The organism is Ochrobactrum sp. MYb379 (assembly GCF_037479515.1).
Taxonomy (GTDB): Bacteria; Pseudomonadota; Alphaproteobacteria; order Rhizobiales; family Rhizobiaceae; genus Brucella.
The window spans coordinates 346,029-461,371 of record NZ_JBBGYW010000004.1 but is presented as its reverse complement, the minus strand read 5'-3'; the positions used below and the strand labels follow the sequence as shown (position 1 = coordinate 461,371).

The following is a 115,343-nucleotide window of genomic DNA, read 5'->3' as shown; positions in this document are numbered from 1 at the left end:
CATTCCTCAGGCGGTCCGACGGATCGTACCACCTTTGCTAAACGATTTCATTGGCTTGCAGAAGGATACAGCACTGGTCAATATCATTGGATCGGTCGACGCCTTTAATCAGGCCAAAATCCTCTCCAGCAATCACTTCAATCTCTCACCGGTTTCTGTCGTCGCTTTCATCTTCATCCTGATCACGATTCCGCAAGCGCGTTTTGTTGATCGGATTTTAGAGCGAGATCAGCGTCGGACGCGTGCGGCATAAGGTTATTTGCAATGGCTATCATAGAAGTAAAGAATATTTCAAAAAGCTATGGCGATTTCAGAGTTTTCGATGGGCTTAATCTTGAGGTTGAAGAGCATCAGGTCGTTTGCTTGATTGGAGCTTCTGGCTGCGGAAAATCAACACTGTTACGCTGCATGAATGGTCTTGAAACCATCGACAATGGCGAAATTCGAATTCATGATGACCGCATCACAGGGCCCGGGGTCGATGTGAATGCCCTGCGTCGTGATGTTGGTATCGTTTTTCAAAGCTACAATCTGTTTCCGCATATGACTGTGTTGGAGAACATCATTCTGGCTCCTTGCAAAGTATTGGGCCAAAGCAAAGCAGATGCGACCGCAATTGCCCTGCCCTTGCTTGAACGTATTGGGCTGGCACATAAAGCAAATGCTTACCCTGACCGTTTGTCTGGCGGGCAACAGCAACGAGTTGCAATCATTCGTGCGCTTGCAATGAGCCCGATGATCTTACTGTTGGACGAAATCACATCAGCCCTCGATCCTGAACTGGTTTCTGAGGTTCTCAACATAGTCCGCGATCTTGCCGAAGATGGTATGACGATGTTACTTGCTACTCATGAGATGGGGTTTGCGCGCGAAGTATCCAGCAAAATATGCTTTCTCGCTGAAGGCAGAGTTTACGAGGAAGGTACTCCAGAGCAGATTTTTGGAAACCCAAGCGGAGAGCGTACAGCTGCATTCCTTCAGCGCATCGTCGAAGCCGGTCGAATTTAGTTCTTTGACTTAAGATCGATATATGCCGTGATCTATTCACGAGTTAAATAATATACGTCTCCTTCGCGTTGTCCGCGAAGGAGACGACCCCTGCATCCCTGACGGGGGGCGCTGCCGGATGCAGGAATGGCGGTTTACCACTTCATCTTGAAGCCAACCCGACCAGAGATGCTGTCATTTTTGATACCATTATGGCCAAGGTTGCGGCTATAATCACCACTGGCAAACAGAGAAACCTGTTCAGTCAACTGGCCGGAAAACCCAAAACCGAGTTGCCCTCTGGTTGCATCAAGGTCACTGCCTAGTGTCACGCGATTGTTGCCTTCAAGATTAGAAAAACTCGTTTTTGCTTTATCACCCATAGTATGCCAGACATTGACACGCGCCCATGCTGAATAACGTCGGCCATCTTCAGCTTTCCAATCGCGAGAAACTTTTGCGCCAATGCGACCATAAACAATGTCGTTGCTGGGAAAGGCAATCTGGCCAAACTGATCTGATGTATCATCCAGCGAAACATGTTGGTAGATAAGCTGAGCCTGAGGCTCAACAGTCCACCCATCATTGAGTGCATAACGATATCCGCCTTCGAGAGAGGAGATAAAACCCCATCCTGCTGTTTGCATACCAACGTTGTCCACCGAACTGCTATGCACCTGATCGTAACGTGTTCCCTGAACGACAGCGTCAGTGTACCAGCCAGTATGATCAAGATGGGTCCAATAACCGCCGAAGCTATAACCATTCATCGACAGGTCACCGGCTTTACCGCCATAGACGCGGTCAACGTCGGCCTCAGCACGACCAACACCTACGAACAATCCCAGAAAATCAAGCGAACCATTCGCGCGCTCACCCCGATACAAATCTCCACCCGCCTGGAAGCCTCCTAATGTGTAACTATAGGAAGCACCATCACGATAAAAGTCCGCGAGGTGTTGCTCAGCGTCACCAGACGCAGTGCCAGCATTTCCATGTTCTCCGAACGCGCGGAACCAGAAGGCTGATGCATTCAGATCAATTGTATCCCGCCTATCGTGATATGTACCGAGCATAGCTAAACCAAACCGGGAAGCAAGAACAGGAGCGACCATACTCAGCGGCACTTCCGAGCGATAGTCCGGAAGCTCTGGATCGGGCTTAGGCTCTGGTTTTGGATCTGGATCCGGGTTGGGCTTTGGGTCAGGGTCTGGCTCTGGCTCTGGGGTCGGGTTATATGTGGAGCGCAAATACCATTGTCCATCAAACGTACCAGAGTAATCCCCAGCGTAAAGCGTATAGTCATACGCGCCCGCTGAAATACGCCCCTGTTGCACAAAGGCCCCACTGCTTGCCTGACTGGCATCGACAAGCATAATCCCATTGCCTGTTGTTAGTGCACCAAGACCGCCGGCATTATTAACGCTCACCCGGCTGATGCCGTCAACAGCCCCCTCAAAAATCAGACGATCCGTCTTAGAACCGTCATCTCCGAGTTTGCTATTGAGGACAAAGAGGCTATCGTCAGACGTGAAATCGCCTTTCACCGTCAGCGTCTTAAAACCATCCTCATTGGGTGAAGCAAATGAAATTGTACCGGCGCTGTCCAGCGTGTTAATGATGGATGAACCGGTAATTTCCCAGGCACTTGTGTTGTCTATCGACAGTTTGTCGAGCATAGTGCCAGTATCGCTTTCACGCGCAGCCCCTGACAATAAACTTCCATCACGAAGATCAAAATTGACTGCCCCACTGGCAACAAGAATATCACCTTCAAGCAGGGAACCTTCCGCATTCACACTTGCTGTTCCAACTGGCATCGGAATGATGTTGGTGCCATCATTATAGATATAATCCGCGCTGGAGAACAAAAGTGCATTATGACCTTTACCGTTAACGCTGGTATTCTTGAGGTTAAATGTGCTGCTACCTCCGCCACCCACGCGTAGCGCAGGGCCTTGTGCAACATGAATAGTTGAATTTGCCAGATCAACGCTATTGATGTGCTTTGTGACAGGAGTGACATTCTCCGGCGTATTATAGCCAAGCAAATATATGCCAGCAGCATTCTCGCCAGTGGTAACGATACTCGTATCAGAAATATCCATATGTGAGCCAAATGTGACGGCAGCTCCATGCGCATAACCGCCGGATGTCGTAATAGATGTTCCACCAGACAGAAGTATCCGCCCTGTACCATGACTACGCGCACCTATGGCACTTTCACCGCTGGTTTTTATAATCAACCCACTGGCATCTATTGTCGACCGCGTTGTTGCAACCAACCCATAGGCGCTTTCACCTTCGGTCGTGATTTTAGTGCCCGAAATCGTGACATGCGAAGGCGCCCAGCTGTTCACACCACCATTGCCAGCAGCGACACCATGTCCACCCAGGCCATAAGTAAGAATGCTACCGCCATTGATAACTGAACGTACATTTATATTTTCAATCCCAGTGGCGTTCGTTCCATGAGTGACGATGTCCACCCCATCCGCACGCAACTTTACCTTGCTCGTATCGCTTGTGTTGTTGGCAGCAAAAATCCCATTATTATAATCGCCCCAAGTCTCAATACGACCGTTGGAAAGAATTGTATCGCTATTTGTATTGGCATTAATGCCATAAGCACCACGACTTGTTGTCGGCGCATTGGTAGCAGCGTTCCAGCCAGTGCGGATATCAAAATTATTTGCGGTGAGCGTACCACTCATCGCTGAAATGCCGGCACCCGTTGTGGTTGTGATCCTGGTATCATCAACAAATATCGATGCCGAAGTCGATCCATATTTACCCTGCATCGAAATACCAACTTCGTCCGCCACGACACTGCTGCCAATCAATGACAAATGGCTCTCATCCATAGTGAGAATACCGCGTCGACCGGTGCCGCTACCGATAATCTCTACATTTTCCAAATAGACAGACGACCCATCACCGTAGATATTAACGACGTTACCAGCTGCACCAGTTGCAACGAGGCGCGCTGCCTTACCTTCTTCACCGACGATTCTGACAGTACTCGGAGCAGAGGAGCGATAGCTTTCAACGCGCAATGCTTCCGCAGCGCGACCTTCACTCACAAGATCGATGTCCGAATTAGTTATGTTCAAAGTACCATTTGTAACCCAGACGGCCGGTGCATCCAGTTGACCGTTTGCGGAAGTCGTATGCGCATGCGCATCCGAATTCTCGATAATACGCTCTTGACCTGCAGTAACCCGGATCTGTTGTGCAATTACTGGAGTTGCCGTCGCCGCGAGAACGATTACAGAAACACTGAGCATACAAGTCAAATGGTGGCGGCCGATGGCAGTGAATTGATTTTGGTGTTTCTGAGGCGACATGGAAGACAATCCTTACCCAAGTCCACCCTAAATAACTCTATAGAAAAAGTTAGAAATCGAACCATTTCTATTAAAATAAATAGAACAAAAATTAGACTTAATCTCCATAATAGAGATTAAGTCTAATATTCGCTCCACATATTAAGCTACCATCAGGTGGGTATTTGCTTTAAACTCCATGCACTTTTATAATTAAATTAACAAAAATAATTGCATAAAACTTCAGACGTTTTTAAAAAAGTACAATAATATGTAATGTGTGTTATCTGCATGACTTACGAAAAACGTAACATATGCAATAACTTATGCCGCAGCACGTCTGAACGAAGCGGGCGTGTACCCAGCTAAACGTTTAAATAGCGTCGCGAAGTGTGCCTGATCAGAAAAACCACAGGCGAAGCCAATCTCGGCAAGCGGCAAGTTTGAAGTGCCAAGCATTTCCTTAGCTTTGCTAACGCGTAACCGCATAACATATTGGTAGGGCGTCATATGCATTGTCGTTTTGAAACGCTGATGGAACGTCGTGCGCCCCATAGCACACAGAGAAGCGAGCTCACTGATATGTATATCGTGACCGAGGTGTTCGATAATATATTCATCAACCCTGCGCATTTGCCTGGAGGTCAGCCCACTCAGCCGCTCAGAACTGATTGCAACCGTTGATGTGACGGAATATTTGGCCAGCAAATCTGCACAAAGCGCACGAGACATGTAGTCGATTTTAAGTTGAGAAAGATGAGAAGGCTCGTTCAGGGATTGCTTGATCGAGCGCAAAAGCCAGCTCAAGCTGGCGCTTTTTTCGCCAAATACCGGCGAAAGTGAAAGCCTATCGGGACCAGTTTCAAACAGCTCATATGCGACTTCGTGCAACAGCTCAGGCCTCAAAAAGACATGTACGGCCTCTGTTTCATTGCCGATAACGCAATCAACCGGAGTGAGTGGCTCTGCAATGCTGATAGAATAAGCAGGTAGCACCGCAAGCTCTTCTTGCCCTGAAATGTTCCTATGCACTTGCGTATCGCTTAGACCCATACTCAACCAAAAGAAAGGAACCGAATGATGAGAACTTTCATGAGGGTGCTCGAGTGTATGCGCAGCAAATAGCTCCTGCCAGCCGTGCCTTTGGCTACTGCGGATCGTTTCTACCTCTTTCGTAACAAAAAGAGACGTGTCATTACCAAGTATTGTTGCCTTAGCTCCCTCAATGGGAAGCGACGTCGTCTCGACGACATTATTGATCGGCTGTTTCATCATTGCACACTTTGCCTGCTCAGGCTCCCACAGAATCTGTAGGGACCAAACGATTGAAATATGCAGCGCCCAGTTAGTTTATAATCCTGCTGCGTATGTAAAACAACTGCGGCTCCTAGAGAGCCTAGCTTCAATCGCGCTCAACATTTTACCAACAGCAAAACTCATCCGTCAGTAGGCTACCTTATGTATATTAACAGATGACAATATTAAGCCTTTGATTGAAATCAATCACGCTCGAACCACCAGCAATAATGGCATAGATACGCTGGAGATATATTCTGATATCTTCACAAATATAACATACAAACCAATGACTTATAATTGCCGTATCAACATATAATATCAGAAAAATTTTGTTACAGTTTAATTTTGTAAAACGGACCATTGGATAAATACACAAAGAAAATAAGGACCTGCATGAAGCATACCGGTCCTTATTGTCATTCCTCCAATTTAAAACCGATTTTTAGATCTGCTGGATGGACACCCCTCCGGCGGCCTTGATTTGGCAGTATTTGCACTGGGTAACCGAACGGAAAATATAAAAACCCAATTTATATAGTTTCCGTGACTTTGCGAAGGTTCATCGGCGTATCCGGATTTAATCCCCGAGCTTGTGCAACTTCTTCGATCAGGCGATAATAGGCGCCGAGCCCAACCAATGAGTCGATCAAACCGTTGCCTGTAGACGTGATCTTGATGCTCTTTTCTGTGCCCGCATTATCGCCAATTGTGATGACGTCTGCCCCCATTCCAATAAGACGATCGATTGCTTGCTTACCTGCATCGTAGGCTTCATCTCGATTGAGGAATGCGAGCACTGGAAAATCGCTGTGTACCAGGCGGATTGGGCCGTGCATTACTTCTGCAAGCGAAAATGCTTCCGCATGAATCCCACAGGTTTCTTTGGCTTTGAGCGCGGCTTCTTGTGCAACCGCAAAGCCAGTACCACGGCCAACCATATACATGCTTTCAACGGCAGCGAGACGGGAAACGAGATCACCATCAATTGCCGCAGTCGTTGTCTTCTCCAGAGCTTCCGGGAGTTTTACCAATGCTTGTTTCAGCGCAGCATCTCCGCTGATTTCTGCGGTAATGGCAGCAAGCGCTACGGCACCGGCTATACAGGATTTGGTCGCTGCCACGCTTTGCTCTTTACCGGCGTGCAGGTTTAAAACGATGTCCGCCTGACTTGCCAATGGACTATCAATCACATTGACCACTGCAACGGTAACAGCTCCACCCATTTTAGCCGCCTTCTGCAACGCGACAATGTCAGGACTCGCACCCGATTGCGAAACAGTAAAATGCAAACCATCCTGCAATTGCAAACGACTATTGTAGACAGAAGTTACTGAGGGGCCAATCGACGCGACAGGTATGCCTACGCTGATTTCGAACAGATACTTAAAAAAAGAAGCTGCATGATCCGACGATCCCCGCGCAGCCGTTGTAATAACGCGTGGCTTGAGCTGATCATAAATGCGCTTGATCTCAGCTATTGTAGCTGCTTCTTCGTTCAACACGCGAGAAACAACAGATCCCGCTTCTATCGTTTCTTGCCGCATAAAGGATATCGTAGTCATCGAAGACCTCATCATTAGACCAATAATTTTCGCGGTTTAGCCCTGCAAAATCGAAGCACCGCCTGCTGCCTGAACAGCCAGACTACCACGTCTGACGCCAGCCTCCAGACAATCCAAAGCGCAACGTCCCTCGATCCAAAGATCAATAAAACCGGCGTTAAAAGCGTCGCCGGCGCCTGTGGTATCAACGACGTCAACTTTTTCAGCTGGCAAATGAACTGAGGTTTTGTCAAAACGCAGCCAAGCGCCCTCGGCTCCCGTCTTCAGGACAACCAGCGGAAAGTGTTCAGATAGGATATCGAGCGCTTTGCTCGGATCACTCTCGCCGGTGATTGCTTCTGCTTCTTCGCTATTTGGGAGAAAAACATCCACGCCAACACAGTTTTTCAGGAAATTATCACTGTAGATAAGTGTTTCATCCCAGCTTGGATCAAGGGATATCGTCAAACCGGCGGCTTTTGCTTTTGCTATCAGATCAGGAATTTCGTGCAGTGTTGCATATTCTGCAATGTGCAAGTGCGTTGCATTTTTCCAGGCCAAAGCGTCTTCGAGTGTGGAAGGATGTGCTGTCCCTGCTCTGCGCGAAAGAAACGCCCTATCATTGCCTATAACGCTAGCAACCGTAAGCTGCGGCCCCGCATTCTCAGACGTTTCGAGAAAACGCAGATCAAGGCCATCGATAGTCAAATCAGTCGTGAGACCCTGCGAGAGACTGTCCGTACCAAGTCGCGCGACCAGCGCAACCGAGCGGCCAATATGAGCGAAATGGGCGGCGGAAATGAAGGCACCGCCGCCAGCTACAATTTTCATATCACGCGCGAATACCTCACGCCCCAGCTGTGGCAATGCCTCAAGGCCCGTGAAAATGAGATCGCAATAAAGTCGTCCTATACTCAGGACTGCGGGGGTTTTAAACTGCTTTGACATTATAGGCGACCGAGGCTCTTTTCTGTTTTATCATCGAACAGATACAGACTGCCAGCAGGCGCAAAGACTTGCAGCGTACTGCCGGAAACAGGCACAGTTTTGCCCGGTGCCGTTGCAATAACGGCATCACCATTCACATCAAGATGTACGAGAGTTTCCGCGCCAAGTGGCTCCACCGCAGTCACTACACCCTGCAACGACACACCACCTTCAGTGCCGGTTTCACCGACAGTCAGCTCATGCGGACGAATACCGATCAATATATCGCCATCCGCTGCAAACTCGACCGCATCACCCTTGCGGCGACCTTTCAGCAGATTCATCGACGGACTACCGATAAAACGTGCTGTGAAAACATCCACAGGATTTTCGTACAGCTCGGTCGGTGTGCCAGTTTGCAGAATATTACCATCACGCATGACAACAATACGGTCAGCCATAGTCATGGCCTCTACCTGATCATGGGTCACGTAAACCGTCGTTGTCTTGAGACTCTGATGCAGACGCTTGATTTCAATACGCATCTGAGCGCGCAACTGCGCATCAAGGTTGGACAATGGCTCGTCAAACAAAAATGCAGAGGGCTTACGTACCATCGCTCGACCAATAGCTACGCGCTGACGCTGACCACCGGAAAGTGCCGCGGGGCGACGATCAAGATAAGGTGTCAGCCCCAAAGATGCTCCGACCTCTTCGATACGCCTGGCTTTTTCAGCCTTCGAAAGCTTGGACGTATAAAGACCAAAACCAATATTCTGGCGCACGCTCATATGTGGGTAAATCGCGTAGTTCTGGAAAACCATCGCAATATTACGCTGCTTTGGGTCACGCTCATTGACGACTTCGCCACCAATTTTCAGCGTGCCACCGGAAATATCTTCCAAACCGGCAATCATGCGCAAAGTTGTCGATTTACCGCAGCCAGAAGGGCCGACGAATACGACAAATTCACCATCTGCAATTTGCAGATCAATTGCGCGGACTGCTTCGACTTTGCCGTAACGTTTGACAAGTTTTTCAAGTTCAATGGTTGCCATTAACGTGTCTCCGCAAGTGCGCTGAATATTTCATTAAGTTCGCGATCAGATTTTGCCTCGACCGCTGCATGTTTTGAGGCTTGGTCAGTAAAGCCCTGCGCAACAGCACGGTAATGCGCCAGAGCTTCACCCATTGGCTTTGATGACGGACCGCCCAAACGGTCGCGCACGGCAACAAAATGCTGCGGCGAAACCAGTTCTTCAAATTTGACCTGATCGAAAGATGGATCGCGTCCTGTAGCCTCATGGAAGGCTGTCAGGAACGGCGTAAAGCCATCTTTTTCCAACCCGCCACCTTGAGCGACCACCGCGCGGGCAACTTTGGCCGCAATCTCATGCGCTTGCCGGAAAGACAGGCCTTCAATCCGCACCAGTGAATCCGCCAGTTCAGTGATGGTAATGCACGAGCGGCGGATATTTTCCGCAACGCGCAATGGATCAATGCGGATAGCGTCAATGAACGCTGCCAGCAGATCGAGCACACGACCGGCAGAAGCAAAAGCCTCATAGCCCATTTGCTGAGTTTCGCCTTCACTGTCATTCATGTCGGTGAAAGGCGTATTATGCATCACATCCAGCACCGTACGGGCACGCCCCATGGTCTGGCTCGACAAGTGGCGCATATGCTCAATCGGTACCGGATTGCGCTTTTGTGGCATGATTGAAGAAATCTGCACAAATGCATTCGGCACATAAATCTGGCCGACTTCAAAACTCGTCCAGAACTGGAAGTCCTGAATGAGGCGCCCGAGATGAATGAACATCAACTCCAGCGCCGAATAGGTCGAGGTGACATAATCCACCGCGGCAATGCAGCTGTAAGAATTGTGTAAAGGGGCAGCAAAACCCAACAGTTCCGCGACCCGTTGGCGATCAATCGGAAAACCTGAGGTGGTGATGGCTGCCGCCCCCATTGGTGACTGGTTGACAATTGCACGCGCAGCTTCAATCCGCTCAATATCGCGGATCAGCACTTCTGTTGCTGCTGCCAGATAATGGCCGAATGTCGTTGGCTGTGCTGGCTGGCCATGGGTATAGGCCACAATCAACGTCGCCTGTTCGCGATCAGCCGCTGCAATCAGCACATCAAGCAAGTGACGTGATTTTTCCAGCAGCATATCAATGTGCTTTTTCAAACCGAGTTTGAACAGCGTGTGGTCAATATCATTGCGCGAACGTGCAGTGTGCAGCCGCCCGGCAACATCAGCACCGATACGGGCTTTGAGTTCCTTCTCGATGAGGAAGAAAAAGTCTTCAACCTCACCGGTATAAGACAACTCAGCCGGATTGATCTCACGATCAATCGCTTGCAATGCAACGGCAATCTGTGCTGCCTGTTCGCGATCAAGGATGCCGGTTTCAACAAGCATCACCAAATGAGCGCGGTCAATACGGCGGAAACCATCGACGTGATGTGTCTTGGCACCATCAAACAGCGGACGCAGAACAGTTTCTTTGTAAACCGGATTTGGAAATATACTGTTGTCGGACAGTTTTGGGTCGAGTTCAGACATGGTTCAACCTTTCAGACCTGCCAGCATGACACCGCGTACGATGTAGCGCTGAAGCAGCATGAAAACGACGAGTGTAGGCAATGTGGCAATAGCTGCGCCGGTCATGATCATTTCCCACTGGATCGATTGCTCGACCGCGAAGCTCGATAGCCCCACCGGCAGCGTATAAAGCTCCGGACTGGTTGAAACGATCAGTGGCCAGAAAAACGCCGTCCAGTTACCGAGGAAGGTAAAGATCGCCAGAGCTGACAAGGCCGGTGTTACCAATGGCATGGCAATTTTCCACCAGATCTGGAACTCGTTGAGCCCGTCAACACGTGCGGCTTCAAGGAAGTCATTCGGTACGCCTTCAAAGAATTGCTTCATGAGGAAGGTACCAAAAGCGGTCATCATACCCGGGAACATGATGCCCCAATAGCTGTCGAGCCAGCCCAGTTTGCTCGACATCAGATACCACGGAATAACCAGCATTTCCGTTGGGATCATCAATGTTGATAGGATCGCGATGAAGATGAAATAACGACCACGAAACTGGAACTTGGCGAGTGTGTAGCCGACAAGACTGTCGAAAAACACGTTCGATAAGGTCACCACAACAGCAACAATCATCGAATTCATGAACCAACGCAGAAAGCGTCCGTCAGCAAGAATTGTGATATAATTCTGTAAAGTCGGTGCCGCCGGTATAAGACGCAGATCATAGACCTGACTGGCGGTTTTCAAAGAAGTTGAAAACATGAATGCCAGTGGTGTGATCATGATCAGACCGCCGATAAACAGCAATGTCCATGTGATAATGCGGCCGGGCTTCAAATGCTGAAACGGCAGTGATTTTGTTTGTGCAGTCGCGGTCATTTCTTTTCCCTCAGAATCCAGAGCTGCAACAGCGATACGCAAAGCAGAATGATGAAGAGAATAATGGTTTGCGCAGCCGCATAGCCCATTGCATAGGAGGAAAATGCTGTCTGATAAATCATCAGCACCAGCGGTTTTGTAGACCCCAGCGGCCCGCCCGGATCATTGGTGGTCATGTTATAGACCTGATCGAAAATACGCAGGAAACCAATGGAAGAGAATACTACCAGAAACACAGTGGTCGGTTTCAATAGTGGAATAGTGATCTTGCGTAAGATCGCCCATTCACCGAGGCCGTCAATGCGTGCGGCTTCATAGAATGTATTTGGTACAGCGCGTAAGCCCGCCATAAAAATGATGATCTGAAAACCAAGGCCTGCCCAGATCGAGGTTGCCATGATGGCATAGAGCCCCTGATCCACTGATCGCAGAAAGCCTTGTTGCGGCAGCCCCATTGAACTCAGAATATTATTGATGAACCCGATGGGTGCCGGTTGATAGAACCATCGCCATACCCATGCCATAGCTGCCGCAGTTGTCAGATAAGGCAGGAAATACAGCGCACGGATAAAGCCATGCATGATCCGGACACGATCCAGATAATAAGCAATGACAAATGCGATAAGCAGGCTGATCGGTGTGCCAACCAACAGATAGATGAAAGTGTTTTTGAACACTTTCCAGAATTCCGGATCAGCAAATAGTTTCTCATAATTGCCGATCCCGATAAACTGGGGCGGACTCATCAGATCCCAGTCGGTGAAAGACAACCAGAATGCTTCAATCGTCGGATAAAAGCGGATAATACTATAGAACAGGATCGGCAGAGCCAAAAAGCTCCACACCCACATCAAGCGTCTGGTTTTCATCGACAGGCGATCTGTCAGGCGTGAACCAAACGGTCTGCGCGCTGTATGATCGGGTTCAGCCGTCATTGTCATTGTCAAAATCCTTCGGCGAAGTGACGCCGCTGCAAGGCATGGTAGCCATGTGAGGAAATAGTCAGACTGTCAGGGTTCAAAACAAAACAGCCGAATAAAACTGGTCAACAATTCCTGCGTTGATTAAGTTCAGAGCGGGCGGCTTTCACAAACCGCCCTACCCGATCAGTTTTACTTCGCGGCGTCCAAAAGTGCCTGTTCTGCCTTGGCAGCTTCCGCGATGGAATCCTTAACCGGCTGGTTTTGCAGAATTACGCGATTGGACATATCAACGATGATCTGGCGCTGTTTCAGCTCATCCTTGAACATCGTTGTATGCGCGTATTCCAAACCTTTGAGGAATGGCCCATAAATCGGATCTGCCAGATTGGTCTCTGTCAACGCTGCCGAGCGGCGTGCAGGCAACTCGCCAACGCCTTTAAGCCAGATTTCCATTGCTTCCGGAGAAGAAATGTAATTCAGGAACTTGGAAGCAGCGACAAGTTTTTCGCCCTTGGTCGATGCACTGATGCCATTGGCAAAATAGCTGGCATAGTTTGAGCGAACACCATCACCATTCGCTGGCAGTTCGGTCACACCCCAGTCAAAACCTTCAATGGTTCTGAAAGCAGCAAGGCGGAAAGTGCCGTCAACAGTCATCGCGGCTTTACCGGCGCGGAATGCAGCATGACCTTCGTCCATGAACTTAACTTCACCGACCTTATATTTGGTCTGCAAGTCAGTGTAGAACTGCAAAGCCTTTTCACCGGCTTCGTCATTATAGGCGACCTTGGTGTAATCATCGCTGTAAGGTTGACCACCGAACTGACGCACCAGCACTTCACGATACCAATGCAAATCCTGGCCAGGCATATCCAGCGTGATACCTTCGCTCAGCAGATTGCCAGAAGCGTCGCGCTTGGTGGTTTTCTGCGCATACTCAAGCAATTCTTCAAGACTTTTCGGCGGACTGCTTGGATCAAGACCAGCTTCTTCGAACAGCTTCTTGTTGTAGAACAGCGCCAGTGAGCGCACAGCTGTCGGTAAACCGTAATATTCACCATCACGCTTCATCGCACCAACAATCGGGAAAAATTCGCTCTCGATCTTGTCGTGCGGGAATGCATCCTGTGGCAATGGCTGCAAAATGCCACCAGCTGCAAATTTATCCAGCCAACCGTAGAAAAGCTGCATAACGTCCGGGCTTTTACCAGCCATTTTCGCCGCGATCACGCGGGTCTGATAATCGTCATAAGGGAATGTAACCTGTTTGACTTTGATATCAGGATTGGCTTTTTCAAAATTTTCGATCAGCGTGTCCATCGTCTTAACACGTGATTCAAAGACATATTGCCAATATTCGATTTCAACTGCCTGTGCCGCATTGATCGCGATTGAACTCAGACTGGCCACAAGACCAGCAAGTAGCAATTTACCCATTTGCTTTCGACCTCCCCGTTGTTCAGACCCTCTGGTGCCCGAACAAGGTATGGGCAGGTCATCGACCTGCCGGTTCCACCATTGCTTCACTTTTCGTGACGCATCCTCACCGCCGGCATGTTCGGCAAAAGCCTTTCAAGTACCGACAAGACAATTTTTGCCCTCGCTTAGGCTTCTATTTTGCAACCCATTTGTCAATAAGATAATTTAGTTGAATTAATATATTGCTGTTAAAAGTCGTGCGGGTTATCTAGATCCAAGGCAATTCGGAGGCGGCATGAAATCGAAAGCGGCGGACTCACCAACCATAGCGCATCCCGACACGCACCCCATCACTTTGGGGAAAAATCCTGAACGAATCCGGGACCATAACCGTCGCGTTGTGTTGGATGTTGTACGCCGTCATGGTCCCGTCGGACGCATGCACATCGCTCGTTTGACGCATCTGACAGCTCAGGCTATCGCCAATATTGTTGATGAACTGGTCGCAGAAAATCTTCTGATGCAGCTTGGCAGATTAAAGACTGGTCGCGGCCAACCGCCAATCCAGTTTGCCGTCAATCCTTCCGGGGCAATCACAATCGGAATCGAAATGGGTTCATCTCATATCGTGACGACAGTCCTTGATCTCTCTGGTGTCCCGCGCAAGCAGCAGATACAATTGGTACGCGACACGCGACCAACTGCACTTTGTTCACAACTCCGAATCGAAATCGACAAGATCAAATCCGAATTTGATGCACGGCTTCTTGGTATAGGGGTCGTGATGCCTGGCCCTTTTGGCATCGAAGGTATGACGTCAGTCGGCCCTACGACGCTACCCGGCTGGGCAGGCATCGATGCTGCGGCAGTTTTAAGTTCAGCGTTTGATGAACCTGTTCTCGTTGAAAATGATGCAAATGCTGCGGCAGTGGGTGAGCGGCTTTTTGGTGCGGGTCGAGCAATTTCAAACTTCGCAATGATCTATTTTGGAGCTGGTATCGGCCTTGGCATGATACAGGACGGCGCACCTTTTCGGGGCGCTTTTGGTAATGCTGGTGAAATAGGGCATATTTCCATTGTGCCGGATGGAAGGCTGTGTTCCTGCGGCCAGCATGGATGCCTCGAAACCTACTCGTCAGCACATGCTCTAAAAGAAACTTTGGCGAAGGCCGGACTGATTGATGTCAGTTCTGAAACGCTCGAAGAACTGCTACGCAAAAAAAATCCATTGATCCTTGAATGGTTAAGCGATGCTGCCAAACATCTCGCTCAAATGATTGCAATTATTGAAAATATACTGGACCCCGAGACCGTGATTCTCGGAGGAATGCTGCCAGATCCTGTTATTGATGCGCTTATCTCGCAGATGGGTGAACTGCCTATATCCGTTGCGAACAGAAGTGCACGAACCATACCCCGTGTACTTCGCGGGCAAACAGGCCAATTTACTGCGGCACTTGGTGCGGCCTCACTGCCTATGTTCGAGGTCATGACGCCGAAACTTGATACAAGTCTGTGAAACAGAATAAATCTGCCGTTAACGTTATTGTTTGAGGCGTTAACGGGATATGATCAGAATTAAAGTCGTGTTCAGCAGTACATCTCCTTTCAAACGTCAGCGTTTGTTGTGTCGTCGCCAGTCGTCAAACTTCTTAGCAATTGTCTCGTCGGTGCAAGGGTAAAGACCAATGATGGCCGCTCCTTTTATCACTTCTTCCAGAACAAAATCTTCAAACACCTCCATTCCTGCGCATTCATCTGCAATCTCTTCCGTTAAATGCGCCGGTATAACCATCACTCCGTCCGCATCACCAACGAGAACGTCACCGGGAAACACCGCAGCATCGCCACAGGAAATCGGCACATTAATGTCGATCGCCTCGTGTAGGGTCAGATTTGTTGGCGCGGATGCTTTGGCGCAATAAGCAGGCATTTTAAGTTCGCCAATGCCAGTGACATCCCGAAAGCCGCCATCAGACACAATTCCCGCCGCACCGCGTAGGGCCAGACGCGTTACCAGAATGGAGCCGGCAGTGGCTGCACGCGCATCCTTTCGCGCATCCATAACCAATACGCATCCAGGCGGACAGGTCTCTATTGCCACGCGTTGCTTGTGATCCGGATTGCGGAAAACAGTAATCGGATTGCGGTCTTCACGAGCTGGAATATAGCGCAGCGTGAAGGCTTGTCCCACCATATTTTCCGGCTTGCGTGCGACCTGCACCGCCCCTTGAATAAACTGATTGCGCAGCCCGCGCTTATAAAGAGCGGTAGCAACAGATGCAGTCGAGACTTTTTTGAGTTTAGAACGGGTTTCTTCTGAGAGAATGTAGTCCATCACAGGGAATCCTTAATAGATCACTGGCTCGTCAACCGGACGACCAAATTCAGTTTTAAGAAAATCAAAGTCACAGCCCTTATCGGCCTGCTCGACATGTTTGGAAAATACAAAGCCATAGCCACGCTCATATTTGGGCTCCGGTGCGATCCACGCAGCGCGGCGGGCACCTAATTCATCTTCAGGCACAAGCATGTTGAGACTGCGTGCCGGAATATCGAGCTCAACCATGTCACCAGTTTTAAGCAAGGCTAACGGACCGCCAACAAAGGATTCAGGCGCAACATGCAAGACACAGGCACCAAAACTGGTTCCAGACATACGCGCATCGGAAATCCGTACCATATCCCGCAAACCAAGTTTAAGAAGTGCTTTGGGCATCGGAATCATACCCCATTCCGGCATGCCCGGACCACCCTGCGGACCAGCATTGCGCAATACGAGCACGGTTTCAGGTGTGAGCGGATAATCTGGATCATCAATGATTTTTTTGAGTTCAGGATAGCTGTCTGCGATCAGTGCCGGACCAGTATGCCTATGATATTTAGGATCACAGGCAGCAGGTTTGATCACAGCACCATCAGGGCACAGATTACCTTTAAGCACGGCAAGTGAACCTTCATGGTAAACCGGATTGGACAAAGGCCGGATGACATCATCGTTGAAAACCTGAACATTTTCCAGACCATCTGTGATCGGCTTTCCCGTCACAGTGATTGCAGACGTATCCAGCTTATCCGCAAATTGCTTAACAAGCGCACGGATACCACCCGCATAGTAAAAGTCCTCCATCAAATAACTGGAACCCGATGGCCGGATATTGGCAATGACCGGCGTGGAGCGCCCAATACGGTCAAGATCGTCGAGTTCAAGCGGAACACCGGCACGACGCGCCATAGCAATCAGATGAATAATCGCATTGGTCGAACATCCCGTCGCCATGGCAACGATCACCGAATTTTTGACGGCCGCTGGTGTGATAATCTGATCAGGCGTGAGATCTTCCCATACCATTTCAACTATACGGCGACCACATTGTGTGGACATACGTTGGTGATTGGCGTCAGGTGCGGGAATGGACGACGCACCGGGCAATGTCAGCCCCATGGTTTCAGCGATAATCGTCATGGTAGAAGCCGTGCCCATGGTCATACAATGGCCATAGCTGCGAGCAATTCCGCCCTCTATACCCTGCCACTCCTCTTTGCCTATCGTACCTGCACGCCGCTCGTCCCAGAACTTGAACATATCCGTACCGGAACCAAGAAATTTACCCGCGTAGTTGCCGCGCAGCATCGGCCCTGCGGGTAGAAAAATGAATGGAAGCCCAGCGCTTGTTGCGCCCATGATAAGAGCAGGCGTTGTCTTGTCGCAGCCCCCCATAAGCACCGCACCGTCCACCGGATGCGAACGCAAAAGCTCCTCAGTCTCCATCGCAAGCATGTTTCGGTAAAGCATAGTGGTCGGCTTTACATAGCTCTCAGACAAGGAGAGTGCCGGAAGCTCAAGCGGAAAGCCCCCCGCCTGAAGAATGCCTCGTTTGACCCATTCTACCCTGTCTTTAAAATGCGCATGACACGGCTGAGCATCCGACCATGTATTGATGATGGCAATAATCGGCTTGCCTTCCCAATCGACAGGATCGTAGCCCATCTGCATCGTTCGGGAGCGATGACCGGACGAACGTTGATCGTCGGGCAACATCCAGCGTGCTGAACGCAGATCGCTATATATCTTCCTGCTCATATTATGTCCTTCCCGAAAGAGGCTCCACCGTGCTGTTTTGAAGAGCGAAGGCAGAGAAAAAAGCGCCACCGGAAAGGCTTTCTCCGGGGCTTAGAATGGTCATGCCGGCATCTTTACCAAGTGCGGGCCGGTTTACGGCATCCGGCAAATGACTGACGGGTTCAGCGCAAAAAACTGCCCGGTCCTGAGGATTAAAGACATGAAGGTGTTTCAATGCACCTTCCGCTCTCAACATGAGCGCTGTAGATCTTTCCGGCCATTTGATCAGAGCCTCACGGCTGTTCCAGCCTGAAAAACAGCTGTTGATAAATGGCAGAACACTAAGTCGCGTCGGACAACCCGGTTCAAATCCTGCCATCAAAACAGCACTCCCCTCCGGCAGTCCACGTGTGTCAGGCCGTGGCGCGCCACCAGATGAAAACTCCAGCGTTGCACCCGGTGTCTTTTCAAACCATGGGTGAAGTCCAAGGCCGAATGGCAGTCGCAGCAGACTTTCATTGCGAATAAAAAGCGATACCCGAATACCCTGGGGTAAAATCGAGATTTGCTGTTCAAGGTGGTAACTGTAAGGATGCTGGCTTCCAGCAACCATATCCGTCATCAGGACCCGATCATCGCGTACCGATGTGCATTGCCATTGCCTGTCTCGCGAAAAGCCATGAATTGCCATAGCTTCGTCCGGTGCATTGACCGGCAACTGTATTGGCCGGTCATTGAGCACGAATTTTCCGCCATCAACACGATTGGCAAAAGGTGCCATGACAAAGCAGCCAGCTTTCAATCCTGCCTCAGGCTGATCAAGCGACAGCAAGAGCGGCATTTGATCGCCATCAGGATGCTGCCATTCCGCCGAGAGTATGGTCGCACCATGCCTTGGGTCCACTTTCAGGCGATAATCATAAGCAGCCAGTTCAATCACCATAAGCGTTAATCCGTGCGGGAATAATCATGCGCAGTGAAAGTTCCACCCTGAAAGCGACGGGATACTGGATCGCCGGTTTCAGCCAATACGCCAAATCGCGATGCATCATCCTGCGGTAAATAGCCAATCAGCGCAGCATCATCATTTTCCCACCAGCGATCACGATTGGCGGAAATGCCCCAGACCGTTGCAACGCCGGTGCGTGGTGCTTCGACCGCCGCAATCAATAACCGAACCAGATCATCATGCGACAGCCATGTCGCCCGATGCCGGGCTTCGGTCGGTTTTGGCAAACACGAGCCGATACGCAGATGCACGCTCTCAATACCGTGCTTGTCGAACATCATGCGCCCAAGCATCTCGCCATAGGCTTTGGAGAGACCATAATATCCATCCGGACGAAAAGCCGCGTCAGCATTCAACAACTCGTTGCGAGTATAAAATCCAATCGTATGATTGGAACTCGCAAATACAACGCGCTGCCGCGCAGGGCGGGCAGCCTCAAATATATGTGTGACACCCAGAAGATTAGCCTGAGCGATCAGGTCATAAGATTTCTCAACACTGATACCACCAAAGTGCAGCACAGCATCAGTGCCATCAACAAGGTCTGCCACCGCTTCTGCATTGCTCAGATCAGCCTGAATAAATTCAGTACCATGTGGCAATTCATCCGGGAAAAGCTCAATGTCCGATAGGCGCAACCGATAGCCTGCATTTACCAGTTTTGGAGCCAGCATTCGACCAAGATTTCCAGAGGCGCCCGTGAGAAGAATATGTTTCATCGCTTCACACTCCCTTCATGCGGGCAATTTTTGCGCCCGCAACATGAGATTTTGCAAGATGTACACCACCCGATTGCGGACTGTCTGAACCACCAAGGCGATGCGATGTCACAGCGATCAAGGTTAAATCCGGCCCACAAAAACATGGCATTGTCGGCGAAGGAACTGGCACTGCAACGCTCTCAAGCAAAGCGCCGTCACGGTCGAAACGGTTGAGCACCCCGGCTGAAACACCAGCGCTCCAATAATGGCCTTCAATGTCACATGCGCCACCATCCGGCCTGCCAGTCTGCTCGTCCAGAACACGGATGCGCTTGCGAGCCGAAATATCGCCCGTAGATGCATCAAAGTCGTAACGATCAATCCATGGACCGCGTGAATCTGTATGAAACATGGTTTTGCCTTCGGCAGACCATGCCAGTCCGTTGGATATTTCAAAGCCTTCCGCTTTTATCTGCGCGAGGCCATCGGCGGTGACACGATAGAGTTTGGAAATTGCCTCGCGTTCAGGACGAGCATCCATACTGCCGATCCAGAGTGCGCCATCAGGTCCGACCTTGCCGTCGTTGAGGCGCGAGGTTTCCGGCTCAGTATAGCCGCTCCATAGGGCTTGGCGCTCTCCTGTTTCAGGGTCGAAGAGGATCACTTCGCGCGCCAGTGCGACAACCAACTTACCACTTTCGGCAAGCCCCACACATGGCACTTCTGTTTCAAACGCCCATTCGCGCAACGGACCTTTTTCAAGATCAATCTCATAGATTTTGCGCCCATTAATATCGCAGGTAAACAGCGTTTTCCGACGATCATCCCAAACAGGACTTTCCATCAGCTGCCCGCGTAAATCCGCTATGCATTCAAATGGACCCATCACTGCGCCCCAGTGCTTCGACGAATGACATCAGGGTGTTTGAGCACAAAATCCGAAAGCTCCAATCCCAGCCCTGCACCCTCAAACGGGTAAATTATGCCATTTTCAATTCGCGGCATGACAGTAACAAGATCACGATACCACGAGGTGTAATAAGCCCTCACCGATTCCTGATAAATGGCATTGGGGGCATTAAGCGACAAATGAATGGAGGCTGCAAAGACCACGGGTCCAGTGCAATCATGCGGCGCAATCGGCCGCTGAAAAGCTTCGGCCATAGTGGCTATTTTTTTAGCTTCCGAAAGCCCCCCACACCATGAAATATCAAGCATCACATAATCGGATGCTTCAGCCCGCAACACATCAAGATATTGGGACCGCGTTGCCATTGTCTCGCTGGCACAGACAGGAATGCCTGAGCGCTCCGCGTAAACGGCCAGCGACTGTGGATTTGTCATTTTGATCGGATCTTCCGACCAAAAAGGACGAAATGGCTTGAGTTCTCTTGCTATGGCAAGTGCAGAGGTCAAATCCCACATAGAATGAAACTCAACCATGATTTCCATTTTATCGCCAACCGCATCGCGGATCTGGCGAAACGGCAGCAGCGCCTTATCAAGGTCAGTGGCATGAATGAAATTACCGCCATTTGCGACCGCAAAAGGATCGAACGGCCAGATTTTCATTGCAGTTATACCTTCTGACAGAAGGCTTTCAGCCAGCGCCCCTGCATCACGATGGAAGGCAAGCTGGTCCTCATAGGGACCTTCCTGCGCCTTATCCTGATCGCCAATATAGCGGCGCGCACCACTCTTGTTATAGGTGTAACCAGCGCAGGTATTGTAAGTACGGATAGACTGGCGTGAGAGCCCGCCCAGCAACTGGTGGATCGGCTGGCCAGTCAGCTTTCCGAAAATATCCCACAGCGCAATATCGATTGCGGAAGCCGCGCGAATTTCGACGCCAGACGAACGAAAACCGACATAAGGCTCCAGCAGAAGCTTCGATATACGATCAATTTCCAGCGGGTTCTGGCCAATAAGCTGCGGTGCAATATCACTATGAATATAAGCCGCCACAGCATTAGCTCCGCGAAACGTTTCTCCCAGACCAATGATCCCCTCATCCGTATGAATCTGAACCCAAAGGATATTATTGAGATGTGGAAGCTGCACCGTTTCGATCGCAGTAATTTTCATCATGCACTCCAAATAATATGATCGATCAATGCGCTGAGGATTGACGGCTGCGGGCAACGATCTGTGTCGGATTGACGAAACGCAGTGCCAAAATCAGCCAGATCAACGACGTGATCATGTAAATCACCGCCATTGCATCGATGGATTGAACAGAACGGACACCAGCCGCAAAGACCGAATAATAGAGCGCGACCACAAGGGTTTGCGATGTTGGTCCGGCAGTCAGAAAGGTCAACTCAAACATGGCAACCGTGCGCACCAGCACAAGCAGCATCGCAGCCAGGATGCCAGGTGTCAGCATTGGCAACAGCACATGCAAAAACAGTTTGAACGTACCCGCACCAAACACGCGCGCCGCTGCTTCAATTTTGGGATCAATCTGCTCAATGAATGGCACCATAACCAGAATAACAAAAGGCACGGTCGGAACCAGATTGGCGAGAACAACGCCCCAGAAAGTACCACCAACACCAAACTTGTAAAGCACGGTTGCCAGCGGAATACCGAAAGTGATTGGTGGCACCAACAATGGCAGCAGGAAGATCAGCAGTACCAGCTTTTTACCGGGAAAGTCGCGGCGTGCCATGGCATAAGCTGCAGTAACACCAAGGAAGCCTGACAAAATGACAACGGCAAACACAACCTGAAAGGTAACAAGAAGGACCTGATCAAGCTGGAACTCTGCCCAAGCAGCCGCATACCAGCGTGTCGTAAACGCATCCGGCAACCATGTGCCAAGCCATCGCGTTCCAAAACTTGAAACTACGACCGCGGTTATGACAGCCAATACATTGAGAACGAAGAAGCCGGTGACAAGCCAAACAACAGTGATCCAAAGTTTGGAAAGCGCAGATGTATCGCGGATCATGGTTTAGCCTTTCCCGCCAGCGGTCGAACCGCGGTAAAATAACGAGCGCACACCAAGCAGAGCGCCGACAACCAGAAGCTGAACCACTGCCATTATCATGGCGATAGAGGAGGCCATGGAGTCATCATACTGCTCAAAGGCAGCCTGCGCTGCGGCAATGGAAATGACACGCGTCGGCCCTGATGGCGCGCCAAGCAACACCGCTGATGGAAACACAGCAAACGCCTGCACAAATGTCAGACATGAGGCTACGACAAGTCCAGGAACCAGCAGCGGCAGCATAACGAAACGAAAGCGTTGCCAGCTTCCGGCACCATGTGTCGCAGCGGCACGTTCCAGTGCGGGATCTATCCCGGTCACGTAAGACAGCGTCAGCAGGAAAGTGAACGGAAACACCGTGATCACAAGCGACGCAAACACACCCCAGTAGTTATTGGTGAGCTTTAATGGATTATCGATAAAGCCAATCGCAATCAGACTGCGGCTGAACCAGCCCTGGGGACCGAGATAGTTCAGCAAACCTTCAGCAATCAGAACTGTGCCTAGCGTCACAGGCAGTACCAATATTGTCGTTAAAAGACGCTGCTTGTGCATCAGACGAACACGCATGGCGATGGGAACCGCCAGCAGCACACTGATCACGGTGACCGGGATCGCCAGCCACAGGGTTGCACCGATGGTTTTATAAAGAAACGGATCGGAGAAGAACTTACGATAATTCGCAAGCATTCCACCACCATCCAGCGGATTGAACGAGAGAATGAGACCATAAAGAAACGGATAGATGAAAACGCCGATTACAAATAAAAGAGCCGGAAGAATTAACAGCGTAACGCCGTCAATTCCGCGATTGGCAAGCCGCTGACGCCATCCCGGTGCCAGAGCTGCATTGGAAAACCGTTCGTCCGCCATGGCTTAAGCTCCTCCGGCAAAGACAAGAGCATTTTCCGCATCGATACTCAGCGTGATTTTGGCGCCCGGAGCGACTTCTTGCGGGCCATGAAAAACCATTTCCATGGCATTGTCGGTACGCGCTATGCCGACATATTCACGTCCGCGATATTCGATCGTCTCGACAATCGCTTCAATGGTATTGTTGCCCTTCTGACCCGAAACAACATCGTCGCCACGCGCCATCAAAACCGCATCACTGCCCGGTGCAAGCATGTCCATCGCACGCCCGTTTAACTCCCGGCCTGCGACCAAAATCGTTGCCTGATCACCATCGATACGCACCACCTGTCCATGCAGTGCATTGCGGAAGCCCATAAAAGCCGCGACATCGCGATAAAGCGGCTTCTCGTAAAGCTCGTGCGGTGTTCCGACCTGCCGGATTTCACCGTCCCGCAAAACTACAATACGGTCGGCCAATGACAAAGCCTCATCCTGATCATGAGTCACATAGATCGTCGTTGAGTTGAGCTGGTTATGAATGCGTCTGATTTCGGCGCGCATTTCGAGCCGCAGTTTTGCATCAAGATTGGAGAGCGGTTCATCCATCAGCACGACAGGTGGCTCAATCACAATCGCGCGTGCGATAGCGACACGCTGTTGCTGTCCACCGGAAAGCTGTCCCGGCAGTTTATCTTCCTGTCCCTGCAAACGCACAAGCGTTAAGGCCGCACGGGAGCGCTGTTCGATTTCACTTTTTGAAACGCGGCGCATTTTCAAGCCAAAGCCGACATTCTGAAGCACAGTCATATGCGGAAACAGCGCATAGTTCTGGAAAACCATACCAAAACCGCGATCTTCCGGCTTCAACTGATCCACACGCCTGTCATCGACATAAATGCCACCGCCGGTGGTGCCCAACAAACCGGCGATGCAATTAAGTGCGGTCGACTTTCCGCAACCCGAAGGACCAAGAAGAGCAATAAATTCTCCCTTTCTGATGGTGAGATTAATCTCACTCAGCGCAGCAAAATTTCCGAATGACCGGCTCATGCGGTCAAGCCGCAATTCTTGAAATGACATTGACGCAAGCACCATAAGTTGATTGGTGATCATGGGCTGCCTGTAACGGCGCAATCTGATGCCCGTTACAGACGCCACACTAGAGACCTACTGAGACGCGACTTCCTCGTCCCAACGGCGGAAAGCTGCGACCAGCGCTGCCGGCTCAAGCGGCATTTCGATAGGATTGTTGGCAATCCAGTCAGCATATTCAGGACGGCCAAATTCGGTGATTACGTCCCGACTTGCCTGTGGAGCCATATCGATAGTCACATCTTTTACCGCAGGTCCCGGATAGAAATAACCCGCATCATAAGAATAAGCCTGCTGATCCGGCTTGAGCGCGAACTTGATAAACTCCATCAGAACCGCGACTTTCTCTTCCGGCACGCCTTTCGGAATGGCAAAATAATGCGCATCCGCCACCCAATGGAAACCGTCGAGTTTACTTACAGCCATTTCCTTTGGAACCACACCCAGCGCACGCGGATTGATGTCCCAACCCGTGGTGGTGACAGTCATGTCGCGTGTGCCTTCGCCCAGCTCTTTCATCAAAGCGCCGGTGCCGGCAGGGTAATATTCAATATTCTTGTGCAGTTCCTTGAGATAGGCCCATGTTTTGTCCCAGCCATTCACTGGATCTTTTGGATCACTATCGCCCAGAAGGTACGGCAGCCCCATCAGGAACGTACGACCTGGACCAGAATTTGCAGGGCGGGCATAAATGAACTTATTCGGATTTTGTTTGGTCCATTCAAGCAGCTCTTCCGCAGTCTTAGGTGGCGTCTTAACCTTATCGGGGTGATATTCAAGCAGAGGCCCCGATGGATAATAGGAAACCACAACGCCTTTGCCTTGCGACATTTCCTGCATGCGCCATGCTGGCTCCATATAGACGTCCTGCAAATTTGGCAGACCGTTATCAGGAAGGGCAATAATGTCAGTCCAGATGTCATCGGCAAGGCCAGCTGAAAGTGCATCAGGACCGATGATCACAAGATCAATATCTACACGATTGGCGCGCTGCTGTGCTTTGATTTTGCCGGGCAACTCCGGCGCCGGCGCTTTGTTGAATGTAAAGCGGGAAACCAGGTTCTTATTTTCAGCAGCAAAATTATCAAATATCGGCTGTGTCAGCGCGAGATTACCTGCCGCGTCAATCACATTGATTCCGACCGGGCTGGATGGCAATTTTGCCGATTGCGCCCATGCAGCCCCTCTAGGCAATAAAATCCCCATACCTGTCGCAAGACCAGCGCCAGCCATGAATGTACGGCGTGAAATTCCTGTACCCATGTTCTCCTCCACTTTTAAACAATCCGGCACACTTCGCTTCCTCCTGCGCAGCGGGCCGGTTTTCTATTTTTCAGACAAGAGCGTCAGTCTCCCATCCGGCAATAATCTTTTCGAGTGACTTACGATCTTCCGCATCAAGCTTCGGCAAACCGGGCAACCGAACATCCCCAACCGCAAGTCCTTGAATCTGCAAAGCTTCCTTCACAACAGTGACATTGGAACCATTGCGATATTTGGTCCGCATCGTTTCAAAATCAGCGATACTTTCGACAATCGCTCTTGCACGCTGGTAATCGCCCTTCTCCAGCGCATTCCACACAGCAAGCGAACGTTTTGGTGCAACATTGACCAGCCCTGACGTAAAGCCACGCCCTCCAAGCGCGTAAAATGGCAGGGCCCAGCTTTCCGCGAGGCCGCAAATCCATGTCGCATCGGTGCCTTTGGTCGCCCGGCAACATTCGAAGAAAAGCATTGCATTGGGCGACGCAAATTTGACGCCTGCTACTCCAGGGTGCGTCGCAAGACGCACCATTTCATTAAGCGGTATAAGATCTGAACGGATATAGGCCACGATCGGGAGATCTGTGGATTCAGCAATCTCAATGAAATAATCGACCTGCGCATGAGGTGCGGCAAAAGGATCAAGCGGATGATGGATCATCACACCCACAGCACCCTCTGTACTCGCAGCTTTACAAAGTCGGATTGCATCACGCACCGAGCGTCCGGCGGCGGCAGTTACGGCTGCCTTGCCATCCACTGCTTTAATGGCAATCGCCTGCAAGCGAATGACCTCATCAATGGTCATACTATAGAATTCGCCAGTATTGCCGCCGGTAACAATATTATGCACACCGGCACTGGCGATACGCTCAACGATTTTTGTTGTCAGAACCGCATCAATATCGCCGTCGCTGTTATATGCAGTCGCGTGGACGCCTGAGATGCCTCGCAGCACCCCACGGTATTCCGTCAAATTCATAATTCCCTCCCAGGTACTGGTCAGAAGACCAGTTCGATATGCGTATCCCCCGCCTTCACGATATGCTCACGCATCAGTCGCTCAGCCAAATCTCCATCTCTTGCAGCAATCGCGTTCATGATTGACTCATGCTCCTGAAATGACTGCCGACGAACATCCTCCCGCGACAACACCGTTACTCGGGCTGCGTGATCATACATCCGCTGCGCATTCTGTAAGCGCCGCAGATATTCACATCCCGACGCATCATGGATGCCATCGTGAAACTTCTCATTGAGCTCAATAAGAGCATCCACATCGCCAGATTCTACAGCAAGACGCATTTCTTCAATCACCGCACGCAACATGATGAAAGCCTCCTCGCTTCCGTGTTTTGCTGCCTGCCGTGCGATGATGCTTTCAAGCGCCGCGCGCGCCAGTGTCATTTCTTCAGCCTGACGCGCGTTGAAGCAAACAAAAGTACCGCGACGCGATTCAGTCCGCACCAATCCCTCACCCTCTAGCTGGCGCAGAGCTTCTTTAAGCGGACTGGTACTGATCCCAAGATCCAGCGCCAGCTGGCGCTCATTCAACCTGTCCCCCGACTTCAATCGCCCTGAAATAATCGCTTCACGAAGATCATCATGAACATGATCCCGAAGGTTTTTCAGCTTTATCGGCTTAAAGGGTGAAGCATGCTGATCCAAAGTTCTTCTCTTCTCCAAATTCGTCTGTCAGGCATCATTAACAGAACATATCTGATACTTCAATATCTGAAATATCAGATTTTAATGGACCACAAATACGACGGCGTATAATGGATTGAGAGCAAAGTCTGGCTTAAACATAAGGAAAACTCTGAGATTTATGCCGGAAATCAGACACTTTGCACTGCGCGCGCCGCTAGCGAGGGCCGATTTAGACTTCGAATTAGAAGCATCAAACCGCCAGCAGATACGCCCTATTAGTTGTTTCGCTGAGTGAGCAGGAAAACACCGTGCCGGCTGTAGACGAAATACCGCTGAGCGTTCCATGGAAGAGAACATTGCTAAATCGCGAAGTCCCGACAGAAGTTGCTATTAGATGTCGGGCGCAGATTTCGTATGGCTGAACAAGACCCGCTTTGCGCTCTAAACCAGACGCTGTGCTCGAATTCTGATAGCCGTAAAACCGGCCAATCGTATTGCACTAAGTGTGAGATAGTCGCTTCGATTCAAATAGATCGCACTATCTTTTAATGATTAGCGAACCGAAACGGGCAATGGTTGGTTAGGGGATTTGCGATGGTCTGTATACTGCCAGATTGCGGAATCGTATAAATCCGGATAGTTTTGCTCATGAATTTGATAAACTGAGAGTGTTTACCAAAAAAAGTGGCAGGTAAGACGTTGAAGGGGCTGTTCCTTGCACACCAGCGGGAACTGAAAACCTATCTCACACAAAAGTTAAAAGACTCGGACACTGCTGCGGACCTGACGCAAGAAGCGTTCTTACGCTATGCAGAACAAAACTCCGTGGACGGCACAAAAGTTGTGCACGCTCGCTCCTATCTTTATCGTACGGCGCATAATCTGGCTGTTGACCATGTGCGGCAGAAAGCGCGTCGAAAGACAGATACTTCTACCCATGACGAGATGGCGGAGATTGCCGACGATCGCCCAACACAAGAAGAGGCGATCGACGCCCGGCAAAAGCTCGACCGCTTGCAGACTGCTGTCGCTGAATTGCCGGGGCGAACTCGTCAAATCTTTGTGCTCAGCCGAATTGAAGGTTTGAGCTATGCTGAGACGGCTGCTCGGCTTGGAATTTCGGAAAGCTCCGTGCAAAAACATCTTGCCAAGGCGCTGCTGCACGTTACGCAGCGACTTAGGCCACAATAACAAGAAATCGTCACGGCTTTACTGGATATGGGGTGCTCGAGCGTCATATTCACAAATGGGTCTGGGCAGTTAGCACAAATGACATGGACCGTAGTGTGGGACAAAAAGACGACAAAGAACAAATAGAGGCTGAAGCCGCTGAATGGGTTATCCGTTTGGGTGGAAAACCGATGTCGCCGCACGAGCACAAGTCATTTGAAGTCTGGTGCTCAAGAAGTGAGTCTCATGTGAAAGCTTTGGAGTTTGCCCGGCAGACCTGGAGCGATTTAGCCGGGCTTCGTCAAACTCCCGACCTCTTGGATGCTGATAGAGCGCCTTCCAGACAGCAAAAGCGACCGTATCAACCTGTACGTGCACCGATCGTAAAACAGCGCTCTGACTTCTGGCAGCGATCTGTGATGGCGGCCATCTGTCTGATCGTTGCTGCTACTGCCGTGAGCTTTTGGTATGGGAACCCCGTCACGCTCATTGCTTCGGATTACTACACGACGCCGGGCGAGCAGAGTACTGTGAAACTCTCCGATGGAAGCGTTGTAGAGCTTTCCACCAACAGCGCAATCGCATTGCATTTTAGTGATCAGGAACGGCGTGTCACGCTGATCAAGGGCGCGGCGTATTTTACCGTTGCTCCCATGGGATCAGGTGAAAAGCGTCCCTTCGTCGTTGAAGGCGTCAATGGTACGGCGACGGCGCTCGGCACCCAGTTTGCGATGGAGCGTCTATCGGATACCGTTGAGGTTACGGTTGCCGAGCATGAAGTCCGGGTTGAGCTTTCCGACGCAGCAGGCGACATGAAACAAGTCGTTTTATCTCCTGGACAATCCGTGCGCTATTCTCGGGCTACGGGCCTCGGCCAGGTGAGCCTCCAGAATGTTGAGCAAGCCACAGCTTGGCGCCGCGGCCGTCTGGTCTTTGATCAGGTGACGCTTGCTGAGGTTGTAGCGGAACTCAACCGTTATCGCCGCGGTCGCATTGTCATCTCCGACTCTACACTTGCGAACCGCAGGGTCAGCGGCGTGTTCCAGATCAATGATCTTGATAATGCGCTCTCCACCATCTCCAGCGAACTCGGCTTGCGCTCGACATTTGTTCCTCATCTGGTCACGGTGCTTTATTAAATTTCGTCCTTATGGTGATAAAATATACAATATATTCCAATAACTTACCATATTTTTTAAAAAACTGGGAAAATCGTTACCGGGAAACATGACTGAATTCGTCTTATTTGCGAACTGGCGGAAGAGATATTTTGCCAATGCAATCGAATAGGATGAAAGGTTTTCGCAATGGGGTGCAATCAGGTGGCAATCGCTCGGAAAGCAGGCGTACCACGCCAATCTGGCTCGTGGCTTCCGCAAGTGCGCTGACTATCGTCGCTGGGCTAGCAATCTCAGCATCGTCGGCTTTAGCGCAGCAGAAGACCGCTGGCGCAGTAGCAGATGCGTCGAAAATTACTCTCAGCATTCCCGCACAAAGTCTCAATACAGCCGTTCTCGCTCTTGCAGATCGTGCGGGGCTCCAAGTTTTCTATGACGCTGACCGATTGAAGGGACTTCGCAGTTCCGGCGTTAAGGGCACTTATTCGCGTGAACAGGCAATCGGTATATTGTTACAAGGGACGGGCGTTTCCTATCGCTTCACCGGAGCAACTTCAGTTTCTCTTGTCTCGGGCTTGACGACGGACCATGTGAAAAACGTCGAAAACTCCACAGTACTTGATACCATAACCATCAGTGGCCTTGGCAGTACAACAGAAGGTACTGGCTCCTACACGACAGGCGCAATGTCGACCGGTGTGAAGCTACCGCTTTCCGTCAAGGAAACGCCTCAGACCGTTACAGTGGTGACTCGCCAAAAAATTGAAGACAAGTCTTATGAAACGCTTGATCAGGCGGTTGCGGATACCCCGGGCCTTATTGCTAATCAGAACTTTGGTGATGCACGTTATCAATATTGGTCGCGCGGGTTAATCATCGACAACATGCAGTATGATGGCGTAGCTAATCCTGTGCAATATTATGCACGTGACAGTGATGGCGCCGATGATATGGACATGTATGATCGTGTTGAAGTGCTGCGCGGTGCATCGGGCCTTGTCACGGGCGCTGGTAATCCATCCGGTGCAATAAATTTGATGCGCAAGAGACCTCTTGATGAGAAGAAAACCACAATCACCACAAGGGCTTCGTCGTGGGGGAGCATCAAAGCGGTTTTGGACCATTCTACTCCGCTCAACACTGAAGGAACTGTGCGGGGCCGCATAGTGAGTTCCTATGGTTCTGGTCAAACCTATAAAGATGACTCTTTTAACAAGGATGGCATCTTTTACAGCACGCTCGAAGCGGATGTGAGAGAGAATACGACCGTCAACCTTGGATATAGTTACCAGAAGCAGAAGATTGATGGCTACGATTGGGGTGGATTACCGGTTAAAACTGATGGCTCATTCTATGATTTTTCACCGTCAGATTTTATTGGCAATGACTGGCAGTATGTTGATCGCTCACAGCACACCGCATTTGTTGAATTGGAGCATCGTTTTGACAATGACTGGAAACTGAACGTTACTGGCCGCGCATCTTGGTCTAAGTCGGAAATGGCCGCATCCTTTTCGAGCTACACTGGTTCCAATCTTTATCTGTATGACCGCCTTTTCAACTATGATAACGACGTCTACGCATTCGATGCCAACCTTAATGGTTCGCTAGAAGCATTCGGCCGTGAGCATGATCTCGTCCTTGGCGTCAATGCTAACCGCACCAATCTAACGATTCTAAACTCGCTTGGCCCAACAACCCTGATTAACGACCCATTGAACTGGAGTTCATCATCGGTATTCGACTATTCAGATTTCAAGCCCTTCAGCCAGCTTCACTATAAGACTGAGCAAATTGGTGCTTATGCAGCCGGTCGCTTTGCAATCACCGATTCCCTTAAGCTGATCGCCGGAGCCAGGTTCTCCTGGTACGACTACGATGCCACAACCACTATACTTTCGACCGCAAAAGTTACGCCAAACCAGATTCGAGAGAATGGGATATTCACGCCTTATGCCGGTGTAGTTTATGATATCAACGATACTCTCTCCGCTTATGCGAGTTATACCAGCATCTTCCAGCCACAATATAATTTCGGCCGTGGCGGCGATCTGCTTAATCCGATCACTGGCACAAATATCGAGGCTGGTTTCAAAGGCGAGTTTTTCGATCAGAGGCTCAATGGAACACTCGCGGTTTTCCAGGTAATGCGAGATAACGTCGCCTCTCGCCTCTCAGACGTTTCATACTGTAATCCGACAATTCTCGCTTGCTACGAAGGTGTGGATGGTGTTCGGACGCGCGGCATTGAACTCGAACTGAGCGGCTTCATCACAGATCGTTGGCGTATGACAGGCGGGTATACCTATGCTGTTTCCAAGTATACTGAAGGTGCTTCTGCAGGGGAAAAATTTGCTACTTATCAATATCCGGAACACGTTTTCAAGCTGTTTACAACTTACACATTCCCGGATGAGCATCTGACTATTGGCGGCGGTTTAAGGGCGCAAAGTAAGCTCTACTATGAAAGTGGTGCATTCAATGTCGAGCAGCCGGCTTATGCGGTAGCTGATGTGATGGCAAAGTATGACTTCAACGAACAGACAGCCCTCCAACTCAATGTCAATAATCTTTTCGATAAGAATTATTATTCAGCCCTGAATACGAGCGCAGGCTATGGCTTCTTCATGGGTTCGCCCCGTAATTTCAAGCTTACGCTAAAGCATTCCTTCTGATTATTTGGAGCCAGCGCTCTTAAGTGCTCTGGCTCCACTTCTACGAGAATGGTCGATTATTGCGCCGCCGTTGTCGTGCGCACCTTGTAGCGTACCACGTATTGATGATCGCATGATGCTCAATGTCACTCTGTGGCGCTTCCGTACAGGGTTCATCATGGTCCGAAATCCCTGAACGCGATGGTGTTCAAACGACCTGTTACAACTGGTTCGTTCGTGGGCGACGTCCTGATGTCTGGGATCGACTGCTGGGGGCCGTGTGTGGGTGTATGATGCCGATATCGTGATGATCGACAGAACCTGTGTTCGTGTGCACCAATACGGATCTACAAGTAAAAAGGGAATACCGGCGATGGTTGCATGGGACGTTCCCGGAGTGGACTCACAAGCAAAATCAGCGCAATCGTTGATGCAGAAGGCCGTCCAATCAATCTTTGCCTGACGGCTGGTCAGGTTGCTGATTGCTCGCTGACTGAAGATCCTGTGGCGAGTGTTTCAGAAGGTGGGAGGCTGCTTGCGGACAAAGCATACGATACTGATGCGATCAGGAAGACCGCAGCGGAACGGAAAATCTGGACCAATAATCCTCCCAAATCCAATCGTGATGATGTTTTCGCGTTCTCACCCTGGGTATAGCGCCAGAAAACCTAGTCGAGCGCTTCTTTAACCGCATCAAGTACTATCGTGGCATCACCATACGTTACAACAAGAAACCAGCCAACTTTCTGGCTGCTGTGAAACTCAACGCTATCCGCATTTGCTGTATCAGTTTATCAGGCGACGCTTTGGATCTGTGAGCTTATGCCAACAAAGTCACGCTGAATTTCTCTGGTTCGGGTAAGTCGACGGATAACGGGCTCATTAAGGCCTTCAACAGCAAGCCTCATACAGAATATGTGAACGCACACTGGTTCTTAACGCTCGAAGATGCGCGCGAAACTTTGAAGAATCGGCGTCTACACTATAAAAAGAATTTTCCCTATTCGGCATCCGATATAACGCACCGATTGCCTTGCATAGTCCTGATGGCGTTATCAGCCAGCCATTGGGACGAAAGCCGGAAAATTCTGATTCCCCGCTGTCTAAACTTGAGGTTCAGTGCAGCAAAGGACTTTGAGAAAACGGTCGTCTTTCCCTGAGGCGGGGGTTAGGCGGGGTCTATGCCGCAACTGTCGATAATAATCAGACGCTTTGCACGGGCTGTAATATGTTGATTAAGTATAAGGAAAGCCTCAAATATTTTACTGCTCAAGTCAGAATCCCCCCGACAAATTACGGTAGGCAGCCGGAAACAAATCAGAATGAAACAAATCACGTTAATTTCTCGAATTCTCTCTATACACTAAGATTAAAAATTACTAAATAATGAATAACGAATTGCTGATTATGTCATCATATTTTATGAGGGTGGGACTCGTTGTTTTGAATAATTGGCATGTTTGCATTCTTGCTTTAATGGCCCCGTTGCTCGCTTCATGCACTTCAACGGGAACGGCTAGCATTAGCAACGGCAAACGGGTCGTTACACCGGAGGATGCGTTCGTTCTCCCTGCAAATTATTCCGTTGTTGGTGTTGTCGAAGATCGGGCACGTAATGGCGTTACGCAAAAAATTACCCTGAGTACGAACTCCAGGCTGGCGGGCGAAAACTACTTCTACGTTCAGTTTTTGGGCCCGACAGACGCGCGCACGGAAAACACCATTTCATATGCTGCGATTACTGATGGCAGGATTGCACGAGAATTGCGCACTGAGATGGCGGGAATCGCAATGTCGCGCTCTCCATTCTATGTTCAAAATAATTATGGCTCTTTCAGCTATGCAACCGGTAAGGCTCCCGGGGGCGACAATTGCATATATGCGTGGCAACAAATTCAATCGCCTGATCATAATCAAAATTTTTTCCAAAACAGAGGGCGTATCAATTTGCGCTTACGCCTTTGCGAAACTGGTGCAGATGTAGATAAGCTATTGTCGGCGATGTACGGCTTCACAATCAATACGACAAACCAGGCCAACTCGTGGAATCCATATGGCGAACCCGCTTCTCCGTCGCCCAATCTTGGCCGACCCGGTAATCCGGTGTTCCCGCCGGCTGTAAAAACTGAACTTGCCGGGCCGTTTCCAGCATCAGATTTAAACAGCAGTCGATTAAATAAAAACGAGACAACTTTCGAAAATGCTGTGCATAATAAACAGCAGGAAAACCGCCCGCGAGACCCATCTTCGTCGCGCAGTACAAGCCCGCAGAGTGTGGCGCCACACAGCGCGGTGCCAGCTCCCGTTAAAGTTACCAATTCAAATACGGTTATTGTCCCGCCTCCGCCATTGGCAGGTCAGAACTCTGGCGTTTCAGGAGGGCTGTTAACGAATGGTGGAGCAGTGAAGAACGAATCCGTTCAAGTTCCGTCTCCTTGTTCGATAATTAAGCCTCAGAAATCAAACGGGGGAGAAAGCGACGCTAATAACTTCTGCAATTAACGTATCTGAATTATTCGCATAATGGGTCGAGGAAAGAATACGCTATGCCGAATTTGGGAATTGTAATTTGTTGGATTCTTTCAGCTGTCGGCGTACTGTTTTTTTGCTTTATTCCTATAAATCTGGCAACGCAGCTTTCTCTTGGAATTAGTGTTCTCGTTCTTGTCGCAGTCCTGAAGCATTTCAGGATTGGCGGACCATGGCGACTTGTTGTCGTTGGCCTTTGCAGTGCGGTGGTGCTGCGATACGTTTATTGGAGAACGACACAAACTATTCCTCCCGTAAGCCAGTTACAGAATTTTATACCAGGAATTTTACTCTATATGGCGGAACTGTACAGTGTGATGATGCTGGCACTCTCCGTATTTGTGGTTTCACTTCCCCGTAAATCGCCGGACAGTGTTGATCTGGTTGAAGATGACATGCCATCAGTTGATGTGTTCATTCCTTCTTACAACGAAGATGCAAACCTCCTGGCCAACACGATTGCTGCGGCCGTGAATATGGATTACCCAGCGGATAAGCTCACAATCTGGCTGCTGGATGATGGTGGCACTGATCAAAAATGCGGGTCATCTGATCTGTTGGCGAGCCGCCGCGCCACAGAACGTCGCGCAACACTGAAAGCGCTATGTGCCGACTTCGGTATTAATTATTTGACACGCGCACGAAACGAACATGCAAAAGCGGGTAACCTGAATAATGGTCTTGCGCACTCAAAAGGCGAACTCATAGCCGTTTTTGATGCGGATCATGCACCAGCTCGGAATTTCTTGACGCAAACCGTGGGTTACTTTGTACAAAACCGTAAATTGTTTCTCGTACAGACTCCGCATTTTTTCATCAATCCCGATCCGGTTGAGCGAAATCTTCGTACATTTAATCAGATGCCAAGTGAAAACGAGATGTTTTATGGCATGATTCAACGTGGCCTCGATAAGTGGAATGCGGCGTTTTTCTGTGGCTCTGCTGCGCTGTTAAGCCGTGAAGCACTGTCCACAACTGATGGATTTAGCGGTGTTAGCATCACCGAGGATTGTGAAACTGCGGTTAACTTGCATGCTCAGGGCTGGGAAAGTGTCTATATTGATCGTCCACTGATTGCTGGCCTGCAACCAGCAACTTTCGCGAGCTTTATCGGGCAGAGAAGCCGTTGGGCCCAAGGAATGATGCAAATTCTTCGATACCGCTTCCCGCCATTTCTGCCTGGATTAGCATTACCTCAGCGGCTTTGTTATATGTCATCGACGCTCTTCTGGCTCTTCCCATTTGCTCGAATGACATTTCTTGTTGCCCCACTGTTTTATCTGTTTTTTGATCTCCAGATTTTTGTTGCCTCAGGAGGCGAATTTCTTGCCTACACGTTGATCTATCTATTTATCAATTTGTTGCTTCAAAACTATCTATATGGAAATTATCGTTGGCCGTGGATCTCTGAGCTTTATGAATATGTGCAGTCCGTACATCTGTTTCCTGCTATCATATCGGTTCTGCTCAATCCCAAAAAGCCTACATTTAATGTGACGGCGAAAGATGAATCCATAACCGTCAGCCGACTGTCCGAAATATCACGACCATTTTTTATAATATTCATCGTTTTGGTGATCGCGTTGCTCTACGCGGTATATCGCGTATACACAGAACCCTACAAGGCCGATGTTTTGATTGTTGTGGGCGGATGGACGCTACTTAACTTGATCATGGCCGGATGTGCATTGGGCGTTGTTTCAGAGCGGGGTGAGTGGTCATCTACCGTGCGCGTAAAGGTGACACGGCGAAGTTCCGTCCTGATCAATGAAGAGTGGCACACAGCGACAATTGATGATGTCTCTGTGAACGGAATGCATTTGACTGTGTATGCGACCGATGCAAACGCGCTCAGCGTTGGACAACGCACGTCTGCCCGTTTCCAGACACTTGCCACTATGGACAGCGACGAACTCCCGATTGAAGTCAGAAATGTAAAACTCGAGGGAGACCTTTTGTCTGTGGGCTGCCTTTATAAGCCCACTACCGCTGATCATCACAGATTGGTTGCCGACCTGATTTTCGCAAATTCAGAACGCTGGAAAGAAATACAACAAGAACGGCGAACCAATCCGGGTGTGTTGCGCGCAACTCTATGGTTTCTTAGTCTTTCACTTTACCAAACGGGAAGAGGGCTTGCCTATTTCCTGGGGCTAAATCAGTATTCAAAAAATAGCAGGTCCAAGGCGCAGGCGAAGAAGGTAGGAAAGGCATGACGGTCTTGCTGCCTCATACAAAGATGTTCTTTGGTACACCCAAATTGGTGGCTGCAATTTTGAGTGGAGCTGTGATATCGCTTGCCACAACCTGTTCATATGCACAGACGCCTTTTAATATGACACCGGAAGGTGCTCAGGAGCGCGCGCCCGTCATCCAACAACCGGCTGTCGTGCCTCCTTTAACGCCGTCGCCTGTGATAAATTCGCGTAAGTGGCAACGATTTTTAATACCAACAAACCAACTCTCCGTGCGTGGCGAGCAATTCCGGCGTAGCTGGAATATATCGCTTTCTGATGCTGAAGCCAGCACGACAGCAACACTCAATATTGGTTATCAAAACGCAATCCTGGTCGCACCAGAGACTTCATTTTTCACGGTAACGCTCAATAATACCGAGATATTAAGACAGGCCATTCGATCATCCGATCAAATGGCTGATGTAAATATTCCCGTTCCGGCCAAATTACTCAGACCCGGCAACAATACGATTACCTTAAGCGCGCATCAAAGGCATCGCACCGATTGTTCGATTCAATCAACATACGAGCTTTGGACCAATATAGATGCCGCTCGGACATTTCTCACGTTCGACCTGAGTGCTGAAGCTGACAACGTTTCTGGCAGCTTGCGCGACATTAACGACCATATTTCGACCATTGGCGTCAATTCCAAAGGTGAGACACATTTTACCATTGTCGCTCCAGGTTCAAATAATAGCGAGAATGGCAATAGCCTCATGCGGCTCTCCCAAGCCTTAGCTATACTGGGGGGAATGCCTAATCAGAGTTTTTCGGTAGAAAAATTTCTTTTCTCAGACGTTCAGGATGCGAATCTTCATCGTTCTGGCGAATTAACAGTTTTGTTGGGTACCTACGAAGAGCTCAAAACTGCATCGCAGACTTTGAGCTTTGATTTTGACACTAAGGCGCCGGAAACTGTTGAGTTTTTTACCGATCCCTCCGGCCGCAGAGTTCTATTGATTGCTGGCAACAACTGGCAGAGGGTAAAGCAGAGCATAGACCGGATTGCGGAGTTAACAGATCGTCCGGCTGATGTGTTAAGAACTGAATTGAACACGCAGAACTGGCATTTGCCTGAAGCGCCAATGGTCAGAAATAAAACGACGCTGACATTTTCCGAGCTTGGAATACCCACGCAACAATTTGATGGGCGCAGATTCAGTAACGCGTTCATTTTTGGCATTCCTGCCGATTTCTACGCAAACGCCTATGGGAGTGCTACCATTTATATGGATGCAGCATACTCATCTGAAGTGTTGCCGGGCAGCAGAATTGATATTTACGTCAATGATAATATAGCGACGACAATACCGATTACGAACACTGGTGGTGGTGTTATGCGCCAACTGCCAATCAATATCTCAATGCGCAATTTCCGGCCCGGCGTAAATACAGTCGTCGTGGAAGCGGCTCTCTTGACAAACCAGGATAATGTATGCGCGCCTGGTGTGACGACCTCACAGAGTTCACCACGCTTTGCACTTTTTGATTCGTCGACATTTAGTGTCCCGACATTCGCCCGGATCGGTCAGACCCCAAATCTCGCTGCAATGGCTGGAATGGCTTATCCTTATAGCTACTCACGTGAGACGCTTCCATTAGTGGCAAACTTTAACGATTTTAATGTCATGGCGGCGTCCGCAACAATTCTGGGCAATCTTGCCAGCGCGGCAGGTAGGCCGTTTGATATTACCACAAGCGTAACGGATGATCGTCTTCTATCAAACAACGCACTTTTTATTGGTAATATCAATAATTTGCCTGACACGGTATTATCAAGCGTTGGACTTAATCCCGATGCAAAAAACTCTTGGAGCGATGACGATTCAGAGATTTTGTTGCCGGACAATAAGAATATGACTCTCAAAGATTGGCAGCAACTGCATCAATCTAATTGGGTGAGTAAGCTACAGAATATGTATTCCAGCTTGCGCACAACGTTTAATATTTCGAACGAGCTGCGCCTTTTCCCGGGAGAAACAACGCAATATACGCCGTCGAGAGAAATTTCGGCCGTTATGGCACAAGGTCCAAGCCCGTCTTCAAATGGAGCATGGACAGTATTTACTGCCCCCGATAGCGCAATGCTAAGAACTGTTGCACAGACGCTTACGCAACAAGAAAACTGGAACGAAAGTCAGGGCAGAATTACAGCCTATAATAGAGTAAATACTGCGGTCGAAACCATGCCGGTTCAAAATCTTTCTTTCATTCCCACGCAGCCGTTTTCAATATCGAACTGGCGCCTCATTGCCACCAACTGGCTATCAAGCAACGCATTATCCTATGTTCTTTTAATGATAGCGGTTTTTGTGGCACTCGGTCTGACAACATCTGCTTTGGTTTCACGTTCGGGGAGACGTGATGATGAATAATCGCAGTCGCTTTTCGATGATTGTTAGCCAATGGAAGCGCATTGCGCCTACGTTGGCGGTAATATTGTTATTCGGTATGCCTGTTTGGAATTCTCACGCCCAAGAGGTTACCAAAGCCCCTATGACCATCACTGCAAACGAGTGGAAACTTTACACTGAAAAGTTCCTAAGCCCTGAAGGTCGTATCATTGATGATGCGAATGGCAACATAAGCCACAGTGAAGGACAGGGTTATGGCTTGCTTTTGGCTGTTCTGGCTGGGCGACAGGATGATTTTGAACTCATCTGGACATTCACTAAAACAGAGCTGCTGATACGCAATGACGGTCTGTCCGCTTGGAAATGGGATCCTGGTGTCCGTCCGCATATCGTTGATACGAACAATGCATCGGACGGAGATATCCTGATAGCCTATGCGCTCACCTTGGCTGGCAGGAAATGGCCGAATACTGAATATCTTACTTATGCGCACACTATCGCCAATACATTGTTGGCGAAGCAGATCGTTGTTTATAACGGTGAAACGATACTTCTTCCCGCCATTCGGGGATTTTCACAGGATGACAGGAAAGATGGACCGATCATCAATCTTTCTTATTGGGTATTTGAAGCGTTTCCGGTGCTAAACGAAGTTGCGCCTTCGCCGAAATGGAATGCCCTGAAATTGAGTGGCCTTAAACTGCTGTCGCTAAGCCGTTTCGGGTCTGTTAAACTCCCTTCCGACTGGATTAGTCTTGGGGAGAAGCCGATGCCTGCAAATGGATTTCCGCCAGAATTCAGTTACAATAATGTTCGGATACCACTTTATCTCGTACGTGTCGGCAATGGAGCTGACCAGCTTACGGTCGACTTAACCGCAGCGATGACCCAAAAAAATGGTGATGTCCGTTTGGTCAATGTTCTAACCGATGCGACCGTAACCTCGTTAAGCGAACCGGGCTATAGGATTCTGAACGAACTGGTTTCATGTGCAAAATCCGGACAGAAAATATCGGCAGCACTTAAAGAGTTTCAGCCAACACATTACTATCCGTCAACTCTACACCTTCTTTCACTCGCTTATATCAAAGAAGTTTATCCGCGATGCCTATGAAAAATATTATTATCAGTGTTTTGCTAGGGTCGGTTGCCGTCGGCGGTTATTATTTATTCTCTAAAAACGATGATCCTATGTCTGATTTGCAGTTAGGCACTGCCAATCAAGCAACCTCACCTTCCCCGGTTTCAAATCGTGCAAACCAAATTACCGCGCAGGGCGAGACTAGCTCTGAAGTTGATGAAAGCGCGCTGCGTTATTTCGCCACCCGTGGCGATAAGGTTCGAATGCAAGCTGAGATCACCCGATTGAAGTCCTTGCATCCAGACTGGGTTCCGCCAGAGGATCCTACAGCACCTGCAAAAGTCTCTGACAACAAACTTGATGAACTTTGGGAGTTGTATTCCAAAGGCGAATACAGCGCGCTTCGCAAATCTATTGCCTCGAGAAAAACGAACGAACCCAATTGGGTTGTGCCGGATGATCTTTTGAAGGCTCTGGACCAAAGTGAGAATAGAGAACGTCTTATCAACGCATCGAACAATGCTCAGTATGAGATGGTCATCAATCTTGCGGCGGGTTCGCCAGAAATGCTTACTTGCAATGAGGTAGACGTTCTTTGGCGATTATCCGAAGCCTTTGCCAAAGTTGACAAAGGTAATCGTGCGCTCGATGGTTATCTCTACATTATAAATAATTGCCCTGACCCCAATGTTCGTACTGGTACGATACAAAAGGCGCTTACAAATCTCTCTTATGATGAAATGCAAAAGCTTTTGGAGGTTGAAAGGCGCTCACCAGATGGACAGCGTGAATTTGCAGGGCTCGAGAAAGATATAGCGCGTCATTTCGTTGGTTTGGCCGCTCTCGATAAAGATCTGATAATAGATCCGTCCAACATTTCAGCACTCGAAAACATCCCGGACAGTGAAACTTTGGGCTCTGATGCAGAGATGCTCGGTTGGTATTATATGCGCCGTGATGAACCGACAAAGGCTGAAAAATGGTTTGATTTGGCCAATAAAAAGCAAGCGACGGCTACATCGGCCCAAGGAATGGCGCTTGTCTTAAATGCGCGCAAAGATTATTCGGCAGCAGAGGATTTGATGTATCCGTGGCGTGATAAGTCGCCCGATGCAACGCTGGTTTATTTTGATGCTGCCGCGAACTTGCTCTCAAGTGATCCACCCAACCGGATGCCAGAGACGATTAGTCCGCAAGTCTTGACGCGTATTGCAAATGCTACGGTTACGGAAAAAAATATTACGACAGCAGAACAACTTGGTTGGTATGCGCGGGCTATGGAACAGGATTTGACCGCAGTTCAATGGTTCCAAACTGCTCTTTCGTGGGATACTTCCAATGAACCCGCAGCCTACGGTTTGGCTTTGGGGCTGTTGTCGATTGATGATGAAAATCAGTTGCGGCAAGTAAAAGAGAACTGGGACTCCAAATCCGCCCGCATTCGGGAGGTTGGCGGTAACAGTCAGCATAGCAACCGCTCTTCTCGTGGTCACAGTTCAAGACCAAGCAACGCGACTGCTCCTCGAACTGTCAGGAGTAATTCAGATAACCCGGTCGATCGTGCAGCGCAGCCGAGATCAGCGGGATCAGGGGATGCGCGATCCTGTGCTCAGGCGCTGGAGGGGCCTATGCCCACTGGCGGGAATGCAGTTTCTCATGGCTGGTGTCTGATGGAACTCAATCGTCCGCTCGACGCTGTAAGAAGTTTTGAATCTGCCCTGATGACAGGATCTGCTTCCCACCGTTCGGACGCAGCCTATGGCCAGGCTCTGGCTTATCTGCGGGCAGGTCTTGTTGATAAAGCTGCCGTATCAGCCACTAAGGCACCATTAAGCCCTCAACGTCAGAAGGAACTGCGCGTTTCAATATTATCCGATAAGGCTGTCGCTGCGTATCAAGCTGGCAACTTTCGTGATGTCCTCTTCATACTAGAGCAACGCGCTCAATTGGCAGCGCCTCGAAAGGATCTGATGGGTCTTCAAGCCGCGGCTTATTTGAAACTGCGTCGTTATGATGATGCGAGGGTAATTTATGAAGCCCTGGCCGCCACTGGTGATCGCGAAGGCATAAGAGGAATGGCTGCAATCAGAGATATTCAGGGAAGGTAGCTTCCCGAATCCTCTTCCTTCGACAAAATATAACCTGGTTAATAAACGTAAACAAATTGCTAATATTGCAGTAATTCGTTAGCTATTAACCATGTTGAACGCTATCTGAACAGAAGTCTGATTCATAGTTCGTTCAGCTTGAGATCGAAGTTGCTTTTTGGGATTGTGTCTAATGCCAGCGGGAAAACGAAAGCGTTTAAATACTGCATGTGCTAAGCGGCTACTCGTTCGCGTTTTCTGTTTTATTTCAATTGCACTCCATACTAATGCCGCTTCCGCCGCAGAACCGTTTGCGCTGTTAGAAACTGACAATATTCCTCTTTCTCCCGTCGATGAACCAGGGACTAAGGGGTTTCAAATGCTCTCGAGCGATGTTCAAAGCGGCCGTGATCTCGTATTCAAAAATGGGGAAACAGCGGGTCAGCTCGAAATTACAAATAATGTTGCTGATAAGACCACATTTCTCGACCAAAGTTCTGGCGGCGAGGCGACTATTATCAATAATTCTGGAGGCGAAACGCGCTTTTCGGACCAGTCCGCGGCCTCAAACGCATTTATTACTGTTAACACGGAAGCAAAATTATCGTTTGACCAACAGAGTTCTGCGGCAGATTCCCGAATAACCAATAATGAGGCGGGGCTGGTTACGTTTTCCGATGAGGCCTCAGCCGGTGACTCTGTTATAACGAACAATGGAACAGTTAATTTTAATGGCAGTTCGTCTGCAGAAAATTCTCTGATTACCAATAACTCTTCTGGTGATATGACTTTTCGCGATAACGCTGATGCGGGGCGTCGCAACATAACTAATAATGGCCAGATTGATTTTTATGACCAGAGCTCTGCTGGTCAGAGTCTTATTGTCAATAATGAGTCTGGCAATATAAATTTCTACGGGTCGTCTACGACGAATTCATCCGATCTCAACAATAGTGGTTCACTTGTTCTCAGCGATCATTCGTCAGCAAGCCAATCCTCTATTGTGAACAATGAGACGGGGACTATTCGTTTAGATGGCAGTGCAACAGCCGGTAGCGCAAATATAAACAATAGCGGCACAATCGCTTTTAGCGATGAGAGCAGCGCTGGTAGTGCACGTCTGTTTAACAACGGGAAATCTTCCATAAGTTTCGATAACAATTCAAACGCTGGAAGCAGTTTTATCATCAATGCCGGCGACCTTGAGTTTTTAGGCACATCATCAGCGGGGAGTTCCTCGATCCTTATAAGTGGAGGGGGAACAGCACGCTTTATAGGCCAGTCCGCAGGCGGAACCTCAGACATTCACATTGATCAAAATGGATCTTTGGATGCTTCCCGGCTTGATAATCAGCAACTATCTATCGGCTCTCTCGTCAGTGCGGGGAATGTCAATTTAGGCAGAACCACGCTAACAGCAGATCAAAAGATCGTACTCAATGATACGTCGCATATAAGCCTCGTCCTCGGTTATGGTCGATTGATCGCTGAAGACCTGGAACTTCAAGGTGGCACTCTCGACTTAAAACGTGCCGATGATTTTCTTTATGAAATTAACAAGACGTACGGCATCTTTTACGCTCCGACATATAGCGGGTCCGCGTTCAGCGAGGTGTTAAGCCACGATTTTGTATTTGTCACGCCGACGGTGGATTCAAATACGGTTATTCTGACGCGTAATGATATCCGTTTTAAGAGTGTTTCAAATACGCCTAATCAAACTGCGGTGGCAGGCGCGCTCGACTATCTTAACCCAGACAATCTGGTCTATCGCTCAATTATCAGTGGTTCCGAAAATGATGCGAGGCGCAGCTTCGATCTTCTATCAGGCGAAGTGCATTCAAGCATTACGACAGCTTTATCTGACAGTAGTTTGTCTTTTCGCGATGAGATATTTAACCGCGCTTTGAATGGCTTTAGCGGAACTGAAACGCGTTCAGAACACCCTCAGTTTTGGCTGTCTGCCAGAGGCTTGAATGCCAGAACAAACGGTTCAGAAGCAATTGCAGGCACCAAATCAAATGGTTACGGTATCAACGCTGGTATTGCCTATGATTTTACAGATCATCTATCCGCCGGTATCGTAGGTGATTATCAAGATACTTCGCTAAAGATTTCCGACCGCGCCAGCTCCGCAGATATTAACACGTGGGGGGCGGGTTTATTCTTGCAGTGGCAGCAGAACGGCTTCAATGTTGCTGGTGGTGCAGCGTATCAATATCATTCAATCCAAACGCAACGATCGTTAAACTTAAATGCATTAACGGGTACATTGAGTGCTGATTATAACGCGTATACCACTCAGTATTTTACCAAAGCTGGTTATACATTCGACGCGGGGATTATGGACGTCCAGCCGTATCTGGCTTTGAGTCATTCCCGGACGGAAATTGATGGTTTTCAGGAAAGTGGCCTGTTGGACGCAGCCCTTTCCGGACAGTCATTGTCCATAACCAGTACTTCGGGAACACTGGGCATCCAGACCAACGCCTCTTATTCTCTCAGCCAGAGATATAGTCTGAATGCGCGGCTAAATGCTGCCTGGAATAAGGAATGGGGTGATCGCAATACCCGCCGTGAACTTTCATTTGCACCAGAGTATCCATTCTATGTTGTTGGAGCTTCTTCCAACGATGAATATTTACTTATGAGATTACAGATTGGTCTGGTTAATTTGGAGCGTCTCTCAATGAACTTAACATATACTGGAGTTTTCGGAAATCAAACAGACTCAACAACATATGCCGCAAATGCTGCATTTAAGTTTTAGTTTGTAAAATTGTAATATAATTTCGGGGCATCAGTTGACTTATCTGCTGGTGTCTATTGCCCTTAAAAGTGCAGTAGGTATGGGTTAAATGGGGTCGCTTCCACTTCTGCGGTCTTAACGTGGCAGAATGGAGTTGGCGTATTATAGGGAAGGACGCATGCGTACCAACCACGACCCTGTTAAATTGGCTTGCTGTTGTTATCCGCTATTTTGGTTCTATCACGTCCTGAAGATTTTGCGATGTAAAGCGCTTCGTCGGCACGGTTCCAGATATGGTCGAGGTCTGCTCGTGTATTCACATAAGCAGAGCATATGCCGATGCTGATTGTGAAGGGTACGAAAAGTTCACCATGCTGAAATGGATTTTCTGCGAGCTTCTTACGTAGTAACGCGCAGATTTCTGCACTTTTACTTGCCCCTTGGTCATAGGTCAGGATCATAAATTCTTCACCGCCCACTCTTGCTATTGTGGCCTCCTGGGGAAACGCATTTTTTATGAGTATGGCCAGGTGCCGCAACGCGGCGTCCCCGGTCGAATGACCATAGCTATCGTTGATTAGTTTGAAATGATCGATATCGATCATGATGGCCGAGATCAGTTTTGGACTTATCTTGCTCTCACTGGGCAGCGCGATCGTTTCAATGCTCCATCTGTTGAGTAAGCCTGTCAATGGGTCGCGTAATGCGATCTCTTGCAGATTATTTGCATTGCGTTCGTAAGCGATGAGAAGAGAAAAAGCACCGCTCGCACTTATATGAACGGCAGCGGCAATAAGGTTGAGGTGAAGGAAAACATCTGCTGGCAACATTGATACCATTGAGGTGTCGAACAACCAGCCCTGCATGACACGCAGGAATGAAGATAATACGAGCACCGCATAACTGGCTATCAGGCCCCATTTGGATTTCAGAGTTTCGGGCTCTGAAGAAATTGCCCAAATAATCATGACAATCTGCAACGTAATCAACAGGTTGATTGCACCGAACGCGATACTGTTTCGCAGCCATGGTGAGAAAGCGAACATGATCATACCAATCAATGACGGCGCGGTCATCACCGTAAGAGACACAGGGCGGCCAAAAAACTCTCGAATAGCATTCCACCGTAAGCTTAAACCGATAAAAAGGAGCAGATTTGGTAAAAAAAGCTCAGCAGGTTCTGCGCCAATTTCTTTTGAGAAGATGAGAAACGCGACAGCAAAAACGACATTTGAAAAAAGCATGTAACACCAGTATTTTCTATCCTGGCGTTCAAAACCTGCAAACGCAAAAGCAATAGCGAAAACCACCAGCAGCAATGCATTGACTGTAAACATTGTCTGCTGATCTAAATTTACTATCGTATCCATTATCAGCCCCGGCCTGACTAAACCCGCTTTCTATCGTTTAAGTATAAGAAATATTACACAAATGCCAGCTTCGTCCTTTTCCATCTCTCAGCGGAAGTTGTTGTTCATTTACCATTGCCGCACGCGTAACCTTAGAATGTTAGCGATTGCGTAAAATGATTTGATTGTTTGCTATCTCTATCGAGGACCAATAACCAGATACGGACTTATTAAACGCAGAAACGTTGCGTCGGACTTTCGTAGCAGCCGTTAGCAAATGAAGCTGGCCTTTCGCCTGGCGGATTTCATCTACAATGTCAGATGCCAGGGACCGATAGGGTGTGCTTATGGCGAATATTCTGAAGAGTATTCAAGCACTGTAAATAGTTTAAACATATTAGAAACTGATGAAATAATAAAAATTCTACAAATTTGATAATATTTAAAGAAGACAAGTGTTATTCATTTGCGTTATGGGATGAAGACGGCGCTGGGGTGGTAACTGTATGAATGTCGAAAGTGGGCTTTGCGGTAGTATTTTGCCAGCAGTGAAACAGTTGGTAATGCTCGGATTAATAGCAACGGCGATTAAAATTACGACAGCGCAAGCTACTCGAATAGGTCGACAGATGTTCCACTTTATTCGTTCCGCGTCCATCGTCGTGAAGCGGAACGAGTTTAGCATGATTTAAGAATGAACGAGCAATATGGTCAGCAAACGTGTTTTGTTTGGTTCATCACAAAACGGCAAGTCATCAGTTAACTGTCGAAGGTGGCTTGAGGAATTTAACTATGCGTTTTTTGACATCTGATTTTAAATCGCCATATGAAAGGGCGCGAGCATGAATGCTCCAGGGACATCGAAATTTAGAGACTATGCACGCACATTGACTGCACGCAGTGTTCCTAGTGGCATATTGAACCGAAGTGCTGCTCTTCGTGGCACACGTTTTCTCGCTCATTCTGCAAGCATTGCGAAATCTGGTAAACGACGTCCTTTTCAGATGGTCAATGTTGGTGCCTGCGATGGTGTTCTTTTTGATGATGTGACCCCTTGGCTACACCGCATCCCTCGCTCGAAAGCGGTATTAGTAGAACCTATTCCTTATAACCTGCATAGGCTGCGTCAAAACTATCAGGATACGGAGCGCTTTAAGATTGAACCTGTTGCGGTGACGCGTGAGCCGGGCTCAATCACGGTGAAAACGTTTGATGCCAAAGCGCTGGAAGATGGAACGTTACCGATAGAATTTATTGGATGCTCGTCGGTCACGGACAGTAACCTGATGTCGGGTAAGAATGTTTGGGGACCCGACGATCCGAACTTTCACAAGTTTGCTCCACACCTGAAAGAAATTGTTGTTCCATCTGATACACTTCAGGCGATTTTGGATCGCAACAATATTGAATATATTGACGCATTTCTGGTTGATTGTGAAGGCGCTGACTGGATCGTGTTTGATCAGCTTGATCTGCAACGGTATCGACCTGGCATGATCAAAGTTGAAGTGGGTGCCCTTTCCCCGACAGATGTTGGCAATGTTATTGTCAAGCTGAAGGCTGCTGGTTATGACGTTGGAATGTATTGCGAGGATGTCTGGGCATTTAGCTAGTGTGGTCTATTTGGATCTCCTGTCTTTTGTATTGGATTCACGTTTAGGAGCTTTAAATCCGTAAACCACACCAGATTCAAAAGTTACTCGTATGGCTTAGAACCCGAAATCCATTCCGATGTCTGTTTCAAAGGGATGCGAATTTCGAATTCGAAGCCATACCAGCGCTCTGGGGTTTCATTGAAACAGACATGTTATCGAAAACTGTTTTTTACTTTTCGACATCTTCGCAAGAGATAACGACGCGGTTGATATTAAAACGGTTCATGGTGAACTCCCGATGAAAAACGGAGTTCCTATCCGAGTACCAATCCGGATAAAGTGCCATTGGCACTCATCGCAACAATGCATCGCAGCTTAACTCTGGACGTAATTATGCCACGAGTGCGTCAAACTGAGGTACATTCTATTTTAAAAAAAAATCCCAATGAACTCATGTTGTTAGCAATGGGGGAAATTGGATGTCGAATTGCTATTCGCAGATCATTTTGCGTGAACGTCGCCGTCTTTTTGAACCTCAGCAGCTCAAACTCCCTCTCGGCGATATTGCGCAGCTGATGGGTCGCCATCGCTTGACGGTCTATCGCGAGATCAAACGCAACAGCTTCCGGGACACTAAGATACCAGACTATAATGGCTATCATAGCGTTGTTGCTGACTATATCAGCAAAGACCGCAGAACACGGTTGCGCAAGCTCAGACGTTACCCAGAGCTGCGCAAGTTCGTCATAGAACAACTAAAACCCATTGGTCGCGGGAGCAGATCTGCGGCCGACCGGTTAGCCATGGCCTGAGCGCGATACCTCCATGTGCCGAAACAATCTATGTTCAGAGTTTATGCAGTACTGCGCTTTGGAAGATGAAATGGAGAGCCAGAAGCTGGTTGCGTGATCGAAACGCACCATGGCAAAAAGGTGCGATTGATAACATAAACAAACGCATTCGACGGTATCTACCCGGCATCACTGACCTGACACAAGCTATCTAGCCAGGCACAGTTAACCGCCCTCGCCCATAATCTCAATGCAACGCCGCGCAAGTGTCTCGGATTTAAGACAACCACTGAGAGCTTTGCTCACCTTTTGCAGGAAGCAGCAAAATCAGATACCCTCACGTTTGGCATGATCCACTTGGGTTAGTTTTTCCGATCTGATACTTAACGCACTTCTGCTCGGCACTAGCATCAACTGCCCTCGCTTAATCGCTGCACGTGCTGAGGCTAAATCCGGCATGATCCAGTTAGGCTCGCCACCAAGAAACTTGTCAAGAAATGCAATTGCATAGCCCGGCATTTCCGAGACATTCTCTTTATATGACCACCACGTCCGTAAATCGTCTGCACACTGGTCGAGATTCGGAACGATGCCGAACTCCTGCTCCTGAATAGCGGCAATCGCGCAGATACAGTAATTGGTGTACAGAAACCCTTCCGGCCAGAAACTGATGATCTCATACATTCGGGCAGAATCCCCGCTTGCATGTTTCGGCGGCGTAACGAGCTTCACTGGCGACAAGCGGATCAGTTCACGCAGCACAAGTCCGGCGGCGAAACTTATAAAATCTTTGCGGTCAATCTTTGCAAACCGCTTGTTCTGATCAACCAATTCTACCCAATTCAGAAACGCTTCGGTCAGCTTCTTTTCGTCAATATGATACGCGACCCCATACACATCTTGCAGCTGTCCGGCATGTTTGCGAAAGGTCGCGCGAAACCAGCGCAACTGGCGCAGCCGATGCCGTAAATCCGGCATTGATGCCATCTGCTCTCTGAGAAGCAAGTCCATTTCGCAACGTCCTCCGATTTGCGATTTACCTTATGCGAAACGAAGCCAGATGTCAGGTGTCAATCGCGTCAGAATATCCACAATAATTATACATATTGACATTCAAGAAAACAAATGTTCTCTAATCAATTGAAAGATAGGCTGGATATTTCCGGCACTTTTTTCGTGGAGGAGGATCAATATGGCAATCTGGCAATGGGCTTTAATTGGCCTCGCTTTGCTATGGGGCTGTCAGGCTTTGGGCGTCTGGTTCCAGATGCGCCACTATTCCGATGTCATGAAAGGCATCTCTGCAAAATATTCCGACGGCTTTGTTGGCGCCGGACACGTGCGGGGGCGTTTTTCCAAAGGCGTGATCGTTTTGATCGTCGTTGACCGGAATTTGGTTGTGCGCCGTTTTCTGGAGATGAGCGGACGTACCGTCTTTGCCAAATTCATCCGCCGTGAAGGCTTTGAAGGAATGCGCCTGAGTGAACTACAGGACAATCCTGCAATCGGAGAAGGAAAGCCTGAAGTAGCTGCTGCTGCTACGCAGGCTATGGAGCAGATCGGTCGCATAAGAGATCAATCCGATGGTCTCGAACTCGAAGGTTTGAAGGCAGTGGGAGCTTAGGATTGCTTGTCTGAACAGGCAATTGAGGAGGAGCTATGTCGTTAATCTCTATGTTGGCGCAACACGCCGACACAACAATGCAAACAATACATGTCGCTGGCAGCATGCTATCAGACGCGGCGCTGCAAGGTAAACATGCCGCCGAACACGCTGGTAATGATCTGTTGCAACTCGCACAGGCGACCACACCTGCACCGGTAGACACCGGAACAGCCGGAATTTCGGTTGACCAGTTCAAGGAGCGTTTGCAGAACGTCGCGCAGGAAGAACAGCTTGGCTGGCTTGCCTCTATTGGCAAGCACTTCATCGGCGTTTTCCAAAAGGGCGGCGAAGTCTTTTCCGGTTTCGTGACCGGCATCATCCCGACACTGATCGTGCTTATGACCGCATTTTATGCGGTCACAGAACTTGTTGGCGAAAAGCGTGTTCACGGCATTGCGCGCAGTGCAGGACGTATCGCACTGACACGCTACACGGTCTTGCCCGTGCTTGCAGTTTTCTTTCTGACCAACCCGATGGCTTATACCTTCGGTTCGTTCCTGGATGAAAAATATAAGCCTGCCTTCTATGATGCCGCTGTTTCTTATGTGCATCCGCCGCTAGGCCTCTTCCCACACATCAATCCGGGTGAATATTTCGTCTGGGGCGGCGTTCTGGTTGCTCTGCTTGAGCTTGAGAAGAAGGGCGCGGTGCCCGCCGGCTATCACATCAATGTCGCCATCTGGTATGCGATTGTTGGTCTCTTCGTAATTCTCCTCAAAGGCATGCTCACTGAACGCATCACCGCCATTATGGCGCGGCGTCAGGGCATTGATCTTTAAGCGGGAAATGGGGAGGACATCATGGCTAAAACCTATAAAGCAGTAAAAATTTCCCGTGGCTCAAATGGTTGGGGCGGACCACTGGTCATTCAACCAACCGAACAGCGCAACAAGATTGTATCTGTCACCGGCGGCGGTATCCATCCACTTGTGCGACAGATTGCGGAACTCACTGGTGGTGAGGCAGTGGACGGCTTTCGTTCACCGCCAATCGAAAGCGAAATGGCCGTTGTGGTTGTGGATTGCGGTGGAACGGCGCGTTGCGGCGTTTATCCACGCAAGCGCATTCCAACCGTGAACCTCACGCCAGTCGGACAATCTGGTCCATTGGCGCAGTTCATCACAGAAGACATTTATGTTTCGGGCGTAAAGCCGGAAAACATCGTTCTTGCAGATGGTTCAGCAGCTCCAGTTCAGGCAGCATCGGCTTCGGCCGAGGAAGAAAAGCCTGAATATATCGAGCAGCCAAGCGAAGGCGGCATTGTCGGCTTCATCAGCAGCATTGGCCGCGTGATGGGCCGTGTGGTTGGCATCTTCTTCCAGGCAGGCCGCCGCACCATCGACCAGGTTATTCGTAACGTATTGCCCTTCATGGCGTTTGTTACGATGCTTATCGGGCTGATCCTATATACCGGCATTGGCGATATTCTTGCGCAGCCACTCGGACCGCTCGCCAATAATATTGTTGGGCTGCTCATCCTGTCCGCAATCTGTGGTCTGCCATTCCTCTCACCAATTCTGGGACCGGGTGCGGTCATTGCACAGGTTATTGGTGTGGCAATCATCGGTCCACAAATTGCCAACGGCACCATTGCGCCTGCGATGGCTCTGCCAGCACTGTTTGCTTATAACGCGCAGGTTGGTTGTGACTTCGTGCCGGTTGGTCTGGCGCTTGGAGAAGCAAAACCGAAGACAATTGAAATTGGTGTTCCTGCTGTTCTTATCAGCCGCCAGTTCATGGGACCGCTCTCGGTTCTGATTGCCTGGCTCGTCAGCCTCGCAGTGCTTTAAGCTCTAGGCCTGCCGCAACCCTAATGCGGCAGGCAAATCCCAAACATGACAATGGCGATGCTTTCAAGCATCGAACAACATACCAGGAAAGGACCGCCTCTATGTCGATACACCTCAAGACGCGGATCACCGCGATCGGCCCGGAAGTTGCGGATCTCGCCGAAGGCGGCGTTCTTATTCTCTTTGCTGATGGCTCCCCGCCAGAACTGGCCGAGGTGTCAGTCATGCATATTGTTGAAGAAGGCCCAGAGGCCTCAGCGCCTGCAATTGGCGCTAAGATTGCCATCGGCTCGGTCAATGCAGAAATCACAGCCGTTGGTGAAAGTGCCTGGCAAAAAGTGCGTGAAATCGGACACGTCGTTATTTCCTTCACGGGCGCGACCTCAACCGACCGCCCGGGTGAAATCTGCGCCAGCGAAATAGTAGGCGAAGACCTTGTCGCGGCCCTGAAAGAAGGTCAGATTATCACTATCGGCAGTTGAGGGCTGATTGCTCTCTGATCGAAAATAATGTTCTAAAACAGACTATTGGAATGATTATCAAAGTCCCGGACGCTGGAATTGTTTCATCTGTTGATTTGAGGCTATAGACATGGAACGCTCGACAATCGTCCGGGTGCATGAAGGGCTGCATGCGCGCCCTGCCACGCGCTTCGTTAAACTGGCCAAGGGCTTTGAAAGCGATATTGAAATCGCCAAAGCCGGTAAAAGCGTCAGTGCCAAAAGCTCCGTTAAGCTGATGCTGCTTGGTGTGAAAGAGCTTGATGAAGTGACTGTGCGTGCCGATGGAGCGGATGCTATTGAGGCCATTGAAGCCCTGATCGGCTATCTGGAAAACCCGCAGGCTGGTATCGAAGAAACAACGGCCCCTACCCCTTCACCCAAAGCGGAAACTGCGCTTGCGACCGTGCCGCAGCCCGCGCTCACAATAGAATTGCCTGCCGGTCAGATTAAAGGCGTTGGAGCCAGTGAAGGTATTTCTCTGGGCACTGCATTCCCGTTTTTCCCTGAGGAAATCAAGCCTTCAGGTAAAAAGCTTGCTGCATCGGAAATTGATGCGGAGGTCGAACATTTCAAATCGGCGATCGCAACCGTGCAGCAACGTATGGATGCCTCGCTTGCAAGCGGTAACCTCGCCGATACCGACCGAGGCATTATTGCAGCCTTGAAAGACATAGCAGCTGATGACAGCCTGACCGACGAAGCACTTGGGCTTATCCGTGGCGGTCTGGACGCGATTTCGGCAATGCTTGCCGCTGCCTCAACAGTTGCCGGGCAATTTGCGGCACTTGATGATCCATATCTCAATGCGCGCGCCGATGACGTGCATGCCGTCAGCCGACAGATTTGTCTTGCGTTGCTAGGCAAAGACGACATCAATTTAGAAGAACTCCCGGACGGTTCGGTTCTGATAGCGGAAGATATAGGCGCCTGGGATCTCGCGCGCGCACCACTCAAGAAGATCAAAGGTGTTGTTTGCGGACATGGCGGCGCAACATCGCATGTTGCGATCATCGCACGCACACATGGCATCCCTGCGGTTTTAGGTCTTGGCAGTGCAGTTCAACAGCTCAAGAATGCGAAAACCGTGGCCGTGGACGGAAGTTTTGGTATCGTTCACTCCGATCCGGACGAGACGACCCGCACCGATATTGAAGCGCGCATAGCCAAAGCTTTGCAAGACAAGCAGGCATTAGATGCTTATCGCTTAATAACGCCACGCCGTGCGGATGGAACGATTATCGAAGTCGCGGCCAATATGGGTGCATTGGAAGAAATTGACATAGCGCTGGAAGCTGGTGCGATGGGTGTTGGGCTTTTCCGCACCGAACTTCTCTTTATGAAGCATATTCATCTGCCATCAGAAGATATGCAGACAGAGACCTATTCAGCACTTCTGAAAGCCTTTGCACCAAACCCGGTTATCGTTCGCACACTCGATATTGGTGGTGATAAGCCAATTGCGGGGATCGAATTCCCTCAGGAGGAAAATCCGTTCCTTGGCTGGCGCGGCATTCGTATGTGCCTCGACCGCCCGGATATATTTAAGCCTCAACTCCGTGCGTTGTTGCGTGCAGCGGTCAATGGCAATCTCAAAGTGATGTTGCCGATGATTTCGGATGTCGAAGAAATCCGGGCCACAAAACGGCTGATCGCAGAATGTGCCACCGAACTTAAGAACGAAGGCAAAGCCTATGCTGAGGTCGATCTTGGTGTGATGATCGAAACTCCGGCGGCTGTTTTTGCTGCAAGAGAACTTGCCAAAGAATCCGCTTTCTTCTCCATCGGCACCAATGATCTGACGCAATATGTGATGGCGGCGGACAGGCTCAATCCGACCGTTGCAAAGCTTAACGATGTCAGTCATCCCGCGGTAATGGCTGCAATTGAGATGACCGCTAAAGCGGGAACCGAAGCAGGCATCATGGTTGGCATGTGCGGTGAAGCAGCAGGCAAACCAGAACTGATCGGCGAATTTATTCGTATGGGTTTGACCGAACTCAGCATGAGCCCGGCATCGATTCCGCGTGCGAAAAAGCTGATCGCGGACATGTTCGCAAATTAAGCTTCATTTACGACGCAAGCATTAAAACCCGGATCACGATCCGGGTTTTTCTTATGGAAGATGAGCCAGCAATGTTTGAAACAAACCATCGAGCTGCGATTGATCGTTGTTTTCTGCTGCCAGCATGAGGCGCTCCTGCCGCACATCCAATGCCAGAATGGCGCTCTCCAAAGGATCGATGCCCGCGAGATCTGCGGGTTTCAAAGTCATCAAACCACAGGCAAGACTGACAGCCGCAAAACAGGACACTTCAAACTGACGCAAAGCCTGCGGATCGCAGTGACCCTCCATCGAAATAAACCGGACGGGTCTCTCCAGAAGCAGCTGCGTGAAAATTGCTGTAATGACTTTTGCGGTCGCGGCTAATCTGTTCTCACCGGCTTCTGCGGCAAACACGTTTTTGAGCAAAACGGCGTGGTTCCGTGCCAGCCTGTCATGAACTGTGACAAAAATTGCTTCCTGAATAAGCACATTTTGCAGCTGATGCCGGCGCAGCACTTCCTTTGTGAGATAATACATATCTTTACGGAAAGCCCGAACACCCTCGGCGGAGCCACCAAAGTAGATCGCGAGGCTCTTTACATGCGGCGTGCTGCTATGCACATTCGGATCAGACGAAATGAGCGAGATCGAAATCGTTTCAGCCGTGGTGAGCGCCTTGTCCATCATGCTGGCTGCATGGCCAAGCAGCAGTTCTGGAGAAACAATTTCACCGGGACGCGATGAGGCCTGATCTGCACGCAAACTTTCATCACGATTGCGACGGATCATGTAGCGGACTTCGCGCAGACGGTCCTTCAGATTGACTGCAATTTCTTCCGAAAGAATGCGTAACATATTCGTTTTCCTCACCGACAACGCCATGATAACAGAATGGTCAACGCATAGGAATTATTGTTTGCGTTCACATGGAAAAGCAATAGTTTAACAAGAAGATCATCACTTCGATAACATTGTATTTTGCTATAAATTTGAGGGATAGTTTTGAAAAAGGCTGGCAAGCAGACAAAGAAAAATGCTGACGTAGCAGACCTCCTCATCGGTTCTGAAGGTGTAGCTGCGGAAAACCGTACAAGCCGTCTGAGAACACGCGCCGCATGGATGTATTACGTCGAGCAGATGACCCAGAATGATATTGCGGAAGCGCTGGGTGTTGGTCGTGTCACAATCGTTCGCCTGCTTGCAGATGCCCGCGCCCGCAATGAAGTCAAGATTACCATTGAAGGCAAGCTGGCAAGCCTGACGGCCCTTGAAGTCGAGCTTGAAAAGACCTTTGGTCTTGAGCGCGCCATTGTTGCGCCGCTCTCATCCGCCGATATTGATCCGATTCCACCGATCAGTGCAGCAACAGGCGCCTATCTTTCGGAAAAAGTGCAGCACGGTATGACAATCGGCGTGGGCTGGGGCCGAACCCTGTCCAGCACGCTGCAACATATCGGCGCGCGGCCGCTCAATGATCTCAAGGTAATTTCTCTGCTTGGTGGCATCGTACAGCCACGGCGGTCTAACCCACCCGAATTTGCATGGCAATTTGCGCAGATCTTTCAGGGCGAAGGCTATCTGATCCCAGCGCCAGCTCTGGTTGACAGCAAAGAAACCCGAATAGCACTCATTGAGCGCTGCGGGTTGAATACCGTGCTTGATATGGCAGAGCAACTCGACATGGTGCTGCTCAGCGTCGGCGATATTCAGACGGCCAGCAGCACTTCTTATCGAGTTGGTCTGATTGATGAGCAGCAGAAAATATCGCTCATCAAAAACGGTGCCGTCGGCGACGTGCTGTTTCACTTCTATGATATAAACGGCAAGATCGTCGATGATCCGGTGCATGATCGTGTCATGTCAGCCAAGATCGAGAGCCTTCAGAAGACGCCTCAGCGCATTCTGACATCAGGCGGCAAAGAAAAAATCGCAGCATTGCTGGGCGCAGTTGAACTTCTGAAGCCGACCGTGCTCATCACCGATGAGGAAAGCGCGGCGCAGATGCTGAAAGACAAAGCGGCATCGCACTAAAGTCAAAAAGCGCATCGTTGCGAAACGATGCGCTTTTTTGATTGCTTTAGGCTATTATTAATTGGCGGCGGCTGCGCATTCTTTCAGGATTTGCAGCACAGCAGCCCGCTCTTCAATTTGTGGCATATGTCCACAACCTGCGAAGATATGGACACCCACTTTACCCGGCAGACCATGCGCATGAGACGCGGGAATGACCCGGTCTTCCGCACCGAAGATGAGCCGCACGGGCATTGCAAGTGATGCAATGCTTGAGCGCACCTCAAAGGTCTGTGTGCCATCAGCAAAGAACCGCGCGCCAATTGCTTCTTGCGTATCACGCAATTCTGTATCAGCAGCCTGAGCGACAGTGGCATTGATGAACGGCTTTGTCAGATGGCTGTCATCAGCGACAAGCACTTTAAGCCAGGGAACGATGCTGGCTTCGCTTTTTGCGCCGACAAGACCCGTTATAAATGCGCCATTGACCTGCGGGCCTAAACCACCCGACGAAATCAACAACAGCGAGCGCACATCGACAACACCGCGGGTTGCCGTGACAGTCGCGACCGCACCGCCCAGCGAATGTCCGACCAGCACACAAGCAGATACATTCAGTGATGCGAGCGTTGCTTCGACGCTTGCGGCAATGTCGTCAATGCTTGCAGGAACGGCGCGTGGTGAATTGCCGTGTCCCGGAAGATCGAGTGCAAGGATTGGATGGCCGAGCGACGCACCGGCAAACAATCCACGCCAAGAGTTCAGATCCGCCGCATAGCCATGGATCAGAACGATAGGTAGTAGGCCTGCATCACCCTCGCGCAACCAAACTGCATTAAGCAGTCCCGGAGCAATCGATTCAGCAGTGTTTCTCACTGGCGGTTTACCTGCAACCGCAGCTATGGCAGGCTTCGCAACGCTGATATTGCCTTCAACGTCCTTTTTCTGCACACGGCCTTTCGGGCCCGAGCCTTGAACGGACTTGAGGTCGATACCTGCCTCACGCGCAAGCCGACGTGCGAGCGGTGTAGCCCGCACATCATTGGCTGAACTCGGCTCAAAGTCCTGGGAGGATTTTGGTTCAGCCTGTTTTGATGCGACTGGCTCGATAACAGCTTCTACGGGTACAGCGGCAACTGGCTCTTCAACGACCGAAGTTGACTTAGCATTGCGCTCTTCGCCTTCAGCATAAATCCAGGCGACGGCCTGACCAACGGGTACAACAGCCCCTTCAGCAGCACTAATATCTGCGATGATGCCGGATGCTGGCGCATCAACTTCCATCGCCGCCTTGTCGGTCTCGATTTCAAAGAGAAGCTGGCCTTTCGTGACGGTATCGCCATCCTTGGCAAACCATCGCGAAATCTGCCCTGTCTCCATATCCATATCGACCTTGGGGAGAATGACTTCCACAGCCATGGTCAGCGCACTCCTTTGGCCAGATCACGAGCGCTTTTCAGGATATCAGGCACCTGCGGAACGGTCGCGCGTTCAAGATCAGGATTATAAGGAATTGGTGTTTCGGCTCCGCCCAGACGCACAATCGGCGCATCGAGGTAATCGAACGCATCACTTTCTGCGACGATAGCAGAGATTTCAGCACCGATGCCGAGCGTCTTAACCGCTTCATAAACGCAAAGAAGCTTTGACGTCTTCTTGACGCTTTTAATGATGGTTTCGCGATCAATCGGACGCACAGTGCGCAGATCAATCACCTCAACATCAATGCCTTCTTTGGCAAGTTCAGCAGCCGCTTCAAGCGACTTATGCACCATAATAGCTGTGGCAACGATTGTCAGATCACGACCTTCGCGAACCACTTCCGCCTTACCGATTGGTACGGTGTAAAAGCCTTCAGGCACCGGGCCCTTGTTCTTATAAAGCAGCTTGTGCTCGAAAATCATGACCGGGTCAGGATCTTCAACGGCTGCAAGCAACATGCCCTTGGCATCATAGGGTGTTGAAGGCTGCAAAACCTTGAGACCCGGAACATGACCCAGCCAAGCCTCTAAGCTCTGGCTGTGCTGTGCAGCAGCACCCGTTCCCGAACCTGCCGGAAAGCGCATGACCAGCGGAACAGAAACTGCACCTCCAAGCATATAGCGAATTTTCGCTGCCTGATTGACGATCTGCTCCATGGCAAGGGCTGCAAAATCAGAAAACTGGAACTCAAAAATCGGGCGCATGCCGGTCAGTGCTGCACCGACCGCTACACCTGCACCACCCAGTTCTGAAATCGGGGTGTCCATGACCCGGTCTTCGCCAAAGCGATGCACCAGATCCCCTGTCACCTGAAACGCGCCGCCATAGACGCCAATATCTTCACCCATCAGGAACACGCGGTCGTCGCGTTCCATGGCAATCGCCATTGCTTCCTGAATGGCTTGCGAATAGCTCAACTCACGGATTGTCGTGTCCATGTTCAAATATCGTCCGTGTAAACGTCGCGGGTAAGGTTGGTAAGATCAGGCGCCGGGCTGTTCTTGGCGAATTCAATCGCGTCAGCGATTTCCTTTTCCACCTCAGTACGAATTGCCTCGATCTCGGCGTCATTGATGAAGCCATAGGCTTTCAAATCGGCCTCAAAATGCGCGATAGGATCGCGATCATTCTGCCAATGCTCAATTTCTTCCTTGGTGCGATAGCGGTTGCGATCGCTCTTGGAATGACCACGAATGCGGTATGTTTTGTTTTCAATCAGCGTTGGTCCATCGCCGCGCCTTGCGCGTTCGCTGGCCTCGTTGACGGCCTCTGCCACTTCCGACAGATTGTTACCGTCCACGATCACACCCGGCATGTTATAAGCCGAGGCGCGATCAGCGACATTGGCAACTGCCGTCGAGCGCTTGGTCGATGTAGACATGCCGTAACCGTTGTTTTCGCAGATGAAAACGACGGGAAGCTTCCAGACTGAGGCCATGTTGAGTGCTTCATGAAATGCGCCCTCATTATTCGCACCGTCACCAAAGAACGACACGACGACCTTACCGTTTTTCTGCTTCTTGGCAGAGAGTGCAGCACCAACGGCAATCGGAATACCTCCGCCGACAATGCCATTTGCACCGAGATTTCCCTTTGAAACGTCAGCAATATGCATCGAGCCGCCACGGCCTTTGCAGTAGCCGGTTTCCTTGCCGAAAAACTCGGCAAACATACGCTTCACATCTGCACCCTTGGCGATGCAATGACCATGACCACGATGGGTCGAGGTGATCATATCATCGTCATTGAGCGGCAGGCACGATCCCATCGCGCTCGCTTCCTGCCCGATGGAAAGATGCATCGTTCCGTGAATGAGGCCGCGCGTGTAGCTTTCTTCCGCGCCCTCTTCAAAGCGGCGGATAAGATACATTTTATGCAAGGCTTCTTTGAGCTGCTCTGGCGAATAAGTGCGAAAGGCATAAGGCAAGTTGTGACGGTCGCCCGTATCCTGAGGTTCGACTTTTTTGGCTTGAACCATGATGTTTTGTCCTCACGCTCCGTAAACGAGCTTGTCCTGACGTGCGCGCAGCTCGGCAATCTTGGAGCCGGGAGCTACAGCCGCATTGTCATAAGTGATCAGTTCGCCTTTTTTGATCGGCTTGGTCACGCTACCGCCTTGTAGCAATCCACAAGGGATCGCATGCGCGCTTCTTGCTTCACCGGAAGTCATGATCCATGCGCGGTAGCAATACTCACCAATTGCATCGAGCTTTTCGCCAGGCTGCATGTCCTTCTTGGCAACCGCAGCCACTTCCGCAACCGGCTTTGACAATGGAACCATGTCCGGCTTGCCGTAAAGAACAACGCGAGCGCAGGTGAGCGGCACTTCGAGCGAAGTCAGGTGATAAGGGCGATGGAATGTGAAGTATGGACCCTTGCCCATTTTCAGATCTTCCATACGCTCGGAAATACGCGGATGCGACATGTCGGCGACAACAAACACGCCCGGAGCAACGCCCTTGCCGATGGAGTAATCTACGACGCCAACCTTCGACAAAAGGCCGCCATCCTTTTCAGGGATCAGCGTCTTGTTAAGCTGATCAAGGGTTGCAGCAGGGCCGTGCATACCGGCTTTATCGGGCACAAGACCTGTCGCATTGGCAATGGCAGCCATTTCGACCATGGTTTTTGAACCATCGACGAATTCTACCAACATGCGCACGTTCATATTACGGCGCGTGGCTTCCTCCATATATTGATCAGGAACCGCATCAATATTGAGCGGATTGTTCTTGCCCTTGCCAGCGGCCACAATTGGGTGGCCCATGGCGGACACGAACTCGATCAGCTCCATACAGGATGATGGCTCGTCCCCTGCACCCAGCGAATAGGTGACGCCAAGACGCTCCGCTTCTGCTTTCAGGTAAGCACCGATGGTGACGTCGGCTTCGACATTCATCATGACCAGATGTTTGCCATGCTCCATGGCACGCAGGCCGATCTCTGCGCCAACAGCGGGAACGCCAGTCGCATCAATCACAACATCGATAAGATCATTTTCAAGGATAAGATTTGCGTTGTCTGTGACGGCAACCTTATGCGCTTCCATCGCGGCGGTCAGATCAGACGCGGTCGAGACTTCGCGACCATGCCCTTCTTCCTGAAACGCAATATCAACGGCCTGAAGTGCATTAGGAACGCGCAGTTCGGAGATGGCACCAACCTCAATGCCCGGCATATGCGCAACACGGGTGACAATGTCAGTGCCCATTTCGCCGGAGCCAATCAGTCCAATACGGATCGGTCGTCCGCTGTCCGCCCGCGCCTGCATATCGCGCGCCAAACCTGTCAACGCCACATTGGTTGCCATCGTTTCCTCCTGAACGTCTCTGCAAAACGCTTGCAGTCTCCTCTGATACCCTATCGATTACTGAACATTTGTTTTTAAGTCAATACCAGTGTTCATATTGATCGCATTTGACACCCACCAAAATGCCATCTTGTTATTCAACTTTAGTTTGCTATAGAATACAAATGTTCTGCCGTTTCGCATAACTCAAATTTTGAAATGTCGACACGTAAGAGCTAACAATGGCGTTCTGTGAGCTCGATGCACTTTGGGAGTGCTTCGGGGGGAGGAGAAATAAATGGACGCGTTTCTGAGCGGACTAAAAACGGCAGTCGATACGCTTGGGGCAACGGTTCTGTTGCCTATCGTCATCTTCATTATAGCGGTGGTTCTTGGCGCCAAAGTAGGCAAAGCCTTCCGCGCTGCGATCACCATCGGTGTCGCTTTCATCGGTATTAATCTGGTTCTGGGTTTGATGTTCACCTCTATCGGTGAAGTCGCTCAGGCAATCGTCACCAACACAGGCATCAAGCGTGATATCGTTGATGTGGGCTGGCCTTCCGCTGCGGCAATCGCCTTTGGCTCGTCGGTGGGCCTATGGGTTATTCCAGTCGGCATTCTGGTCAACATCGCGCTTCTATTGATGCGCTGGACCCGAACGCTGAATGTCGATGTGTGGAATTTTTGGCACTTTGCCTTCGTTGGATCGCTGGTAGTGGCCGCAACCGATAACATCGCTTACGGTATTATTGTTGCAGCGCTTGTTGCTGCTCTGTCTCTGCTCTTTGCAGATTGGTCGGCACGTGCTGTTCAGCAATTCTATGGCATTCCTGGCGTTTCCGTGCCGCATCTGGCTTCCGCACAAATCCTGCCAATCGCGATTGTGCTCAACTGGATCATGGATCGCATTCCTGGCATCAACAAAATCAACATCAACACCGAAACCATCGAACGCCGCTTTGGGGTTTTTGGTGAGCCGGTTGTGATGGGGTTGATCATCGGTCTCGTGCTCGGTCTTATCGCATTCTATAATGCGGGCGACTTCGGTACGGTGCTTGCCAAGGTACTTGGCACCGGTATGACACTGGCAGCGGTTATGTTGCTGTTGCCGCGTATGGTCAAAATCCTGATGGAAGGCCTGCTCCCGGTTTCTGATGCGGCGCAGGAATTTGTGCGCAAGCGTACAGGTGACCGCGAACTGCTCGTTGGTCTCGATTCGGCTATCCTTATCGGCCATCCGGCAGCTATCTCGTCGGCGCTCATTCTTGTGCCGATTGCGATTATCCTATCCGTCATCCTGCCGGGCAACCGCGTGATCCTGTTTGCTGATCTTGCAGTTATCCCATTCATCGTTGCCATGACGGCTCCGCTTCTGAAAGGAAACGTGTTCCGAATGGTTGTGGTGGGTACTATCACTTTGGCAATTGGCTTCTATGTTGCCAATGCGCTTGCTCCGCTCTTTACAAGTGCGGCGGTATCTTCCGGCTTCAAACTGCCTGAAAATGCCTTGCAGATTACTTCGGTGGTTGATGGGTTCCTTTGGGTTCCTGATATTATCATCAAAACAATCAGCTGGCTTGGTGGTACGGTTGGCGTAGCAGTCATTGCTGCCGTTATCGCCCTGCTGTTCATACTCTATCGTCGCAACACACTCGCCTGGGAACGTGCGGCTGGCGCAGAAGATGAACCTGTAGAAGAAAAGATTGCCTGATACTGGCCATCAATTCTGCACTATAATCAAAGCCGCACGTCAGCTCGACGTGCGGTCTTTTCCAAATGGAGAATGCAATGGCAGCTGGTTTGATTGATTATCTCGACCCACAAGCAATTGAGCTTCAGAGCGAAGCAAAAACAAATGAAGAAATTATCCGTATTTTAGCAGGCAAGCTCGAACAGCTCGGTTACGTAAAGCCAAGCTATGCCGATGCCGTTGTCGCCCGCGAATTATCGATGCCAACCGGCTTACCACTTGAGCGCGTCGACAATGTTGCCGTACCGCATACCGATCCAGAACATGTAATCAAGGCTGGCGTCGCGTTTGCAACGCTGAAATCACCTATCAGCTTTGCCAACATGGAAGACCCGGAAGAAACCGTTCCAGTTGGTTACGTCTTTCTGCTTGCTATCGATGACAAAGACAAACAGATTGAAACCTTGCAGCAGATCATGACAACCATTCAGGACGCTGATGCACTCGACAGACTGAAGGCCGCACGCACTTTAGAAGACGTTCGATCTGCTCTGTAAGAGATGACGATCCGCGGAATGCATAATCTTTACGGGCGAGACCAATAAACAGAATACGACATTTGTGCACCTTGAAGGGTGCATAAGCCTACTTGGAGGAAATCATGGCTAAAATGAAAACAATTCTCTTCGCATGCGGCACAGGGGTAGCAACATCTACTGCAGTGAATGCGGCTGTTACCGAAGAAATGAAAAAGCGCGGCCTGACTTTCAACGCTCAGCAGGCAAAAGCAACCGAAGTTCCTTCTATGGCGGATAATGTGGACTTCATCGTCTCCACCACACCAATTTCTGCTTCGGTAACGAAGACGGTTATCAAAGGCCTGCCATTTCTGACCGGCATCGGCAAAGACAAGGCATTCGACGATATTGAAGCAGAATTGCGGAAATAGTAATTTATTTCTGGCTCGTGCAGAACAGAAATAGCCCAGCAATCGAATGAATAGTTATCGCCTCCACAACGAACCGTCGTGGAGGCGAAATATTACCTAGAGATAACGGCGCGGATTGGCTGCCAGATAGAATGTGTTGATCAGCGTGTTGATATCAAACACAGGCAAGCCGGATTCTTCCGCAACAAATGACGAAAATGGGCACATGTTGGTGCATTCAAACAGGATTGCACCAGGATTGTCACAGCTCGCCATGAACGCACGCGTCATTTCCAGCATTTCTTCCTTCAACACATCCGTATCAAGATAATCGCGCCCTTCGATATAGGTTTGCGGAAACTCTGCATTCTCCTTCATACCCTGCACCTGAACCGGGATCACTTCCGACGACCAGCCGACGCCCTTGAAATGGGCGTCATTCATGTGGTGCGCACGCTCGGTAAACACACCAATGACTTTGCCGGGAGCTAGCATTGCATGGACAATCGGTGCTTGCATCAAAGCAGATGTGAAGACGGGAATATTAACCGCAGCCGCAATATCTTTTTGGAATGGTCCCAGGAATCCGCAGCTCGTGGTGATGGCGCGGACACCTTCTGCTTCAAGTTCTCGCGCAGCCTCGATAAAGGGTTCAATGAGTTTTGGATCCGGGTTGTCGCCCATGATACGCGTGGCATGCGCACCTTTCACCGTCTTGTAGCGAACGGGAAAATCATAGGACAGTGCGTTACCGATATCGCCTGCGGGACGCGGGAAAATCGTGTCCAGCATCAGCACGCCAATCTGCTGGCCATAGTTGGTAAAGCCACCTTTGAGCATCATAGTGAGATTCCTTTGTATTCAGAAATTTAGTGGCCGAAACGTGCGGGCGAGAAGTCGCGAGCGCGTTCAGAGGCGACATTGTTGATTGCGTCGAGAACCATGTCAGCAGTTTTGGGGGCTGCCGCGATCCCGATATGACCATGGCCAAAGGCCGCAATAATTCCGGGATAGCGCATGAGTTTTCCGATCACAGGCACCCCATCAGAGGGCGAAGGCCGGTGTCCCATCCAGAGCTTGAGGTGCTGTAAATCTTGCTTGGCCAGATTGGGATAGCTCGCCAACGCGTGTTTCAACAAAACCTCAGAGCGCCTCCAGTCTGGTGCCTTCTCAACGGTTGCCAGCTCGACTTGACCGGACAAGCGCAGCCCCATATTGGTTGGGGTATTCCCCATCCGTCCCGTACTCGGCATGATCGGAATATCGAAGGGAAGCTCTGCCATCGGCAAAGTTACGTGATAGCCGCGCTCGCTTTGCATCGGCACATGCATGCCCAGATCATTCATGATGCGCCCCGAGTGGATTCCGGCGGCAAGCACTATATGATCAGCAGCGAGGCTTTCATTGCTGTCCAAAACAACACGCGGTGACACACCTGCAAGCACGCGCACGACATTCTTGCGGATATATTGAACGCCGGATTTTTCAGCCTGTGCGGCAATCCCGGCAACATATCCGCCAGTATCGAGGCAATGCGCGCCTTCCGTTACATGAATGGCAAAGCGGTAATTATTTCCAAGCGCTGGAATGCGCTCGCGCAGTTCCGTTTCCTCCCATTCATCGAACAGGATGCCATTATCGCGACGCAACTGCCAGCTCAGTGCTTCCGCTTCAAATGCCGTGCGATCAGGATAAGCATAAAGCAGGCCCTTCTGCACAATGAGATGGTCCTGTCCGGTCTTGTGCGCCAGCTCCCGATGACGCTTGGGTCCGTCATTAAGCAACCAGTTCAGTTTAGCAGCAGTCTTCGTCACCCGAGATTTTGTGGCGCCGGCCAGCAGAAAACGCGTGAGCCATGGCATGAGCCTTGGGACGGATTTCCAGTCCAGTGTAAGCGGGCCATTGCGATCCAGCAGAAAGCCCGGCACCTGCCGCCAGAGACCCGGCATACTCATGGGAATGATAGAAGCGGGACTGATCCAGCCCCCATTGCCATAGCTTGCACTTTGTTCACCGCCCGGTTCTGAGCCGTCGCACAGCGTTACCTTCAGGCCAGCCTCGGCAAGTCGCAAAGCGATTGTGGAGCCGATAATGCCAGCCCCAACGACAATAACATTGCCTGTCATGACATCTATCCGTTCTGCGCGTGCGCTTATGCGAGGCCGCCATGGAAATGGCTTAAGAATTCACGGGTTGCATCTTCACGTGGCTCATTGATCATCTGTCGAGCATCGCCGGTTTCAACGACGTAGCCGTCCTGCATGAAGATGACTTTGTCCGCGACATCACGAGCAAAAGCCATTTCATGGGTTACGAGGATCATCGTCATGCCCTGCTCTGCCAGTTGCCGGATGACGGCGAGCACTTCGCCGACCAGCGCCGGATCAAGCGCCGATGTGGCCTCATCAAACAGCATAACCTCGGGACGCATCGCGAGCGCTCTTGCAATCGCCACACGCTGTTTCTGCCCGCCTGAAAGCTGCTCCGGTCTGGCATCTGCACGCGTCGCAAGCCCGACCTTTTCCAACAATTCCATCGCCAACTGTCGTGCTGCTTTTTTATCCTGCTTTAGCACTGTGACCGGCCCGACCATGACGTTATCGATCACGCTCATATGCGGGAACAGATTGAAGTTCTGAAACACCATGCCCGTATTGGCGCGGAACGCAGCAAGATATTTATCCTTCAGCGATACGTTGCCTGAAGAGAAATCAATCTTTTGATCTCCGATTGCGACATAGCCCGCATCTGGAAGCGACAGCAGATTTAGGCTGCGCAGCAGTGTCGATTTGCCGGAGCCACTCGGCCCAATCAGCGCAACCACCTGGCCACGCTCAACGGTGAGGCTAATGTTGCGCAGCACTTCGATGTCGCCAAAAGACTTTTTAAGCCCACGCACTTCGATCATCGGTTCAGTATTCATGGCTTATCTCCACAAGGCTTGCTTGCTTCATTCGATACGTCATTTCAGCTTGCCTTCCAGCCCATGAGCGAGGCGTGTGAGAGGGAAGAGCACTGCGAGATAAAGCACTGCAATCAAGGTGTAGGTTTCAAGCGGACGGTAGGTTGCCGATGTTACAAGCTGGCCCTGGTAAAGAAGATCGGGCACAGCGAGAACTGACAGAAGCGATGTGTTTTTCAGCTGAAGCACGGACTGGTTGACCAGCGGCGGCACCATGCGACGGAGCGCCTGTGGCAGGATGATCTTACCCATTAATTGACCGCGACGCATACCAATCGCGCGTCCAGCGTCCCACTGCCCTGCATCGATGGAAACAATGCCGCCACGGATGATTTCTGCGTAAAATGCAGCACCATAAAATGTCAGCGTGATGAAAGCTGCCATAGCTGGCGAAATTTCAAGGCCTATCAGCATCGGGAGCGCGTAATAGCACCAGACAAGCTGCACCAGCACCGGCGTACAACGGAAGATTTCTACAACCGTCATAATAGGGACGGTGATAATCTTATTGCCGGAAAGCCTGCCAAGAGCGAAGACCGTTCCAACGAAGATGCCAGAAATAACCGTTATAATCGTGAAACCTACGGTATAGGCCAGACCTTGGGCGAATAATCCCCGATATTGCCACAGGCCGGAAAAGTCCCATTGATAGTCCATTAATTCACTCTTTCTGACATCCCGGCAAAGGCACGGGAGGACGTTGAGCTGAACAGCCAGTGCCCAAGCGACAGAATATCGAACACCGGTACGCCACAGGCTTTTGCGACCGCTTGCGCGAATGGCGGCATGTTCGTGCACTCAAGAATGACGGCACCCAGATCAGGTTCGCGTGACCGCAATTGCTGTGCCGCATGAATGATTTCAGCTTCAAGGGCAGTGCGGTCGTAAATTCCACTGCCTTCGATTAGTTCACGAAATGCGCCGCCGTCTGGCATGCCGATCCGCGGTGTGTTGATGTCGGCACCGCAATCCAGAAAGATTGCCTCATCAAGGCTCGCTTCGTCATAGGTGATCACACCGACTTTGCGGTTCTGACCAATCAGTGCGTTCACCACCGGCAATTGCAGCAAGCTGGACGTTGCGACCGGCACCGATAGTCTCTCACTTAAAACGCTTTGATGCCGCGCCATGAAACCGCAAGACGTGACCAGCGCACTGCACCCTTCGGCGATGAGAGCATTACCAGCCTCAACGAAGTCTTCAATCAATCCAGCGCCGCGCTGGCGGATGATCTTATCGGCTGATGCGCCAAGCACCTTCCTAATCCGCACCGGCATATCCCATGATGCCGGATTGCCAACATCTCCGGGCGGCCTTGGAAAGTCGGTGTCAAGCATGATGACACCGAGTGATTTTTGCTCTAACTGCATGATGGTTGACGCGTCAGAATTTCAGCGTTGGTGGCAGATCAGATGGCTGCACGCCGACAAGTGAAAGACTGCTGACGATCCACTCATTGACCTTTCCATCCTCACGTCGTTTCTTGAGCCAGACGTCCACGAAATCACGGAATTCGCCCTTCTCGTCTTTGCGCACGCCAATCGTCGTCGGCTGGCTATCCAATGGCTCTGGAACAAACACTTTGAATTTGTCACCAAGCTTATGCGCTGTCACCACAGACATCAGTGCGACCTGCACGATGGCATCGGCCCGACCAGATTGCAGGGCGATAACGGTTTCATCCGCACCTTTGAGCGCAACCAGCGTACAATTGGGCAATGTTTTACGGGCAAAAAGATCCTGCGTGGAACCAAGATCAACCGTAACGCGGATTTCCGGCTTATTCAGCTCTTCCCACGTTTTAACATCCCGGTCTTTGTTGGTGATGACAGTGAAGACATTGTCCATCATCGCTTCAGTAAAATCGACGGTCTTGGCGCGTTCAGGATTATTGCTCAGCGCAAACATGATGTCGATTTTGCCACTCTGAAGATCCATAACGGAATTGCCCCAGGTGGTTTCGACCATTTCCAGCGGGACACCGATATTTTCGGCCAGATCCCTACCCATGGAAACGCAGAACCCGTCCCATTCGCCGGTTGCAAGATTTTTCTGATAATAGGGCGGAGTACCGTTAAAAACGCCGATGCGCAAAGCACCCCGATCCTTGATCGATTTGAGCGTAGCGCCTTCTTCGACAGCCCATGATACCCCGGGTGCCAGCAGAACTGCTGTGCCACCCAAAAGCGTTGTCTGGATAAACTTACGTCTGTTCATTGTTGTTTCCCTCTTTTTTGACCGAGCATTCCGTCGAACATTATTGGGCGCTTGAATGCGCCAGACTGCTTTCTCTATTAAATTTATTGGAAAGTACCACCGAGTAACTGACGTTCTCGATCTCTTCTATCTGCGCCAGCTCTTCAATCAAAGCCTCAAGGTCTTCGAGAAAGCCAACATGCACGCGGCACATAATATTGGCCGGTCCACTGATCGCATCCGCAGTCAGGATTTCCGGGTAAGCACGCAATGTCGCAAACAAACGCTGCGCTATGCGCTGTGCGGCCGTGATAAACAAATAGGCGGAGATGCTGTTATCGTCGGTTGCCCGACGAACAATGGCACGATAGCCCAATATGACGCCACGCCGCTCCAGACGGCCAATGCGCTCTTGAACGCTTGATCGGGCAAGCCCGACGCGTCGGGCCAACTCGCTTGCAGGAAGCCGTGCATTCTCTTCCAGGATACTGACCAGATTTCGGTCGATGCTATCACCGTAGTCCATCGTGTTCCCTTATCTTTATTTTTAATGAGAATGCGGCTCTTTCTCATCAAATAAAAGCATTGAAAATTGGATTAGTCATGACTTAAACTCATGATGAAATTTTGAGGAAACCCGATGCGCCGCTTTCTTCCCTCACTCTCCGCACTGCATGCTTTTGATGCGTCCGTGCGGTATCTCAGTTTTACGCGTGCCTCCGAAAATCTAGGTATGACGCAAAGCGGCGTTAGCCGTCAGATTCAAAACCTTGAATCTTTTCTTGGACTTAAGCTTTTTGAGCGTGCAGGGCCGCGACTGGTTTTGACGGAAGAAGGGCAAAGCTATTACGAAGAAGTCTCGCGTATTCTCGCAAAGCTTGAGGAAGTGTCGATGGATGCAGTGCGCGGCTATAAAACGCAAAGCCTGCTCAAAGTTGGCCTGCCACCAACACTGATGCGCAAATGGGCGCCAGGCATTATCAGCACATTTGCCAGATCACATCCGCAAATATGGTTTGAAGTGTTTCCTTGCTCACATGATCTCGATTGGAGCAAATCCGACCTTGATCTCGCGGTTCTGCGCGGTATTGGCAACTGGGCGAATGTGCGCAGTCATTTGCTTTTCGATGAAGAACTGGTCGTGATTGGCTCGCCCGACGTTGTGCCCGAGAATGGGCTGAACGGAGACGTAGAACTGCTCGATTTTCCACTGATCCAGAATTCAAACAGGCCGAGCCTATGGCTGCACTGGCTGCGTGGCGCGGGTATCCATTACAATAAGCGCATCTTTGGACCACGCCTTCCAACGCACGACATCATCATCGAGTGCGCTGTTGCGGGAATGGGGCTTGCGATAGCGCCCAAAATTTTCGTGCAGGACGAATTGCGCTCCGGTAAGCTCAAGCTGGCGCTTGATCGTGTTCAGACATCAGGAGAAAGCTATTTTCTGTGCTCTGCACAAGCGCGTCAGGGATCAAAAAACGTCCGCCTGTTTCGCGACTGGTTCATCGCAGAAGCAAAACGCCACAGACATCAAGTGCCTGTGGCGTGAGGTGCTCAAATATAAGAGCGTTCAACGGGCTTTAAGTTGAGCGGATCTTCCCCGCGTTTTAACAGCCACGAATAAACGGGCGGTACTCGGTCGGCGATCGATTCAACATGAATATCGATAAAGCACGGGCCATCTTTCCAGGCGAAAGCCTCGGACATGGCGGCATCCAGCTGATGTGCCGTTTTGGCGGTCCATGCTTTCAGACCATAGGCTTCGGCAATCGCCTGTCCTTTTGGTGCCAGAAAATCAACACCGAAACATTGATTATGCCCTTTCAGGCGATGAAGGCCTTTGATCCAGCCGAACGTTCCGTTGTTAAACAAGATCAGAAGTGCGGGCACCTGCAATCGCACCAGCGTTTCAAGTTCACCCACCGTCATCCCAAAGGAGCCATCACCAAACAGTCCGATTGGGCGTTTGTCGGGATCCGCACGCCACGCACCAACCGTTGCTGGCAAAGCAGAGCCCAAACCACCAAAAGCACGTGGAATAGCAAAGCGCGTTTCACGATCATTGATCTTCAGGAAGCGTGTCATATAGGGCGTTGGCGTTCCAGCATCTGAATAGATCAATGCTGGCTGACCCGATTGACTAAGCGCTTCATTAAACGACCGCACAACGCGTTCAGGGCGCAAAGGCACCCGCTCATCACTCAGGGCTTCTTCAGCATGCTCCCAGAATGTGCGGCGATGCGCATTCAGTTCTTCGATCCATTTATCATGCCTTTTAGGCTCGTCTGTTTGCTCAATCTGCAACAACTCATCCAGAACCAGCAATGCATCGCCCTGAATAGAAAGCAGGTTCTCATAATTATTGGCCATGATTTCTGGCGAAATATCGATCTGAGCAAGGCGCCGGTTCAGCGTGATCCTGGGAAAAGTCCAGCCAATCGTCACTACTGAGCCAATCCGCGATCCGACGAACAATGTAAAATCGGAATGCTCCAGCGCCCAGTTTGCATGAGGGTGATAACCATTGTCACCGATCACACCAATCGCGAGACGGTGGTCATCATCAATCGCGCCCTGCCCTGTCATGGTGGTGCACATTGGAATATCAAAACGCTCGGCAAGTTTGGTAATTAGCCCGCCCGCATGGGCACGGTTGACGCCACCACCCGCGACGATCAATGGGCGCTCGGCCTTTGCAATAAGTTCGAGAAGTTCATCGAGTTTGTGCTTTGGCGGAAGTGTGGGGAAGGCAGGAAAGGTTTTGCACTCTTCTTCAACATGAAGCGAGATGCGTGCAGGATCGACTTCGGCCAGCAACATATCCTCTGGAATTTGCAGATGCACTGCACCCGGCTTTCCTGAACAGGCAACACGGAAGGCACGGCGAATGATTTCAGGTAACTTATCAGCCGATTTCACCTGCACTGAGAGCTTTGTCACCGGCTCGAACAGCTTGGCACAATCAAGCTCCGTTAGAACACCGCGACCTTCGCCGGGTAACGGAATATCAATCGTCAAAAGGATGACCGGAACGGATGAACCGTTTGATTCAGCAACAGGTGGCAACGAATACATGGCGCCCGCGCCCGACGGACACTCAAACACACCCGGCTTGTTAGAAAAGCGACCATAGGCATCGGCCATATAACCAGCAGAGCGTTCATCGCGAGCCATGATATGGCGGATTTCGCCTTCGCGCTGCTGTAATGCTTCATAGAGAGGCACATTGGTATCGCCCGGCACACCGAAAATCGTCTCGACACCGTAGCCAATCAACATTTGCACCAAAATATCCGCGCCGCGCATTCCATTACTCCTTCAGAATCTGATGCGCGCAGAATATGGGCGAATTTCTTCGGTCTGGACCGGCGGATCGACGGCTGAATGATCGCTATACCTGCGGAACGCAGGTGAGTGAATGTTAATTGCTGCTCCTTCGCCAGACAGCGCCCCAATAGATATAAAGAAGGAAATAAGCGAGAAAATGGGACGGCTACTCAGCCGCCCCGTATTTCTGGTTATATAATATATTCAGCTAATGCTTTTTGCCGCCTTCTGCCGGTTGTACGAGTTGCAGGTCCGTCCTTTGTAATGAAATAGATGTAATGGAAAGCATCTGCGCGACCGCTCATCAGACATACGTCGTGACATTCCCATTCAAGCTGCATCATATCAAGAAGCCGCTCGAACATATTAGATGCTGTTGCCGACCAAAAGCTTACTGCACCACCCTGTGTTAAAGCCTCTATGGCAACCGATAGACCGTCTCGTGCATAGATTGCATCATTATCTTTTCTCACCAGAAAATCCGGCCCATTATCCGTATCCATCAAAATCATGTCGTACTTTGAGCGGCTGGCAGTCAATGTCTGCATCACATCACCAACAACGACTTCGACGCGAGTGTCATTGAGTGGATAATTTGTAAGATGCCCGATGCGGTGCCGGTTCCATTCAACTATTTCAGGAACAAATTCGCACACAGTCACCTTTGCATATTCAGGCAAAATGTCGAGTGCGGCTCTTAACGTAAAGCCCATTCCAAGGCCGCCAATCAGAACATTTCGCGGTGAATGATTTAGTATTCTGAGTGAACGTTCAGCAAGAACGGTTTCTGACTGAACGTTTATATTCGACATAAGTTCGAGCCCATTAAAACGGATCTCGTAAATATCATCTCGCCTGCGCAATAGTATCTCGTCGCCAGCAATGTTACTGGTGCGAGCAATCTCAGTCCAAATAGCCATGATAAATCCCAACCATGGAACTACCTTTTAAAAGGTAGAACTTTGATAATTCTGGGTGATTGGATTTTCTGGGGTCGCTGCGCCTAAAGGAACAGCAACCCAATGGCATCGTCAGACCTGGCGTCCATCATCAGCGGGAAGGCCGACTGGCTATTCGATATAGCGATATAAAACCGCTGAATATGAAATTTTGTTGCCATGAGCCTAAGAACATTGAACTTCTGGTGAATGGTTACTCGTAGGAAATAACTGCACCGATTGCAATGTCTGAAGTGATATCGCCAGAAAAGAGAATTGTCTGCAAGTTAAGCCTTTTAATTTGGCTGGTTAAGCCTCCAGAGGGTAGAAAGCGGACTTGGGAGTGGGAAATAGGCGCACCACAGCGAACAGCTCTATGCTAAACTGATCACCATCAAGCATCTTTTTTACATGCTCACGCCTATAGGCCTTAAGCAACATCATCTTCCAGGCAAGCTGATAGTCCGTGATGATGACGCAAAATCGTCTGGAAGTTACGCAGCTTATGCTAACTCGATAATTTCGCTGATGGCATCCAGGGCTAACTACGATCAGTAGCCCTCAATAGTAATATCAACGGCAATGCAGCTAAGCTGGCATACATCATCAACAGGAAGCAATCTGCATAAGCGATCACTTCTGCCTGTACACTAACAAGCCCATTTATCTCTGCTCGCCCTTGCAAAGAGGACACATCTACTGCGTTGCCTAATTGCTGAAGGGCCCGGGAGTATGGTGAGACATCCCGAGCCAATGATGAATGTATGATCTGTTGGTTTTGAACGAGTAAGAAACTCATCACAGAAATGCCCACGCTGGAACCGATATTTCTGACAAGATTATAGAAAGCTGTTCCTTGTGTTCTTAACGCGTCAGGAAGAGTAGCGAATGCAACAGTCGACATCGGGACAAAAACAAACCCTATTCCAAACCCCTGAATAATGCCGGTCCTTATAAGCGTCGCCTCCGACACATTCTGAGTGAACTTGCTCATTTCCCACAACGAGTAAGCGGTCATCATAAAACCTGCGGCCAATAGTAATCGAATATCAACCTTCCCAATTAAGCGACCAACTAAGATCATTGCAATCATAGTTCCAATGCCACGGGGAGCGAGCACTATACCGGCTGTCAAAACAGGATAATCCAATAACTCCTGCAGATATGGGCTCAACATCGCAAGTGTTGCGAGTAGAACAGCGCCAACCACGAAAATCAGAAATTGCGAAACAACAAAGTTTCGATCAACAAACAGATTACGATTTATAAAGCTTTCAGACCTTGCAGTGGCAGTGTGAACAATAAAGAGGTAGAAGCCCAAAATGAATAGCCCAAATTCAAAGCGAATTTCGACAGATTGGAACCAGTTCAGTTCCTGTCCGCGATCCAGAAACAATTGCAGCGAGGCTATTGCAAGGCTGAGTGTCGCGAACCCAAAGGCGTCAATGCGAGCGTTAGGATTAGATGGTCGTTTCGGCAAATATCCTACGGCAAGAAATAGAGCGAACGCGCCAATCGGAACATTTACATAGAAAACCCAACGCCAGTCATAATACTCAGTAAGCCAACCGCCCAAAGTTGGCCCAAGGATCGGCCCAAGCATAACCCCAAGCCCAAACATGGCCATCGCTTGCCCTTGAATGCGTCGAGGGTAAGTGTCTAAGAGCGTTGCTTGAGCAAGGGGAACCAATGGCGCACCAAACACTCCCTGGATAAGACGAAATACGACCATCTCAGTCAGGCTGGTAGCGGTTCCGCATAGCATGGACGCGCCCACAAACCCAATGATGCAAATTATGAACAAACGGCGGCGGCCAAATCTTTCTTCCAGCCAGCCAGTCGCCGGGGTCGTGATGGCCGCGGCAACAATATAAGATGTCAAAACCCAGTTAACTTGCGTGCTTGTGGCTGACAACGCTCCTTGCATATAGGGCAAAGCAACATTTGCGATGGTAGAGTCCAGGGCCTGCATTAGCGTCGCAACCATAACACACAGTGTTATCGCAACTCGTCGCGATCCGGCGGCCTGCTGATTTTCGACCAACGGCGCCGCCATTAAAAATTCACTATGCTGGCCAGATCAGCCATCAAAGTTTTTAGCGTCCGGCGATACCCCGTATGAACAGTTACACTGGCGCTTGAGCCCACCCGCAAAAGAACATCATCTGGACGATCTTCAATTGAAATACGAACGGGAATGCGTTGCACAACCTTCACCCAGTTACCACTCGCGTTTTGCGGCGGCAGCAACGAGAACACAGACCCGGACGCTGGGGAAATACTCGCGACCCGCCCATGGAGTTTCAGATCAGGATAATTATCAACGACAATATCGACAGAATTACCTACTTTAATATGAGCGAGGTCTGTCTCTTTAATATTGGCATCAACCCACGACTGCGTTGAGACAAGTGTGAAGGCTGCCTGGCCCGGCACGAGGTAAGTCCCTATTTGAATATTGTCCACTTGTGTTGCGATACCATCAAACGGTGCACGCACTGTGGCCTGACCTAAATTCCAAGCCGCCTTTTCCTGCATTGCCATTGCTTGCTGGTATTCTGCTTGTTGTTCAACCGGAATATCTACAGATCCACCGAGTAAGGCGAGAGTTGAATTGGCTGCGTCTTGGGCCGCTATCCGCTGATCCTGTGCAACGCGCAGGTTCCGCCGCGCCTCTTCAGCAGCCTGTACAGTTCCTACTCCTGTTTGGCGAAGCTGTTGAGCCCGATCAAGTTCACCTTGTGCATATGTGACATCAGCTTCAGCTTGCTCAACAGCGGCTAAGTTTTGTTTGTATGTTAATGCAAGGCCATCGAGCTTTTCACGCGCGGCTTGAACCTGTGCCTTCGCTTGATCAAGTGCTATGCGATAAAGATCCTGGTCAATTTCAAAAAGAGTGGAGTTAATGGCAACATGCTCATTCTCGACCGCAGTGATATGGGTGACCCGACCTGAAACCTGGGCGACAATAGTCACATTGGGCGCGCCGACATAGCTGTCGTTTTCCGAGACCGTACGACCACCAGTAAAATAAATTAAAAGTGCAATTACGATTGCGACAATGGGACCCGCAAATAACAGAACAGGCCTGATCATGCTTTCGGAGTGCAGTCCACTGCTCTCTCTGTTAGTATCATCTTTTTTGAAAGTCTGATCTTCAGTCACTGAAACCTCGCAATACAAATTTCAGAAGCATTATAAATCACGGCGCTTAACAAGATTTATATTACAAACAACGACACAGACTATTCAATATACCTGGAAGCTCTCGATCAATATTTTTATTTTTAATGCGCAAAAGATAACATCAAAAGGTGTATTCGCTTTAACGGGTTCGCATGTTATAATCAGTTAAGCATTTCAAACATTTAAATTTTTACGGGCTTAGGACGCTACCAATACCGATCTGTCATATAATTAAGATAGCCCGTAAGTCATTCACATTGGTTCCTGTAGGCCCCGACATATAAAGATCTTGAATTGAATTGAATGCTGTCCAGGAGTCATTACTGGATAATGACGCACCAGGATCCACATCCGCCTCTCGCATTCTCACAAGTGTATCCGGCGTTACAAACGCGCCAGCGTTGCTCTCGGAACCATCAATACCGTCCGTATCAGCCGCGAACGCGCACACGCCGTCTAAACCTTGCAAAGCAATGGCAAGGGCCAGCAGAAACTCACTATTGCGACCACCTTTGCCACTTTTCCCTCGAAGGGTCACTGTGGTCTCGCCTCCAGACAAAAGCAGAATGGGCTTAGGAAAAGGTCGATTGCGTAGCTTAATTTCACGCGCAATCGCCGCGTGGACCCCGGCTACGTCCCTTGCCTCTCCTTCGATGGAATCCGAAAGAATGACTGCCTCAATGCCCTGCCTTCGCGCATATTTGGCAGCGGCCTCGAGCGAAAGTGCTGCAGAAGCAATCACCTCAGCCCGATTATTTCGCAAACGCTCATCATATGGCAACGGCGCAGTCACGTCCGAAAAAGAGAGATGACGGATTGCCGATTTGGGCAGCCGTATCTTATATTCATCAATAATTCTGAGCGCGTCTGCACGTGTTGTTTGATCTGCAATGGTCGGCCCTGATGCCACAAGAGCCGGATCATCGCCGGGAATATCCGAGACGACAAGCGTGACAAGTTTCGCAGGCCATGCTGCAAGCGCAAGTCTTCCGCCTTTGATTTTAGAAAGCTGCTTGCGAACAGTGTTCATTGCGGCAATCGGCGCACCAGAGGCAAGCAGTGCATCGTTGATTACAATCTCGTCGGCCAGAGACATGCCTTCTGGCGGCGCTGGCAGTAATGCAGAACCACCGCCTGATATCAGGGCAATTACCAGATCATCTGCTGTAAGATCAGATACCGCCTCGAACAGGCGTTGTGATGCGAGCAAGCCCGCTTGATCAGGAACAGGATGAGCAGCTTCAAGGATTTCAATCTTTTCACAATGCGCAGCATATCCATAGCGAGTGACCACTACACCTTCGAGTTGTCCCTGCCACTTATTCTCAAGTGCGGCCGCCATTTGTGATGACGCTTTTCCAGCGCCGATCACAATCGTCCGACCTTTTGGTCTCGACGGCAAAAACTTGCAAATACTGAGAGCGGGGTCTGCCGCAGCTACGGCCGCGCGGAAAAGGCTATCAAAGAATGTCTTTGTATCAGCAATCATGCAAATGCTCATTCAGCTATGTACGCGATGTCGTCAACAGCGCATGTGTAACCATCTGGGAGATCACCGACCAGATTACGAACACGCTTGTCACGTATGGCTTCGATAATCTGCAAAACGGCTTGTTTTGCACCCGCAACCCGTGACGGATGATCGGTATCAGCAGCAATATGCGGATAAAGCTTCATTCTGCCGCCAAGTTGGCGGGCGGGTTCAATATAAGGAGCTAACGGTCCACTCAAGTGACCTGTTTGCGTATCGCGAAAAATATCTGCATCAATAAAAGCGTAACGCACCTGGCCACATCGCATCGCATCCGACAGCGCGTCAACATCAACGACCTCTCCACGATCAAAATTTACAATAATGGCTCCGGGGCGCATGGCCTTTAACAGTGAAGCGCTGACAATTGCGAAGTTCCCATAAAAGCCACTGGTTTCGTCACGCACGCCGAGGCCAACATGGACACTCAGAATGTCAGCATTGCTGCAAGCTGCAACCAGATCATCGCTGTAATCAAAACCTTCAGCAAAAACTCGCTTTTTGTGCGCAGAACGCGCATAGACGGTTACATGCATCCGAAAGGCTTTTGCGAGCCTTGCGACCTCGCGGCCAATATTACCAAATCCAAGGACAGTAAGTCGTTTGCCTTCAAGTTTTTCTGTCGGGTAAGCCTGAATATGAAGCCGCGTATCAAAACGCCCGGTCAGAACCTGATCATGCAGATCATCAAGCGGCAGATCAGGCGCCACACTCAGTATCGCCTTCATCACCATCTGTGCTGTGGCACGACTGTTACTGCCCGGTGTATTCATCAGCGGCGCATTACCTCCAGCACCGGTGCTACCGCCCCATGAGGCCGATCCCATGTTTCCCGTTCCCGCACCGATCCGCACACCGCCAAGACCAAACTGTGCTTGTGATGGAATGAGGGTAGCAGCAGCAATAACAGCATCATAACTTCCATTTCCTGCCTGCATCATTTCTTCATCCGAAGACAGATGCGGCAAATAATAGAAGTTCACGGCATCAGCACGCGCTTCTGCTGCGTTTTCAAGAACGCCACCGCTATGAAATACGCCCCCCTGCGCGTGGACAAAGTCCGCCACCTCAGAATGATCCGGGCAACCTTTTTGATTAAGTTTTAAACCGACCAGATCGCAAATAAGTACTTTTTTCAACGAAGAATTACTTTCTCATAATTGACCGCCATTGATTGTCTTTCCCAGCTTTTAAGCTCAAGCAAGAACCGGATTAACAGCGGCTGCTGAGCAAGAAAGCCGTCGCAAGTGTGCGGTAAGCTCTTTGACTAACTCAGGATATTCATCAGCCCGGCACGCCAACATCGCAACGGATAAGGCCGCAATATCTTCGGTATTTTTGCGTAGTTCCAACAACTGCTCGGCATGATCTGGAGAAATGGATACATCGAGTTTGCGACGTATGTGACCTGCAATATCTGTTGCTGTGAAGGTGCTATCATTGTCAGATTGCAAAACGACAATCTTCGCACGTTGCCAGGCATACTGCAGATTTTCCAGCAGAAGCAGAACGTCCTCTTCACTGCGCACACCGCCAACCCATGCACGGAAATCTCCCGGTGTCCCAGGAAAAGCATTGATATAAAATGCTGCACAAAGCCCCGCCTCATGACGACCATTGGCATGTGTTATGCCCTCATAGCCCAGCAAGCTTTTTGCTTTCGCAAGGATCCGGGCATGGGTTTCTCGATCAGTAATATCCGCGTCATTTACGCTGAGCAATGTAACCGCAGCACCGCGACGTTCAACATCGCTGACCGACAATGACAACAATGTACTGGTCTTCGTCCAGTTCGCGATCACATCACGATTGCGCATTGATGCGAAGTTCAAGGCTTCAACATTGCCAATTCTATTCTTAACACGCATCAAACCGAAGGTCGTGCGTGCAAAAGCCAAAACGCTAAAAGTATTAATCACCCCGCCCAGCATTTTATCGGAAGCCGGATCATAAAATGGTCCGATTTCAACACTCGACTGACTGCTAAGTGGCCGTTTTGGGTCTCGTGGTGCCGTTAGTCGCAGCTGTCGCGGAATAAACCATGATGGAGTTTGCTGATTGCGACCAATAAGAGCGAGCGCATGTGGCGTGAATGACGCTACGAAGTAGCCCGCAATGCCACCAATAGCTTTCTGCAGTGGCGTAAAAAGACAACACTTTTCCATAACGGCTTTGATCCGTGACGGTTCCCACGCCATTGCACCCAACAGAGACGTGGCATCCAAAATGGCGTGATGATTATGCGGGTCAGCATCAAGCCAGTCACAAAGATTGCGAATATCAGCTGAACTGTAACTTGTTGCACCAGTCGTTTCGTGGCCGACACCAATAAACAGACGAATGCGCCTGCTTTTTAACCATGCAGTGTCAGGTATCGCCCCTTCGGATGTTGCAAAATGCAATCGGCTGACATCTCCGTCTTTGACATGACGCTGCATCTCTATAATCTGCGCTGCCCATGACTGTCGGAAAAAACCTGCGCCAGCTGCATCATTCTCTTCAGGTGCAGGCGTATCAACATATACATGACAGTCCGGAGACGTATTCATGAGATGCATGATGCAACTGGTGAAGCCGCTGTGCCCCCCGCCGAGGCCAACAGCCAGGCGGTTCTTTTCAGAAAAACCAAAATAACTATGAATTTCACGCATCATGTCGAGAATGATCTTATCCGCCGGGTAGCCCCGGTGCATAAATTGTTCAATTTCGGCGATAGTGAAGCCGCCCAGATCACGGCCCCGATCATCATATTTTCTGTAATTGGCTGTCAGCCATCTTCCAAATTCAAAATTGAGTTGCTGAGAGGCCAGAATACCATCTGTGCCATCCGTGATTGGACCAACGCCAAAATAAGGATTACCCGGACGCGATGGTGGCCCATTCCGAGTGGCATTCTCAGCGATCTGAATTATTTTTTGGATTTCGTGACTGTGCATGACGTTGGACCATTTCGAATGCAATCGCAATACAGAGCAAGGCACTGGATTTTAGGATTTCAGGCGGTTGCAGTCATCTTTAGAGGTGGATTTCTGAGCACGCTTCACACTCTTTGAATGCGCACTAAAACAAACCCGGCAAAGTTCTGATCGAAGCCATGCCGGGATGAAGGACAAGCAGCGCGCTTATCGGGATGTGATCGTCTCTGTCGTAATTGCCTCGAGGCTCTTGTGTCGGGTTTCAACACCGGCAACGGCAATCGCGATGATCTGGATGACCAGTAAGACAGAGACCATCGCAACGACAGCCATCAAGCCCCAGCCATTGAGCAGGAACAGGATTGCATAAGGAACGCCGATGCTTGCAAAACGTCCTGCCATTACGGCGACTGCGGTAGCACGCATACGAACCTGGGTCGGGAACAGCTCCGGCAGATAGCCAGCCTGAACGACGGACACGAGATAATAGATAATCGTGAACATCACAAAGCCTAGAGCGGTTGCAGCAATCTGTGACGTCACCAGAGCAAATAGTGGCCCCACGATCGCAGCAAGAAGCGAACCACCAATGATTGCCGGACGACGGCCGATACGGTCAGTCAACATAAAAGCAAGGATAGCACCGCAAGGTCCGCCAAGAGTCATGAATGCTGACTGAAGCAGAGACGCATTCAACGAAATGCCTTGTTGGGTCAGAATAGTAGGCACCCAGGCAACAAAACCATAGATAGAGACGCTCTGTACGATCATGGCAATGCCAGCAACGATCAGCGATGTGCGGAAACGTGGATCGAAAGTCTTGTAGTCTGCCGAAATATTTTGCGTCGTCGTGCGATCAATCGTCAGTGGTGGCAGCTTGGAAACATCCGTCCCTTTTTCAATATCCGCAACCACAGTCGCGGCTTCCTCAAAACGCCCTTTGCTTGCCAGCCAGCGGGGGGATTCAGGAATATTCTTCCGCGCTATTAAAACGGTAATAGCTCCAACACCCACGATGATGAACATCATCTGCCAACCCATGGTCGGAATAACGAGCCAGGCAGTTAGTGTCGCAAAGAACAAGCCGGCCTGCGCAATGCACGACAGCAGTGCAGCCCAGCGCCCACGATAAGCAGGTGGAACAAACTCACTTATGATGCCGTAGCCAATGATATTCTCTGCACCCATACCAATCGCACTAATAAATCGCGCGACGATCAAAAACTCCATATTAGGTGCAAAGGCACAGGCTATTGCTGCAAAGCCAAAAATGGCAAGATTGAATTGATAGGTAAACTTGCGTCCATAACGATCCCCCAGAATACCGGCCATCAAAGAGCCGATCAGCATCCCTACTGCTGTTGCTGAAAGAAACGTCGCATTCTGCGTTAATGTCGACCAACCCGATTGCTTGAGTGTCGCTAGTACAGAGTTTGCCAGGTAAATATCGAAAGAATCAAAGAACATCCCTGCCCCAACCAGAAGCAGGAATTTTTTATGAAAGCCAAGAATAGGCAGGCGATCGAGCCGTGCGGCCAGACTGGCCGCTGAATGTGTGGTTGTCATGTTCACCTCTGTTCTTATTATTATTTGTTACGTTTAATGTTTTGCGTAGACACCGGTATATTGCCCTGCAGCAATACCCTTCAGGATTTCGTCCTCTTTAGCCGACTGTTGTTGTGAAGCTTTCAAAAGCCCCTGAGCAATTTCTTGAGGGAAAGCGACAATGCCATCTGCATCACCAATAACGATATCGCCCGGGTTGACTGTCATACCGCCAATGCTGACGGGAACATTGATTTCACCAGGGCCATTCTTATAAGGACCGAGATGAATGGCAGCCCTCGCAAATACAGGAAAATCCGACTTTGCAAGCTCTGCTGCGTCGCGAATAGCACCATCAAGCACAAAGCCAGCCGCTCCGCGCATTGCAGCAACCGAAGACATGATTTCGCCAATCAAAGCGCGGCTTGTATCGCCACCACCGTCGACCACGATCACATCGCCTGGGCGGATCATTTCCAGTGCTTCATGAATGGCTTTATTGTCACCCGCGCGGGTGCGAACTGTAAGGGCTGTGCCAGCCATTACCGAACCGTTGTGATAAGGCCGGATGCCAACTGCACCAGAAAGGCGCTCAAGATTATCGCTGATATTGGCAACAGGTATTTTTGCGAAGGCCGCAATTAACTCAGAACTGGCTTGCTCAGCACTCTGCAAACGACGATTTCCTGTCATATTTAATCTCCGGAAATAGCCCGGCAGCAAAAGCTGCTACCGGTTTAAGATATTATTTTCTGATGTCGGTATTGGTCAGCTCAGTGCAGCGCAAGCTTGCGCAATACGCTCACAACCCTGCTCGATTGTTTCGATGGCAGTCGCAAAAGACAGACGCAGATAGGGCGAAAGACCATATGACGTGCCATCCATCACAGCGACATTGGCGACCTCAAGGAAATACATACTCACATCAAGATCGGTTTTCAGCACACGACCATCTGGTGTGCTCTTACCCAGCAGTCCCTCGACCGATGGATACACATAAAAAGCACCTTCCGGTGTCGCACAGCGAATACCCGGAATCTCAGCGAGCAATTCACACATCCGGTCACGACGCTGTTTATAGATGGCGCACATATCTTTGACAGGATTCTGATCGCCATTTAGCGCTGCTGCAGAGGCTGCCTGACTGATAGAGCTTGCACAGGTTGTGCACTGGCCAAGCAATTTTCCAATTGCTGCGATCAACGGCTTAGGCCCTGCTGCATAGCCAACACGCCAGCCAGTCATGGCATAGGCTTTCGACATGCCATTGATGAGCAAGCAACGTGCCTTGAAATCCGGATTGATCTGCACAGGTGTGTAATGCGTCACCCCGTCATAAACGATGTGCTCATAAATATCGTCCGTCATGATCGCTACATGCGGATGACGTTCTAGAACTGCCAGCAATGCGCGCAGTTCGTCTTGATTGTAAACAGCACCCGTTGGGTTACTCGGAGAGTTCAGAATAAGCCACTTGGTTTTTGGCGTAATGGCTGCTTCAAGCGCTGATGGCGTCAGCTTGAATCCATGTTTTTCCTCGCAGACAACAACAACCGGGGTGCCATTGTTAACGGCAACGATATCCGGGTAAGAAACCCAGTATGGTGCAGGAACAATAACTTCATCACCCTTATTCAGAGTTGCAGCAAAAGCTTCGAAGATCAGCTGCTTTGCACCAACACCAACAATAACTTCCGAGGTATCATAGGATACATTATGATCACGCTTCAGTTTTCCAACAAGTGCAGAGCGGAGTGCATCCGTGCCCTGCGTTGCAGTGTAGTGTGTATCACCCGCCTTCAACGCATCAATTGCGGCATCTATAATATGTGGTGGGGTTGCGAAATCCGGCTCACCAATAGTGAAATCAATAATTCTGAAGCCCTGACTTTCCAGCTCGCGCACTTTGGCTTTGGCCGCAATACTGGCAGATGGTTTCAGATCAAGAACGCGTTTTGAAAGCTCAATTGACATTATTTGTTCCAGGTTGGGAATCGGGCACAGGTCAAAGCCCGACAAACTGGACACAAAGTGATGCTTTATTTTCATTCTGAAAAACGATAAATAATAATAAAATTTCATCTCTTTTAGGAATGATGATATGACCACCGGTGTAACTGTAAAACAAATGGAAGCGCTCTACTGGATCACCAATCTGGGTACATTTGAAAAAGCCGCATTGCGGCTCAACACTTCCCAATCAGCTATTTCCAAACGTGTACAAGAGCTTGAGGGGTTGACAGGCATAACCGTCTTCGACCGTTCGCAGCGCGGGGCCCGGCTTACAGAGCAAGGCGAGTATCTATTTGCCATTGCAGAGGAAATGCTACAGCTGACAGATCGCATTCAGGCACTGCACGACACGTCACAGCAACCACTTTACCGCCTGCGTATTGGTGTAACGGAGTTGACTGCCATTACATGGTTGCCTCGTTTCGTGACAGAACTCAGAGCAATTTTTCCGTCCGTATTGCTTGAGCCGGAAGTGGACATGAGCCGAACACTGTTTGAAAAACTCTGCGATGGTTCAATGGATTTCATCGTGATCCCAGAGACATTCGCTGATCCGGATGTTATTGCGATTCCACTGGCAAAAGTGGAAAACGCCTGGATGGCGAAGCCTGGACTGGTCAACTTCGAAGACAGCGTATCTCTGTCGGAACTTACAAAATATCCTATTCTGTCTCAGGGTGGGAGGTCAGGATCCGGACTTTACCTCAAAAAATGGTTTCGCAATGAAGGCGTCATTTTCCCAAAACTTCTGTCAAGTGACAGCATGACCGCTCTTCTCGGTTTCTCAATCGCCGGTCTTGGATTGAGCTATGTTCCCCGCGATTGTTTCCAGCCTCTGGTGAATGAGGGCAAATTGGAAATCATTCCGACATCGCCTGCACTTCCCCCAGTTCCCTATTCGGCAATGTATCGCAGCGACCGTCCGGCAGCTATTGTCTCCACTATCGCCAAACTCGCAGCAGAAATTTGTGATTTCTCACGTCAATATCAGAATTGATATCTACATTCCCAAAAGCGATGGCAAATTTTATATTTTTATCGCTTTTATTCTTTATGCTTGCCAATCATCTTTCTGAAGCTCGATCAAGGTTACATGTCGGGGACTCGATTATGTACTCTCAATAAGAAGTCCCGGGAGAAATCCCTTGTCGTCACATCGGGCATTACGGAGGCACCGGATAATCACTTTGTCCGGCAAAATGGGTAAATCGGAAAAACAATCTTATGAATCTGGAGCGCGTTAAGGATTTGCTGGATCTGATGTCCAGCTCATCCGTCAAAGAGATGGTGCTGATCGATAATGATGGAGAAATTCGTCTCAGGCGTGATCCAAAGGATGCACCATTCGGCATCGCACCACCCCCTCTTGCCACTTCAACAACTGAGACGCATCACACAAGCGTTATCAATGCCCCCCTGCCCGGCATTTTTTATCTGGCACCATCCCCTGATGCGGCTCCCTATGCCATAATCGGTAGCGCTGTAAAAAAAGGCGATACCCTTGCTCTGATTGAAGCCATGAAAACGATGGTACCTGTAGCAGCCACTGAAGATGGTATTATCGCTGCAATATTTGTAGAAAATGAAGCTTCTGTCGATTCAGCGCAAAAGCTTTTCGGCATGGCACCCGCAGCGGAGTAAAAAGCATGGTCAACAAGGTGCTTATTGCCAATCGCGGAGAAATTGCTGTCCGTATCCAGCGTGCCTGTAAGGAAATGCAAATACCTTATGTGCAGGCCTATTCAGAAGGTGACGTCGACGCGCCTTATGTAAAACGTGCAGAACAGGCAATTTGTATCGGCCCGGCTTCACCGCGTGAAAGCTATCTGAATAAATCTGCCATTGTTTTTGCGGCAATGTGTTGCGGCGCAGATGCAATTCATCCGGGATATGGTTTTCTTTCAGAAAATTTCAGCTTTGTCGAAGCCGTAGAAAACTGCGGCATAACGTTCGTTGGTCCACCCGCTTCAGCAATCTATCTGATGGGCGACAAAGTCAGAGCACGCACTACGATGGCTGCAGCGGGGGTACCCTGCCTTCCCGGATCAGAAGGAGCTCTGAGCAATTCGCTCTCTGAACAACAATATCTGGCACGAAAAATAGGTTATCCTGTTATTATTAAAGCATCGGGCGGCGGCGGCGGTCGCGGGATGCGTGTTGTCCACAGTGAGGCTGAACTTTATGAGGCAATCGCAATTACGCGCGAAGAAGCAGGAAACGCATTCGGCAACCCGGAAGTCTATCTCGAAAAATTCCTGACCAATCCACGTCACGTCGAAATTCAGGTTCTTATTGATAGCCATGGCAATGGTGTCTGGCTGGGTGAACGTGATTGCTCAATGCAAAGACGTCATCAGAAAATTGTCGAAGAGGCGCCTGCGCCACATATCAGTCGTGATCTGATAGGACGGGTTGCAGCACAGTGTCTGCAAGCCTGCCATCAGATCCATTACCGCGGTGCCGGTACTTTCGAATTCCTCTACGAAGACGGCGCGCTTTATTTCATTGAAATGAATACGCGTCTGCAGGTTGAACATCCGGTAACAGAAGCAATTACCGGAGTTGATATTGTTCAGGCTCAATTGCGCATTGCCCGGGGCGAACAACTGGGTTTCTCGCAGCAGGATATAGTCCTTAAAGGACATGCATTGGAATGCCGCATCAACGCTGAGGATCCGCAGAGCTTCTTGCCTTCACCAGGTATAATCAGCGAATGGGTTATTCCAACAAGTGAACATGTCCGTGTGGATAGCCATATCGAAGAGGGCTACGAAATCCCGCGCCATTACGATTCCATGATCGGGAAAATTATCGTCTGGGGCGCGACCCGGCAAGACGCGATCAAGCGTATGCAGAACGCCCTCAAAATGACAAAGCTTCAGGGGGTGAAAACCAATATCCCTCTGCATCAGGTCATTCTGCAAGACCCGGATTTCTGTGCCGGTGGCACAAATATTCACTTCCTCGAAAAAAGAATAATTGGTGCGGGGGGCACCGCAGCATGACCGACGCCGCAGCACTTCTTATCTCCGACATGGGAGAACGGGCCGTCTTGTGCCAGTTGCCTCCGGCCCCCTTATCGGTGCAAACGCAGGAACGTTTCTGGGCGCTGAGTGAGGAACTGGAGAAATTTAAAGGAGTCGGAGAAAACATCCCCGGCATGAACAATCTGCTGGTCGGGTATGATGCAAATATTCTCTCACGCGATGCGCTGGTAAGCCACATCACCCTTTTATGGAGCGGTGCCAACAGCCGTCCCCGCGCCGGAAAGCTTATAGAGATACCAGTACGATATGGTGGCACTTGCGGTGAGGATCTCCCTGTTCTTGCACAGAGCAAAGGCCTTAGTGCGGAAGAGTTTGTCCAACTGCATGCGGGCGGAGATTATATTGTCTATGCACTGGGGAGCCAACCTGGGTTTGGCTACCTTGGAGGGTTGGATCCGCTGCTTTCAACGCCACGCCGAGATACGCCGCGCTTGAGTGTAAAAGCTGGCTCAGTGATCATCGGTGGAAGTCAGACTGCCGTACAAGCACGCACCTCACCGTCAGGATGGCATATTATCGGTGAAACTGATCTGGAGTTTTTCAATATAGACCATCCCTCCCCCGCGCTGCTTACGCCGGGAGATCGTGTCCGCTTCGTCATTGAGGACATTCAGCCATGATTGAAATTATTCAGCCTGGAATTCTGTCGACTATACAAGACCTCGGCCGACCATCCTACCGGCAGGTCGGCGTGACGGCCAGTGGCGCCATGGACCCACTCGCTTTTCAAGCTGCAAATATTCTGGCTGGAAACAACCGCAATGAGGCAACAATAGAAATTGCGCTCGGTGGCATTGAAATTCACTTTTTACATGACACCGTTTTCGCGCTTACCGGAACCAATATCAATGCAACTCTTGACGGCTCTCCTGTCCCCGGCTGGTGGGTTCAGCAGGCTTATGCTGGTCAAGTGTTAAAGTCGATCCCAGTAGGGGAAGGTATGTATGCTTACCTCGCCATTGCCGGCGGCTTTGCCATTGAGCCGGTTTTGGGTTCAGTTTCAACTGATCGCAAAGGCGGCTTTGGTGGTATTGAAGGACGTGCTCTCAAGACGGGCGACCACATACCCCTCAGATCGGGTGCGCAAGAAATTTCAATCGCCCGGGGATTTGGTTTCAACACGCAGAAGTTCGGTCTATTTGAAACTGATAACGTGATCAGAATGCTTCCAGCCGCCGAGTGGGACAACTACGATAGCGCCATGCAACAAAGCTTTCTGCAGAGTAAATGGCGTATCCAGCCTGACAGCAATCGCATCGGCTATCGTCTCGAAGGTCCGATTATAGAAGCTGTGAGAAAAACTGAACTCTTCTCCCATGGCATTTTGCCGGGGGTTATCCAGTTGCCGCCATCGGGGCAACCTGTTGTTCAGATGAATGACGCCAACACGTGCGGCGGCTACCCAAAAATCGGTGTTATTATTGGTGCCGACCTGCGCAAACTTGCCCAGACCCGACTGGGGGGACACGTTCAATTTACACGCACCGATCATGAGACTGCGCTTGCCGCCGCCAATGCCAGCGAACTGCGTTTAAACCAGTTGGAGGCGCAGGCAACACTCGCATGGCAAATGGTCAGGAAAAAAGCTGCATGACACTGTTTACTTGTAATTTTATTCGTGCGGTCAGTGACCATGCAACCACTGCAGGCATCAGCCATGTTTGCATTTCAACCGGACACTCCAAGCTGGAAATTTGGCTTGATACCCCTGTTCCGGAATCGGCCTCCCATGGGCAGCTTCTGGCAATTCGTGCTTTCAGTCCGGGAGTATTTCGTGAGGAAATCAGCAACCAGATACTGCGGGCTGGTATTGCGGTCAGTAAGAATGAACGGCTGGGCTGGCTTGAGACAGGAGATTTAATTTTTGAAATTAAAATCCCTGACGCCGGAATAGTCGAACATTTCAACGTGAGCAACGGGCACATAGTTGGCTATAACACGATACTTGCCAGTATTCGCACCTAAGAGGAATGTCACGTGACTAACAAAGCCATTGATTTAAACTCTGATCTTGGTGAAGGCTATGGTGCCTATGAAGTGGCTGACGATCAGGCATTACTTAAAATAGTTTCCTCAGCCAATATCGTCTGTGGTGTACATGCAGGCGACCCGGTTGTTATGGACAGAACAGTTGGGGAAGCACTCAAGAACAAAGTCACCATTGGTGCGCATATCGGTTTTCCTGATCGTGAAGGCTTCGGGCGCCGTATGATGAGGCTGTCGCTGAAGGAGTTGGAACTCACGACGATCACGCAATTGGGTGCATTGTCCGCGATCGCCCAACATCGCGGTGCGAGACTAACGCACGCAAATTTTCATGGCGCACTTGGCAATCTCGCTTTCACCGACAACGATGTAGCGAAAACATTAATTGCAGCTATGAAAGCCTTTGATCCCACACTCGCTTTCATTGGACTTCCGAACACCGCTGCGGCCCATCAGGCCGAGTTGCAGAATGTCAAACTCATAAAATCCTTCCTTGCTGATCGCGGATATTCAAAAGCCGGGCTGCCGGTTGCGCGTGGAGAGAACGGTGCGGTTATTCATGACAGTTCAGCCGTCGCCCGGCGAATTTCTGGGATCCTGCAAACAGGCAGATTAGAAACGGTTAACGGAACCCATATAGATATGTGTGTGGATTCAATCCTAATCCACAGCGACACACCTAACTCTGTTGAATTGGCAGACAAGATTAGACAAGCCGTTGATCAGTGCGGTTTTCGTGTACGCTCGTACCAGTAAATTTCGCTTCTTTCCAAGCTATATTATGCTGATGTCCAGTCAAAAGACCGAGTTCTGTTCATCGCCATCTGCAACAGGAGCCCATAACGCTAAGACTGTGCACTTCGTTTGATGAGGTATCAGCTTAAAAGTGTCACACCCAACGTAGAGGACTAATAAAGAAAACTTTGCTGCCGATGAGACGTGAACCCAGTCTGAACACGTCATCTGTACAAGACATCAATCAGGCACAAATATTTCAACCCGTCGATTGAGTTGACGGCCAGCAGGGTTGTCCTTGCCGTCGACTTTATTCAGCGCAACCGGTTGGGTTTCACCTAAGCCTTTGGCTTCCATCTCGGTGGTGACTTTTCGATCTTTCAACGCAGACTTAACTGTCAATGCACGTCGCTCAGATAAGTCCAAGTTGTATTCGTCAGTGCCTTTAGCATCAGTATGGCCTCTGATCTCCAGACGTTTGGGGGCGGCACTAATTAACGCCGCTGCCAGTGAATCAACGGTTGCACTGGCGTCAGAACGCAAATCGGCTTTGTCAAAATTAAAAAGAATACGATCTTCCAGGGTGATAAGATAACCACATACTGCCGGTGGCAAACGGAATTTCGTCAACAACGGGAATTTACCTGCTTTTGGTACAGGAGGCAGAGGCTCCATCTTTACACTCTGACCGTCCATGGTGCCATTGCCATCACCGTCATTGATAATGACGTGTTCTCCATTCCATGATCCCTTTCCATCGCCCTCATTGACGACTTGACCAAGAGGACCATTCCAGACGCCACTGCCATCTGGTTCAATCACGACCTGACCCATGCGCTCAGAGTTCCAGGTTCCACCTCCTTTACCATCAAGGGTAATCTGATCGGCCTGACCATTATAGCTTCCTGAGCCATCGGCCTCGATTGTGATCTGCTCGCCATCCTGACCAACACGGTTGATGGTACCCGAACCATCCTCTTCGACAGTAAACTGAGCGCCATTGATATTAGCAACGCCTGCTCCGCCTTGCTCAATAACATAGGCGCCCTGGTCACCGAAATTCGCAACAATCCCGGCATCTTCCTTGAGGACCAAACCAAGTCCCGAGACGAATGCACCCTGATCGTCGCAGCGTGCTGGAACGACACGGATGCCCGGAACAGCGAAAAGCGTTTTGCTAAGCGCATTTTGAAACTTTTGTTGCGCGGGCTCGACACCAATAAAATCAGGTATCATTATCGCAGGAACCGGCGGAATCTCTTGCGCGCTCCGCGCTTCTCCGACAGTCACCACTAAAAGAATTGTGCTTGAGAACAACAAAGCATGGCAAAGCGGGTTGGTGAAAAAGCGGTGTGCGAGCATTCGATGTCCTTACATGCCTCATGTACTAAAAGGCTTTGATTCAGCGGCAAAGTCTTCCAATTCAAGGATAGAAAGCAATTTTTCGGGAGACTGTCAAAGAGTGATTGCAGCGGAGGATTGTGACTGCCTGCTCTCCTCCCCACTTATCACAAAGCAAACTGAAACGGCAGCGCAACCTAAACCTGACTACCGTTTTGCTTGAGTAGCAAATAGTATTTGACTTGATCTATAGGCAGGCAATTTCACGCCACATGTTTGTTGCGGCATGGCGTAGTTCACGGTGATCGGCGGAACTGAATTTGTTTCCTGGGAAGTAATGCAGGTTGTAAGTAGGGTCGTGAATGGAAGCGAACTTTGTAAATGTCGAGCTGACTTGAAACGTTTCATTATGCCTTCTCGTCGCCCAACAGGCTGATGCAAATTCTTGCCGCGACTGTTTAAAAAAACCTTATGCTGGCGATGGTCCCAAACGCTCAGGCCGATCTTACGATTTGCAGCACCATAAGAACCCAGCTTGTCGGTCACCACGACGCGAGGCGAACAGCCTTGGACAGATAAAAGTTTCCGGATAAAGCGGTTGGCATCGCTAGTATGGCGGCGTTTTTGCACGACAACTTCAAGGACAAACCAATGCTGATCAACCGCACGCCAGAGAATGTGTTTCTCACCTTTGATGGATATCACACATTCGTCCAGGTGCCATTTCTCAACAAGCCGTGGCGTACGACGACGATACTATTGGATAGCGTCGCCCGAACTTCTCAGCCCATTCACGCATTGTCTTGTGGGTAACGATGATGCCACAGAAAGCCAGCATGGCCTCGACCATGCGAAAGCTAAGTGGAAAATGAAAATAGGACCTTACTGCTTCTGCGATAATCTCAGCGGAAAAAGATGGCGGTGACAAAGCTAAGAATGAGGTTCGATCATCCATTTTTTTCACACCCCAAGCTTATGCTACAGTTTAGATGACGGTGCCGTTGCGATGTTGATTTGTGATCTACCAAACACCCACTCGATTAGGCTGTATTGTTTATATCGCGTGCGATTAAATAGAATCGTCATGCCACTTAGTGTCGCTTTCGCTTCATGTTTTCGAGCATGACCTTCTCAATTATTTATAGTTGTTCCCCGCCCAAGCTGGTGAATGGCCGGGGAACAACGAGAGCTTAACGTTGTGCCACAGGACGTACCAGCGGTGTTACACGCCGGATTGTGACGCGCCGGTTTTCTTGCTCGGCCGCCTGTGTGCGTATTTTGAGGAAGCGTTCGCCATAACCCTGTGTGACGAGGTTTTCAGCTGGAATATCGTAAACTTCGGTCAAGAGGCTGGCTACTGACTCCGCACGACGGTCTGACAAGATAAGGTTCGAGCGATCCGAGCCGATAGCATCTGTATGCCCTTCGATGAAGAAAGTTTCACCCGGATCTTTCTGCAAAACTTTATGCATGGCATCAGCCACTTTTCGCAAAGTTTTTGCCTGTGAAAGAGAGACCTCCGCGCTTCCCGTCGCAAAATGAATTGTATCAAGATCGATACGTCTTACTTTGTCGCGAATTCGTGCTGAATGGCGGACTTCATCAATCGTGTAAACACGTTCAACACGTTCAACAGGAGGGCGAGCAAGGAAATCATAGAAATCGCGGTCAGGATCATCTGCGACATCGATAATATAATCACGAACAGGAACTGTCAGCCGCATTGGCGGCAGTTCATAGCCGACATCCACGATAGCAGCGCGTGGCCCGTCATCATATTCGGGGGCGTAGATCATGAGATAGTCATTGCCATCCCTATCGATCCTATTGCGCTGTAGAATATCGCCATAGCGGTTATAAACTGTCACGATTTCGTAGCCGCCGGGGCGTACTATCGTCTCGCGCATGCGGCCTCCCGGCAATTCATCATAGTAGGTGCGCTCTGCATCGCGACGAAGGCGAGGACGGTCGTCACCCCGAACAAAAATTCGATCTCCAGCACCCAGAATGACACGATTGTCAACCTGTTCAATGACCTTAACGTTTGTCACATTGTTATTGATATTGTTGACCGTCGTGTTGTTAACAACAGTGTTATTGATAACCGTATTGTTGATTATATTGGTTGTTTCAGGAACTACAAAGGCAGGGGCAGCGTCAATGCGCGTACCCTCTTGTTTGAGATTTGCCTCTATTTTTTCAGACAAATCCGCCTTCAACGCTTCTGGAATGGCGACTTGCGCAGATGCGTCATCGACAGGTGGCGCTGAATTTTCCTCACTCGCGCGTTGTTGTTCACGCTGTTTACGACGATCTTCACGAGATTTATTGCCACCCCAATTGTCTGCATCTTTATCGCTGTCGAGGATTGCCGCACCGTTGTCGACTGGCAAAACAACGGTCTCGTCACTCTTTGCAGGGTCTTTCGCAATCGCTTGTTTTTCATCGTTCGTGCGTTCGTCAACAATCTCCGGTGCCGGTACTGGAGCAATTGTTTGCTGCACCCGAGGGTTCGGATCTATTGGTTGCTCAATGAGCGGCTGTGTAGATGCTCCTTCAGGTCCTTTTGGAGGTGTTGAAGGCTGATCGATGGATTGTTCCGGTTGTGGGGGAACTTCACTTTGAAGTGGTTGGGCATCATTTGATGGCTGCTGCGGTTGTTCAGTGGTGTCTTCCTGAGACGGAGTTTCTGGAGCTGGGAGCGGCTCGTCAGCTGGTGCGGTAGGCACTTGAGGTGCAGACTGTTGTTCTACTTCTTGTGGTGCGGGTTCTTCAGCAGCTTTCCTACGCGCCTCTTCTTCTGTTGCACGTTGTTTATCTTCGTTTGCCTGCTGTTCGGCTGCTTTTCGCTTTGCATCCTCAGCGGCTTTCTCTTGCTCTAGAGCGTGCTTCGCAGCTTCCTCTTTTGCTGCTTTCTGTTCTGCTTCGGCGTTGCGTCGCATCTCTTCTTCGGCAGCACGCTGCTGCTGTTCAGACTCTCGACGAGCCTGTTCAGCTTGCTGACGTTGTTGTTCGATGGCGCGCTGATCTTCCTCTGCAGCTTGCCGCGCCTGCTCCGCAGCTCGCTGCTGCTCGATGGCTTGACGATCAGCTTCTTCCTGAACTGCTCTTTTTTGCTCTTCGGCCTGACGTCTATTTTCTTCTTCTGCAGCTCGCTGTTGTTCGTCAGCTGCGCGCTGGGCCTCTTCCTGAGCGCGTCTCAACTCGTCTTCTTGCTGCTGACGCAGATCTTGGCCTTCTGACGTCGGCTCACCGTTATCCTGGGCCAACAGCACAGGGGGCTCTAAAGTTTCTGACATAACCGGTTGGACGCTGATAGAAACAGAAAAAGCTGGTACAAAGACCGTAGCAAGAAGCATCATACGCTTAGAACGAATAGACATAGCCCTTCTCCTTATGGACGGCATAAATTGCGAGCATTTTGCCGGAAAAATTGCCTTATGTAGCTATCGGTATTTGCTGATTAAGAATAAAGTGCGACAAGCTCACAAAAATGTTAACCAGAACTTTATGAGCCTGTTCTGAACGGAGCATCCTCCCCTTACCTTACCCTAACTTTAGCGAAAGCATGCGATGCGATAAAAAGGGATGACCAAACCTCATTCTTCGCTTTATCACCGCCATCGTTTTCCCACTGAGATTATTGGACTCTGTCGCAAATATTTCAGCAGGTTAAGAACAAGCTTATCTGTGGTCGCGATTATGCTGCGAGTTCCACAACGACTTTGAATGGCGAACCATTGTCATTTGCAAATTGGTTTTTGCGGATCATATGCGCCACTTCAATGCCGATAATGGTAGCTGCGACTGAATGAAATACTTTGAAGCTTAACATGTGTTTGGTAATCCGTTTGATGAACCGATGATCCTGCACAAGAAGATTGTTGAGATATTTGATTTACAGGATTTCAATCACGTTGCTTGCGCCCGTGATTTTCAGGATGTTGTTTACAGCCTCTGCACAAGCCAGATTTGCTCCACTTTTATCGCTGACGATTTTGTCAGGAAGACCAAATGTGTTTCTCGCCTTTGATGGATATCACACATTCGTCCAGGTGCCATTTCTCACCAAGCCGTGGCGTGCGACGCCGGATACTACTGGAATAGCGCCGCACGAACTCCTCAGCCCATTCACGCACTGTCTTGTGGGTAACGATGGCGGTGATAAAGCGAAGAATGAGGTTTGGTCATCCCTTTTTATCACACCGCATACTTACGCTAGAGTTAACGTAACGGTGCCGTTGAAACTCCGGTCAAGCTACCTGACGCCTGATAGCACTCAGCCAGACTGTACATATCGGCAGACAGTCAAAAAAGACACCCATCGGAAACCGAGACCCTTTAAGTTTTAAAGATGAAGCCTTCTGGGGAGAGCAGTTAGACTCCGAAAAGGAGGGTAACGCGCGTCACAACTGTTTGGCCTTATGCCCTAATAATAGCCACTGTATCCCGCAGATTAAACTTTTGGACCATAATAATTTCACCTATTATTTTAAGTCGTCTCGAAATCTGGTGGCTTCCAAATAACTTACTGCTTTCATTGGTATGTTTACGTAATTTCTACTCATCGGATTTTCGCTGAAACTGTCCGTTCAGCACAATTGACGCAACAAGGCCAATCACCAGCCCCCAGAATGCTCCCCCGATGCCGAGCAAGCTGATATTCGCAGCGGATGCCAAGAAGGTAATAAGTGCTGCCTCTCTCGAACGAGCATCTGCCATCGCACCAGCAAGGCTTCCCCCAATTGCACCAAGCAAAGCAAGCCCAGCAAGCGTGGTAATAAACGTCGCCGGGAATGCCATAAACACTGCTGCGAGTGTTACCCCAAACACCCCTACCAGAATATAAAAACAACCCGCAGCAATACCGGCAATCCAGCGTTTCGACGGATCTTCGTGCGCTTCCCGTCCGGTAGCAATGGCAGCAGTAATAGCTGCAATGTTGAATGCATGAGAGCCAAACGGTGCCATTATGAGTGAACCCAGGCCCGTTAGCGTTACGATGGGATTTGCACTGGTCTGGAACCCATCATTCCGCAGCACCAACATGCCGGGCATATATTGACCTGTTAGTGTGATCAAAAACAACGGCAGTGCGATACTGAGCGTGGCGTTCAGGCTAAACTCTGGCATGGTAAAAACGGGAGCGGCCAGTTTCAATTCCAGATCAGACAGATCGACACGACCCTGCATCAGCAGCAGAAAAAAACCAATCAACAAGATGCCAATGACTGCATATCGTGCGGAAACACGCTTTAAAACGACATAGGCAGCGATCAGCGTACCCACCAAAACGGGATCGACGCTCACACTGCTGAAAGCACCTATTCCGAACTGTAACAATATGCCTGCAAGCAAGCCCGAAGCTATACCCGGAGGTATCAGCCGGATAACTTTTTCAAAGTATCCCGTGAGGCCGAGAACCACGAAGGCAATAGCTGAGATCATGTATGCACCAATTGCTTCCGCATAGGATGTCGTGGCGAGAGCTGTGACGAGGAATGCTGCGGCCGGAGTGGACCATGCCGTGATAATTGGTGCACGATAACGCCAGCTCAGCAGCAAACCAGAAAGCCCGACGCCGATCGAAATCGACCAAACCCAAGACGCGGTTAGTTCGGGGCTAAGATTGGCAACACGGGCCGCCTGAAAAACGAGAATGAACGTACCACCATAATTGACGATGACTGAAATCAAACCTGCAACAACAGGGTGGATGATATCATTTATTCTGGTAAGCGTGCGAGAAGAGGTGCAGGACATGTTCGGGCTTCTCCGGAAAAGCATATTCAAGCGATAGACTGGCTTGACTTTTAGACGCTCAATGGTCTGATATGCCCTGCCAATTATCGCATGAGATACCATCCAATTGTTCAAGCACTCGCAACTCGAATCTGTAAAAGCTTGGCTCAATCACCCCGCGCATTCAGCCATGCCGCTTCACGCGCGTATTCAACGGGCGATCCGGCAATTGATCGTGGATGGTACACTCAGTCGTGGCAAACCACTTCCGGCCTCACGCGCGCTCTCACAATCACTGGGCGTTTCTCGCGATACGGTCGAAGCCGCCTATGCGCAGCTTCATGCAGAAGGTTTCATCGAGCGTCGCGTCGGCAGCGGTAGTTTCATCTCGCAAATTTCCGAGCTTTCTGTCGGTCGTCGACTGACGAAACGCTCTCCTAAACCAAAAGATCAATCGCCCGAACTCAGCAAACGTGGCAACGCGTTGTTGCAGAGCGGCGGTGTGCGCGAGACTTTGACACCGCGCCCTTTCGCCCCCGGTATCCCCGACACACGAAATTTCCCACTTGCACTTTGGGAGCGTTTACAAAGACAAGTTCTCAAAGAGATCGGGCCGCAAACACTTTTGCATGGAGACCCGCAAGGGGTTGAACAACTACGACAGGCAATTGCGGACTATATAAATCTCGAACGCGGGGCACGTGCCACTGCCGAGCGTGTGCTGATACTCACGTCGTCGCAACAAGCCCTAACATTGTGCGCGAATGTGCTGTTTGATCCGGGTGAGCGCATTTATATCGAAGACCCGGCCTATTATGGAGCCCGCAAGGCATTTGATGCTGCCGGGTTGAATTGCGTACCCATTGCGCTGGATCAACAAGGCATAAATATCGAGCCTATCATCAATGATCCCAATCCAGCACGCGCTGTCTTCCTCACACCATCACATCAATTCCCGACGGGTGCAACCTTGGCCTTGGACCGCCGGCTTGCATTGATCGAATGGGCGAAGCGTCATCGGGGCTTGTTAATTGAGGATGACTACGACAGTGAGTTTCATTATGAGGGCAAGCCCACAGCCTGCATGCAAGGCCTCGATCAGTATGACAGAACCATATATATCGGGACTTTTACCAAGTCGCTCTTCCCGGGATTACGAATAGGCTATGCCGTATTGCCCGAACATCTGGTCAAACCAATGACCACGGCCCGCACGCTTCTTGATGGCCATACCGCATCCATTTCACAATATACGCTTGCCCGCTTTATAGAAGGCGGACATTTCGGAGCCTATATTCGCACCATGCGCGGTATCTATGCCCAGCGCCTTGCAATACTGACCAGACTGGTTCGCAAACATCTTTCAGGCTTTGTCGAGCCGTGCGTTCCCGTAGGGGGCTTGCAAATGCCATGCCTATTGACATGCGATATTTACGAGCACGTAGTTTTGGAAGCGGCGCGCCGTTCTGAAATTGAGCTGCTGGGGCTGTCAGCACTCCACGCCACAGGTGAAGGCAAAGCGGGGTTTCTGCTCGGCTTCGCAGCTTATACGCCGATGGAACTCGAGAGCGCGGTCAGGAAACTTGAAAAAATATTCCACACACTCAAGGGCGTTCCGTCAGCAAAATGTAGTTAAACCCAAAAAGCTTTAGCTATGTGTAAAAGCCTGCAGCGTGTTAACGCCACAGGCTGCAAGATCATCAAAACGAACGCTCGTACGTAACCCAGTTGGCTGCTTTTGCAATGTCGTCATAAAGACGACGCGCAGTTACATTGTCCTGCGCAGTCACCCAACCCAGCATATTGGCCTTGCAAAGGCCTTGGTTGAGGCCAGTAGTGGGCAAAACCGATAATGCTTTCGCCTGATAGACATACCGTGCAGACATGCAGATTATTGGATGACGGCCCGCAATTTATCATTGTGGTGGTAGTGAAAGGGACGTCAAAAGGTTTGCGCCGAAGCAGCGCCAGAAATTCCCTAATTCGCCGATTGACAAATACCTCGGCTACCTGAACATTTCGAAAGATCGTCTATTGTAATTTCTAAATAATTCTTGAACAAATATCTGTAAAAAAATTAGATCGCGTCCGTATTTTTTGTATAAAAATAAATATAATTTGACAAATCCAAGATAACCCATTAAGTATTAATTATCGATATTTTCTTGATGAGTTTTGCTTTATTGCGCTTTTAGCACTGCGCCCTGAACGGACCCCTTTTTAAAATTCGTTATAACTTTGCTTCACGCAACTGCGTGCTGCTATCTATACTTCTATGAAAGGGTTTATTATGACCACTGGAACAGTTAAATGGTTTAACTCCACAAAGGGCTTTGGTTTCATTCAGCCTGACAACGGTGGCGCAGATGCCTTCGTTCATATTTCTGCCGTTGAGCGCGCCGGAATGCGCGAAATCGTCGAAGGCCAGAAGATAGGCTACGATATGGAACGGGACATGAAGTCGGGCAAGATGTCTGCCTGCAACCTGCAGGCTGCTTAAATAGGTTTTCTCCTTTCCTTTGACCACGGATGTACTGGCACTGTTGAAAGAAGTTTACTTTTAAAGGGTCGAGTGCACGCTCGGCCCTTTTCGATATGCGTGCTTATTGAATTAATAAATTTTACAGAGAGGCTCTTATGGAACACCAACAAGACAAGTCACGAAACCTCATGAAACAACCCAGTAAAATTAATATTTCGCCTTTGGAGCATCCCCACTTAATGGGGAACATCTCAAAGCGCATTGCTTTGCCGCGCGATTGGTCAAAGCTTTCAAACGTTTTGAGACGAACTGCTGGCGGTTGTTCAAAAAGCCGAGCACGTTAGTCATAGGCTTTATTTTATAGTTGGAGAACGTCGCCATGATAACCGAATACACAAAAGATACTCTTTTTAAGCGACTTAACACGAACCCCGATGTGCTCAAGTCGCGAACTGATCACACAGCTAAGTCAATTCTTAATGAAGAAAAAACAGCGAGCTCCGCGAAGACGGATCGGTTGAGGGCAGCGAGAATAGCCCGTGATTCATCTTCCGGAGCTAGACGTTAGGAGCCATTATGCAAGTTCTCGTTCGAGACAATAACATTGACCAAGCCCTACGTGTTTTGAAAAAGAAATTACAACGTGAGGGTGTTTTCCGTGAGATGAAGGCCCGCCGAGCATTCGAAAAGCCTTCAGAAAAACGAATTCGCGAAAAGGAAGCCGCCATAGGCAGGGCCAGAAAAGAAGCGAAGAAAAAAGCACAACGTGAAGGATTGCTGCCTAAGCCAAAGAGAAAGCCGTTTTCAGGGCCTAATAAATCACCGTCTCATAGTGTCAACGCTGCAGCCGCAGCTTAAGAGCGGCCCGAAGACCGCTCCAAAACGACAAACTTTGATAAAATATTAGAGATCGACAGGCTTGCCAGATTCTTCTTCTTCGAGTGTGACGGCAACATCTGCATTCGCAGATAGTCGAACCTGCTTATCGCTTTCAATATCAGCGACAAATCCAATATCGATATAATGGTGGTGATCTTGGTGAGCCGCCGAATTATCGGTTTTCTTCAGCTTGATACGGTCACCCTCAAGATGATCAACCGTTCCAATGTGGACGCCGTCAGCGCCGATTACTTCCATATTCTCATGGATTCTATGCTGCATGATGTATCTCCCAGAACACCAATTGGTCCTAGGAGCTTATGTAGTGCTTAAACTTCTCAAGGGTATGGCTCAAGGCCAAAGAATTATGACCGAGGCCGCGTCGTCTTTTGCTCAAACACCCGATCCATGCGCTCGGTCAACCCATCGATGCAGTTTGCGAAGCTTTCGATGGCGCGCATAATCTGCGAGGTCTGCTCCTGCATCCCAGCCTTCGTGGCGAACGTTTCGGCCGCACGCAGCTTATAGTCTGACAGCTCCTGCCGCGTCAGAGCGGCAAGTGCTGTGGCTGCGTCAGCTTTCGCTCCGCACCCCGAGCACACAGTCTTGATGTGGCCTTCGATGTCTTTCCAAAGGCCAAAGAGAAAACCGAACAACATCACGATGAAGCCGACGACGCCCATGATTTCTGTTCCGGTCATGCTTCGGGTCTCTTGAGATTAAACATAGTTAATGTGCCCCTTTGTGTTCGCTTAACGTCTTTGCTGATATGATTGCAGCATGAGACAGGTATCGAATAGTTTGATTGGAGAAATTGTCGGCGCAGTGCTACGCGTTTTATGCATCGCAGTGCCGGTAATTGTGGCCTTAGCTGCTATCGTATTGATCATGCGGTACGAAGAGGGACGAACCTCATTGCCAAGAGAACAAGTCCCCGGAGTTACTCAGCCTATGGCCAACTAGCCTGAAAGCCGTACCCCGCACAGCTTTTCCATTTTCTCATTCTCGCCCAGTATCTGGCGCTTGGTTTCTGAGGTGTCATCGTGGCTGGCATAGATCGCCGGCGCCACATCACAGTAATTACCGCTTGTCGCGCATCCACTTAGCAAGCCGAGCGTCAACAGCGCTGTAATCACGACAGCTGACTTCATTTTCTATCTTCCGTGCTTTGGTTGCGGATCGTGCGTCGCGCGCGGTCTGTGCTGATTTACTTTCAGACCCTCCTTTGAGATACGCGCTGACAAGGACGGCCCGCGCCGCAGCGATTGCCACGGCGGAATTTGTCATGCGTGCCTTTATGGTTGCAAACCACGTCACGCCGCCACCCTCTTCAGCTTGAGCCTGCCTGTGTGCCAGAGCCAGAAAGCTGTCACAGGCGCCAGTTACAGACGCAAGTGCGTTAAACCCGGCGTCAGGTTTTTAAATCGGTTTTCGATTGGATGACACCTGCGGTCGCATCGATGCTACAGCTAGAACAGCTTCTCGAAGTGATTTGTTAGGCTCCTCCGTACCGAGTGCCGATAGCTGTACGTCTTCCGGCAATTTCGTCGATGCGGCAGCATTGCTGATGCTGACCCTTCCTTCATCCATGGCCTGCACCAACTCTCGCGTGCTTTTTACTACGCCGGCTTTTGCCTGGCGGGCGGTTTCGCGATTGCCAAAACCAGCCTGTTCAGCGGCAATGCCTGCGGGACGTTCAAGGCAAAGCATTTCGTTATAAATATAGTGATCTGTTAGCTTTTATTGAACTACAAAAGAGGGAAACCACTAATCAGAAGTGAAGTATATTCCTTTATCTGAAAATGCCGTAACGGATCATTTCTGATGACCGGAAATGGGGTTGCTAGCTGAATGTCCAGTTCTGATGAATAAACCATACTTTAAAAGGGTTTACTTTTCAGGGGGCAGATAAACTTTAATACAGCTTAAATGGTGAATCTGAGATAGCTTCTCCACCTACTCCTGCCAATTTATAAAAGGTTAGGACAACTCAGGTTCAACCACTATGAAAATTGAAACGGGTTGAAGTTCAAGACAAAACTGCTTGAGTGCGCGCGTTCATAAGAACGCGCGCAAGTCCTGCTTTTAATGCGTATGATGGACAGCTTGAAGTTCATAGACCGGCGTATTTATTCCCTCCATACGGGCTTTAAGCTGAAGCGAAAGATACTGCGAATAGTGTCGTGACTGGTGCAGGTTGCCACCATGGAACCATAACGCCTCCTGCTGGGTCGGCTTCCACATATTGCGTTGTTCGCCTTCCCATGGTCCGGGATCTTTTGGCGTGTCCGACCCCAAGCCCCAAACCTTACCAACCTTGTCCGCAGTCTCCTTGTCGATGATATCTTCAACCCAACCATTCATGGAGCCGTAGCCGGTCGCATAGACAATGAGGTCCGCTGGCAACTCCGTACCATTGGCTAGCCTGACACCGTTTTCTGTGATCTCATCAATTTGACCAGAGGCAAGCTTGATCTTGCCGTCAATAATGAGCTGTGAAGCACCGATATCGATATAATAGCCGGAACCGCGCCGCAGATATTTGAGAAACAGCCCGGAACCATCGGAACCGAAATCCAACTGGAAACCAGCCCTCTCAAGTGCCGCATAGAAATCTGCATCGATCTCACGGATCTTGTCATAGATGGGTATCTGGAATTCATGCATGATACGATAAGGCAGCGACGCGAAGATCAGATCAGCCTTGGCGGTGGTGACGCCATTCTGCAGGGCTTCTTCTGAATAAAGCGCGCCCAAACCATGCTTCATTAGTGGTTCGGAGCGAACAATATGCGTGGATGAGCGCTGCACCATGGTCACATCAACGCCAGCTTCGCAAAGTGCTGCGCAAATATCATGCGCCGAATTGTTCGACCCGATGACAACGACCTTCTTGCCTTTGTAGCCGTCCGGTCCAGGATGGCGAGAAGAATGCTGCTGCTCACCTTTGAATCGGTCCTGCCCTTTGAGGCTCGGAATATTCGCCTTGCCCGACATTCCGGTTGCAAAAACCAGTTGTTTGGGGCGTAGCGTGACTTCTTCGCCATCCCGGTCGATGACGACAGACCACTCCCTATTGCCTTCATCCCATGTCGCGGACTTGACCGTGGAACGCGTCCAGTAATTGAGTTCCATTACCCTGGTGTAGAACTCCAGCCAGTCGCCAATCTTATCTTTCGGTGCAAAAACCGGCCAGTTTTTTGGAAAATCGATATAAGGCAGATGATCATACCAGACCGGATCATGCAGACAGAGCGACTTGTAGCGCTTGCGCCATGAATCGCCGGGACGCTCATTGCGCTCAACAATGATTGTCGGCACACCGAGCTGACGCAGACGTGCGCCAAGCGCAATACCGCCCTGCCCGCCGCCAATCACCAGCACATAGGGCTGTGTTTCATAACCAAGCGTACGTTCTTCCTCCTCGCGCTCTTCCTTCCATGTCTTTGCACCCAGTTCCTGACCGTGCTTTGCCCCCAGCGGGCGGGTGAAGCCGGATTTCTCCTCATGGCCCTTTAATTCCGACATGACAGTCAGAAGGGTCCATATCTTGCCACCCTTCAGGCGAATAAGCCCGTAGCCGCGTGCGACTTCGGTTTCAAAAGAGATCCAGCTTTCGGTCACGCCATCGGCATCTGTTGCCGCTTCACCCGGTGCAACAAGCCATTGTGTCGGCTTTACCAGCTGCAATTGCGATTGCAGCATGTCGCGCACCTGATCATGCCCCTCGACCGTCTTGATATTCCAGGTGAAGGCAACCAGATCGCGCCAGTAACAATCATCGGCAAACATCGAAACAGCTTCATCAATCTGCCCTGCTTCCAGTGCTGCGCCGAACTTATCGAGAAAGGCCTGCACACGGACGTTTGGTGTTTTCTCTAACATTGCAATTTCCTCCCATAGATGTTGATGCTGGGCTCTCCCAAGCCCGGCAGTGAAATGCGTTACCTTTTCAAATCGATCAATATTTTAAGCTGGGTTCCCGCCGGGTCGAGCAAGCGGTCGAAACCTTCGGCAACAGCGTCCTCCAGCGCGATTGTCTTGGTAACAATGTTCTTTGCCGGGATTTGACCACTGGCGATCAGCCTTGCGACGCGCGGCCAGTAATGTGTGGGATAGGCCCAGGAACCACGAATATCGATATCCTTGAACGTGACATCAAACCAGTTGAGCGGGTTCTCATGCGGGTGCAATCCGGTCTGCACCACGACGCCCTGTTTGCGAACGGCATCGGTGCAGTTCTTCAAAGCATGTTCATTGCCGACGCATTCGATGGCCACATCACAACCGACATTGCCTTCGGTTTCCGCACGAACCACATCGCCGACATTTTTCGATTTCGGGTTGATGGTGCGAATATCCCCCAGCTTTTCGCGCGCAAGCTGCAATCGTGTTTCGTTGAGATCGGATAGGAATATCTGCGACGCGCCCGCAGCCTTTGCCGCCATTGCCACCAGAATACCAATCGGACCAGCGCCCGTGACAAGCACGCTGTTGCCAGCCGTAACGCCGCCACGGTCACAGGCGTAAACAGCAACGGCCGTTGGCTCGATGAGAGCCGCCTCTTCATCGCTGAGATCGTCAGGGATAGGTTGGACATTATAGCTGTTCAACACAGCCTGTTGGGCCATGCCGCCCGAATGCCATGACAGCCCCGCAAGCGCCAGACTCGTACTTAAGTGATAAAGACCACGATCAGCAAAATAATCCCCTGCCCTTGGCATGATGAGCGGCTGTACCGATACGCGGTCGCCAATTTTGACATGGCTGACATCAGAACCCACAGCTTTGACCACGCCACCAAACTCATGGCCCAAAATCTGCGGACCGCTTGCTTTTGTAAAGGGATGCGGTTCGGTCGGAATGAAAATTGGACCATAGGCATATTCGTGCAGATCGGTCCCACAGATACCACAGAAGTGGTTTTCGATTAAAACCTGATCCGGGCTAAGATCCACTGGCGCTGGCACGTCTTCAACGCGCAGATCCTTGGCAGCATAAAAGCGCAACGCACGCATATATTTCTCCTCCATTTGCGAGAGAAGAAAAGCAAGCGGTATGCCAGTTTTACCTTAAACAATAAGCTATTGATTTTTATTCATTTTATTTGGCAATAAATTGGGAACTAAAACCGATGCAACACGCTTTCTGCAACAGGTGTTGCAACTGTTGCAGCATCAGTGGGTCTGTTTCAGCCGGCGATGGATCGTCGACCGATTAACGCCAAGTTTGCGCGCAAGCGCCGAGATATTGTTACCGCATGCATCAAGCTGATTGCGCAATGTTTGTTGGTCATTTCCCATCAAAATATCTGTCTGAAAATGATCGGGCAGACAGTCGGTAGTGATTGTTGCATCTGTTGCAATTGCGGCTGCAACACGCAACGTATTGTCCAACTCGCGCAGATTTCCGGGCCAGCTATAGGCTGCAAGTTTCGCATTCGCCATGCGATCAATCGTGATCGTCTCACCCTCTTCTTCTCCAATACGACTAAGAAGGTGATCGACCAGTTTGTCGAAATCCTGTCTTTGCCGCAGCGACGGCAACGACAGTGTCGCAGCATTGAGCCGATAGAGCAAATCTTCGCGAAAACGGCCTTCGGCAGCAAGCGTTGCGAGATCACGATGCGATGCCGACAAAAGCCGAAATTTGACTGGCTTCGGTTTCAGCGCGCCGACAGGCTGAATTTCGTTTTCTGAGAGCACGCGCAGCAGACGGCTTTGCAGGATAAGCGGCATATCGCCAATCTCGTCCAGAAACAGCGTGCCGCCATTGGCTGCCTCGATAAGCCCGATTTTGCCCTTTTGCATGGCGCCGGTAAAGGCACCGGGAACATAGCCGAACAACTCAGATTCGATCAGTTGCTCCGGAATTGCCGCGCAATTAACCGCAATGAACGGACCTGGTTTCGCGCTGCTATCATGAATGGCACGCGCCAGATATTCCTTACCGCTGCCGGTTTCACCCTTGATGAGAATGGGAATATGTCGATCCGCCAATTTGGCAGCGCGGCCCTGTAAAGCCTCCATAGCTGGGTCGCCAAAACTCAACTGTCGCAAAGCGGCAGGCAATCGCACGGATATGCTGGTTGAAGACGTGCGGAAACTGCTAACCGGTGCAATGGCGCTTGCAAACAGCGCCAGACCATTGCGCGCCCGGAGCAAGCGCTCTCCATTAGGCCGTCCCCGCATCAACGCGGGGAGCTGATCAATATCGATATCAAAGACGTTAGAAATCGGCTGACCAATAAAGTCTTTGGTCGAAAGCGTATTGAGGTTCATTCCACGTGCGACAGCACCAAAACCGCCATGCGTCATCCCGGTTATCATGCCGCTGCCGTCAATAGTCAGTGCGGCGTCAGGATCAACATCGAGGAAATCCGGCAGTTTTGCCAAACGCAGAACCCAGTCCTCGCGGGCTCGGGTCATCAGATTGGCAAGTTCAATGCGACGCGCCGTGGAAGCCACGAGATGCAATGCAAGCTGTTGGCTGGCTTTGGCAGTGGGTGAGCGCAATTGCGATATGTCGAGCACTGCCGATAGATCGCCCAGAGTGTCGAAAATTGGAGCGGCTGTGCAGGTTAATCCAATGTGTGAGGCATCGAAGTGATCGTCCTGATGAATAATGACTGGCTTTCCCGATACGATACAGGCGCCCACTGCACAGGTTCCGGCACGATCTTCCGACCACTCCGATCCAAGATAAAGCCCTGCCTTGCGCAGATGGTTATCAAAGGTCGGATCCCCCATAAACTCAACGGTGACGCCGCGGGCATCCGACAACAACAGGACATAGCTCTGATCTGCAACCTGCCGGAAAAGTCCTTCAAGGCCAGTTCTGCCAATCCGGATAAGTTCTTCTGACTGTTCACGATGCTCACGCAGCAGCGTGTCAGGCACGATATAAGCCTCCTGCGATCTAGCAGGATTAAGCTGATAATCGTTGAGACAACGAAGCCAGGATTGAATGACAGGTCGATCACGATCAGACGCACCGCCCATAGCGACGCGTTCAATCTCCCTGATGTGCGACAGTGCCGACACCATATTGCTCCTCCTCCAACCAAATGCTGGCATAAGAAAAGCCAAGACTCAAGGCGGAAGAAGGCGTCAGCCAATAATCAGAGATATTAGGCAGCTTCAGCGACAAAGCGACTAAAGCTGCCTTACACGTATTAAACGCCGTATTTGGATTCAACCGGCCAAACCGACTGCAATTTTTCGCCGCCAAGAATACGATCTCGCGCGGCCGCTTCATTTGCACCCAATTGGTCTGCCTGATCTGCAACCTTCGACAGCATAGCTTTTGGAATAACTACGACACCATCGATATCAGCGAAAATCACATCGCCGGGATTAATCTTAACGCCAGCAATTTCGATTTCGACTTGAGAGCGCTTTGGCTCCATTTTGCCCGAAACAGAAACAGGCGACCGTGCACGACCAAACAGCGGATAACCAAGGCCACGAACCTGTGCGATATCTCGCACCGTTCCATTCACAATCGTCGCTGCAGCACCGCGTGTTTTCGCGCCTGAGCTCATCAATTCACCAGAACATGAGCCCTGAGCACAAGATGAATCGACAACGATAATTCCACCCTCTGGTGTGCAATCAATTGCGTGATGATAGGCGTCCTGCGGCTGGTTGCGGCGTTCGCTTGGTTCAAACTGTACGGTCACTGCCGGGCCGCATACAACCTGGCCAGGCTCTAATACGCCTTGCAACGAAATGCCATCAAGATAGCCCCAGCCGCCGAGTTGTTCGAGGCTGTCGTGGACATCGCCGGAATACCACTTTGATAGACGCTTGATGGATTCCCAATCAGTATCTGCATAATCGAACTTGTTCATTTGCTTTTCGCCTTTGAATTCATAGCTGCTTTGTCCATGGCTACCTTGAGGTAGCGGGAGCTTTCTTCAATTTGTCTGCGGATAGAATTACGCGCTTCATCAGGCTGCCTTGCTTTGATGAGGTTGTAGATTTCCTCATGCTCTGCGAGACCGTCTTGAAGCGATTTGTCTGGCACGCGGCTCGTCACGCGAATGACATCAATGATGATCGAAAACAGATTGTCGTAGACCACATTGAGGATTTCGTTGCCGACCGAGTGAACAAGTCCACGGTGGAACGCAGCATCACTGTCGGTAAATCGCGACATATCATTGGCTTGCGCCGCCGCGCGCATTTCTGCGAGCGAATCTTCGACCTCTTGGGTGATCGTCAACTCTTCCGAGCTTAGACGCGTGACAACCTCTGTCTCGATGATCCGGCGCACTTCCATCAGTTGCACAAGATAATCGGAGTTGTTCGCGAAAAGTTGTTTCACGGTTTTGGCCAATGATCCGAGAAACTCTCCAACATCATCACGAACGACCAGCGCACGTTCACCATGCTTACGGCGAACAAGGCCCTTCGTTTCAAGAATTTGGAGTGCTTCACGCACCGAACGCGTGCTCACGTTAAAGTCTCTAGCAATGGCCGCTTCTGCAGGCAAACGATCACCGACCTCCAATTGCCCAGACAATATCTGCGCTTCGAAGTCTTCCACGACTGAAACATGCAGCTTATCCCGATCCGGAATGGCACGTTTCTGGGACTGTCGGCTGTTTGCCTGCTCTGCTACCACGCTGTAAATCCTCCATCGACGACGACGTTTGAACCCGTCATATAGGATGATGCATCAGAGGCAAGAAACTGAATAACGCCGTTATATTCATCGAGCTCTGCCTGACGATGCATTGGAACACGTTCAAGGAAGGCATCGATAAACTCTTTGTCGAAGTTTGCCGTCTTCACACCACCAAAAGAAATCAGGTTAACGCGAACATTTTTAGTGCCCCAATAGGTGCCAAGATATCGAGTCAGATTGACCAGCCCCGACTTGGAGGCTGCATAGGAAATTGCCTTGATGAACGGTTCGCCATCGCGAGCTTCGCGATATGCATAAAGTGCCTGATTGGGAGAGACAATTCCGTAAATCGAACCAACATTGATGATGCTTCCACGCTTCGCATCAGCCATCTTGGAACCAATCACCTGACAGCAGAGCATAACACCCGTCAGATTGGTTTCAATGATTTCGTTCCAATATTCCTGCGGGTAAATTTCAAAAGGGCTGTTCTGATCAGCCGAACCCGATGGCTTGGAGTCAATACCCGCATTGTTTACGAGAATATGCGGTACGCCCCAATCTTCAATCAGTTGATTGCTTGCCTGTTCCAAAGCGCTCTTATCGGTAACGCTTGCAACATAAACGCGGATATTATCTGTAAGACCCGGGAACTTGGCACTGAGATCATCCGCACTGATTGGACGACGGCTGAAGATCGCAACCTTTGCACCGGCTTCAGCAAGTGACTTGCTGAACTGTGTTCCCAGTTGACCAAGACCACCTGTCACAATCGCGACTTTGTCTTTCACACTGAACTTATCGACCATTTTAAATCCTGATAATTCAATCATTAATATTGAACGTGTCTCGGCCGAAGAACGGTTTGCACGACCGAGTATATTTGTAAGGAAATGCCATTTTGAACGTCGTCATGGGCCAGAGAGGGCGATGACTTCGCGCCCCTCTCTGGCGCAGGCGGACTATCGGGGCAAATCCATCGTTGCGAGCTTTTTAGGATCAAGCTTGGCGGCGTGATATTTTTCGTAAATTTCGACAAGCTTGCCGTTATCGAGATTGGTTTTTACCCAGGCATCGATCCATTCCTTGAGCTGTGGCTCATTGCGGCGCATCGCAATTCCAAGCGGATAAGCTTGCGCAACAAACTTTTCTTCGAGATCGAGCTTTGGATTGGCTTTGATCAGCTCGGACAAAAGCGGACGCGAGGTCGCATAAATGGCCATCTGACCACTCGTAACCGCAGCACTGGATGTCGGATCATCTTCAAAACGCACGATCTGCACGCCAGAAACATCAGCCGTCTTTTCCGTGAGATTTGTGTCGTTAACAGTGCCGCGTGTGACAGCAACCGATGAACCTGCCAAATCGGCATATGTCTTCACATTGGATTCTTTGGGTGCAGCCACCACGATAGCGGTTTCAGCATAAGGCACACTAAAATCAACCACTTCAAGCCTCTCTTTGGTGATCGACAGAGTTGAGACAGCCAAATCAGCCTTACCAGAGACCAGGAACGGAATGCGCCCTGACGTCGGCACTGTCAGAAATTCGATTTCGACGCCCAAATCCTTGGCAAGCAATTTGGCAGTCTCAACCTCGGAGCCTGTTGGCTCAAACTTGGCATCGCGCATGGCATAGGGCGGATTTCCGAGATCGATTGCGACTTGTAGCTTACCCTTTTCGCGAATGCTTTCGAGCTGATTAGCGAAGGACGGTTGCAAGGAAAGCGCAACAAAGCTTAATCCAAGCCCCAGTGTAGTAAGCATTCTTCTTCTATTAAAAACAGTCATGTTTCCTCCTCCAGGAAATGTTGAAAATTGCTAAGACGCTCCTCTACGCCAAAGCAAACATCAGTGATGTGCGCCAACGAAATTCTTCAGTTCCGGTGTCGTTGGATTGCGTAGAATGTCGGGGCTGCCCTGTTCGCAAATCTTGCCCTGGTGCATAAACACAACCGTGTCTGCGACCCGTTTTGCAAAATCCATCTCGTGCGTTACGAGCAGCATCGTCATTCCATTGCGCGCCAAGTCTTCAATGACTTTGAGGACTTCGCCTGTCAGCTCTGGATCGAGTGCGGATGTCACCTCATCAAACAGCATGACTTTTGGTTTCATCGCCAAAGAGCGCGCAATCGCGACGCGTTGCTGTTGTCCACCGGAAAGTTGCTCAGGATAATTGTCGATTTTCTCGGCCAAACCGACCTGACGCAACACCATTTCAGCCAGTTCTCTGGCCTCTGTGCGGTTGAGCTTTTTAACCCAGCGAAGCGCGAGCGTGATGTTCTGTTCGACCGTTAAGTGCGGAAACAAATTATAGCTCTGAAAGACAATCCCCACGTCCTGACGCAGCGAGCGCACATTGAGTTCAGGATCGTTGACATGATGATCGCAGACCCAAATATCACCGCTATTAATAGTCTCCAGCCGATCAACGCAGCGCAAAGCCGTACTCTTGCCTGATCCGCTGCGCCCGATAAGTGCAACGACCTGACCCTTTTCAATTTCAAGATTGATCCCTTTGAGGACGGGTAACGAGCCATAGCTTTTATGGACATCAACAAACTTAACGATGGCTGACATTATACATCCTCTCAAATTTGCGACTTGCCGCCGAAAGTGGGAAGCAGATGCAAAAATAGAACAAAGCAATCACGAGATAGGTGGTGAAGGGCTGGAAAGTGGAGGCGTTAATTTCTTTGCCGATATAGGTCATTTCCGCCATGCCGATGATCGATGCAAGCGAAGTATTTTTCACAATCTGCACCATGAAACCGACCGTAGGTGGTGTCGCAATGCGAACTGCCTGCGGAACGATTACCAACCACAGTCCTTGCAATCCTGTCAGTGCAAGGCAATCGGACGCTTCCCATTGCGTGCGCGAAACCGATTGCAAACTGCCGCGCCAGATTGCACCAAGAAAGGCGCTCGCGAAGATCGTCATGGCGATGCTGGCCGCGAACAGCGACGACACTTCAATGTTGAGGATTGGCAGTCCAAAATAAACCAGAAACATCAGGATCAGGACTGGTGTGCCCTGCACGAGCACAATGTAAGCGTCCGCCAATCGAACCAGCGCCTTGTTTTTCGAAATGCCTGCAAGAGAAACTGCAAACCCAAAAATCCCGCCAAAAACAAAACTAATGACCGATAAAACAACAGTCCAAACAAGTCCTTGCAGCAGAACTTCAACATGCAGCCAGGAGAAAGATGTAAACATTGCGTCCTCCTAGAGATTGGTGCCAAGACGGCGTTTGCGAGGGAAAAAGCCCAGCGCAAGAAGCTTGAACAGGCCGCGCATAAGAAACGAGAGCAGCAGATAAATCACGAGAATGACCAGATAGACTTCAAACGATCGGAAGGTTATCGATTGTATCCGCGCTGCTGCACCCGTGAGTTCTTCCGCAGAAATCTGGGACGCCACACTTGTTGCCAGCATCAGTAGAACATATTGGCTAACCAGCGATGGATAGACGCGCTCCAGCGCTGGCGGGAGCATCACGCCAGCCAGCATTTGCAAGCGGCTCAAACCAAGCGTGTCGGCAGCTTCCAACTGCCCCTTATTGATTGACTGCAAACCCGCACGGATGATCTCGCTGGAATAGGCACCAACATTGATGGTCAGACCGATCAACGCGGAAGCTTGCGCAGAGAACTTCAGACCCAGAGAAGACAGCCCGAAATACACCAAAAACAGCTGGATAAGCAGCGGCGTGTTGCGGATGGCCTCAACATATATCGCCACGATAATCCGCAAGAAGCGATATTTGCTGATGCTGGCTATGGCGCAAAGCGTACCCAACAGAAACCCTAAGAACGTCACGATCAGCGACATTTTTATTGTTTCGATTGTGCCTTGCAGCAGCAATGGCCAATATTTTTCAAGGAAAGCAAAGCTGAACTCATACTTCATGCGCAAACAACCCTATGCGCAAAGAAGCCCTGATCCTCAGCAAGAATGACAGCCGATCCTATGTCGCGCACGAGCGCTGACTTTTTCATAGCCGTCAGAAAACAAGCGCACGCGAGACGCGTTCGCATCATTTGATATGCGTTCATGTTTATTCCTCCCAAGCACAATTCACCTCACCTGATTAACAGGCCTCCTGGAGATGAACTCTGCCTTACACACGGATCTAAACGCATCTTATGTCATATGTCAACATAGCTAGTATTATTATGTTTTTTACGCCGAGCCGCTCAACTCAACTGTTATCAACGCCACTTGTGCGCAGCCGGTACCGATTAGAAAGAAGCGCTAACGCATTTTTTCGCTTTGCGAACATTAAATAAAAAATCTAAAATCAATTTCGCTGCACATCAAATGCCCTGCTATCATGGATCCAAACTTAATGCGCTGCACCCGAATGATGACAAATCTGGGTAATTATCAGCTCAGCAGCATTCTTATTTCGCCAGTCAACTCCACAATTGAAGCAACAATTATATTCATTCACGGTGCCAGCTGCAGCCTTTTGGATCCATATTTTACGTTCTCGGACCTATGCCTGCAAAACATGCAAATGCTTTTTGTAGACCGGCCAGGACATGGACAATCCGAACAGGGACCTGCTGAAAATATTCGCCCGGATGCGCAAGCAGATGCCATAGCCAGACTTATGCAGATACGCGGTATCGATAATGCAATCATCGTAGGCCACTCTTACGGTGGAGCGGTCGCAGCTGCATTGGCTGTTCGTCATCCTGAACGAGTAGTAGGCTTGATTTTACTCTCGCCGGCTGCCTATCCGTGGGTTGGCGGTATTTCCTGGTACAACAATGTGGCTCAGCTGCCTGTCATTGGAACATTATTCAGCCTGGTGATAGCGCCAACGATTGGAATTCTGAGCCTGAAAACGGCCATGAAGTCGGTTTTCACGCCGAATAAATACCCGACTGGCTACATCTGCAGGACAAAGGCATGGCAAGCATTGCGGCCCCGCTCCTTCCGACATAATGCACGGGAACTCGGAGCATTATGTGAATGGGCTGAAACTGCTCATGAAAAATACAAACAGATCCTTGCGCCCACAATTATAATCACCGGCCACACCGATAATATTGTTTCGCCTGATGTACATGCGCGACGACTAGCAAAAGACATTACCCTGTCAGAACTTTATGTGATCAAAGGTATGGGGCACAAATCTGACTATGTGGCACGCAATCTTGTGACCTCAGCCATTGAGAAGGTTGCGGGGCGAGACATAGATTTGAGTGTTGTAGCGAAGCAAGTGGAGCGTCAGATTGTAGATGAGGCAAAAGAAGAAAAAGGGCCGGTTTGAAACCGGCCCC

At 50.0% G+C, this 115,343-nt stretch carries 98 protein-coding genes and 6 pseudogenes (1 of these 104 only partly in view); 37 read left to right on the top strand and 67 right to left on the bottom strand.

What is annotated here, in order from left to right; translation table 11 throughout:
* Window positions 1-253 carry the 3' end of an amino acid ABC transporter permease gene (locus WH356_RS12070; protein ID WP_339511055.1) on the top strand. It extends 875 nt beyond the left edge of the window, so 253 of the gene's 1,128 nt are visible here — the last part of the coding sequence; its start codon lies beyond the left edge, outside the window; its stop codon occupies window positions 251-253.
* 11 nt (window positions 254-264) lie between these two features.
* Window positions 265-1,008, top strand: coding sequence for an amino acid ABC transporter ATP-binding protein (locus WH356_RS12065; RefSeq protein ID WP_339511053.1), 744 nt, complete (start codon window positions 265-267; stop codon window positions 1,006-1,008).
* 134 nt (window positions 1,009-1,142) lie between these two features.
* On the opposite strand, the gene WH356_RS12060 is transcribed toward WH356_RS12065, so the two are convergent.
* The 9 genes from WH356_RS12060 to WH356_RS12020 all read right to left on the bottom strand — a co-directional run bounded on the left by WH356_RS12060 (window position 1,143) and on the right by WH356_RS12020 (window position 13,867).
* Window positions 1,143-4,334: an autotransporter family protein gene (locus WH356_RS12060; RefSeq protein WP_339511051.1), complete on the bottom strand. Its 3,192-nt coding sequence runs from the start codon at window positions 4,332-4,334 to the stop codon at window positions 1,143-1,145.
* A 303-nt stretch (window positions 4,335-4,637) separates the two neighbouring features.
* On the bottom strand, window positions 4,638-5,588 hold the full coding sequence (locus WH356_RS12055; RefSeq protein WP_339511049.1) for an AraC family transcriptional regulator: 951 nt from the start codon (window positions 5,586-5,588) through the stop codon (window positions 4,638-4,640).
* A gap of 554 nt (window positions 5,589-6,142) precedes the next feature.
* Window positions 6,143-7,174, bottom strand: a complete 1,032-nt coding sequence (locus WH356_RS12050) for an SIS domain-containing protein (protein WP_339511047.1) — start codon at window positions 7,172-7,174, stop codon at window positions 6,143-6,145.
* A 36-nt stretch (window positions 7,175-7,210) separates the two neighbouring features.
* On the bottom strand, window positions 7,211-8,101 hold the full coding sequence (locus WH356_RS12045) for a carbohydrate kinase family protein (protein WP_339511045.1): 891 nt from the start codon (window positions 8,099-8,101) through the stop codon (window positions 7,211-7,213).
* Window positions 8,101-9,138 carry an ABC transporter ATP-binding protein gene (locus tag WH356_RS12040; protein WP_339511043.1) on the bottom strand — a complete coding sequence of 346 codons (1,038 nt, stop codon included), beginning with the start codon at window positions 9,136-9,138 and terminating at the stop codon, window positions 8,101-8,103. Before WH356_RS12040 ends, WH356_RS12045 begins: the two co-directional genes overlap by 1 nt.
* A complete protein-coding gene (argH, locus tag WH356_RS12035) occupies window positions 9,138-10,652 on the bottom strand; it encodes an argininosuccinate lyase (RefSeq protein WP_339511041.1) in 1,515 nt (504 codons plus the stop codon). Before argH ends, WH356_RS12040 begins: the two co-directional genes overlap by 1 nt.
* A gap of 3 nt (window positions 10,653-10,655) precedes the next feature.
* A complete protein-coding gene (locus tag WH356_RS12030; RefSeq protein WP_339511039.1) occupies window positions 10,656-11,507 on the bottom strand; it encodes a carbohydrate ABC transporter permease in 852 nt (283 codons plus the stop codon).
* The gene (locus WH356_RS12025) at window positions 11,504-12,448 is read right to left on the bottom strand and encodes a carbohydrate ABC transporter permease (RefSeq protein WP_445253662.1); all 945 of its coding nucleotides are present in this window, start codon (window positions 12,446-12,448) and stop codon (window positions 11,504-11,506) included. The genes WH356_RS12030 and WH356_RS12025 overlap by 4 nt, the downstream gene beginning before the upstream one ends.
* Before the next feature lie 171 nt (window positions 12,449-12,619).
* Window positions 12,620-13,867, bottom strand: coding sequence for an extracellular solute-binding protein (locus WH356_RS12020; protein ID WP_339511037.1), 1,248 nt, complete (start codon window positions 13,865-13,867; stop codon window positions 12,620-12,622).
* Window positions 13,868-14,144: 277 nt separating this feature from the next.
* On the opposite strand from WH356_RS12020, the gene WH356_RS12015 reads away from it, so the two are divergent.
* Window positions 14,145-15,368, top strand: coding sequence for an ROK family protein (locus WH356_RS12015; RefSeq protein WP_339511035.1), 1,224 nt, complete (start codon window positions 14,145-14,147; stop codon window positions 15,366-15,368).
* Window positions 15,369-15,464: 96 nt separating this feature from the next.
* Here the strand turns inward: WH356_RS12015 and WH356_RS12010 are convergent, their stop codons facing one another.
* From WH356_RS12010 to WH356_RS11955, 12 genes are all read right to left on the bottom strand, one after another.
* Window positions 15,465-16,190 (bottom strand): ribonuclease activity regulator RraA, encoded by a 726-nt coding sequence (locus WH356_RS12010; protein WP_339511033.1) that lies wholly within the window; start codon window positions 16,188-16,190, stop codon window positions 15,465-15,467.
* A gap of 9 nt (window positions 16,191-16,199) precedes the next feature.
* Window positions 16,200-17,933, bottom strand: a complete 1,734-nt coding sequence (gene araD, locus WH356_RS12005) for an L-arabinonate dehydratase (protein ID WP_339511031.1) — start codon at window positions 17,931-17,933, stop codon at window positions 16,200-16,202.
* A gap of 1 nt (window position 17,934) precedes the next feature.
* Window positions 17,935-18,855: an aldose epimerase family protein gene (locus WH356_RS12000; protein ID WP_339511029.1), complete on the bottom strand. Its 921-nt coding sequence runs from the start codon at window positions 18,853-18,855 to the stop codon at window positions 17,935-17,937.
* Window positions 18,856-18,860: 5 nt separating this feature from the next.
* The gene (locus WH356_RS11995; RefSeq protein WP_339511027.1) at window positions 18,861-19,640 is read right to left on the bottom strand and encodes an NAD-dependent epimerase/dehydratase family protein; all 780 of its coding nucleotides are present in this window, start codon (window positions 19,638-19,640) and stop codon (window positions 18,861-18,863) included.
* A 4-nt stretch (window positions 19,641-19,644) separates the two neighbouring features.
* Window positions 19,645-20,508 (bottom strand): SMP-30/gluconolactonase/LRE family protein, encoded by an 864-nt coding sequence (locus WH356_RS11990; RefSeq protein WP_339511025.1) that lies wholly within the window; start codon window positions 20,506-20,508, stop codon window positions 19,645-19,647.
* Complete coding sequence (locus WH356_RS11985; RefSeq protein ID WP_339511023.1) at window positions 20,508-21,707, bottom strand: mandelate racemase/muconate lactonizing enzyme family protein; 1,200 nt, start codon at window positions 21,705-21,707, stop codon at window positions 20,508-20,510. Before WH356_RS11985 ends, WH356_RS11990 begins: the two co-directional genes overlap by 1 nt.
* A gap of 25 nt (window positions 21,708-21,732) precedes the next feature.
* Window positions 21,733-22,575: an ABC transporter permease gene (locus tag WH356_RS11980; RefSeq protein ID WP_310014642.1), complete on the bottom strand. Its 843-nt coding sequence runs from the start codon at window positions 22,573-22,575 to the stop codon at window positions 21,733-21,735.
* 3 nt (window positions 22,576-22,578) lie between these two features.
* Window positions 22,579-23,487 carry an ABC transporter permease gene (locus WH356_RS11975; protein ID WP_339511021.1) on the bottom strand — a complete coding sequence of 303 codons (909 nt, stop codon included), beginning with the start codon at window positions 23,485-23,487 and terminating at the stop codon, window positions 22,579-22,581.
* A 3-nt stretch (window positions 23,488-23,490) separates the two neighbouring features.
* Window positions 23,491-24,564, bottom strand: a complete 1,074-nt coding sequence (locus WH356_RS11970) for an ABC transporter ATP-binding protein (protein ID WP_339511191.1) — start codon at window positions 24,562-24,564, stop codon at window positions 23,491-23,493.
* A 72-nt stretch (window positions 24,565-24,636) separates the two neighbouring features.
* Window positions 24,637-25,824: an extracellular solute-binding protein gene (locus WH356_RS11965; RefSeq protein ID WP_339511019.1), complete on the bottom strand. Its 1,188-nt coding sequence runs from the start codon at window positions 25,822-25,824 to the stop codon at window positions 24,637-24,639.
* Between the two features lie 70 nt (window positions 25,825-25,894).
* Entirely contained in the window at window positions 25,895-26,806 is a 912-nt protein-coding gene (locus tag WH356_RS11960) for a dihydrodipicolinate synthase family protein (RefSeq protein ID WP_339511017.1), read from the bottom strand.
* A gap of 20 nt (window positions 26,807-26,826) precedes the next feature.
* Window positions 26,827-27,492 carry a GntR family transcriptional regulator gene (locus WH356_RS11955; RefSeq protein WP_310014637.1) on the bottom strand — a complete coding sequence of 222 codons (666 nt, stop codon included), beginning with the start codon at window positions 27,490-27,492 and terminating at the stop codon, window positions 26,827-26,829.
* Window positions 27,493-28,158: 666 nt separating this feature from the next.
* On the opposite strand from WH356_RS11955, the gene WH356_RS11950 reads away from it, so the two are divergent.
* The 11 genes and pseudogenes from WH356_RS11950 (at window position 28,159) to WH356_RS11905 (ending at window position 45,477) form a co-directional block, all read left to right on the top strand.
* Window positions 28,159-28,665: an RNA polymerase sigma factor gene (locus tag WH356_RS11950; protein WP_339511015.1), complete on the top strand. Its 507-nt coding sequence runs from the start codon at window positions 28,159-28,161 to the stop codon at window positions 28,663-28,665.
* Window positions 28,666-28,748: 83 nt separating this feature from the next.
* Window positions 28,749-29,783, top strand: coding sequence for a FecR family protein (locus WH356_RS11945; RefSeq protein WP_339511013.1), 1,035 nt, complete (start codon window positions 28,749-28,751; stop codon window positions 29,781-29,783).
* A 137-nt stretch (window positions 29,784-29,920) separates the two neighbouring features.
* Window positions 29,921-32,437, top strand: a complete 2,517-nt coding sequence (locus WH356_RS11940; protein ID WP_339511011.1) for a TonB-dependent siderophore receptor — start codon at window positions 29,921-29,923, stop codon at window positions 32,435-32,437.
* Between the two features lie 28 nt (window positions 32,438-32,465).
* Window positions 32,466-33,234: pseudogene (locus WH356_RS11935) on the top strand (IS5 family transposase).
* Between the two features lie 21 nt (window positions 33,235-33,255).
* Window positions 33,256-33,576 carry an integrase core domain-containing protein gene (locus tag WH356_RS24070; RefSeq protein WP_421566169.1) on the top strand — a complete coding sequence of 107 codons (321 nt, stop codon included), beginning with the start codon at window positions 33,256-33,258 and terminating at the stop codon, window positions 33,574-33,576.
* A gap of 226 nt (window positions 33,577-33,802) precedes the next feature.
* Window positions 33,803-34,918, top strand: a complete 1,116-nt coding sequence (bcsN, locus tag WH356_RS11930; RefSeq protein ID WP_339511009.1) for a cellulose biosynthesis protein BcsN — start codon at window positions 33,803-33,805, stop codon at window positions 34,916-34,918.
* A gap of 44 nt (window positions 34,919-34,962) precedes the next feature.
* Complete coding sequence (gene bcsA / locus WH356_RS11925; protein ID WP_339511007.1) at window positions 34,963-37,161, top strand: UDP-forming cellulose synthase catalytic subunit; 2,199 nt, start codon at window positions 34,963-34,965, stop codon at window positions 37,159-37,161.
* Window positions 37,158-39,560, top strand: a complete 2,403-nt coding sequence (locus tag WH356_RS11920; protein ID WP_339511005.1) for a cellulose biosynthesis cyclic di-GMP-binding regulatory protein BcsB — start codon at window positions 37,158-37,160, stop codon at window positions 39,558-39,560. Before bcsA ends, WH356_RS11920 begins: the two co-directional genes overlap by 4 nt.
* Window positions 39,550-40,653 (top strand): glycosyl hydrolase family 8, encoded by a 1,104-nt coding sequence (locus WH356_RS11915; protein WP_339511003.1) that lies wholly within the window; start codon window positions 39,550-39,552, stop codon window positions 40,651-40,653. Before WH356_RS11920 ends, WH356_RS11915 begins: the two co-directional genes overlap by 11 nt.
* A complete protein-coding gene (locus WH356_RS11910; protein WP_339511001.1) occupies window positions 40,650-42,728 on the top strand; it encodes a tetratricopeptide repeat protein in 2,079 nt (692 codons plus the stop codon). Before WH356_RS11915 ends, WH356_RS11910 begins: the two co-directional genes overlap by 4 nt.
* Before the next feature lie 172 nt (window positions 42,729-42,900).
* Complete coding sequence (locus WH356_RS11905) at window positions 42,901-45,477, top strand: autotransporter outer membrane beta-barrel domain-containing protein (RefSeq protein WP_339510999.1); 2,577 nt, start codon at window positions 42,901-42,903, stop codon at window positions 45,475-45,477.
* Between the two features lie 179 nt (window positions 45,478-45,656).
* Here WH356_RS11905 and WH356_RS11900 read toward each other — a convergent pair whose 3' ends face one another.
* On the bottom strand, window positions 45,657-46,826 hold the full coding sequence (locus WH356_RS11900; RefSeq protein ID WP_339510997.1) for a GGDEF domain-containing protein: 1,170 nt from the start codon (window positions 46,824-46,826) through the stop codon (window positions 45,657-45,659).
* A gap of 821 nt (window positions 46,827-47,647) precedes the next feature.
* Here WH356_RS11900 and WH356_RS11895 point away from each other — a divergent pair.
* Together WH356_RS11895 and WH356_RS11890 are read left to right on the top strand one after the other, a co-directional pair.
* Window positions 47,648-48,418 carry an FkbM family methyltransferase gene (locus WH356_RS11895; RefSeq protein WP_339510995.1) on the top strand — a complete coding sequence of 257 codons (771 nt, stop codon included), beginning with the start codon at window positions 47,648-47,650 and terminating at the stop codon, window positions 48,416-48,418.
* 461 nt (window positions 48,419-48,879) lie between these two features.
* Window positions 48,880-49,557, top strand: a pseudogene (locus tag WH356_RS11890) (transposase).
* Here the strand turns inward: WH356_RS11890 and WH356_RS11885 are convergent.
* Window positions 49,519-50,202: a hypothetical protein gene (locus WH356_RS11885; protein WP_339510993.1), complete on the bottom strand. Its 684-nt coding sequence runs from the start codon at window positions 50,200-50,202 to the stop codon at window positions 49,519-49,521. The pseudogene WH356_RS11890 and the gene WH356_RS11885 sit on opposite strands and share 39 nt — an antisense overlap.
* A gap of 181 nt (window positions 50,203-50,383) precedes the next feature.
* Here WH356_RS11885 and WH356_RS11880 point away from each other — a divergent pair, with 181 nt between their 5' ends.
* From WH356_RS11880 to ptsP, 5 genes are all read left to right on the top strand, one after another.
* Window positions 50,384-50,815: a transcriptional regulator GutM gene (locus WH356_RS11880; RefSeq protein ID WP_339510991.1), complete on the top strand. Its 432-nt coding sequence runs from the start codon at window positions 50,384-50,386 to the stop codon at window positions 50,813-50,815.
* A 35-nt stretch (window positions 50,816-50,850) separates the two neighbouring features.
* Entirely contained in the window at window positions 50,851-51,636 is a 786-nt protein-coding gene (gene srlA, locus WH356_RS11875; RefSeq protein WP_339510990.1) for a PTS glucitol/sorbitol transporter subunit IIC, read from the top strand.
* Between the two features lie 21 nt (window positions 51,637-51,657).
* Window positions 51,658-52,647 (top strand): PTS glucitol/sorbitol transporter subunit IIB, encoded by a 990-nt coding sequence (gene srlE / locus WH356_RS11870; RefSeq protein WP_339510988.1) that lies wholly within the window; start codon window positions 51,658-51,660, stop codon window positions 52,645-52,647.
* 101 nt (window positions 52,648-52,748) lie between these two features.
* Window positions 52,749-53,129 (top strand): PTS glucitol/sorbitol transporter subunit IIA, encoded by a 381-nt coding sequence (locus tag WH356_RS11865; RefSeq protein ID WP_339510986.1) that lies wholly within the window; start codon window positions 52,749-52,751, stop codon window positions 53,127-53,129.
* Window positions 53,130-53,238: 109 nt separating this feature from the next.
* Window positions 53,239-55,212, top strand: a complete 1,974-nt coding sequence (gene ptsP, locus WH356_RS11860) for a phosphoenolpyruvate--protein phosphotransferase (RefSeq protein ID WP_339510984.1) — start codon at window positions 53,239-53,241, stop codon at window positions 55,210-55,212.
* Window positions 55,213-55,263: 51 nt separating this feature from the next.
* On the opposite strand, the gene WH356_RS11855 is transcribed toward ptsP, so the two are convergent.
* Entirely contained in the window at window positions 55,264-56,049 is a 786-nt protein-coding gene (locus tag WH356_RS11855) for a hypothetical protein (protein ID WP_339510982.1), read from the bottom strand.
* A 147-nt stretch (window positions 56,050-56,196) separates the two neighbouring features.
* Here WH356_RS11855 and WH356_RS11850 point away from each other — a divergent pair, with 147 nt between their 5' ends.
* Window positions 56,197-57,225: a sugar-binding transcriptional regulator gene (locus WH356_RS11850; protein ID WP_339510980.1), complete on the top strand. Its 1,029-nt coding sequence runs from the start codon at window positions 56,197-56,199 to the stop codon at window positions 57,223-57,225.
* Between the two features lie 57 nt (window positions 57,226-57,282).
* Here the strand turns inward: WH356_RS11850 and WH356_RS11845 are convergent, their stop codons facing one another.
* Genes WH356_RS11845 through WH356_RS11830 form a run of 4 tightly spaced genes read right to left on the bottom strand, consistent with a single transcriptional unit; the run spans window position 57,283 to window position 61,996 of the window.
* Window positions 57,283-58,623: an acetoin dehydrogenase dihydrolipoyllysine-residue acetyltransferase subunit gene (locus WH356_RS11845; RefSeq protein WP_339510978.1), complete on the bottom strand. Its 1,341-nt coding sequence runs from the start codon at window positions 58,621-58,623 to the stop codon at window positions 57,283-57,285.
* A gap of 2 nt (window positions 58,624-58,625) precedes the next feature.
* The gene (locus tag WH356_RS11840) at window positions 58,626-59,624 is read right to left on the bottom strand and encodes an alpha-ketoacid dehydrogenase subunit beta (RefSeq protein ID WP_339510975.1); all 999 of its coding nucleotides are present in this window, start codon (window positions 59,622-59,624) and stop codon (window positions 58,626-58,628) included.
* Between the two features lie 2 nt (window positions 59,625-59,626).
* Window positions 59,627-60,664 (bottom strand): thiamine pyrophosphate-dependent dehydrogenase E1 component subunit alpha, encoded by a 1,038-nt coding sequence (locus tag WH356_RS11835; RefSeq protein WP_339510973.1) that lies wholly within the window; start codon window positions 60,662-60,664, stop codon window positions 59,627-59,629.
* Window positions 60,665-60,676: 12 nt separating this feature from the next.
* Window positions 60,677-61,996, bottom strand: coding sequence for an NAD(P)H-dependent oxidoreductase (locus tag WH356_RS11830; protein ID WP_339510971.1), 1,320 nt, complete (start codon window positions 61,994-61,996; stop codon window positions 60,677-60,679).
* Between the two features lie 277 nt (window positions 61,997-62,273).
* Here WH356_RS11830 and WH356_RS11825 point away from each other — a divergent pair, with 277 nt between their 5' ends.
* From WH356_RS11825 to WH356_RS11815, 3 genes are all read left to right on the top strand, one after another.
* Window positions 62,274-63,686 (top strand): PTS galactitol transporter subunit IIC, encoded by a 1,413-nt coding sequence (locus tag WH356_RS11825; protein ID WP_339510969.1) that lies wholly within the window; start codon window positions 62,274-62,276, stop codon window positions 63,684-63,686.
* 77 nt (window positions 63,687-63,763) lie between these two features.
* On the top strand, window positions 63,764-64,222 hold the full coding sequence (locus tag WH356_RS11820; protein ID WP_339510967.1) for a PTS sugar transporter subunit IIA: 459 nt from the start codon (window positions 63,764-63,766) through the stop codon (window positions 64,220-64,222).
* A 104-nt stretch (window positions 64,223-64,326) separates the two neighbouring features.
* Window positions 64,327-64,614, top strand: a complete 288-nt coding sequence (locus WH356_RS11815; protein ID WP_339510965.1) for a PTS sugar transporter subunit IIB — start codon at window positions 64,327-64,329, stop codon at window positions 64,612-64,614.
* Window positions 64,615-64,710: 96 nt separating this feature from the next.
* On the opposite strand, the gene WH356_RS11810 is transcribed toward WH356_RS11815, so the two are convergent.
* Genes WH356_RS11810 through WH356_RS11780 form a run of 7 tightly spaced genes read right to left on the bottom strand, consistent with a single transcriptional unit; the run spans window position 64,711 to window position 70,277 of the window.
* Window positions 64,711-65,436, bottom strand: coding sequence for an aspartate/glutamate racemase family protein (locus WH356_RS11810; protein WP_339510963.1), 726 nt, complete (start codon window positions 65,434-65,436; stop codon window positions 64,711-64,713).
* A gap of 26 nt (window positions 65,437-65,462) precedes the next feature.
* Window positions 65,463-66,719, bottom strand: coding sequence for an NAD(P)/FAD-dependent oxidoreductase (locus WH356_RS11805; protein ID WP_339510961.1), 1,257 nt, complete (start codon window positions 66,717-66,719; stop codon window positions 65,463-65,465).
* Window positions 66,720-66,745: 26 nt separating this feature from the next.
* Entirely contained in the window at window positions 66,746-67,516 is a 771-nt protein-coding gene (locus WH356_RS11800; protein WP_339510959.1) for an amino acid ABC transporter ATP-binding protein, read from the bottom strand.
* Between the two features lie 39 nt (window positions 67,517-67,555).
* A complete protein-coding gene (locus WH356_RS11795) occupies window positions 67,556-68,212 on the bottom strand; it encodes an amino acid ABC transporter permease (protein WP_339510957.1) in 657 nt (218 codons plus the stop codon).
* Window positions 68,212-68,925 (bottom strand): aspartate/glutamate racemase family protein, encoded by a 714-nt coding sequence (locus tag WH356_RS11790; protein ID WP_339510955.1) that lies wholly within the window; start codon window positions 68,923-68,925, stop codon window positions 68,212-68,214. Before WH356_RS11790 ends, WH356_RS11795 begins: the two co-directional genes overlap by 1 nt.
* A 13-nt stretch (window positions 68,926-68,938) precedes the next feature.
* A complete protein-coding gene (locus tag WH356_RS11785) occupies window positions 68,939-69,772 on the bottom strand; it encodes a transporter substrate-binding domain-containing protein (RefSeq protein WP_339510953.1) in 834 nt (277 codons plus the stop codon).
* Window positions 69,773-69,812: 40 nt separating this feature from the next.
* Window positions 69,813-70,277 (bottom strand): Lrp/AsnC family transcriptional regulator, encoded by a 465-nt coding sequence (locus tag WH356_RS11780; RefSeq protein WP_094507580.1) that lies wholly within the window; start codon window positions 70,275-70,277, stop codon window positions 69,813-69,815.
* A 114-nt stretch (window positions 70,278-70,391) separates the two neighbouring features.
* On the opposite strand from WH356_RS11780, the gene WH356_RS11775 reads away from it, so the two are divergent.
* Entirely contained in the window at window positions 70,392-71,303 is a 912-nt protein-coding gene (locus tag WH356_RS11775) for a LysR substrate-binding domain-containing protein (protein WP_310014569.1), read from the top strand.
* 5 nt (window positions 71,304-71,308) lie between these two features.
* On the opposite strand, the gene WH356_RS11770 is transcribed toward WH356_RS11775, so the two are convergent.
* The 10 genes and pseudogenes from WH356_RS11770 to WH356_RS11725 all read right to left on the bottom strand — a co-directional run bounded on the left by WH356_RS11770 (window position 71,309) and on the right by WH356_RS11725 (window position 85,170).
* Window positions 71,309-73,060: a thiamine pyrophosphate-binding protein gene (locus tag WH356_RS11770; RefSeq protein WP_339510948.1), complete on the bottom strand. Its 1,752-nt coding sequence runs from the start codon at window positions 73,058-73,060 to the stop codon at window positions 71,309-71,311.
* 212 nt (window positions 73,061-73,272) lie between these two features.
* Window positions 73,273-74,013: a hypothetical protein gene (locus WH356_RS11765; RefSeq protein WP_339510946.1), complete on the bottom strand. Its 741-nt coding sequence runs from the start codon at window positions 74,011-74,013 to the stop codon at window positions 73,273-73,275.
* A 547-nt stretch (window positions 74,014-74,560) separates the two neighbouring features.
* On the bottom strand, window positions 74,561-76,075 hold the full coding sequence (locus WH356_RS11760; RefSeq protein WP_339510944.1) for a DHA2 family efflux MFS transporter permease subunit: 1,515 nt from the start codon (window positions 76,073-76,075) through the stop codon (window positions 74,561-74,563).
* Window positions 76,075-77,184: an HlyD family secretion protein gene (locus WH356_RS11755; protein WP_339510942.1), complete on the bottom strand. Its 1,110-nt coding sequence runs from the start codon at window positions 77,182-77,184 to the stop codon at window positions 76,075-76,077. The genes WH356_RS11760 and WH356_RS11755 overlap by 1 nt, the downstream gene beginning before the upstream one ends.
* Window positions 77,185-77,428: 244 nt before the next feature.
* Window positions 77,429-78,694, bottom strand: coding sequence for a glycerate kinase type-2 family protein (locus WH356_RS11750; RefSeq protein WP_339510940.1), 1,266 nt, complete (start codon window positions 78,692-78,694; stop codon window positions 77,429-77,431).
* Window positions 78,695-78,702: 8 nt separating this feature from the next.
* On the bottom strand, window positions 78,703-79,803 hold the full coding sequence (locus tag WH356_RS11745; protein ID WP_339510938.1) for an NAD(P)-dependent oxidoreductase: 1,101 nt from the start codon (window positions 79,801-79,803) through the stop codon (window positions 78,703-78,705).
* Between the two features lie 318 nt (window positions 79,804-80,121).
* Window positions 80,122-81,672: pseudogene (locus WH356_RS11740) on the bottom strand (NAD(P)-dependent oxidoreductase); the annotation flags it as partial.
* Window positions 81,673-81,858: 186 nt separating this feature from the next.
* A complete protein-coding gene (locus tag WH356_RS11735) occupies window positions 81,859-83,217 on the bottom strand; it encodes an MFS transporter (protein WP_339510936.1) in 1,359 nt (452 codons plus the stop codon).
* 33 nt (window positions 83,218-83,250) lie between these two features.
* Window positions 83,251-83,889, bottom strand: a complete 639-nt coding sequence (locus WH356_RS11730; protein ID WP_339510934.1) for an RraA family protein — start codon at window positions 83,887-83,889, stop codon at window positions 83,251-83,253.
* A 75-nt stretch (window positions 83,890-83,964) separates the two neighbouring features.
* Entirely contained in the window at window positions 83,965-85,170 is a 1,206-nt protein-coding gene (locus tag WH356_RS11725) for a pyridoxal phosphate-dependent aminotransferase (protein ID WP_339510932.1), read from the bottom strand.
* Window positions 85,171-85,297: 127 nt separating this feature from the next.
* On the opposite strand from WH356_RS11725, the gene WH356_RS11720 reads away from it, so the two are divergent.
* The 7 genes from WH356_RS11720 to WH356_RS11690 all read left to right on the top strand — a co-directional run bounded on the left by WH356_RS11720 (window position 85,298) and on the right by WH356_RS11690 (window position 90,998).
* Window positions 85,298-86,206, top strand: coding sequence for a LysR family transcriptional regulator (locus tag WH356_RS11720; RefSeq protein WP_064322954.1), 909 nt, complete (start codon window positions 85,298-85,300; stop codon window positions 86,204-86,206).
* 263 nt (window positions 86,207-86,469) lie between these two features.
* On the top strand, window positions 86,470-86,850 hold the full coding sequence (locus WH356_RS11715; protein ID WP_339510930.1) for an acetyl-CoA carboxylase biotin carboxyl carrier protein: 381 nt from the start codon (window positions 86,470-86,472) through the stop codon (window positions 86,848-86,850).
* 5 nt (window positions 86,851-86,855) lie between these two features.
* Entirely contained in the window at window positions 86,856-88,214 is a 1,359-nt protein-coding gene (accC, locus tag WH356_RS11710; protein ID WP_339510928.1) for an acetyl-CoA carboxylase biotin carboxylase subunit, read from the top strand.
* Entirely contained in the window at window positions 88,211-88,876 is a 666-nt protein-coding gene (pxpB, locus tag WH356_RS11705; RefSeq protein ID WP_339510926.1) for a 5-oxoprolinase subunit PxpB, read from the top strand. Before accC ends, pxpB begins: the two co-directional genes overlap by 4 nt.
* Window positions 88,873-89,850, top strand: a complete 978-nt coding sequence (locus tag WH356_RS11700; protein ID WP_339510924.1) for a 5-oxoprolinase subunit C family protein — start codon at window positions 88,873-88,875, stop codon at window positions 89,848-89,850. The genes pxpB and WH356_RS11700 overlap by 4 nt, the downstream gene beginning before the upstream one ends.
* The gene (locus WH356_RS11695) at window positions 89,847-90,221 is read left to right on the top strand and encodes a hypothetical protein (protein WP_339510922.1); all 375 of its coding nucleotides are present in this window, start codon (window positions 89,847-89,849) and stop codon (window positions 90,219-90,221) included. Before WH356_RS11700 ends, WH356_RS11695 begins: the two co-directional genes overlap by 4 nt.
* A 12-nt stretch (window positions 90,222-90,233) precedes the next feature.
* Window positions 90,234-90,998, top strand: coding sequence for a LamB/YcsF family protein (locus tag WH356_RS11690; RefSeq protein ID WP_339510920.1), 765 nt, complete (start codon window positions 90,234-90,236; stop codon window positions 90,996-90,998).
* 219 nt (window positions 90,999-91,217) lie between these two features.
* On the opposite strand, the gene WH356_RS11685 is transcribed toward WH356_RS11690, so the two are convergent.
* The 6 genes and pseudogenes from WH356_RS11685 to WH356_RS11665 form a co-directional block, all read right to left on the bottom strand.
* Window positions 91,218-92,339, bottom strand: a complete 1,122-nt coding sequence (locus WH356_RS11685) for an OmpA family protein (protein WP_339510918.1) — start codon at window positions 92,337-92,339, stop codon at window positions 91,218-91,220.
* A 226-nt stretch (window positions 92,340-92,565) separates the two neighbouring features.
* A pseudogene (locus WH356_RS11680) lies at window positions 92,566-93,273 on the bottom strand (IS6 family transposase).
* A gap of 235 nt (window positions 93,274-93,508) precedes the next feature.
* Window positions 93,509-95,701, bottom strand: coding sequence for an OmpA family protein (locus tag WH356_RS11675; RefSeq protein WP_339510916.1), 2,193 nt, complete (start codon window positions 95,699-95,701; stop codon window positions 93,509-93,511).
* Window positions 95,702-96,018: 317 nt separating this feature from the next.
* A pseudogene (locus WH356_RS11670) lies at window positions 96,019-96,330 on the bottom strand (DDE-type integrase/transposase/recombinase); the annotation flags it as partial.
* Window positions 96,329-96,475 (bottom strand): annotated as a pseudogene (locus WH356_RS24065) (IS6 family transposase); the annotation flags it as partial. The pseudogenes WH356_RS24065 and WH356_RS11670, both read right to left, overlap by 2 nt.
* Before the next feature lie 403 nt (window positions 96,476-96,878).
* Window positions 96,879-98,081 (bottom strand): benzoate/H(+) symporter BenE family transporter, encoded by a 1,203-nt coding sequence (locus WH356_RS11665; RefSeq protein ID WP_339510914.1) that lies wholly within the window; start codon window positions 98,079-98,081, stop codon window positions 96,879-96,881.
* Between the two features lie 106 nt (window positions 98,082-98,187).
* Here WH356_RS11665 and pdxR point away from each other — a divergent pair, with 106 nt between their 5' ends.
* Window positions 98,188-99,696 (top strand): MocR-like pyridoxine biosynthesis transcription factor PdxR, encoded by a 1,509-nt coding sequence (pdxR, locus tag WH356_RS11660; protein ID WP_339510912.1) that lies wholly within the window; start codon window positions 98,188-98,190, stop codon window positions 99,694-99,696.
* A gap of 64 nt (window positions 99,697-99,760) precedes the next feature.
* Here pdxR and WH356_RS11655 read toward each other — a convergent pair whose 3' ends face one another.
* Window positions 99,761-99,946, bottom strand: a complete 186-nt coding sequence (locus WH356_RS11655) for a hypothetical protein (protein ID WP_339510910.1) — start codon at window positions 99,944-99,946, stop codon at window positions 99,761-99,763.
* A 404-nt stretch (window positions 99,947-100,350) separates the two neighbouring features.
* Here WH356_RS11655 and WH356_RS11650 point away from each other — a divergent pair, with 404 nt between their 5' ends.
* Together WH356_RS11650 and rpsU are read left to right on the top strand one after the other, a co-directional pair.
* The gene (locus WH356_RS11650) at window positions 100,351-100,560 is read left to right on the top strand and encodes a cold-shock protein (protein WP_094507679.1); all 210 of its coding nucleotides are present in this window, start codon (window positions 100,351-100,353) and stop codon (window positions 100,558-100,560) included.
* Window positions 100,561-101,118: 558 nt separating this feature from the next.
* The gene (gene rpsU, locus WH356_RS11645) at window positions 101,119-101,400 is read left to right on the top strand and encodes a 30S ribosomal protein S21 (protein WP_339510906.1); all 282 of its coding nucleotides are present in this window, start codon (window positions 101,119-101,121) and stop codon (window positions 101,398-101,400) included.
* A gap of 45 nt (window positions 101,401-101,445) precedes the next feature.
* Here rpsU and WH356_RS11640 read toward each other — a convergent pair whose 3' ends face one another.
* The 15 genes from WH356_RS11640 to WH356_RS11570 form a co-directional block, all read right to left on the bottom strand.
* Window positions 101,446-101,703, bottom strand: a complete 258-nt coding sequence (locus WH356_RS11640; RefSeq protein WP_339510904.1) for a DUF2171 domain-containing protein — start codon at window positions 101,701-101,703, stop codon at window positions 101,446-101,448.
* Between the two features lie 83 nt (window positions 101,704-101,786).
* A complete protein-coding gene (locus tag WH356_RS11635) occupies window positions 101,787-102,122 on the bottom strand; it encodes a hypothetical protein (RefSeq protein WP_339510902.1) in 336 nt (111 codons plus the stop codon).
* A 258-nt stretch (window positions 102,123-102,380) separates the two neighbouring features.
* Window positions 102,381-102,572, bottom strand: coding sequence for a hypothetical protein (locus WH356_RS11630; RefSeq protein WP_339510900.1), 192 nt, complete (start codon window positions 102,570-102,572; stop codon window positions 102,381-102,383).
* A 268-nt stretch (window positions 102,573-102,840) separates the two neighbouring features.
* Entirely contained in the window at window positions 102,841-103,131 is a 291-nt protein-coding gene (locus tag WH356_RS11625) for a hypothetical protein (RefSeq protein WP_339510898.1), read from the bottom strand.
* Window positions 103,132-103,506: 375 nt separating this feature from the next.
* The gene (locus tag WH356_RS11620; protein ID WP_339510896.1) at window positions 103,507-105,306 is read right to left on the bottom strand and encodes an NAD(P)/FAD-dependent oxidoreductase; all 1,800 of its coding nucleotides are present in this window, start codon (window positions 105,304-105,306) and stop codon (window positions 103,507-103,509) included.
* Between the two features lie 59 nt (window positions 105,307-105,365).
* Window positions 105,366-106,439, bottom strand: a complete 1,074-nt coding sequence (locus WH356_RS11615; protein WP_339510894.1) for a 2,3-butanediol dehydrogenase — start codon at window positions 106,437-106,439, stop codon at window positions 105,366-105,368.
* Window positions 106,440-106,598: 159 nt separating this feature from the next.
* Window positions 106,599-108,467, bottom strand: a complete 1,869-nt coding sequence (locus WH356_RS11610; RefSeq protein WP_339510892.1) for a sigma-54-dependent Fis family transcriptional regulator — start codon at window positions 108,465-108,467, stop codon at window positions 106,599-106,601.
* Window positions 108,468-108,595: 128 nt separating this feature from the next.
* Window positions 108,596-109,273, bottom strand: coding sequence for an RraA family protein (locus tag WH356_RS11605; RefSeq protein WP_339510890.1), 678 nt, complete (start codon window positions 109,271-109,273; stop codon window positions 108,596-108,598).
* Window positions 109,270-110,049: a FadR/GntR family transcriptional regulator gene (locus WH356_RS11600; protein WP_339510888.1), complete on the bottom strand. Its 780-nt coding sequence runs from the start codon at window positions 110,047-110,049 to the stop codon at window positions 109,270-109,272. Before WH356_RS11600 ends, WH356_RS11605 begins: the two co-directional genes overlap by 4 nt.
* Entirely contained in the window at window positions 110,043-110,861 is an 819-nt protein-coding gene (locus tag WH356_RS11595; protein WP_339510886.1) for an SDR family oxidoreductase, read from the bottom strand. Before WH356_RS11595 ends, WH356_RS11600 begins: the two co-directional genes overlap by 7 nt.
* Window positions 110,862-111,014: 153 nt before the next feature.
* On the bottom strand, window positions 111,015-111,842 hold the full coding sequence (locus tag WH356_RS11590) for a transporter substrate-binding domain-containing protein (RefSeq protein WP_339510884.1): 828 nt from the start codon (window positions 111,840-111,842) through the stop codon (window positions 111,015-111,017).
* Window positions 111,843-111,902: 60 nt separating this feature from the next.
* Window positions 111,903-112,631 (bottom strand): amino acid ABC transporter ATP-binding protein, encoded by a 729-nt coding sequence (locus WH356_RS11585; protein ID WP_339510882.1) that lies wholly within the window; start codon window positions 112,629-112,631, stop codon window positions 111,903-111,905.
* Window positions 112,615-113,268, bottom strand: a complete 654-nt coding sequence (locus WH356_RS11580; protein ID WP_339510880.1) for an amino acid ABC transporter permease — start codon at window positions 113,266-113,268, stop codon at window positions 112,615-112,617. The genes WH356_RS11585 and WH356_RS11580 overlap by 17 nt, the downstream gene beginning before the upstream one ends.
* 9 nt (window positions 113,269-113,277) lie before the next feature.
* Window positions 113,278-113,961: an amino acid ABC transporter permease gene (locus WH356_RS11575; RefSeq protein WP_339510878.1), complete on the bottom strand. Its 684-nt coding sequence runs from the start codon at window positions 113,959-113,961 to the stop codon at window positions 113,278-113,280.
* A complete protein-coding gene (locus tag WH356_RS11570; protein ID WP_339510876.1) occupies window positions 113,958-114,107 on the bottom strand; it encodes a hypothetical protein in 150 nt (49 codons plus the stop codon). The genes WH356_RS11575 and WH356_RS11570 overlap by 4 nt, the downstream gene beginning before the upstream one ends.
* Window positions 114,108-114,415: 308 nt before the next feature.
* Between WH356_RS11570 and WH356_RS11565 the strand changes: the two genes are divergently transcribed.
* The gene (locus tag WH356_RS11565; RefSeq protein WP_339510874.1) at window positions 114,416-115,333 is read left to right on the top strand and encodes an alpha/beta fold hydrolase; all 918 of its coding nucleotides are present in this window, start codon (window positions 114,416-114,418) and stop codon (window positions 115,331-115,333) included.
* The last annotated feature ends 10 nt before the right edge of the window (window positions 115,334-115,343 follow it).

Excerpts from the sequence above, each read along its gene's own strand:
- WH356_RS12065 (WP_339511053.1), top strand. The coding sequence starts at position 265 with ATGGCTATCATAGAAGTAAAGAATATTTCAAAAAGCTATGGCGATTTC.
- WH356_RS12060 (WP_339511051.1), bottom strand. The coding sequence starts at position 4,334 with ATGTCGCCTCAGAAACACCAAAATCAATTCACTGCCATCGGCCGCCAC.
- WH356_RS12055 (WP_339511049.1), bottom strand. The coding sequence starts at position 5,588 with ATGATGAAACAGCCGATCAATAATGTCGTCGAGACGACGTCGCTTCCC.
- WH356_RS12050 (WP_339511047.1), bottom strand. The coding sequence starts at position 7,174 with ATGACTACGATATCCTTTATGCGGCAAGAAACGATAGAAGCGGGATCT.
- WH356_RS12045 (WP_339511045.1), bottom strand. The coding sequence starts at position 8,101 with ATGTCAAAGCAGTTTAAAACCCCCGCAGTCCTGAGTATAGGACGACTT.
- WH356_RS12040 (WP_339511043.1), bottom strand. The coding sequence starts at position 9,138 with ATGGCAACCATTGAACTTGAAAAACTTGTCAAACGTTACGGCAAAGTC.
- argH (WP_339511041.1), bottom strand. The coding sequence starts at position 10,652 with ATGTCTGAACTCGACCCAAAACTGTCCGACAACAGTATATTTCCAAAT.
- WH356_RS12030 (WP_339511039.1), bottom strand. The coding sequence starts at position 11,507 with ATGACCGCGACTGCACAAACAAAATCACTGCCGTTTCAGCATTTGAAG.
- WH356_RS12025 (WP_445253662.1), bottom strand. The coding sequence starts at position 12,448 with ATGACAATGACGGCTGAACCCGATCATACAGCGCGCAGACCGTTTGGT.
- WH356_RS12020 (WP_339511037.1), bottom strand. The coding sequence starts at position 13,867 with ATGGGTAAATTGCTACTTGCTGGTCTTGTGGCCAGTCTGAGTTCAATC.
- WH356_RS12015 (WP_339511035.1), top strand. The coding sequence starts at position 14,145 with ATGAAATCGAAAGCGGCGGACTCACCAACCATAGCGCATCCCGACACG.
- araD (WP_339511031.1), bottom strand. The coding sequence starts at position 17,933 with ATGAGCAGGAAGATATATAGCGATCTGCGTTCAGCACGCTGGATGTTG.
- WH356_RS12000 (WP_339511029.1), bottom strand. The coding sequence starts at position 18,855 with ATGGTGATTGAACTGGCTGCTTATGATTATCGCCTGAAAGTGGACCCA.
- WH356_RS11995 (WP_339511027.1), bottom strand. The coding sequence starts at position 19,640 with ATGAAACATATTCTTCTCACGGGCGCCTCTGGAAATCTTGGTCGAATG.
- WH356_RS11990 (WP_339511025.1), bottom strand. The coding sequence starts at position 20,508 with ATGGGTCCATTTGAATGCATAGCGGATTTACGCGGGCAGCTGATGGAA.
- WH356_RS11985 (WP_339511023.1), bottom strand. The coding sequence starts at position 21,707 with ATGAAAATTACTGCGATCGAAACGGTGCAGCTTCCACATCTCAATAAT.
- WH356_RS11980 (WP_310014642.1), bottom strand. The coding sequence starts at position 22,575 with ATGATCCGCGATACATCTGCGCTTTCCAAACTTTGGATCACTGTTGTT.
- WH356_RS11975 (WP_339511021.1), bottom strand. The coding sequence starts at position 23,487 with ATGGCGGACGAACGGTTTTCCAATGCAGCTCTGGCACCGGGATGGCGT.
- WH356_RS11970 (WP_339511191.1), bottom strand. The coding sequence starts at position 24,564 with ATGGTGCTTGCGTCAATGTCATTTCAAGAATTGCGGCTTGACCGCATG.
- WH356_RS11965 (WP_339511019.1), bottom strand. The coding sequence starts at position 25,824 with ATGGGTACAGGAATTTCACGCCGTACATTCATGGCTGGCGCTGGTCTT.
- WH356_RS11960 (WP_339511017.1), bottom strand. The coding sequence starts at position 26,806 with ATGAATTTGACGGAATACCGTGGGGTGCTGCGAGGCATCTCAGGCGTC.
- WH356_RS11945 (WP_339511013.1), top strand. The coding sequence starts at position 28,749 with ATGGACCGTAGTGTGGGACAAAAAGACGACAAAGAACAAATAGAGGCT.
- WH356_RS11940 (WP_339511011.1), top strand. The coding sequence starts at position 29,921 with ATGCAATCGAATAGGATGAAAGGTTTTCGCAATGGGGTGCAATCAGGT.
- bcsN (WP_339511009.1), top strand. The coding sequence starts at position 33,803 with ATGAATAACGAATTGCTGATTATGTCATCATATTTTATGAGGGTGGGA.
- bcsA (WP_339511007.1), top strand. The coding sequence starts at position 34,963 with ATGCCGAATTTGGGAATTGTAATTTGTTGGATTCTTTCAGCTGTCGGC.
- WH356_RS11920 (WP_339511005.1), top strand. The coding sequence starts at position 37,158 with ATGACGGTCTTGCTGCCTCATACAAAGATGTTCTTTGGTACACCCAAA.
- WH356_RS11915 (WP_339511003.1), top strand. The coding sequence starts at position 39,550 with ATGATGAATAATCGCAGTCGCTTTTCGATGATTGTTAGCCAATGGAAG.
- WH356_RS11910 (WP_339511001.1), top strand. The coding sequence starts at position 40,650 with ATGAAAAATATTATTATCAGTGTTTTGCTAGGGTCGGTTGCCGTCGGC.
- WH356_RS11905 (WP_339510999.1), top strand. The coding sequence starts at position 42,901 with ATGCCAGCGGGAAAACGAAAGCGTTTAAATACTGCATGTGCTAAGCGG.
- WH356_RS11900 (WP_339510997.1), bottom strand. The coding sequence starts at position 46,826 with ATGGATACGATAGTAAATTTAGATCAGCAGACAATGTTTACAGTCAAT.
- WH356_RS11895 (WP_339510995.1), top strand. The coding sequence starts at position 47,648 with ATGAATGCTCCAGGGACATCGAAATTTAGAGACTATGCACGCACATTG.
- WH356_RS11885 (WP_339510993.1), bottom strand. The coding sequence starts at position 50,202 with ATGGACTTGCTTCTCAGAGAGCAGATGGCATCAATGCCGGATTTACGG.
- WH356_RS11880 (WP_339510991.1), top strand. The coding sequence starts at position 50,384 with ATGGCAATCTGGCAATGGGCTTTAATTGGCCTCGCTTTGCTATGGGGC.
- srlA (WP_339510990.1), top strand. The coding sequence starts at position 50,851 with ATGTCGTTAATCTCTATGTTGGCGCAACACGCCGACACAACAATGCAA.
- srlE (WP_339510988.1), top strand. The coding sequence starts at position 51,658 with ATGGCTAAAACCTATAAAGCAGTAAAAATTTCCCGTGGCTCAAATGGT.
- WH356_RS11865 (WP_339510986.1), top strand. The coding sequence starts at position 52,749 with ATGTCGATACACCTCAAGACGCGGATCACCGCGATCGGCCCGGAAGTT.
- ptsP (WP_339510984.1), top strand. The coding sequence starts at position 53,239 with ATGGAACGCTCGACAATCGTCCGGGTGCATGAAGGGCTGCATGCGCGC.
- WH356_RS11855 (WP_339510982.1), bottom strand. The coding sequence starts at position 56,049 with ATGTTACGCATTCTTTCGGAAGAAATTGCAGTCAATCTGAAGGACCGT.
- WH356_RS11845 (WP_339510978.1), bottom strand. The coding sequence starts at position 58,623 with ATGGCTGTGGAAGTCATTCTCCCCAAGGTCGATATGGATATGGAGACA.
- WH356_RS11840 (WP_339510975.1), bottom strand. The coding sequence starts at position 59,624 with ATGGACACGACAATCCGTGAGTTGAGCTATTCGCAAGCCATTCAGGAA.
- WH356_RS11835 (WP_339510973.1), bottom strand. The coding sequence starts at position 60,664 with ATGGTTCAAGCCAAAAAAGTCGAACCTCAGGATACGGGCGACCGTCAC.
- WH356_RS11830 (WP_339510971.1), bottom strand. The coding sequence starts at position 61,996 with ATGGCAACCAATGTGGCGTTGACAGGTTTGGCGCGCGATATGCAGGCG.
- WH356_RS11825 (WP_339510969.1), top strand. The coding sequence starts at position 62,274 with ATGGACGCGTTTCTGAGCGGACTAAAAACGGCAGTCGATACGCTTGGG.
- WH356_RS11820 (WP_339510967.1), top strand. The coding sequence starts at position 63,764 with ATGGCAGCTGGTTTGATTGATTATCTCGACCCACAAGCAATTGAGCTT.
- WH356_RS11815 (WP_339510965.1), top strand. The coding sequence starts at position 64,327 with ATGGCTAAAATGAAAACAATTCTCTTCGCATGCGGCACAGGGGTAGCA.
- WH356_RS11810 (WP_339510963.1), bottom strand. The coding sequence starts at position 65,436 with ATGATGCTCAAAGGTGGCTTTACCAACTATGGCCAGCAGATTGGCGTG.
- WH356_RS11805 (WP_339510961.1), bottom strand. The coding sequence starts at position 66,719 with ATGACAGGCAATGTTATTGTCGTTGGGGCTGGCATTATCGGCTCCACA.
- WH356_RS11800 (WP_339510959.1), bottom strand. The coding sequence starts at position 67,516 with ATGAATACTGAACCGATGATCGAAGTGCGTGGGCTTAAAAAGTCTTTT.
- WH356_RS11795 (WP_339510957.1), bottom strand. The coding sequence starts at position 68,212 with ATGGACTATCAATGGGACTTTTCCGGCCTGTGGCAATATCGGGGATTA.
- WH356_RS11790 (WP_339510955.1), bottom strand. The coding sequence starts at position 68,925 with ATGCAGTTAGAGCAAAAATCACTCGGTGTCATCATGCTTGACACCGAC.
- WH356_RS11785 (WP_339510953.1), bottom strand. The coding sequence starts at position 69,772 with ATGAACAGACGTAAGTTTATCCAGACAACGCTTTTGGGTGGCACAGCA.
- WH356_RS11780 (WP_094507580.1), bottom strand. The coding sequence starts at position 70,277 with ATGGACTACGGTGATAGCATCGACCGAAATCTGGTCAGTATCCTGGAA.
- WH356_RS11775 (WP_310014569.1), top strand. The coding sequence starts at position 70,392 with ATGCGCCGCTTTCTTCCCTCACTCTCCGCACTGCATGCTTTTGATGCG.
- WH356_RS11770 (WP_339510948.1), bottom strand. The coding sequence starts at position 73,060 with ATGCGCGGCGCGGATATTTTGGTGCAAATGTTGATTGGCTACGGTGTC.
- WH356_RS11760 (WP_339510944.1), bottom strand. The coding sequence starts at position 76,075 with ATGGCGGCGCCGTTGGTCGAAAATCAGCAGGCCGCCGGATCGCGACGA.
- WH356_RS11750 (WP_339510940.1), bottom strand. The coding sequence starts at position 78,694 with ATGATTGCTGATACAAAGACATTCTTTGATAGCCTTTTCCGCGCGGCC.
- WH356_RS11735 (WP_339510936.1), bottom strand. The coding sequence starts at position 83,217 with ATGACAACCACACATTCAGCGGCCAGTCTGGCCGCACGGCTCGATCGC.
- WH356_RS11730 (WP_339510934.1), bottom strand. The coding sequence starts at position 83,889 with ATGACAGGAAATCGTCGTTTGCAGAGTGCTGAGCAAGCCAGTTCTGAG.
- WH356_RS11725 (WP_339510932.1), bottom strand. The coding sequence starts at position 85,170 with ATGTCAATTGAGCTTTCAAAACGCGTTCTTGATCTGAAACCATCTGCC.
- WH356_RS11720 (WP_064322954.1), top strand. The coding sequence starts at position 85,298 with ATGACCACCGGTGTAACTGTAAAACAAATGGAAGCGCTCTACTGGATC.
- WH356_RS11715 (WP_339510930.1), top strand. The coding sequence starts at position 86,470 with ATGTCCAGCTCATCCGTCAAAGAGATGGTGCTGATCGATAATGATGGA.
- accC (WP_339510928.1), top strand. The coding sequence starts at position 86,856 with ATGGTCAACAAGGTGCTTATTGCCAATCGCGGAGAAATTGCTGTCCGT.
- pxpB (WP_339510926.1), top strand. The coding sequence starts at position 88,211 with ATGACCGACGCCGCAGCACTTCTTATCTCCGACATGGGAGAACGGGCC.
- WH356_RS11700 (WP_339510924.1), top strand. The coding sequence starts at position 88,873 with ATGATTGAAATTATTCAGCCTGGAATTCTGTCGACTATACAAGACCTC.
- WH356_RS11695 (WP_339510922.1), top strand. The coding sequence starts at position 89,847 with ATGACACTGTTTACTTGTAATTTTATTCGTGCGGTCAGTGACCATGCA.
- WH356_RS11685 (WP_339510918.1), bottom strand. The coding sequence starts at position 92,339 with ATGCTCGCACACCGCTTTTTCACCAACCCGCTTTGCCATGCTTTGTTG.
- WH356_RS11675 (WP_339510916.1), bottom strand. The coding sequence starts at position 95,701 with ATGTCTATTCGTTCTAAGCGTATGATGCTTCTTGCTACGGTCTTTGTA.
- WH356_RS11665 (WP_339510914.1), bottom strand. The coding sequence starts at position 98,081 with ATGTCCTGCACCTCTTCTCGCACGCTTACCAGAATAAATGATATCATC.
- WH356_RS11655 (WP_339510910.1), bottom strand. The coding sequence starts at position 99,946 with ATGTCTGCACGGTATGTCTATCAGGCGAAAGCATTATCGGTTTTGCCC.
- WH356_RS11650 (WP_094507679.1), top strand. The coding sequence starts at position 100,351 with ATGACCACTGGAACAGTTAAATGGTTTAACTCCACAAAGGGCTTTGGT.
- rpsU (WP_339510906.1), top strand. The coding sequence starts at position 101,119 with ATGCAAGTTCTCGTTCGAGACAATAACATTGACCAAGCCCTACGTGTT.
- WH356_RS11640 (WP_339510904.1), bottom strand. The coding sequence starts at position 101,703 with ATGCAGCATAGAATCCATGAGAATATGGAAGTAATCGGCGCTGACGGC.
- WH356_RS11635 (WP_339510902.1), bottom strand. The coding sequence starts at position 102,122 with ATGACCGGAACAGAAATCATGGGCGTCGTCGGCTTCATCGTGATGTTG.
- WH356_RS11630 (WP_339510900.1), bottom strand. The coding sequence starts at position 102,572 with ATGAAGTCAGCTGTCGTGATTACAGCGCTGTTGACGCTCGGCTTGCTA.
- WH356_RS11625 (WP_339510898.1), bottom strand. The coding sequence starts at position 103,131 with ATGCTTTGCCTTGAACGTCCCGCAGGCATTGCCGCTGAACAGGCTGGT.
- WH356_RS11620 (WP_339510896.1), bottom strand. The coding sequence starts at position 105,306 with ATGTTAGAGAAAACACCAAACGTCCGTGTGCAGGCCTTTCTCGATAAG.
- WH356_RS11615 (WP_339510894.1), bottom strand. The coding sequence starts at position 106,439 with ATGCGTGCGTTGCGCTTTTATGCTGCCAAGGATCTGCGCGTTGAAGAC.
- WH356_RS11610 (WP_339510892.1), bottom strand. The coding sequence starts at position 108,467 with ATGGTGTCGGCACTGTCGCACATCAGGGAGATTGAACGCGTCGCTATG.
- WH356_RS11605 (WP_339510890.1), bottom strand. The coding sequence starts at position 109,273 with ATGAACAAGTTCGATTATGCAGATACTGATTGGGAATCCATCAAGCGT.
- WH356_RS11595 (WP_339510886.1), bottom strand. The coding sequence starts at position 110,861 with ATGGTCGATAAGTTCAGTGTGAAAGACAAAGTCGCGATTGTGACAGGT.
- WH356_RS11590 (WP_339510884.1), bottom strand. The coding sequence starts at position 111,842 with ATGACTGTTTTTAATAGAAGAAGAATGCTTACTACACTGGGGCTTGGA.
- WH356_RS11585 (WP_339510882.1), bottom strand. The coding sequence starts at position 112,631 with ATGTCAGCCATCGTTAAGTTTGTTGATGTCCATAAAAGCTATGGCTCG.
- WH356_RS11580 (WP_339510880.1), bottom strand. The coding sequence starts at position 113,268 with ATGTTTACATCTTTCTCCTGGCTGCATGTTGAAGTTCTGCTGCAAGGA.
- WH356_RS11575 (WP_339510878.1), bottom strand. The coding sequence starts at position 113,961 with ATGAAGTATGAGTTCAGCTTTGCTTTCCTTGAAAAATATTGGCCATTG.
- WH356_RS11570 (WP_339510876.1), bottom strand. The coding sequence starts at position 114,107 with ATGAACGCATATCAAATGATGCGAACGCGTCTCGCGTGCGCTTGTTTT.
- WH356_RS11565 (WP_339510874.1), top strand. The coding sequence starts at position 114,416 with ATGATGACAAATCTGGGTAATTATCAGCTCAGCAGCATTCTTATTTCG.